The 108,629-nt window shown below is 61.8% G+C and carries 113 protein-coding genes and 3 tRNA genes (2 of these 116 only partly in view); 59 read left to right on the forward strand and 57 right to left on the reverse strand.

The window, feature by feature from the left end; translation table 11 throughout:
- Positions 1 to 888, forward strand: the 3' portion of a protein-coding gene (locus tag C5J22_RS05415) for a replication-associated recombination protein A (RefSeq protein WP_105401089.1). Its footprint begins 429 nt before the window's first position; 888 of the gene's 1,317 nt are visible here — the last part of the coding sequence; its start codon lies off the left edge, out of view; it ends in the stop codon at positions 886 to 888.
- Between the two features lie 17 nt (positions 889 to 905).
- Here C5J22_RS05415 and C5J22_RS05420 read toward each other — a convergent pair whose 3' ends face one another.
- Positions 906 to 1,220, reverse strand: a complete 315-nt coding sequence (locus tag C5J22_RS05420) for a DUF1883 domain-containing protein (RefSeq protein ID WP_105401090.1) — start codon at positions 1,218 to 1,220, stop codon at positions 906 to 908.
- A 327-nt stretch (positions 1,221 to 1,547) separates the two neighbouring features.
- On the opposite strand from C5J22_RS05420, the gene C5J22_RS05425 reads away from it, so the two are divergent.
- Entirely contained in the window at positions 1,548 to 2,489 is a 942-nt protein-coding gene (locus tag C5J22_RS05425) for an alpha/beta fold hydrolase (RefSeq protein ID WP_105437444.1), read from the forward strand.
- Positions 2,490 to 2,585: 96 nt separating this feature from the next.
- On the opposite strand, the gene C5J22_RS05430 is transcribed toward C5J22_RS05425, so the two are convergent.
- Positions 2,586 to 3,587 (reverse strand): ketopantoate reductase family protein, encoded by a 1,002-nt coding sequence (locus C5J22_RS05430; RefSeq protein ID WP_105437445.1) that lies wholly within the window; start codon positions 3,585 to 3,587, stop codon positions 2,586 to 2,588.
- Positions 3,588 to 3,666: 79 nt separating this feature from the next.
- A complete protein-coding gene (locus C5J22_RS05435) occupies positions 3,667 to 3,885 on the reverse strand; it encodes a hypothetical protein (RefSeq protein ID WP_105401093.1) in 219 nt (72 codons plus the stop codon).
- Between the two features lie 218 nt (positions 3,886 to 4,103).
- Between C5J22_RS05435 and ftsZ the strand changes: the two genes are divergently transcribed.
- Positions 4,104 to 5,129, forward strand: coding sequence for a cell division protein FtsZ (gene ftsZ, locus C5J22_RS05440; RefSeq protein WP_105401094.1), 1,026 nt, complete (start codon positions 4,104 to 4,106; stop codon positions 5,127 to 5,129).
- An 11-nt stretch (positions 5,130 to 5,140) separates the two neighbouring features.
- Here the strand turns inward: ftsZ and C5J22_RS05445 are convergent, their stop codons facing one another.
- Complete coding sequence (locus tag C5J22_RS05445) at positions 5,141 to 5,716, reverse strand: TetR/AcrR family transcriptional regulator (RefSeq protein ID WP_245440313.1); 576 nt, start codon at positions 5,714 to 5,716, stop codon at positions 5,141 to 5,143.
- Between the two features lie 281 nt (positions 5,717 to 5,997).
- Here C5J22_RS05445 and C5J22_RS05450 point away from each other — a divergent pair, with 281 nt between their 5' ends.
- The 5 genes from C5J22_RS05450 to C5J22_RS05470 all read left to right on the forward strand — a co-directional run bounded on the left by C5J22_RS05450 (position 5,998) and on the right by C5J22_RS05470 (position 9,794).
- A complete protein-coding gene (locus tag C5J22_RS05450) occupies positions 5,998 to 6,948 on the forward strand; it encodes a homocysteine S-methyltransferase family protein (RefSeq protein WP_105437447.1) in 951 nt (316 codons plus the stop codon).
- 16 nt (positions 6,949 to 6,964) lie between these two features.
- A complete protein-coding gene (locus tag C5J22_RS05455; protein WP_105437448.1) occupies positions 6,965 to 7,168 on the forward strand; it encodes a hypothetical protein in 204 nt (67 codons plus the stop codon).
- Positions 7,169 to 7,311: 143 nt separating this feature from the next.
- The gene (locus C5J22_RS05460) at positions 7,312 to 8,145 is read left to right on the forward strand and encodes a class I SAM-dependent methyltransferase (protein ID WP_105437449.1); all 834 of its coding nucleotides are present in this window, start codon (positions 7,312 to 7,314) and stop codon (positions 8,143 to 8,145) included.
- A 66-nt stretch (positions 8,146 to 8,211) separates the two neighbouring features.
- The gene (locus tag C5J22_RS05465; protein WP_105437450.1) at positions 8,212 to 8,913 is read left to right on the forward strand and encodes a thioredoxin family protein; all 702 of its coding nucleotides are present in this window, start codon (positions 8,212 to 8,214) and stop codon (positions 8,911 to 8,913) included.
- 251 nt (positions 8,914 to 9,164) lie between these two features.
- A complete protein-coding gene (locus tag C5J22_RS05470) occupies positions 9,165 to 9,794 on the forward strand; it encodes an outer membrane protein (RefSeq protein WP_105419412.1) in 630 nt (209 codons plus the stop codon).
- A gap of 119 nt (positions 9,795 to 9,913) precedes the next feature.
- Here the strand turns inward: C5J22_RS05470 and C5J22_RS05475 are convergent, their stop codons facing one another.
- Together C5J22_RS05475 and C5J22_RS05480 are read right to left on the reverse strand one after the other, a co-directional pair.
- Positions 9,914 to 10,540 (reverse strand): hypothetical protein, encoded by a 627-nt coding sequence (locus C5J22_RS05475; protein ID WP_245440295.1) that lies wholly within the window; start codon positions 10,538 to 10,540, stop codon positions 9,914 to 9,916.
- A 225-nt stretch (positions 10,541 to 10,765) separates the two neighbouring features.
- Entirely contained in the window at positions 10,766 to 11,656 is an 891-nt protein-coding gene (locus C5J22_RS05480; protein WP_105437452.1) for a LysR family transcriptional regulator, read from the reverse strand.
- Between the two features lie 88 nt (positions 11,657 to 11,744).
- Here C5J22_RS05480 and C5J22_RS05485 point away from each other — a divergent pair, with 88 nt between their 5' ends.
- The 9 genes from C5J22_RS05485 (at position 11,745) to C5J22_RS05525 (ending at position 21,259) form a co-directional block, all read left to right on the forward strand.
- The gene (locus tag C5J22_RS05485; protein ID WP_245440296.1) at positions 11,745 to 13,412 is read left to right on the forward strand and encodes a carboxylesterase/lipase family protein; all 1,668 of its coding nucleotides are present in this window, start codon (positions 11,745 to 11,747) and stop codon (positions 13,410 to 13,412) included.
- 15 nt (positions 13,413 to 13,427) lie between these two features.
- Positions 13,428 to 14,006 carry a flavodoxin gene (locus C5J22_RS05490; protein ID WP_245440297.1) on the forward strand — a complete coding sequence of 193 codons (579 nt, stop codon included), beginning with the start codon at positions 13,428 to 13,430 and terminating at the stop codon, positions 14,004 to 14,006.
- 338 nt (positions 14,007 to 14,344) lie between these two features.
- The gene (locus tag C5J22_RS05495) at positions 14,345 to 15,388 is read left to right on the forward strand and encodes a substrate-binding domain-containing protein (RefSeq protein WP_105437453.1); all 1,044 of its coding nucleotides are present in this window, start codon (positions 14,345 to 14,347) and stop codon (positions 15,386 to 15,388) included.
- A 66-nt stretch (positions 15,389 to 15,454) separates the two neighbouring features.
- Positions 15,455 to 16,915: a phosphate ABC transporter permease subunit PstC gene (gene pstC, locus C5J22_RS05500; protein WP_105437454.1), complete on the forward strand. Its 1,461-nt coding sequence runs from the start codon at positions 15,455 to 15,457 to the stop codon at positions 16,913 to 16,915.
- Complete coding sequence (pstA, locus tag C5J22_RS05505; protein WP_105437455.1) at positions 16,912 to 18,267, forward strand: phosphate ABC transporter permease PstA; 1,356 nt, start codon at positions 16,912 to 16,914, stop codon at positions 18,265 to 18,267. Before pstC ends, pstA begins: the two co-directional genes overlap by 4 nt.
- 67 nt (positions 18,268 to 18,334) lie before the next feature.
- Complete coding sequence (gene pstB / locus C5J22_RS05510; protein WP_245440314.1) at positions 18,335 to 19,096, forward strand: phosphate ABC transporter ATP-binding protein PstB; 762 nt, start codon at positions 18,335 to 18,337, stop codon at positions 19,094 to 19,096.
- A 43-nt stretch (positions 19,097 to 19,139) separates the two neighbouring features.
- The gene (phoU, locus tag C5J22_RS05515) at positions 19,140 to 19,853 is read left to right on the forward strand and encodes a phosphate signaling complex protein PhoU (protein ID WP_105437457.1); all 714 of its coding nucleotides are present in this window, start codon (positions 19,140 to 19,142) and stop codon (positions 19,851 to 19,853) included.
- A 21-nt stretch (positions 19,854 to 19,874) separates the two neighbouring features.
- The gene (phoB, locus tag C5J22_RS05520; RefSeq protein WP_037084667.1) at positions 19,875 to 20,558 is read left to right on the forward strand and encodes a phosphate regulon transcriptional regulator PhoB; all 684 of its coding nucleotides are present in this window, start codon (positions 19,875 to 19,877) and stop codon (positions 20,556 to 20,558) included.
- A 14-nt stretch (positions 20,559 to 20,572) separates the two neighbouring features.
- Positions 20,573 to 21,259 (forward strand): winged helix-turn-helix domain-containing protein, encoded by a 687-nt coding sequence (locus tag C5J22_RS05525; RefSeq protein WP_105437458.1) that lies wholly within the window; start codon positions 20,573 to 20,575, stop codon positions 21,257 to 21,259.
- Between the two features lie 253 nt (positions 21,260 to 21,512).
- Here the strand turns inward: C5J22_RS05525 and C5J22_RS31910 are convergent, their stop codons facing one another.
- The 7 genes from C5J22_RS31910 to C5J22_RS05555 form a co-directional block, all read right to left on the reverse strand.
- The gene (locus C5J22_RS31910) at positions 21,513 to 21,644 is read right to left on the reverse strand and encodes a hypothetical protein (RefSeq protein ID WP_255736634.1); all 132 of its coding nucleotides are present in this window, start codon (positions 21,642 to 21,644) and stop codon (positions 21,513 to 21,515) included.
- A 271-nt stretch (positions 21,645 to 21,915) separates the two neighbouring features.
- Positions 21,916 to 25,725 (reverse strand): vitamin B12-dependent ribonucleotide reductase, encoded by a 3,810-nt coding sequence (locus C5J22_RS05530; RefSeq protein WP_105437459.1) that lies wholly within the window; start codon positions 25,723 to 25,725, stop codon positions 21,916 to 21,918.
- 909 nt (positions 25,726 to 26,634) lie between these two features.
- Positions 26,635 to 27,216 carry a hypothetical protein gene (locus tag C5J22_RS05535; protein WP_105437460.1) on the reverse strand — a complete coding sequence of 194 codons (582 nt, stop codon included), beginning with the start codon at positions 27,214 to 27,216 and terminating at the stop codon, positions 26,635 to 26,637.
- 60 nt (positions 27,217 to 27,276) lie between these two features.
- The gene (locus C5J22_RS05540) at positions 27,277 to 29,124 is read right to left on the reverse strand and encodes a methyl-accepting chemotaxis protein (protein WP_105437461.1); all 1,848 of its coding nucleotides are present in this window, start codon (positions 29,122 to 29,124) and stop codon (positions 27,277 to 27,279) included.
- Positions 29,125 to 29,536: 412 nt separating this feature from the next.
- Positions 29,537 to 30,034 (reverse strand): xanthine phosphoribosyltransferase, encoded by a 498-nt coding sequence (gene gpt, locus C5J22_RS05545; protein WP_105437651.1) that lies wholly within the window; start codon positions 30,032 to 30,034, stop codon positions 29,537 to 29,539.
- Between the two features lie 78 nt (positions 30,035 to 30,112).
- The gene (locus tag C5J22_RS05550) at positions 30,113 to 30,952 is read right to left on the reverse strand and encodes a universal stress protein (RefSeq protein ID WP_105437462.1); all 840 of its coding nucleotides are present in this window, start codon (positions 30,950 to 30,952) and stop codon (positions 30,113 to 30,115) included.
- 124 nt (positions 30,953 to 31,076) lie between these two features.
- The gene (locus C5J22_RS05555; protein WP_105437463.1) at positions 31,077 to 31,862 is read right to left on the reverse strand and encodes a competence/damage-inducible protein A; all 786 of its coding nucleotides are present in this window, start codon (positions 31,860 to 31,862) and stop codon (positions 31,077 to 31,079) included.
- A gap of 248 nt (positions 31,863 to 32,110) precedes the next feature.
- Between C5J22_RS05555 and wrbA the strand changes: the two genes are divergently transcribed.
- The 3 genes from wrbA (at position 32,111) to C5J22_RS05570 (ending at position 33,673) form a co-directional block, all read left to right on the forward strand.
- Entirely contained in the window at positions 32,111 to 32,710 is a 600-nt protein-coding gene (gene wrbA / locus C5J22_RS05560; RefSeq protein WP_046624463.1) for an NAD(P)H:quinone oxidoreductase type IV, read from the forward strand.
- Between the two features lie 158 nt (positions 32,711 to 32,868).
- Positions 32,869 to 32,954 (forward strand) — tRNA-Leu (locus tag C5J22_RS05565).
- 71 nt (positions 32,955 to 33,025) lie between these two features.
- Complete coding sequence (locus C5J22_RS05570) at positions 33,026 to 33,673, forward strand: metallophosphoesterase family protein (protein WP_105437464.1); 648 nt, start codon at positions 33,026 to 33,028, stop codon at positions 33,671 to 33,673.
- On the opposite strand, the gene C5J22_RS05575 is transcribed toward C5J22_RS05570, so the two are convergent.
- Positions 33,670 to 35,124, reverse strand: coding sequence for a TrkH family potassium uptake protein (locus tag C5J22_RS05575; RefSeq protein WP_105437465.1), 1,455 nt, complete (start codon positions 35,122 to 35,124; stop codon positions 33,670 to 33,672). The genes C5J22_RS05570 and C5J22_RS05575 overlap by 4 nt on opposite strands.
- 182 nt (positions 35,125 to 35,306) lie before the next feature.
- Here C5J22_RS05575 and ilvA point away from each other — a divergent pair, with 182 nt between their 5' ends.
- The gene (ilvA, locus tag C5J22_RS05580; RefSeq protein WP_371412562.1) at positions 35,307 to 36,521 is read left to right on the forward strand and encodes a threonine ammonia-lyase; all 1,215 of its coding nucleotides are present in this window, start codon (positions 35,307 to 35,309) and stop codon (positions 36,519 to 36,521) included.
- Here the strand turns inward: ilvA and C5J22_RS05585 are convergent.
- Both C5J22_RS05585 and C5J22_RS05590 read right to left on the reverse strand, forming a co-directional pair.
- Complete coding sequence (locus tag C5J22_RS05585) at positions 36,514 to 37,491, reverse strand: carboxylesterase (RefSeq protein WP_245440298.1); 978 nt, start codon at positions 37,489 to 37,491, stop codon at positions 36,514 to 36,516. The two genes, ilvA and C5J22_RS05585, sit on opposite strands and share 8 nt — an antisense overlap.
- Positions 37,492 to 37,585: 94 nt before the next feature.
- On the reverse strand, positions 37,586 to 38,599 hold the full coding sequence (locus tag C5J22_RS05590) for a glycerophosphodiester phosphodiesterase family protein (protein ID WP_105437653.1): 1,014 nt from the start codon (positions 38,597 to 38,599) through the stop codon (positions 37,586 to 37,588).
- Between the two features lie 104 nt (positions 38,600 to 38,703).
- On the opposite strand from C5J22_RS05590, the gene C5J22_RS05595 reads away from it, so the two are divergent.
- The 3 genes from C5J22_RS05595 (at position 38,704) to C5J22_RS05605 (ending at position 43,717) form a co-directional block, all read left to right on the forward strand.
- Positions 38,704 to 39,027 (forward strand): HlyU family transcriptional regulator, encoded by a 324-nt coding sequence (locus C5J22_RS05595; protein WP_037084625.1) that lies wholly within the window; start codon positions 38,704 to 38,706, stop codon positions 39,025 to 39,027.
- 132 nt (positions 39,028 to 39,159) lie between these two features.
- Positions 39,160 to 42,348 carry an ammonium transporter gene (amt, locus tag C5J22_RS05600; RefSeq protein ID WP_105437467.1) on the forward strand — a complete coding sequence of 1,063 codons (3,189 nt, stop codon included), beginning with the start codon at positions 39,160 to 39,162 and terminating at the stop codon, positions 42,346 to 42,348.
- A gap of 85 nt (positions 42,349 to 42,433) precedes the next feature.
- Positions 42,434 to 43,717: a diguanylate cyclase gene (locus C5J22_RS05605; RefSeq protein WP_105437468.1), complete on the forward strand. Its 1,284-nt coding sequence runs from the start codon at positions 42,434 to 42,436 to the stop codon at positions 43,715 to 43,717.
- Here the strand turns inward: C5J22_RS05605 and C5J22_RS05610 are convergent.
- Complete coding sequence (locus tag C5J22_RS05610) at positions 43,714 to 44,331, reverse strand: FMN-dependent NADH-azoreductase (RefSeq protein WP_105401124.1); 618 nt, start codon at positions 44,329 to 44,331, stop codon at positions 43,714 to 43,716. The two genes, C5J22_RS05605 and C5J22_RS05610, sit on opposite strands and share 4 nt — an antisense overlap.
- A 162-nt stretch (positions 44,332 to 44,493) precedes the next feature.
- Between C5J22_RS05610 and C5J22_RS05615 the strand changes: the two genes are divergently transcribed.
- The gene (locus C5J22_RS05615; RefSeq protein ID WP_105437654.1) at positions 44,494 to 45,462 is read left to right on the forward strand and encodes a LysR family transcriptional regulator; all 969 of its coding nucleotides are present in this window, start codon (positions 44,494 to 44,496) and stop codon (positions 45,460 to 45,462) included.
- Positions 45,463 to 45,495: 33 nt separating this feature from the next.
- Here C5J22_RS05615 and C5J22_RS05620 read toward each other — a convergent pair whose 3' ends face one another.
- Positions 45,496 to 46,524: a CorA family divalent cation transporter gene (locus C5J22_RS05620; protein ID WP_105437469.1), complete on the reverse strand. Its 1,029-nt coding sequence runs from the start codon at positions 46,522 to 46,524 to the stop codon at positions 45,496 to 45,498.
- 300 nt (positions 46,525 to 46,824) lie between these two features.
- On the opposite strand from C5J22_RS05620, the gene C5J22_RS05625 reads away from it, so the two are divergent.
- Positions 46,825 to 47,385 carry a DUF2087 domain-containing protein gene (locus C5J22_RS05625; RefSeq protein WP_105437470.1) on the forward strand — a complete coding sequence of 187 codons (561 nt, stop codon included), beginning with the start codon at positions 46,825 to 46,827 and terminating at the stop codon, positions 47,383 to 47,385.
- An 86-nt stretch (positions 47,386 to 47,471) separates the two neighbouring features.
- On the opposite strand, the gene C5J22_RS05630 is transcribed toward C5J22_RS05625, so the two are convergent.
- The 5 genes from C5J22_RS05630 to C5J22_RS05650 all read right to left on the reverse strand — a co-directional run bounded on the left by C5J22_RS05630 (position 47,472) and on the right by C5J22_RS05650 (position 53,156).
- Complete coding sequence (locus tag C5J22_RS05630; protein WP_105437471.1) at positions 47,472 to 48,308, reverse strand: PhzF family phenazine biosynthesis protein; 837 nt, start codon at positions 48,306 to 48,308, stop codon at positions 47,472 to 47,474.
- Between the two features lie 79 nt (positions 48,309 to 48,387).
- On the reverse strand, positions 48,388 to 50,376 hold the full coding sequence (locus C5J22_RS05635; protein ID WP_105437472.1) for a bifunctional 2',3'-cyclic-nucleotide 2'-phosphodiesterase/3'-nucleotidase: 1,989 nt from the start codon (positions 50,374 to 50,376) through the stop codon (positions 48,388 to 48,390).
- A gap of 158 nt (positions 50,377 to 50,534) precedes the next feature.
- Positions 50,535 to 50,903, reverse strand: coding sequence for a response regulator (locus C5J22_RS05640; protein WP_105437473.1), 369 nt, complete (start codon positions 50,901 to 50,903; stop codon positions 50,535 to 50,537).
- Positions 50,900 to 52,519: a sensor histidine kinase gene (locus C5J22_RS05645; RefSeq protein WP_105437474.1), complete on the reverse strand. Its 1,620-nt coding sequence runs from the start codon at positions 52,517 to 52,519 to the stop codon at positions 50,900 to 50,902. The genes C5J22_RS05640 and C5J22_RS05645 overlap by 4 nt, the downstream gene beginning before the upstream one ends.
- Positions 52,520 to 52,817: 298 nt before the next feature.
- Positions 52,818 to 53,156, reverse strand: coding sequence for a PilZ domain-containing protein (locus C5J22_RS05650; RefSeq protein ID WP_105419365.1), 339 nt, complete (start codon positions 53,154 to 53,156; stop codon positions 52,818 to 52,820).
- A gap of 186 nt (positions 53,157 to 53,342) precedes the next feature.
- On the opposite strand from C5J22_RS05650, the gene C5J22_RS05655 reads away from it, so the two are divergent.
- On the forward strand, positions 53,343 to 53,942 hold the full coding sequence (locus tag C5J22_RS05655; RefSeq protein ID WP_245440315.1) for a TetR/AcrR family transcriptional regulator: 600 nt from the start codon (positions 53,343 to 53,345) through the stop codon (positions 53,940 to 53,942).
- Positions 53,939 to 54,772, forward strand: coding sequence for a DMT family transporter (locus C5J22_RS05660; protein WP_105437476.1), 834 nt, complete (start codon positions 53,939 to 53,941; stop codon positions 54,770 to 54,772). Before C5J22_RS05655 ends, C5J22_RS05660 begins: the two co-directional genes overlap by 4 nt.
- Here the strand turns inward: C5J22_RS05660 and C5J22_RS05665 are convergent.
- Complete coding sequence (locus C5J22_RS05665) at positions 54,767 to 55,228, reverse strand: Lrp/AsnC family transcriptional regulator (RefSeq protein WP_105401134.1); 462 nt, start codon at positions 55,226 to 55,228, stop codon at positions 54,767 to 54,769. The genes C5J22_RS05660 and C5J22_RS05665 overlap by 6 nt on opposite strands.
- Positions 55,229 to 55,381: 153 nt before the next feature.
- Between C5J22_RS05665 and ald the strand changes: the two genes are divergently transcribed.
- Both ald and C5J22_RS05675 read left to right on the forward strand, forming a co-directional pair.
- Positions 55,382 to 56,500, forward strand: coding sequence for an alanine dehydrogenase (gene ald / locus C5J22_RS05670; RefSeq protein WP_105401135.1), 1,119 nt, complete (start codon positions 55,382 to 55,384; stop codon positions 56,498 to 56,500).
- A 181-nt stretch (positions 56,501 to 56,681) separates the two neighbouring features.
- Entirely contained in the window at positions 56,682 to 57,368 is a 687-nt protein-coding gene (locus C5J22_RS05675; protein WP_105437477.1) for a PadR family transcriptional regulator, read from the forward strand.
- Positions 57,369 to 57,435: 67 nt separating this feature from the next.
- On the opposite strand, the gene C5J22_RS05680 is transcribed toward C5J22_RS05675, so the two are convergent.
- The 6 genes from C5J22_RS05680 to C5J22_RS05705 form a co-directional block, all read right to left on the reverse strand.
- Positions 57,436 to 57,939 (reverse strand): DUF1203 domain-containing protein, encoded by a 504-nt coding sequence (locus C5J22_RS05680; RefSeq protein ID WP_105437478.1) that lies wholly within the window; start codon positions 57,937 to 57,939, stop codon positions 57,436 to 57,438.
- 111 nt (positions 57,940 to 58,050) lie between these two features.
- Positions 58,051 to 58,518 carry a hypothetical protein gene (locus C5J22_RS05685; protein ID WP_105437479.1) on the reverse strand — a complete coding sequence of 156 codons (468 nt, stop codon included), beginning with the start codon at positions 58,516 to 58,518 and terminating at the stop codon, positions 58,051 to 58,053.
- Positions 58,518 to 59,075, reverse strand: a complete 558-nt coding sequence (locus tag C5J22_RS05690) for a GNAT family N-acetyltransferase (RefSeq protein WP_105437655.1) — start codon at positions 59,073 to 59,075, stop codon at positions 58,518 to 58,520. The genes C5J22_RS05685 and C5J22_RS05690 overlap by 1 nt, the downstream gene beginning before the upstream one ends.
- Before the next feature lie 5 nt (positions 59,076 to 59,080).
- Complete coding sequence (gene sseA / locus C5J22_RS05695) at positions 59,081 to 59,947, reverse strand: 3-mercaptopyruvate sulfurtransferase (protein WP_105437480.1); 867 nt, start codon at positions 59,945 to 59,947, stop codon at positions 59,081 to 59,083.
- Between the two features lie 25 nt (positions 59,948 to 59,972).
- Positions 59,973 to 60,710, reverse strand: a complete 738-nt coding sequence (locus C5J22_RS05700; RefSeq protein WP_105429771.1) for an alanyl-tRNA editing protein — start codon at positions 60,708 to 60,710, stop codon at positions 59,973 to 59,975.
- 25 nt (positions 60,711 to 60,735) lie between these two features.
- The gene (locus tag C5J22_RS05705) at positions 60,736 to 61,773 is read right to left on the reverse strand and encodes a cysteine synthase A (protein ID WP_046668065.1); all 1,038 of its coding nucleotides are present in this window, start codon (positions 61,771 to 61,773) and stop codon (positions 60,736 to 60,738) included.
- A 341-nt stretch (positions 61,774 to 62,114) separates the two neighbouring features.
- Between C5J22_RS05705 and C5J22_RS05710 the strand changes: the two genes are divergently transcribed.
- A complete protein-coding gene (locus C5J22_RS05710) occupies positions 62,115 to 62,756 on the forward strand; it encodes a ChrR family anti-sigma-E factor (protein ID WP_105437481.1) in 642 nt (213 codons plus the stop codon).
- A 33-nt stretch (positions 62,757 to 62,789) separates the two neighbouring features.
- Here the strand turns inward: C5J22_RS05710 and C5J22_RS05715 are convergent, their stop codons facing one another.
- From C5J22_RS05715 to C5J22_RS05725, 3 genes are all read right to left on the reverse strand, one after another.
- Complete coding sequence (locus C5J22_RS05715; RefSeq protein WP_007772754.1) at positions 62,790 to 63,032, reverse strand: DUF982 domain-containing protein; 243 nt, start codon at positions 63,030 to 63,032, stop codon at positions 62,790 to 62,792.
- A 154-nt stretch (positions 63,033 to 63,186) separates the two neighbouring features.
- Positions 63,187 to 63,576 (reverse strand): DUF1236 domain-containing protein, encoded by a 390-nt coding sequence (locus C5J22_RS05720; RefSeq protein ID WP_105437482.1) that lies wholly within the window; start codon positions 63,574 to 63,576, stop codon positions 63,187 to 63,189.
- Between the two features lie 86 nt (positions 63,577 to 63,662).
- Positions 63,663 to 64,364, reverse strand: a complete 702-nt coding sequence (locus C5J22_RS05725) for a DUF899 family protein (protein ID WP_105437483.1) — start codon at positions 64,362 to 64,364, stop codon at positions 63,663 to 63,665.
- A gap of 164 nt (positions 64,365 to 64,528) precedes the next feature.
- On the opposite strand from C5J22_RS05725, the gene C5J22_RS05730 reads away from it, so the two are divergent.
- Both C5J22_RS05730 and C5J22_RS05735 read left to right on the forward strand, forming a co-directional pair.
- A complete protein-coding gene (locus C5J22_RS05730; RefSeq protein WP_105437656.1) occupies positions 64,529 to 65,170 on the forward strand; it encodes an alpha/beta fold hydrolase in 642 nt (213 codons plus the stop codon).
- 211 nt (positions 65,171 to 65,381) lie between these two features.
- Complete coding sequence (locus tag C5J22_RS05735; protein ID WP_105437484.1) at positions 65,382 to 67,277, forward strand: bifunctional sugar phosphate isomerase/epimerase/4-hydroxyphenylpyruvate dioxygenase family protein; 1,896 nt, start codon at positions 65,382 to 65,384, stop codon at positions 67,275 to 67,277.
- A gap of 63 nt (positions 67,278 to 67,340) precedes the next feature.
- On the opposite strand, the gene C5J22_RS05740 is transcribed toward C5J22_RS05735, so the two are convergent.
- Positions 67,341 to 67,652 carry a helix-turn-helix domain-containing protein gene (locus C5J22_RS05740; protein ID WP_172746549.1) on the reverse strand — a complete coding sequence of 104 codons (312 nt, stop codon included), beginning with the start codon at positions 67,650 to 67,652 and terminating at the stop codon, positions 67,341 to 67,343.
- A gap of 91 nt (positions 67,653 to 67,743) precedes the next feature.
- Here C5J22_RS05740 and C5J22_RS05745 point away from each other — a divergent pair, with 91 nt between their 5' ends.
- From C5J22_RS05745 to C5J22_RS05780, 8 genes are all read left to right on the forward strand, one after another.
- Positions 67,744 to 70,665: a monovalent cation/H+ antiporter subunit A gene (locus tag C5J22_RS05745; protein WP_105437485.1), complete on the forward strand. Its 2,922-nt coding sequence runs from the start codon at positions 67,744 to 67,746 to the stop codon at positions 70,663 to 70,665.
- Complete coding sequence (locus tag C5J22_RS05750) at positions 70,665 to 71,003, forward strand: Na+/H+ antiporter subunit C (RefSeq protein ID WP_046630827.1); 339 nt, start codon at positions 70,665 to 70,667, stop codon at positions 71,001 to 71,003. The genes C5J22_RS05745 and C5J22_RS05750 overlap by 1 nt, the downstream gene beginning before the upstream one ends.
- Entirely contained in the window at positions 71,000 to 72,631 is a 1,632-nt protein-coding gene (locus C5J22_RS05755) for a monovalent cation/H+ antiporter subunit D (RefSeq protein WP_105437486.1), read from the forward strand. The genes C5J22_RS05750 and C5J22_RS05755 overlap by 4 nt, the downstream gene beginning before the upstream one ends.
- Positions 72,631 to 73,107, forward strand: a complete 477-nt coding sequence (locus tag C5J22_RS05760) for a Na+/H+ antiporter subunit E (protein ID WP_105437487.1) — start codon at positions 72,631 to 72,633, stop codon at positions 73,105 to 73,107. Before C5J22_RS05755 ends, C5J22_RS05760 begins: the two co-directional genes overlap by 1 nt.
- Positions 73,104 to 73,385, forward strand: coding sequence for a K+/H+ antiporter subunit F (locus C5J22_RS05765; RefSeq protein WP_046636911.1), 282 nt, complete (start codon positions 73,104 to 73,106; stop codon positions 73,383 to 73,385). Before C5J22_RS05760 ends, C5J22_RS05765 begins: the two co-directional genes overlap by 4 nt.
- The gene (gene mnhG / locus C5J22_RS05770) at positions 73,382 to 73,783 is read left to right on the forward strand and encodes a monovalent cation/H(+) antiporter subunit G (protein WP_205837156.1); all 402 of its coding nucleotides are present in this window, start codon (positions 73,382 to 73,384) and stop codon (positions 73,781 to 73,783) included. Before C5J22_RS05765 ends, mnhG begins: the two co-directional genes overlap by 4 nt.
- Positions 73,784 to 73,931: 148 nt before the next feature.
- Positions 73,932 to 75,335, forward strand: a complete 1,404-nt coding sequence (locus tag C5J22_RS05775; RefSeq protein WP_105437488.1) for a PLP-dependent aminotransferase family protein — start codon at positions 73,932 to 73,934, stop codon at positions 75,333 to 75,335.
- Positions 75,336 to 75,463: 128 nt separating this feature from the next.
- Positions 75,464 to 75,847, forward strand: coding sequence for a DUF983 domain-containing protein (locus C5J22_RS05780; protein WP_105437660.1), 384 nt, complete (start codon positions 75,464 to 75,466; stop codon positions 75,845 to 75,847).
- Positions 75,848 to 75,853: 6 nt separating this feature from the next.
- On the opposite strand, the gene C5J22_RS05785 is transcribed toward C5J22_RS05780, so the two are convergent.
- On the reverse strand, positions 75,854 to 76,999 hold the full coding sequence (locus C5J22_RS05785) for an NAD(P)-binding domain-containing protein (RefSeq protein WP_205837157.1): 1,146 nt from the start codon (positions 76,997 to 76,999) through the stop codon (positions 75,854 to 75,856).
- Positions 77,000 to 77,210: 211 nt separating this feature from the next.
- Here C5J22_RS05785 and recQ point away from each other — a divergent pair, with 211 nt between their 5' ends.
- From recQ to C5J22_RS05815, 6 genes are all read left to right on the forward strand, one after another.
- A complete protein-coding gene (recQ, locus tag C5J22_RS05790; protein WP_105437489.1) occupies positions 77,211 to 79,070 on the forward strand; it encodes a DNA helicase RecQ in 1,860 nt (619 codons plus the stop codon).
- A 346-nt stretch (positions 79,071 to 79,416) separates the two neighbouring features.
- On the forward strand, positions 79,417 to 80,448 hold the full coding sequence (locus C5J22_RS05795) for an ABC transporter ATP-binding protein (protein WP_105437490.1): 1,032 nt from the start codon (positions 79,417 to 79,419) through the stop codon (positions 80,446 to 80,448).
- A complete protein-coding gene (locus C5J22_RS05800) occupies positions 80,445 to 81,515 on the forward strand; it encodes an ABC transporter ATP-binding protein (protein WP_245440299.1) in 1,071 nt (356 codons plus the stop codon). Before C5J22_RS05795 ends, C5J22_RS05800 begins: the two co-directional genes overlap by 4 nt.
- A 51-nt stretch (positions 81,516 to 81,566) precedes the next feature.
- Complete coding sequence (locus tag C5J22_RS05805) at positions 81,567 to 83,132, forward strand: ABC transporter substrate-binding protein (RefSeq protein WP_105437491.1); 1,566 nt, start codon at positions 81,567 to 81,569, stop codon at positions 83,130 to 83,132.
- 212 nt (positions 83,133 to 83,344) lie between these two features.
- A complete protein-coding gene (locus C5J22_RS05810; protein ID WP_371412563.1) occupies positions 83,345 to 84,265 on the forward strand; it encodes an ABC transporter permease in 921 nt (306 codons plus the stop codon).
- Positions 84,262 to 85,173, forward strand: coding sequence for an ABC transporter permease (locus C5J22_RS05815; RefSeq protein WP_105437493.1), 912 nt, complete (start codon positions 84,262 to 84,264; stop codon positions 85,171 to 85,173). Before C5J22_RS05810 ends, C5J22_RS05815 begins: the two co-directional genes overlap by 4 nt.
- A gap of 74 nt (positions 85,174 to 85,247) precedes the next feature.
- Here C5J22_RS05815 and C5J22_RS05820 read toward each other — a convergent pair whose 3' ends face one another.
- On the reverse strand, positions 85,248 to 85,748 hold the full coding sequence (locus C5J22_RS05820) for a hypothetical protein (protein ID WP_105437494.1): 501 nt from the start codon (positions 85,746 to 85,748) through the stop codon (positions 85,248 to 85,250).
- Between the two features lie 178 nt (positions 85,749 to 85,926).
- Here C5J22_RS05820 and C5J22_RS05825 point away from each other — a divergent pair, with 178 nt between their 5' ends.
- Positions 85,927 to 86,493, forward strand: coding sequence for a TetR/AcrR family transcriptional regulator (locus tag C5J22_RS05825; RefSeq protein ID WP_172745772.1), 567 nt, complete (start codon positions 85,927 to 85,929; stop codon positions 86,491 to 86,493).
- A 115-nt stretch (positions 86,494 to 86,608) separates the two neighbouring features.
- Here C5J22_RS05825 and C5J22_RS05830 read toward each other — a convergent pair whose 3' ends face one another.
- Positions 86,609 to 88,198, reverse strand: coding sequence for an ABC transporter substrate-binding protein (locus C5J22_RS05830; protein ID WP_105437496.1), 1,590 nt, complete (start codon positions 88,196 to 88,198; stop codon positions 86,609 to 86,611).
- Between the two features lie 327 nt (positions 88,199 to 88,525).
- On the opposite strand from C5J22_RS05830, the gene C5J22_RS05835 reads away from it, so the two are divergent.
- From C5J22_RS05835 to C5J22_RS05845, 3 genes are read left to right on the forward strand one after another with little or no spacing between them, the layout of a single operon-like run.
- A complete protein-coding gene (locus C5J22_RS05835; protein ID WP_105437497.1) occupies positions 88,526 to 90,172 on the forward strand; it encodes a GMC family oxidoreductase in 1,647 nt (548 codons plus the stop codon).
- Positions 90,173 to 90,206: 34 nt separating this feature from the next.
- The gene (locus tag C5J22_RS05840; protein WP_105437661.1) at positions 90,207 to 91,280 is read left to right on the forward strand and encodes an amidohydrolase family protein; all 1,074 of its coding nucleotides are present in this window, start codon (positions 90,207 to 90,209) and stop codon (positions 91,278 to 91,280) included.
- 3 nt (positions 91,281 to 91,283) lie between these two features.
- Positions 91,284 to 92,387 (forward strand): amidohydrolase family protein, encoded by a 1,104-nt coding sequence (locus tag C5J22_RS05845; RefSeq protein WP_105437498.1) that lies wholly within the window; start codon positions 91,284 to 91,286, stop codon positions 92,385 to 92,387.
- A gap of 352 nt (positions 92,388 to 92,739) precedes the next feature.
- On the opposite strand, the gene C5J22_RS31030 is transcribed toward C5J22_RS05845, so the two are convergent.
- From C5J22_RS31030 to C5J22_RS05860, 3 genes are all read right to left on the reverse strand, one after another.
- The gene (locus C5J22_RS31030) at positions 92,740 to 92,919 is read right to left on the reverse strand and encodes a hypothetical protein (protein ID WP_172746531.1); all 180 of its coding nucleotides are present in this window, start codon (positions 92,917 to 92,919) and stop codon (positions 92,740 to 92,742) included.
- Entirely contained in the window at positions 92,916 to 93,143 is a 228-nt protein-coding gene (locus C5J22_RS31590; protein ID WP_105401167.1) for a hypothetical protein, read from the reverse strand. Before C5J22_RS31590 ends, C5J22_RS31030 begins: the two co-directional genes overlap by 4 nt.
- A gap of 440 nt (positions 93,144 to 93,583) precedes the next feature.
- Positions 93,584 to 93,658 (reverse strand) — tRNA-Asn (locus C5J22_RS05860).
- Positions 93,659 to 93,850: 192 nt separating this feature from the next.
- Between C5J22_RS05860 and C5J22_RS05865 the strand changes: the two genes are divergently transcribed.
- Entirely contained in the window at positions 93,851 to 94,105 is a 255-nt protein-coding gene (locus tag C5J22_RS05865) for a hypothetical protein (RefSeq protein WP_245282820.1), read from the forward strand.
- A 10-nt stretch (positions 94,106 to 94,115) separates the two neighbouring features.
- Here the strand turns inward: C5J22_RS05865 and C5J22_RS05870 are convergent, their stop codons facing one another.
- Positions 94,116 to 94,757 carry an exopolysaccharide biosynthesis protein gene (locus tag C5J22_RS05870; RefSeq protein WP_245440301.1) on the reverse strand — a complete coding sequence of 214 codons (642 nt, stop codon included), beginning with the start codon at positions 94,755 to 94,757 and terminating at the stop codon, positions 94,116 to 94,118.
- A 428-nt stretch (positions 94,758 to 95,185) separates the two neighbouring features.
- Between C5J22_RS05870 and C5J22_RS05875 the strand changes: the two genes are divergently transcribed.
- Positions 95,186 to 95,470 (forward strand): hypothetical protein, encoded by a 285-nt coding sequence (locus C5J22_RS05875; RefSeq protein WP_105437500.1) that lies wholly within the window; start codon positions 95,186 to 95,188, stop codon positions 95,468 to 95,470.
- A gap of 34 nt (positions 95,471 to 95,504) precedes the next feature.
- Here the strand turns inward: C5J22_RS05875 and C5J22_RS05880 are convergent, their stop codons facing one another.
- Positions 95,505 to 95,765 carry a DUF982 domain-containing protein gene (locus C5J22_RS05880; protein ID WP_172746532.1) on the reverse strand — a complete coding sequence of 87 codons (261 nt, stop codon included), beginning with the start codon at positions 95,763 to 95,765 and terminating at the stop codon, positions 95,505 to 95,507.
- A 267-nt stretch (positions 95,766 to 96,032) separates the two neighbouring features.
- Between C5J22_RS05880 and C5J22_RS05885 the strand changes: the two genes are divergently transcribed.
- The 5 genes from C5J22_RS05885 to C5J22_RS05905 all read left to right on the forward strand — a co-directional run bounded on the left by C5J22_RS05885 (position 96,033) and on the right by C5J22_RS05905 (position 97,906).
- Positions 96,033 to 96,106: transfer RNA gene (locus C5J22_RS05885), tRNA-Cys, on the forward strand.
- A gap of 202 nt (positions 96,107 to 96,308) precedes the next feature.
- The gene (locus tag C5J22_RS05890; protein ID WP_172746533.1) at positions 96,309 to 97,166 is read left to right on the forward strand and encodes a DUF2971 domain-containing protein; all 858 of its coding nucleotides are present in this window, start codon (positions 96,309 to 96,311) and stop codon (positions 97,164 to 97,166) included.
- A 59-nt stretch (positions 97,167 to 97,225) separates the two neighbouring features.
- Positions 97,226 to 97,459, forward strand: coding sequence for a hypothetical protein (locus C5J22_RS05895; RefSeq protein ID WP_172746534.1), 234 nt, complete (start codon positions 97,226 to 97,228; stop codon positions 97,457 to 97,459).
- Between the two features lie 38 nt (positions 97,460 to 97,497).
- A complete protein-coding gene (locus C5J22_RS05900; RefSeq protein WP_105437504.1) occupies positions 97,498 to 97,677 on the forward strand; it encodes a hypothetical protein in 180 nt (59 codons plus the stop codon).
- Between the two features lie 37 nt (positions 97,678 to 97,714).
- Positions 97,715 to 97,906: a hypothetical protein gene (locus C5J22_RS05905; protein ID WP_105437505.1), complete on the forward strand. Its 192-nt coding sequence runs from the start codon at positions 97,715 to 97,717 to the stop codon at positions 97,904 to 97,906.
- Here C5J22_RS05905 and C5J22_RS05910 read toward each other — a convergent pair.
- Genes C5J22_RS05910 through C5J22_RS05960 form a run of 11 tightly spaced genes read right to left on the reverse strand, consistent with a single transcriptional unit; the run spans position 97,903 to position 106,019 of the window.
- Positions 97,903 to 98,808: a hypothetical protein gene (locus tag C5J22_RS05910; protein WP_105437506.1), complete on the reverse strand. Its 906-nt coding sequence runs from the start codon at positions 98,806 to 98,808 to the stop codon at positions 97,903 to 97,905. The genes C5J22_RS05905 and C5J22_RS05910 overlap by 4 nt on opposite strands.
- 4 nt (positions 98,809 to 98,812) lie before the next feature.
- Positions 98,813 to 99,175: a hypothetical protein gene (locus tag C5J22_RS05915; protein WP_105437507.1), complete on the reverse strand. Its 363-nt coding sequence runs from the start codon at positions 99,173 to 99,175 to the stop codon at positions 98,813 to 98,815.
- Positions 99,172 to 99,753, reverse strand: coding sequence for a DUF2163 domain-containing protein (locus C5J22_RS05920; protein WP_105437508.1), 582 nt, complete (start codon positions 99,751 to 99,753; stop codon positions 99,172 to 99,174). Before C5J22_RS05920 ends, C5J22_RS05915 begins: the two co-directional genes overlap by 4 nt.
- Entirely contained in the window at positions 99,750 to 100,385 is a 636-nt protein-coding gene (locus tag C5J22_RS05925; RefSeq protein WP_105437509.1) for a hypothetical protein, read from the reverse strand. Before C5J22_RS05925 ends, C5J22_RS05920 begins: the two co-directional genes overlap by 4 nt.
- On the reverse strand, positions 100,382 to 102,490 hold the full coding sequence (locus C5J22_RS05930) for a tail tape measure protein (protein WP_105437510.1): 2,109 nt from the start codon (positions 102,488 to 102,490) through the stop codon (positions 100,382 to 100,384). The genes C5J22_RS05925 and C5J22_RS05930 overlap by 4 nt, the downstream gene beginning before the upstream one ends.
- Positions 102,490 to 104,142, reverse strand: a complete 1,653-nt coding sequence (locus C5J22_RS05935; RefSeq protein ID WP_205837158.1) for a terminase large subunit — start codon at positions 104,140 to 104,142, stop codon at positions 102,490 to 102,492. Before C5J22_RS05935 ends, C5J22_RS05930 begins: the two co-directional genes overlap by 1 nt.
- Positions 104,126 to 104,554 (reverse strand): phage terminase small subunit P27 family, encoded by a 429-nt coding sequence (locus tag C5J22_RS05940; protein WP_105437511.1) that lies wholly within the window; start codon positions 104,552 to 104,554, stop codon positions 104,126 to 104,128. Before C5J22_RS05940 ends, C5J22_RS05935 begins: the two co-directional genes overlap by 17 nt.
- A complete protein-coding gene (locus tag C5J22_RS05945; RefSeq protein WP_105437512.1) occupies positions 104,551 to 104,874 on the reverse strand; it encodes a phage head closure protein in 324 nt (107 codons plus the stop codon). The genes C5J22_RS05940 and C5J22_RS05945 overlap by 4 nt, the downstream gene beginning before the upstream one ends.
- Positions 104,871 to 105,281: a DUF3168 domain-containing protein gene (locus C5J22_RS05950; protein ID WP_105437513.1), complete on the reverse strand. Its 411-nt coding sequence runs from the start codon at positions 105,279 to 105,281 to the stop codon at positions 104,871 to 104,873. The genes C5J22_RS05945 and C5J22_RS05950 overlap by 4 nt, the downstream gene beginning before the upstream one ends.
- Positions 105,278 to 105,700, reverse strand: coding sequence for an HK97-gp10 family putative phage morphogenesis protein (locus C5J22_RS05955; protein ID WP_105437514.1), 423 nt, complete (start codon positions 105,698 to 105,700; stop codon positions 105,278 to 105,280). Before C5J22_RS05955 ends, C5J22_RS05950 begins: the two co-directional genes overlap by 4 nt.
- Positions 105,693 to 106,019, reverse strand: coding sequence for a head-tail connector protein (locus C5J22_RS05960; RefSeq protein WP_105437515.1), 327 nt, complete (start codon positions 106,017 to 106,019; stop codon positions 105,693 to 105,695). Before C5J22_RS05960 ends, C5J22_RS05955 begins: the two co-directional genes overlap by 8 nt.
- A 185-nt stretch (positions 106,020 to 106,204) precedes the next feature.
- On the opposite strand from C5J22_RS05960, the gene C5J22_RS31035 reads away from it, so the two are divergent.
- Positions 106,205 to 106,393 (forward strand): hypothetical protein, encoded by a 189-nt coding sequence (locus C5J22_RS31035; RefSeq protein ID WP_172746535.1) that lies wholly within the window; start codon positions 106,205 to 106,207, stop codon positions 106,391 to 106,393.
- Here C5J22_RS31035 and C5J22_RS05970 read toward each other — a convergent pair whose 3' ends face one another.
- From C5J22_RS05970 to C5J22_RS05985, 4 genes are all read right to left on the reverse strand, one after another.
- Positions 106,394 to 106,870 carry a hypothetical protein gene (locus tag C5J22_RS05970; protein ID WP_105437517.1) on the reverse strand — a complete coding sequence of 159 codons (477 nt, stop codon included), beginning with the start codon at positions 106,868 to 106,870 and terminating at the stop codon, positions 106,394 to 106,396.
- Between the two features lie 5 nt (positions 106,871 to 106,875).
- Positions 106,876 to 107,154, reverse strand: a complete 279-nt coding sequence (locus tag C5J22_RS05975; protein ID WP_245440303.1) for an endonuclease — start codon at positions 107,152 to 107,154, stop codon at positions 106,876 to 106,878.
- Positions 107,155 to 107,228: 74 nt separating this feature from the next.
- On the reverse strand, positions 107,229 to 107,612 hold the full coding sequence (locus C5J22_RS05980; protein WP_105437519.1) for a hypothetical protein: 384 nt from the start codon (positions 107,610 to 107,612) through the stop codon (positions 107,229 to 107,231).
- Positions 107,613 to 107,623: 11 nt separating this feature from the next.
- Positions 107,624 to 108,629, reverse strand: partial view of a phage major capsid protein gene (locus C5J22_RS05985; RefSeq protein ID WP_105437520.1) — the 3' portion only. Its footprint extends 236 nt past the window's final position; the window shows 1,006 of its 1,242 coding nt (coding positions 237–1,242); the start codon falls outside the window, past its right edge — the gene reads right to left on this strand; it ends in the stop codon at positions 107,624 to 107,626.

Raw genomic sequence — 108,629 nt, forward strand, 5'->3', positions numbered from 1 at the left:
GCCACCACCGAGAACCCGAGCTTTGAGCTCAACGCCGCTCTTCTGTCGCGTGCCCGGGTGCTGACCTTCCGCAGCCATGACGAGGAGAGTCTCAGCGAGCTTCTGGCCCGCGCCGAACAGGCCGAGGGCAGGCCGCTGCCGCTGGATGAGGATGCGCGTGCCAGCCTCATCCGCATGGCAGATGGCGACGGCCGCGCGGTACTGACGCTCGCCGAGGAGGTCTGGCGGGCTGCGCGGGAAGGGGAGGTCTTCGATACGACGGGCCTCACCCAGATCGTCCAGCGCCGCGCCCCGGTCTACGACAAGGCACAGGACGGCCATTACAATCTGATCTCGGCGCTCCATAAGTCGGTGCGCGGCTCGGATCCGGATGCTGCGCTCTATTATCTGGCGCGCATGTTCGATGCCGGCGAGGACCCGCTTTATCTTGGCCGCCGGCTGGTGCGCATGGCGGTCGAGGATATCGGCCTTGCCGATCCGCAGGCGCTGGTCGTCTGCAATGCCGCCAAGGATGCCTATGACTATCTCGGTTCGCCTGAAGGCGAGCTGGCATTCGCGCAGGCCTGCGTCTATCTGGCGACTGCGCCGAAATCCAACGCGGTCTATACCGCCTTCAAGGCCGCCACCCGGGCCGCCAAGGAAAACGGTTCGCTCCTGCCGCCCAAGCACATCCTCAATGCCCCGACCAAGCTGATGAAGGGCGAGGGGTATGGCGACGGTTATCGCTACGACCACGATGAGCCGGACGCGTTTTCAGGTCAGGATTATTTTCCGGAAAAGATGGGCCGGCAGACGTTCTACGACCCGCCGGAGCGCGGCTTCGAGCGTGACATCCGCAAGCGGCTCGACTGGTGGGCCAAGCTTCGCAAGGAACGAAACCCGAAGTGACCCTCGTCTGAAACCGATCAGGAGGCCTGTTTCTGGGCCACGACATTGGCCGGCGCGCCGATCAGCCTGACGGAAGATTCCGCCAGCCCGTGATGGCCTTCCATGTCGACGATGACGTGCCAGTGGCCAGCCTCCGGGATCACCAGGCGGATGGGGGACCGTTTGGCGATGCCGCCGATATATTTGAAATCGAGAAGCTCGGTAAAGCGCTGGAAGTTGGCGGCGTTCATCAGGCGCACGTTGTTGACCGCATTCAACGTCACCTCGATCGTCGTCCCCGCGCGCTGCGGTTTCAGATCGTAGTGGGTAAAGCGGAAATTCGGTACGGCCATTCCTGCCTCATTGATGCCAGCATAGAAGTTCATCAATCTTAACAAAATGTCGTTAACGAATGGTGGAACCTAGCGGCTACCTGTGTGTTTAGTTTCTGAAGACCATCTTCAGCCGGCACAGTCCCCGTGCCACGCCGAAGATAATCAGGCGGCTTTCATCCCCTGCAGCCGCCGTACAAGAATAATATTTTGACCTCCAATCTGCCTGTCCCGCCGTCTCCTCGCGGCGGGATTTTCTTTGCGCGAACAATTTTTAGCGTGGATTGTCGGCCCGGGCTCTTCTTTTCCGTCCTTGGGGCATCACCACCGATCCCCGAGGAGGACGTCATGTCGATCAGGATAATCGCCACCGCAATCGCAGCCCTTGCCGCATCGCTCGTTCAGGCATTCGCCGAAGCGCAGGAGCCGAAACCGGCCGCACCGCAGGCGGTCGCCGCCGAGCCATCGAAGAAGGGCCGCGTCGAGGCCGGCGGCATCAGTTATTATTACGAGATCCGTGGGAAAGGCGAACCGCTCCTGCTGCTCCATGGCGGTCTCGGCTCCGTCGACATGTTCGCCCCGATCATGCCGGCGTTGACGGAGCACCGCCAGGTGATCGCCGTCGACCTCCAGGGCCATGGCCGCACCCCGCTCGGCAAGCGTCCGATCAGCCTGGAAGCCATGGGCGCCGACATGGGCAGGGTCGTCTCAGAACTCGGCTACCGCCAAGTCGATGTGCTCGGTTATTCCATGGGCGGCGGCATCGCGCTGCAGATGGCCGCTCAGGCGCCGGAAAAAGTGCGGCGGCTGGTCATCGCCTCGGCGCCGTTTGCCAAACGCGGCTTCTTTCCGGAAATGATCCCGCAGCAGGAGTCCGTCACCGGTGCCATGGCCGAGATGATGAAGGACACGCCGATGTTCATCTCCTACAAGGCCGTGGCTCCGGATGTCTCCGAATTCCCGCGGCTCCTCGATGCCATGGGCGACCTGATGCGCCGGGACTACGATTTCTCCGATGCGGTCGCCAAGTTGACCATGCCGGTCATGCTGGTCTTCGGCGACAGCGACATGGTGCGCCCGGAGCATATCGTCGAGTTTTATCAGAAGCTCGGCGGCGGCCTGAAGGATGCCGGCTGGATGCGTGAGAACATGCCGAAGAACCGGCTGGCGATCCTGCCCGATCTCACCCATTACGAGGCATTCGCATCGCCGGCCCTGGCGCCGACCGTGCTGCCCTTCCTGGACGGCAAGAGCAATGCGCCGAACTGGGCGGAGCAGGTGAAGAAGTGACAACCGCAATAAAAGCTATGCCGGCCGAAAGGCCGGCATAGCTTCGATTTCAACCACTTGCCGGCATCTGCGGATTCCCGTTCAGAAACACTTGAATCAGTTTCTGAGGTTTTCGCGGTCGAGCTGCAGCGTCAGCGCCAGCACTGTTTCGCAGGTCGGGGTCGGCACGCCGGCGAGCTTGCCAAGCGCCACCACCATGCCGGTCAGCGGAACGATCTCCAGCGCCTTTCCGGCAAGCAGGTCCTGCAGCATCGAGGTCCTGACCGGGCCGAAGCCGCCTGACCGGCCGAGCTGTTCTTCGAGGCTTCGGCTGAAGACCGCGCCAAGCGCCTCGCCGACGGCCCTGGTTTCCGCCATCACCTTGCCGACCTGCGCGACCAGCGCTGCATTTTCCATGATGCTGTTCATCCGGCCGCGGGTCAGCGCGCTGATCGGGTTGTATGCGGCGTTGCCCATCAGTTTGGTCCAGATCTCGTCGCGGATCCGCTGCGTCGGGATGATGTTGAGGCCGGCGCGGCCGAGAAGCCCGGAGATCGACACCAGGTCCGGCGAAAGCTCGCCGGATGGTTCGCCGAGGAAAAAGCGGCCGTCGCCATTGAGGCGAATGGTGCCGGGTTCGGTCACTTCCGCCCCCTGATAGGCGACGCAGCCGATGACCCGTTCCGGCCCGACCAGCCGCCAGAGCTTGCCGTCCGGATCGAGTTCCGGAAGCTGTCTTTCCGCATGCCCGCTTCCGGAATCCCGATGGAAATACCACCAGGGAATGCCGTTGAGGATCATGATGACCCGGGTGCTTTCCTTGAGAAGGCTCGCAAGGCCCTCGGCCGCATCGCCAAGCTGGTGTCCCTTGAGACCGGTAATGATCAGGTCCTGTTTCGGCAGTTCCGACGGGTCGCTGGTGGCGGTGACACGCGCATGGAGCGGCGCGGCATCGCCACCCTGCTCGACGGTCAGGCCGTTGTCGCGAATGGCGGCGAGATGTGCGCCGCGCGCTACGATCGAGACATTGGCCTCAGCGCCGAGCCCGCTCGCGATCTTCGTCGCGAACGTGCCCCCGAGAGCGCCCGCACCATAAATGCAGATATTCCTGATGGTCATGATCCTCACCGACGCTGAAATGCAGTGCGGTAGATCTAGGGCATCTCCGGCGTTCAGGCGAACGAGTTTTTGTGATGGGTCAATGGGCCCAGTTGGCGGAAACGAGTTCTGTCCGGCGAAGCTCGTCGATCGCGGTGACTGCATCTTCCACGGACCAGCCGGCCTTGACGGCGGCCGCGATCATCTTGATCTCCGCCTCCTCCTCGAGGGCAAGAAAGAGCGGTTCGAGGGCCTCCTGAACGGTGAGGATATGTTCATCGGGCGGGGCTATGGACGCACGTGCGGCGGACGTAGGCATGGTACGTGGTGCTCCTCTCTCTTTTGTGATCGACTGTTCACAATTGCTATGACCGCAAAAGGTTCCACGCAACCTGTGGAAAATTTCATCCGGCCGCTTTCTGCAACACCAAGCTTGTTCTTTCGCCAAGCCTCTGCCTTGTTGCCGAGCTAAAATGCAAGTGATTCGGGTGCCACGAGGCCGCCCGGCCGGCGGGTGCCGATGCCAAGGAGATTGCGATGACGGACGCCAAAAAATACCAGATCACCGAAATGCGGCCGAAGATCACCGTGATCGGCGTCGGTGGCGGCGGCGGCAACGCCATCAACAACATGATCGCCGAGGAATTGGAAGGCGTCGATTTCATCGCTGCCAATACCGACGCGCAGGTTCTGGCAACCTCCAAGGCGTCGCGGCGCATCCAGCTCGGCGCCCACGTGACCGAAGGCCTCGGTGCCGGATCGCTGCCGGAGATCGGCCGCGCTGCAGCGGAAGAATCGATCGACGAGATCATGGACCATCTCTCCGGCTCGCACATGTGCTTCGTGACGGCCGGCATGGGCGGCGGCACAGGCACTGGTGCCGCACCGGTCATCGCCCATGCTGCCCGCAATGCCGGCATCCTCACCGTCGGGGTCGTCACCAAGCCCTTCACCTTCGAAGGCAACCGCCGCATGAAGACGGCCGATGCCGGCATCGAGGAACTGCGCCGCGCTGCCGATACCGTCATCGTCATTCCGAACCAGAACCTGTTCCGCATCGCCGATGCCAAGACCACGTTTGCCGACGCGTTCATGACCGCCGACAAGGTGCTGTTTGCCGGCGTCGGCTGCATTACCGACCTGATCGTCAAGGAAGGCCTCATCAACCTCGATTTCGCCGACGTGAAGTCGGTGATGAAGGGCATGGGCCGGGCAATGATGGGCACCGGCGAAGCCTCCGGCGACGGCCGCGCTCTGCTCGCCGCGGAAGCTGCGATCGCCAACCCGCTGCTCGACGACATCTCGATGAAGGGCGCCAAGGGCGTGCTGATCTCGATCTCCGGCGGCTCCGACATGACACTGTTCGAGGTGGACGAAGCCGCAAGCCGCATCCGCGACGAAGTCATGGACGACGCCGATATCGTCGTCGGCGCGATCTTCGACCGCAGTCTCGATGGCAAGTTCCGTGTCTCGGTCGTCGCGACCGGCCTCGATGGCGGCGAAGCCGGTGTCGCTCCCGGCACTCCGGCGGACATGCAGACTTTCCAGCGCACGCTGCAGTAACGTCGGCTCGCTTATCTGGAAAACAGCAGTTTTATATAGGAGCGGTAGGCAAGGATCTGCCGCTCCAGTTGCCGGGGGTCCTTCAGCGCCTTGGACATGATGATCGCCCCGTCCATGACGCAGGACAGCATGTTCGCAACATCTGCCAGAGCCACCGGTTCGCGAGGCGGATAAACCGCTGCGATCTCCTCGATATGCTCGAGAAAGCGCGCGTTCCAGGACCGGATCGAATCCGAGTTCAGCTTCAAGACTTCATGATCGAAAAGCCGCTCCTGGTAGCAGACCGAGGCGATCAGGCAGCCTGGATGGCCGCCCGGCAGGTCGCGCACCAGCTCGCTCAGGAACTTCAGCCCCAGTAGGAAAGCCTGCAGCGGATCGTCGCTGAGTTCGCGGCCCCGGCCGAAGATGTCGTCGAAGATCTGGTCGTTCTCGGCGACGTAGCGGCGCAGCATCTCGCGCGCCAGCTCGTTCTTGTCCTTGAAATGGTAGAAAAATCCGCTCTTGGTGATGCCGGCTTCGGCGATCAGTTCGTCGATCGATGTGGCGGCAAACCCCTTGGCGAGCACGGACGCTTCCGCAATTTCCATGATGCGGTCGCGGGTGGCTGCTCCTTTGCGCGTTTCCCGCGTCTCCGAAGACTTGACCGCCGGTACAGTTTCTCGCGGCCTCACCGCGGCAACGTCGAGATTCTCTGCCCTTTGAGACATGCTAACCTCCCGTAAACTCGGACAAATTTCAAAAGCATGCTCGGCTGTACCATGAGCTTACTAGAAGCCCTGCACGTAAATCTGCGAAAAACGGTCATTCCCTGAGCGGCCGGGAGCAATATCCGGAATCCGCTCGTCATGTTTACCACAGGAGACAGACGATGGCCAAGTATCGCCACAACCTGCCGCAGATCAACAGCGGCGATTTTCTTTCCGACGGAGGTCTGGAGACGACGCTGGTCTTCCATCGCGGCATCGACCTTCCGGCCTTCGCAGCTTTTCCGCTGCTCGACAACGCCGCCGGCCGCGAGGAACTGACCGCCTATTACGAGACCTATCTGGCGATCGCCCGCGATCACCGCCTCGGCTTCATCCTCGACACGCCGACCTGGCGGGCGAATGCCGACTGGGGGCCGCAGCTCGGTTACGATCGCGAGGCGCTGAGGGCGCTCAATATCCGCTCGGTCGAATACATCGAAAAGCTGCGTCGGCTCTGGGAACGGCCGAGCCGGCCGATCGTGCTCAACGGCGTTATCGGTCCGCGCGGCGACGGCTACAAGGACGGCAACATGGAGCCTCATGCAGCCGAGGACTATCACGCGTTCCAGGCCGAAGCCTTCGCCGACAGCGAGGCCGACATGATCTCGGCGATCACCATGAACAATATCGGCGAGGCGGTCGGCATCGTCCGGGCTTCGAGACGCGTCGGCATGCCCTGCATCGTGTCCTTCACGGTCGAGACGGACGGCCGGCTGGTCAACGGCAAGACATTGCGGGCGGCGATCGAGGAAACCGATGCGGCGACCGACGGTTACGCGGCCTATTACATGGTCAACTGCGCCCACCCCACCCATTTCGAGCAGGCGCTTTCCCGCGGCGAAAGCTGGGTGAAGCGGATCTCCGGCATCCGCGCCAACGCGTCCGCCAAGAGCCATCAGGAGCTCGACGATTCGACGGAGCTGGACATCGGGGATCCGCTCGACCTCGGTGCCCGCTACCGCGCGCTCCGGCAGAACTATCCGGCGATGCGGGTGCTCGGCGGTTGCTGCGGCACCGACCATCGGCATCTGCAGGCGATCTGCGACGCCTGCCTGCCGGCGGCCGCGGCCTGAGGCGGGAGGGAGGAGCATGCCTGCCACGACATTGTTCGGCGCCATCGCCCTGATCTCCGGCCGTTGGCTCAATCCCTGCGCCACGGTGAAGGATGCCGATGGCGAGCGCGCCCGGGCGAGGCTCAGGACCCTGCCCATGATCGACGAGCACCTGCTGCGCGATATCGGCTTTCGCGAGGAGGTATCCCGTTTCCACCGCAACCGCTTTCCGGGGTTTTGACCCCAGGGACCGGTTCTTGCAAATGCCTTCCGGCGGTTTCGGCTGCCGGGAGGTTTTCCTTTTCGTCTTTTCTCTTGTCTTTCCATAGTCATCGCGTGGCGGTATAGCTCGCGGCCCATTCGACGATTGAGAGGAGGACGAGCATGGATGCGACGGATGTCGGCGCCCATTGGGAGAGCAATGCGGAGACCTGGACGATCTATTCACGGGCGGGCTACGACAAGTACCGGGACGCGCTGAACACCCCGGCCTTTCTCGACATGCTGCCGCCGGTCGCCGGATTGAAAGGCCTCGATCTCGGCTGCGGCGAGGGTACCAATACCCGCGAGGTCGCGCGGCGCGGGGCCGAGATGACCGGGCTGGACATCGCCCCGACCTTCATCCGTTACGCCCGCGAGATGGAGGCTGCCGATCCGCTCGGCATTGCCTATGTGCTCGGCGACGGGCAGGGGATCGATTTCCCGGACGGAACCTTCGATTTCGTCACCGCCTTCATGTCGATGATGGACATGGCCGATCAGCGAGGGGTTCTGAAGGGCATTTACCGTGTGCTGAAGCCCGGCGGCTTCCTGCAGTTCTCGATCCTGCATCCCTGTTTCGTGCCGCCGACGCGCAAGAACATCCGTGACGAGACGGGCGAGGCGGTCGCCGTCCAGGTGGCCGACTATTTCGACGAGACGGACGGGCGGATCGAACGTTGGCTGTTTTCGGACATCCCGGCCGAGGAGCGGGCGAAGCTGACGCCGTTTGCGGTGCCGCGTTTCCACCGGACGCTGACCACCTGGGTGTCGATGATCGTCGGCGCCGGACTGGTGATCGAGGCCTTTGGCGAGCCGATGGCATCGGAGGAGGTGGCGCGGGCCGAACCGGTCGTCGCCGACACCCGCGTCGCGCCGATCTTCCTGCACATCCGCGCCGTCAAGCCATGGACGCGAAAAGAGCGGCCAGACTGTCCAGGAGAAGTCACTAAACCGTGAGCCTGTAACCGGGGCGCGGACCGCTGCGAATGAAGGTGCGATGGCAATGCTGCAAGGAGCATCCCCGTGAAAAACCTGAATTCGTTTCGTATCGCGATCGCCGCCGCGTCGCTTGGCTTGATCGGTGCAGCACCCGCCTTGGCCGAGGCGCGAAATCCGGTCGTGGTCGAGCTGTTCACCAGCCAGGGTTGCTCGTCCTGCCCGCCCGCCAATGCCAATCTGGTCAAGCTGAGCGGCGATCCCGACATCTTGGCGCTCAGCTTCGCTGTGACCTATTGGGACTACCTCGGGTGGAAGGACATTTTCGGCAGGGAGGAGTTCACCCGGCGCCAGGTGACCTACGAACCGGCGCTGGGTCAGTCGGGCCCGTTCACGCCTCAGATGGTCATCAATGGCCGCACCTCGACGGTCGGCCAGGATCTCGGTGAAGTCCGCAGCCTGATTGCAGCAGAAAGGCCACTTGCCGGACCTGCGGTGCGCCTGAAGGGCGATACGGCAACGATCGATGGCGGTGGCAAACCGGCGTCGCCTGCCGATATCTGGCTGGTCCGCTATAATGCAGGCCTTGTCGAAGTTCCTGTGGCACGCGGCGAAAACGCCGGCGAGACATTGCCCCATGCGCATGTAGTGCGCGAACTGACGCATCTCGGCCTGTGGAATGGCAAGCCACAAAGCCGGACGATCCCGCCGGCAAAGCCACACGAGAAACGTGCTCTGCTCGTTCAGGAGCGCAATGGCGGCCAAATTCTCGCAGCTGCGACGGATTGATGAAGAGCCAATGGGCGATTTCATCAGGCGCTCCCGGTACTGTTACACTTGTTGATCGGGTCGTTCGTGGCAGTCGCCGGCGAGTTAAGGAAGTGTTTATGAATTCGTGAAAAATGAATGGATACTTGCCGGCGGTCCGGGCCTGAGGGGCTTGGTTGGGATGACCGTGACTGCCGCGCGGTGCGTAACCTTTTGAGTAACCGCCTGCATGTGTTCGCGACGCAGGTGCTGTACGGAGTAAAGCCAAGACCATGAACAAGAAGCCCTTCGCCCTGGCGATCTTCGCCGCATCTTTCGCCACGCCCCTCTGGGCTGCCGACCTCGCGCCCTATTCCGAACCGCCGGCCTATAACGAACCTGCCGGCGCGCCGAAGGCGGGCTGGGGTGGCGCCTATGTCGGTGCCGATCTCGGCATGGCATCCCGCAAGCTGAACCCGTTCGATGGCGATAAGGGCCTCGTTCTCGGCGCTCACGGCGGCTACAATATAGACCTCGATTCCGGCGTCGTCGGCGCGGAAATCGAAGCCTCGCATCTGGGCAACGTGGAAAGCCGCGTACCGGGCGGCAAGATCACCGAAAAGGGCCGCGTGGCCGCCAAGGCCAAGGCCGGCGTCGGCTTGAACCAGACGCTCGTCTACGGCACCGCGGGCGTTGCGCTCACCAGCTTCGGCGGCAAGAACGGCACGTCTGGTCCGGACGGCTGGAAGCCGGGCTGGGTCTTGGGCGCCGGCGTCGAGCAGAAGCTCACCGACAACCTGTCGGCCCGGGTCGAATACAATTACACCATGACCAACGATGTCCGCAGCACTTCCGGCGGCGTCTCCTCCAGGACCGACGTGCGCGACCAGACGCTCAAGGCTGGCGTGAACTACAAGTTCTAGTCCCGCAAAAAAAACTCTCCGGATTCATCGGATCTGGAGAGGCTATTGTCGCGGTTCGACAATCTTTAAAGCGCCGTATGCCGGAAGGCCTACGGCGCTGTTGGTTTAAAGGACGGTTCTCAGAGAGCCGCGTCCGTGTCGAGCTGGTCGCGGACCTGGTCGATCTTGCCGACCGCCGGCCCCACTCCAAGCTCGTCCTGCGCCCATCCGAAGGCCTCGTCGCTCACCGGCGCGCCCGCGAAATCCTCCAGCGCATCGCGAAGCGCTGCCTCGCCGAGCTCGGGATCGGTAGCGGCAGGATCGATACCGTTCGTCAGTTCATATTGCGCATAGGCGTTCACGTAGGCCGAGAGCGAGGTCATCCGCGGATCGTTGGTGTTGAGATAGGCGTGGTAGTTGCGCTTCAGTGAGCTGAGGCCTGCCACTTTTGCGGCCTGCGGCTTGGCTTTCTCCGCTGGCGTTGCCTTCGAGACCTTGCGGTCGGCATCCTTCTTCGTCCGCTCCTTGCCGGAGCCGAGACTGGCCGAGGTCGACCGGCTCTTGCCGGAATTGCCATGGTTCGAGACGTCGTCACGACCGCCGCCCTTGCCGCCGCCGTTTCCACCGCCGCCACCATTACCGCCGCCGTTGCCGCCGCCATTGCCATCCTTGGCCAAGGCGAGGTCCGGAAATCCGGTTACGCCTCCGCCGACGGACACTGCGGCGAGCGCAAGGACGACGATGCCGTTCTTGAGGACCTTGTTCATGTTCACCCATCTCCTGATATACATTGCCAAAGCCACAAGAAGCTTGTGCTTCGTGGCTTTTCGGATGCCGTACATTCTGGCGCAGCAGCCGATATAAATCCATGGGATTAGGACCAATGAGCCTGCCTTCGGGACCAAGGTCCGGTGGGGGCGGGGACATTGGTCTCATTGGGAGCCCGTTGTCCACATGAACGCCTGACCGCGCGTCGTCGCTTTGACTGTAACCTAGGCGCGGTAACGAAGCGCGTTCAGCAGGAGCACGAATGCGGGGGAATGCTGCCGCCGGCTCGGGTAATACAGATGATAGCCAGGAAAGGGCGGGCACCAATCTTCAAGAACCCGGACCAGGCGTCCGTCTTCGATGTATGGCTGGGCGTAGTCCTCCAGCATGTAGGCGATGCCAAGGCCAGTGAGGGCCGCGTTGATCCTGAGTGAACCGCTGTTGAACACCGCCTGTCCATCGACCCTGACGTTCACGACTTTTCCAGCCTTCTCAAACTCCCACGCATTGATGGCCTTGGAGGTGGGCATTCGGATGTTGATGCAGTTGTGACGCGTCAGATCCTCGGGAGTTACGGGCAGTCCCTGCTTTTCGAAATAGGATGGTGAGCCGACCACCGCCATTCTCAGGTCAGGCCCGATGCGCATCGCGATCATGTCTTTCTCGACCTGTTCCCCCAGACGAACCCCGGCATCAAACCGCTCGGCCACGAGGTCGACCATGGCCGCATCGACGATCACTTCGATCTTCACCTCCGGGTATTCACGGAGAAACGTCTCGAGCACCGGCCACAGGATTGTCTCGGCCGCATGCTGGCTCGACGTGACGGCAATCCTTCCGGCAGGACGCTCCCGGAGATGCATCAATGAATCAAGCTCCGCATCGATCTCCTCGAACCGGGGACCGAGGGACGCCAAAAGGCGCTCGCCCGCTTCCGTGGCCGAGATGTTTCGGGATGTCCGTGCAAGAAGCCGCAACCCGAGACGTTCTTCCAGGTTCTTGATCGTCTGGCTCAGAGCCGACTGCGAGACGTTCAATCTCGCGGCGGCCTTCGTGAAGCTGCCCTCTCGGGCGACGGCGACGAACACGGCAAGGTCGTTATAAAGCTTCGCCATCGATAAGTTTTCCTAATAGGCCCTAGAGCATTCTATCATCTTTTCGATGGAAGCAAGTCGGACTAGGTTTCCTTGCGAGATCGAGGACATGGAGAAAACGATGAAGGCCGGGCAGCAGAGCAGACGCGGGTTCCTTTCCACGCTGGCAGTCGGCCTGGCCGCGCCGGTCTTTTTCAGAGGCACCATGTCGATGGCGGCCCAATCCACGACCGTCGGGATCAGGAATGGCGTCCTGCGTGGCTCCTTTGCAAAAGGGGCCTTCAGCTTCAAGGGGATCCCCTATGCCGCAAGCACGGCCGGTGCCAATCGCTTCAAGGCTCCGCAACCGGTGCAAGACTGGGCAGGCGAGCGCGATGCCACGAAATACGGCTCCCTCAGCCCGCAGATCAACACCGGTATGAGCGGGCCTGTGTTCGGCTGGTATAACCAGAAAGAGCCGCTTGGCGAGGACTGCTGCGTCCTCAACGTTTTCACGCCCGACCTGGACAGGAATGCCAATCGCCCGGTGATGTTCTACATCCATGGCGGCGGATACATCAACGGCGGGGGAGGCGGTGCCGGTCTGGACGGAAGCAATCTCGCCCGCTACGGCGAGGTCGTGGTTGTCACGATCAACCACCGCCTCAACGCGTTCGGCTACACCAACCTGTCCCACCTCGATGCCGAGCGTTTCGGCGACGCAGCCAATGCCGGCAATCTCGACATCGTTGCGGCACTCGAATGGGTCCGCGACAACATCGCTGCATTCGGCGGAGACCCCGGCAGCGTAACCGTCTTCGGACAGTCCGGCGGCGGATCGAAGATCATGACCCTGCTCGCCATGCCGAAAGCTCAAGGATTGTTCCATCGCGCCATCAGCATGAGCGGCGCGGCCGGCCTCAACGTCGATCCGGCGGCGGCCATGGAGTGCTATGCCAACGCGTTCATCAAGGAGCTCGGTGTCGATCCGAAAAACCTCGCGGCGGCACAGCAGATCCCGATGCAGACCGTGCTCGACGCACGCAACCGTGCCGTGGCCGCCTCGTTCGAAGGCGCCCGCCCGGTCATCGACGGAAAGCACATCGTCACCCGCCCGATGACGGAGGAAGGCCTCGCAATGCATGCCAAGGTGCCGCTGATGATGGGGAGCACCAAGACGGAGGCCAGCCTGTTCTTCCAGAGCGACATGCGGAACTTCAAGCTTACCGACGACCAGATGCGGATGAGGATGCGCACGGTGTTCAAGATCGACGACCGGAAGGTCGATGCGATCGTGGCGGCGTACCGCAAGGCGTCACCCGAGATTACCCCGTCCGACATCCTGGTCGCCGTAGCCTCCGACGTGCAGTTCCGCCTTCCGCTGACCGGGGCCGCCGAAACCAAGTCGGGCGCCTCCGGGCAGGCTCCCGTCTACATGTACAGTTTCAATTGGCCCATCCCCTGGGAGAACGGTGTGCTCGGCTCGCCGCATACCGTGGACATCCCGTTTGCGTTCGGCACCGTCAACGAGGCTGGGGAGATGACCGGATCGGGCGACGAGGCAATGGAGACCTCCATGAACCTGATGTCGGCCTTCGCGAACTTCGCGCGGACCGGAAACCCGAACAACGACCGCATGCCGAAATGGAAGCCGTACGACACCGCCGCGAGGACGACGATGCTGATCGATGCGACGTGTGAGGCGGCCACGGACTGGCGGGGTGACGCCCTCCGGGAGGTCTCGACGCTGAAGATCGATCCGTTCAATCGCGCGGCGCTCTACAAGTACGAGTCCTGACGGAGGAGGCGGGGCGTGAGCCATGAGATCCCGAAACGCACGCTCTTGAAGGCGATATCGCTGACAGCCGCAGGTGTCGTCATGCCCCGGGTGCCGGCACTCGCAGCCACGCAGCCCCGCGTGCTGGTGGCCTATTTCTCCCGAACCGGGAACACGCGGGTGATCGCGAAACAGATCCGGCGCGCCCGCGATGCCACGCTCTTTGAAATCACGGCGGCCACGCCCTATCCGGAGGATTACCAGGCAACGGTCGCTCAGGCTGCGGCAGAGACCAGATCCGCCTATCTGCCGCCCCTCATGCATTTGGTTGCCGACATTCAATCCTACGACACGATCTTCCTGGGCTTCCCCATCTGGGGAATGACCGCGCCGCCGGTGATCCGCTCATTCCTGCTGGCGCACGACCTGGCGGGCAGGCAGGTCGTTCCGTTCATGACCCACGGTGGTTACGGCGCGGGCAACAGCATCGGCGTCGTCGAGGCCCATGCCCCCAGGGCAATCGTCCGCCCCGGCTTTTCCCTGGAAGCCGATCAGGAGAAGCGCACCCTGGACACGGTCTCGACCTGGCTGGACACCATGCCGCGGAACGACTGAGGCGTTCCGCGGGCCAGATAGAAGCTCCCTGTATTCCGTGGCAACGATCCGTCGGGCTCCTGCACGACGTCGAACGAGGATGTCACCGATACCGGATCAGATATCCTGATGCGTTCGACGAACTGCGGCGGTGGGAGTGTTCACCCCCTCGCCAATATCGCTGTCATAACCCATATTCCGTCCTTTCTGCCGGAGCAGGCACGGAGGCTGCAAACCTGTGCAAATGCTGGGGCGCGTCCTTTTCACAAATGAAATAAATATGTCACAAAACTGTAATGAGCAACAGATAGAGGGTAGCCGACGCCAGAGCGTCAATCCGAATTCCAAGGGAGAAATCCATGAAGAAGTATCTAGGAAGCTGCGCTGTAGCCGCAATTCTTCTCGCGACCGCAGGCGTCGCAACCGCTCGCGATCAGGTTCAGGTTGCTGGCTCCTCCACCGTTCTTCCCTACGCCTCGATCGTGGCAGAGGCGTTCGGTGAAAACACCGATTTCCCCACCCCGGTCGTTGAATCGGGTGGCTCGGGCGCCGGCCGCAAGAAGCTCTGCGAAGGCGTGGGCGAGAACACCATTGACATTGCCAACTCCTCCTCGCGCATCAGCCAGGCCGACATCGACCTCTGCGCCAAGAATGGCGTGAAGGAAATCCAGGAAGTCCGCATCGGCTACGACGGTATCGTGTTTGCCTCGGACATCGCCGGTCCCGCATATGCCTACACCCAGGCCGACTGGTACAATGCCCTCGCCGCCAAGGTGTTGAAGGACGGCAAGCTGGTTGCCAACCCGAACAAGGCCTGGAACGAAGTCCGCGCCGACCTGCCGAAGCAGCAGATTCTTGCTTTCATCCCGGGCACCAAGCACGGCACCCGCGAAGTATTCGACGAGAAGGTCATCGTCGATGGCTGCAAGGAAAGCGGCGCATATGACGCCCACCTCGCTGCCGCCAACAATGACAAGGCTGCCGCCGCCAAGGCCTGCATGGCGATCCGCACCGACGGCGTCTCCATCGACATCGACGGCGACTACACCGAAACTCTCGCTCGCGTCGCTGCCAACAAGAACGGCATCGGCGTCTTCGGTCTGTCCTTCTACCAGAACAACACCGACAAGCTGCGTGTCGGCACGATGAAGGGCATCGTTCCTTCGGTCGAGACGATCGCCAAGGGCGAATATCCGGTTTCGCGTCCGCTCTACTTCTACGTCAAGAACGCTCACCTCGGCGTGATCCCGGGCCTGCAGGAATACATCGAGTTCTTCGTGTCCGACGAAATGGCCGGACCGAAAGGCCCGCTGGCAGCATACGGCCTGGTTTCCGATCCGGAACTGGCCAAGACCCAGGCAGCCGTCAAGGCTCGCACCCCGATGGGTCCGCTGAAGAAGTAATTCTCATCTCCGGCGGCGCGATCCTTGCGCCGCCGGTTTTCATTCCTTTCAGCGGATGTGGGCGAAATGAGTGTGGGCATCATTATCTTTGTTGTACTGGGGCTTGCGGCGCTCGGGTTTATTTTTGGCAGGCAGCGCGCCCTGTCGATTTCGCCGCCGGGCGGCGCCAAGCTGCATTCCCTTCCCGGCTATTACGGTCAGACCGTAGCTCTATTCATCGCAGTGCCTGCCCTGCTACTGTTGGTCCTGTGGCTTTCGGTGCAGCCGTCCATCATCGAAGGCCGGATCAGCAACATGATCCCCGCGAGCGTGGTGCCTGAAGGCGGGGCGCACAGTCTCGTAATGTCCGATGTGCGCAGGATCGCGGAGGGATTGGACGCCGTCATCGAAAGAGGCGGGGTCGGCGAGAACGAACTCGACGACGGCCGTATCGATTTCAACAACATCCGCACACGTCTTGCTGAGGTGGGCGTCGCCCTTGGCGGCGAGGTGCCGGTCGAAGTGTTCGAAGCCGCGAGGGCTTACCGGCAAAGCGCCAGCACCAGCAACATGGCCATGACGATCGCGGTGCTTGCTTTGGCCCTGGTCATGGGACCTCTGGCCTACCGGCGCATTCGCCCCGAACAACGGGCCCGCAATCTGAGCGAGGGTTTCCTCAAATGGGTTTTGATGGGCTCGTCGCTCGTCGCTATCCTGACTACCGTCGGCATCGTCGGCTCGCTGGTCTTCGAGACAATCAGCTTCTTCAGTCTTTATCCCTGGCAGGATTTCTTCTTCTCCTCGGTCTGGAACCCGCAGTTCCGCGGTGGTTCGGATCTCGGGATACTGCCCCTGCTGTGGGGTACCTTCTACGTATCGATCATATCGCTGATCGTTGCCGTTCCGATTGGCCTGATGATCGCCGTCTTCCTGTCCGAATATGCAGGTCCGAAAACACGCAGCACCGTCAAGCCGGCCATCGAAGTGCTCGCGGGCATCCCGACGATCGTCTACGGCCTGTTCGCCCTGGTCACCGTCGGGCCGTTCCTGCGCGATTGGTTTGCAGAACCCCTCGGGCTTGGAACGTCTTCCTCCTCGGTGCTGACGGCAGGCCTGGTCATGGGCATCATGATCATCCCCTTCGTCAGTTCCCTGTCGGATGACATCATCAACGCCGTTCCGCAGGCCTTGCGCGACGGCTCCTACGGTCTTGGCGCCACGCATTCGGAAACCATCAAGCAGGTTGTCCTGCCCGCCGCACTGCCAGGCATCGTCGGCGCCGTGCTGCTGGCGGCCAGCCGTGCGATCGGTGAAACCATGATCGTGGTGCTGGGCGCGGGCGCAGCTGCAAAACTCGATCTCAACCCATTCGAAGCCATGACGACCGTGACCGTGAAGATCGTCAGCCAGCTGACCGGCGATACGGAGTTTTCAAGCCCCGAGACGCTGGTGGCGTTCGCTTTGGGCCTGACCCTCTTCGTGATAACGCTCGGGCTCAATGTGCTGGCCCTTTACATCGTGCGCAAATACCGGGAGCAGTACGAATGACCGACGTCTCCGTGTTCACCAATGCCGGCGCTCCGCCGCAGGGAAAGTCGCTCCTTGCCCTCGACGAGCGGACCCGCCGCCGCAATGCCTCCGAGGCGCGGTTCCGCCTGATGGGCAAAATCGCCGTAGGCATCGGCATCCTGGCCCTTGTCGGCCTGCTCGTGTCGATCCTGTCGAACGGAATTTCCGCCTTCCGCCAGACCTATATCTCGCTCGATATCCATCTGGACCCCGCCAGCCTGGATAAGGCCGGCGACCGAAAGCCGGAAAACATCGCAAAGATCTCGACCTTCGGCTATGCGCCGCTGATCGAGAAGGCGCTGAACGATGCAATGGCAGCCAAGGGCATCTCCGCCAACGGAATGAATGCCAAGGCCGCGGCGGAACTGATCTCCAAGGAGGCGCCTGCCGACCTGCGCAGGTTCGTTCTTGCCGATCCTTCAGTGATCGGCGGCACGCACAGATTCGACCTGCTGGCGGGCGGCCGCATCGACGGCTACTACAAGGGGCGCGTCACCATGGAAAGCGCCGCGCTGGACCGCAACACTTCGCCCGAGCAGCTGAGGCTGGCGGACAAGCTGAAGGAAGCCGGCATCCTGACAACGCGTATCAACTGGTCCTTCTTCACTGCGCCGGACGCGTCCGATACGCGGCCGGAAGCGGCGGGATTGGGTGTTGCCATCATTGGTTCCGTCTACATGATGCTGATCGTGGTCGTGCTGTCGCTGCCGCTTGGCGTCGCCGCATCGATCTATCTCGAGGAATTCGCGCCCCAGAACCGCTTTACCGATCTCATCGAGGTCAATATCGCGAACCTGGCCGCGGTGCCGTCGATCGTGTTCGGTATCCTGGGCCTAGCGATGCTGATCAATTTCTTCGGCCTTCCCCAGTCAGCATCCATTGTCGGCGGCCTGGTCCTGACCCTGATGACGCTGCCGACGATCATCATAGCCACCCGCGCCGCATTCAAGGCTGTACCGCCGTCCATTCGCGATGCCGCGCTGGGTGTCGGCGCGTCGAAGATGCAGTCAATCTTCCACCACGTTCTGCCGCTCGCCATGCCTGGCATCCTCACGGGCACAATCATCGGCCTTGCCCGTGCGCTCGGCGAAACCGCGCCGCTGCTGCTCATCGGGATGGTAGCCTTCGTGAGGGAATATCCGGCCGGTCCTCCGGACGGGCTGTTCGACCCGGCCTCCGCCCTGCCTGTCCAGGTCTACAACTGGACCCAGCGCGGCGACCCGGCCTTCGTCGAGCGCGCATCCGGTGCGATCATCGTCCTGCTGGTCTTTCTGATCTTGATGAACCTAATTGCAATCATTCTTCGCCGCCGCTTCGAGCGTCGCTGGTAAAAGGAGCGTAGTGATGAACAACATGTCCACGAGCAACATATCAACGACGCCGACGAAGGCCGCAATTATGAATGACACCAAGATTTCCGCCCGGGACGTTCAGGTTTATTATGGCGACAAGCACGCCATTATCGATGTGAATATCGAAATACGGCAGCGTACGGTCACGGCTTTCATCGGTCCGTCCGGCTGCGGCAAGTCGACCTTCCTGCGCTGCCTCAACCGCATGAACGACACGATTTCGATCTGCCGCGTGGAAGGGCATATCTCGATCGACGGTGAAAACATCTATGATCCCCAGGTGGACCCGGTGCAGTTGCGCGCCAAGGTCGGCATGGTGTTCCAGAAACCGAACCCGTTCCCCAAATCGATCTATGAAAATGTCGCCTACGGCCCGCGCATCCACGGCCTGGCGCGCTCCAAGGCGGATCTGGACGAAATCGTCACGTCATCGCTGCAGAAGGCCGGCCTGTGGAACGAGGTAAAGGATCGCCTCGACAGCCCCGGTACCGGCCTGTCCGGCGGCCAGCAGCAGCGCCTGTGCATAGCACGCGCCGTGGCGGTCAGCCCCGAAGTCATCCTGATGGACGAGCCCTGTTCGGCTCTCGACCCGATCGCCACCGCCAAGGTGGAGGAACTCATCCACGAACTCCGTACAAATTTCACCATCGTGATCGTGACGCACTCGATGCAGCAGGCTGCCCGCGTCTCGCAACGCACGGCCATGTTCCACCTGGGTTATCTGGTGGAGGAGAATGATACGGACAAGATGTTCACCAATCCGGACGACCAGCGCACGCAGGACTACATCATGGGTCGCTTCGGCTGATACGCCCGTCTTTGCAGTCGTCACTCTCATCAGGAAGCTAAACATGTCTTCTTCCCATATATTGTCGGCCTATGACGACGAACTGAAATACCTCGGTCGCCGGATCTCCGAAATGGGCGGTCTCGCCGAGCAGATGTGCTCGGACGCCGTACGTGCGCTGGTCAATTCCGACGCCGCACTCGCCCAGAAGGTCATCTCCGACGACGTGATCCTCGATCACGCCGAGCGCGAGATCGGCGACAAGGCGATCATCACGATCGCCCGCCGCCAGCCGGTTGCGGCCGACCTTCGCGAGATCGTCGGTTCGCTGCGCATCGCCTCCGATCTGGAGCGCGTCGGCGACCTCGGCAAGAACACCGCCAAGCGCGTCATCGCGGTTCAGGGCACCGGCGTTCCGCGCAAGCTCGCCCGCGGCCTCGAACATCTCTCCGATCTCGCCCTCGTCCAGCTCAAGGACGTCCTCGACGTCTATGCGACGCGTTCGGCGGAAAAGGCCGAGGCGATCCGCAGCCGCGACGAGGAAATCGACGCGATGTACACCTCGCTGTTCCGCGAACTCCTCACCTACATGATGGAGGATCCGCGCAACATCACCACCTGCACGCATCTTCTGTTCTGCGCCAAGAACATCGAGCGTATCGGCGACCACGCCACCAACATCGCCGAGACCATCTACTACATGACGACGGGCGCCCAGCCGGAAGGCGATCGTCCGAAGGACGACTCGTCGAACACGCTCGGCGCGATCACCGAATAGAACTGACGGAGCAGACCAAGAATGCTGCCGAAAATCGCTGTCGTAGAAGACGAAGAAGCGCTGAGCGTGCTTCTTCGTTACAATCTGGAAGCCGAGGGTTATGAGGTCGATACCGTTTTGCGGGGCGACGAGGCCGAAATTCGGCTTCAGGAGCGGGTACCGGACCTTTTGATCCTGGACTGGATGCTGCCCGGCGTTTCCGGCATCGAACTCTGCCGCCGGCTGCGCATGCGCCCGGAAACCGAGCGCCTGCCGATCATCATGCTGACGGCCCGCGGCGAGGAGAGCGAACGTGTTCGCGGCCTCGCCACCGGCGCCGACGACTATGTGGTAAAACCCTTCTCGACGCCGGAACTGATGGCCCGCGTCAAGGCCATGCTGCGCCGGGCCCGTCCCGAGGTGCTCTCCAGCGTTCTCCGCTGCGGCGATATCGAACTCGATCGGGAAACCCATCGCGTTCACCGCAAGAGCCGCGAGGTGCGCCTTGGCCCGACCGAATTCCGCCTGCTCGAATTCCTGATGGCGGCGCCGGGGCGGGTCTTCTCCCGCTCGCAGCTTCTGGACGGCGTCTGGGGCCACGACATCTACGTCGACGAGCGTACGGTCGACGTCCATGTGGGAAGACTTCGCAAGGCACTCAACTTCTCCAACATGCAGGATGTCATCCGCACCGTTCGCGGTGCCGGATACTCCATGGAAACATAGTTGGTGGCCACGAGATGAGCGCGCGGGTCCTGTTGGTCGACGACGACGAGTCGTTCCGCCTGATATTGCAGAAAGCCCTCGTGGCCGACAGCTTCGTCGTATCGATGCTGGCAAGTGGAGCCGAGATCTCAAATCGCTTGAAAGCCGTTCCGCCGGATATCCTGGTCATGAGTTCGGACCTTCCGGGCGTGCGAGGTCTCGAGGTATGCCGCGAGGTGCGTCTCGATCCCGTCCTGTCGCGCCTTCCGATCATCCTCCTCGTGCCGTCGGGTGGCGAAGGCCTTCACCTCATAGCACTCGCGGCGGGTGCCGACGATTGCCTCATGAAGCCATTTTCCCCGGTCGAGCTCGTCGTCCGTGTGAAGAACCTGCTGAGGCGCGTCAATCCCGCCCTCCTGGACCACATGCTCAAGGTCGGCGATCTCACGCTCGACCGGGAAGCCCATCGAGTTCACCGGCAGAAACGTGAGGTCAAGCTCGGGCCTAAGGAGTTCAAGCTCCTTGAATTCCTGATGCGGACACCGGGCAAGGTCTATTCTCGGACTGAGCTGAAGGCATCCCTCTGGGGCGACGACACGACCGTCGACGAGCGGGCGATCGACGTCCATATCGGCCGGTTGCGAAAAGTCATCAGCCTTGGCAAATCCGACAATGTGATCCGGACCGTGCGCGGCGCCGGATACGCATTGGGCGATTTCTGACGCCGTCCGCTTGGCCCGGGCTAACTTTTGTCCTGACCGGCTCATGGCGAGCCGGTGGCTCACTGCCATGGAGGCTGGCGGGTTTGCTGTTGGCACCGGCGTTGGACCCCTCTCTTGGAATTTCTAACACTTAGCTGAAGCTAAGATGTTGAAATTCCATTCTCCCCCGCTAGGGGGGAGATAGGGCGGCGTGCCACGGACTATTTAGAAGCCTTTCGCGGCAGTTACCGCGAAAGGTATTTAAGCACCGGAATTACTTCTTTTTGTTTGGCGCCTGCGTCAATGCAGACGCTGCCACCTTTTTTACGGCAGCAGGCGTTTTAGGATTGCTCAGCAGTTTGGATGCCGCTGAAGCCACAGATTTGGATGTACGTTCATTGGCCACTGAGGGATCTCCTTGTTGATGGCCGCCAAAGCTACCTCGACTCTGATTTCTCGAATCCCATATACTAACCGTGCTACAGGCAAGGGATGCGAGTCTCTTCGCCCCGCGTGGGCTTCGGCCTTTTCGCGGTATCCAAAGCCGGGGTCTGAGGACTCCGGCTTTTTCATTTCCAATGCACGCAAATCATTTGTTTTTATTCTTGTTTTGTTCTGCTTGGTAGTCCAGCCCGAAGTTTCCTTCGGGCTGTGTTTTATTCAGCTATTCACATTAATCAGCTGCAGCCGCTCGTCGCACCACAAGTGTCGCACTTCTCGCAAGTCCCATTCCGCACCATCGTAAAATTCTGGCACTCGCCGCACATGTTGCCCGTATACCCTTGAGCAATCGAGCGCATGCGGCGTTCGTTTTCGACCTTTTTGGCTTCCGTCTTGGCGGTCGCAGCCTCGTCGGCGGCCTTGTCGGAGAAGAGGGCCGTGGTGGCTGCCTGTTCTTCGGTCAGTTCCTCGACGATCTCTTCGGCGAGTTCCTTGGCGCGCTCCTCGTAGTCCCGCTTGAAGGAGACGATTTCGGAGGTCGAGATGGCGACGGTCGGTTCCAGCTTGCGGGCGGCGGCACCGGCAAAGGCGGTGACGTTGGTGCCGGCCGAGGCGCGGGCAGGGGCGGCAGTCGCCGAGCCCTTGATGTCGGCCGGGCGGTCGCCGCCGGTGCCGGAGACGAGGGTCGGCTTGTAACCGCGGGTCAGGCCCTTGGAAACCACGTCCGCCTTGCCTTCCGAGACGCCGCGGCCAAGCGCGGTGTTGGAGAAGTCCGACGTATCGACATGCGCGAGGTCGTGGCGGCCGAGATAGGAGATCGCCAGTTCGCGGAACACGTAGTCGAGGATCGACGTGGCGTTCTTGATCGCATCATTGCCCGTGACGATGCCGGCCGGTTCGAACTTGGTGAACGTGAAGGCGTCGACATATTCCTCGAGCGGCACGCCATACTGCAGGCCGAGCGAGACGGAGATCGCGAAGTTGTTGATGAAGGCGCGCAGGGCCGAGCCTTCCTTGTTCATGTCGAGGAAGATTTCGCCGAGGCGGCCGTCGTCGTATTCGCCGGTGCGCAGGAAGATCGTGTGTCCGCCGATCTTCGCCTTCTGGGTATAACCCTTGCGGCGGCCGGGCAGCTTTTCCTGGCTGCGGACGACCTTTTCGATGATCCGCTCGACGATCTTTTCGGTGATCGTCACGGCCTGGGCGGCGGCCGGCTGGGCCAGCAGTTCCTCGACCGCGTCTTCCGCGTCGTCATCGGCAATCAGCGACGAGTTGAGGGGCTGGGAGAGCTTCGAGCCGTCGCGGTAAAGGGCGTTCGCTTTCAGGCCGAGCTTCCAGGACAACATGTAGGCGGAGCCGCAGTCCTCGACGGTCGCGTCGTTCGGCATGTTGATCGTCTTGGAGATCGCACCCGAGATGAACGGCTGGGCGGCCGCCATCATGCGGATATGGCTTTCGACCGAGAGGTAACGCTTGCCGATCTTGCCGCAGGGATTGGCGCAATCGAAGACGGCCAAATGTTCGGCCTTCAGGAAGGGAGCGCCTTCGAGCGTCATCGCGCCGCAGACATGGATGTTGGCGGCTTCGATGTCCTTCTTGGAGAAGCCGATATGTTCGAGCAGGTTGAAGCTCACGTCGGCGAGCTGCTCGTCGGTGACTCCAAGCGTGCCCTTCAGGAAGTCGGCGCCAAGCGTCCACTGGTTGAAGACGAACTTGATGTCGAAGGCAGCCTTGGTGGCGCCGTTGATGGCTTCGATCTTCTCGTCGGTGAAGCCCTTGGCCCGGAGCGAGCCGGGGTTGATGCCGGGTGCCTGGTTGAGGTTGCCGTGGCCGACGGCATAGGCCTCGATCTCGGCAATCTGGCTTTCCGAATAACCGAGCGTGCGCAGGGCTTCCGGAACGGCGCGGTTGATGATCTTCCAGTAGCCGCCGCCGGCGAGCTTCTTGAACTTGACGAGCGCGAAATCGGGCTCGATGCCGGTCGTGTCGCAATCCATCACCAGGCCGATCGTGCCGGTCGGGGCGATGACCGAGACCTGCGCGTTGCGGTAGCCGTGCTGTTCGCCGAGGACAAGCGCCTTGTCCCAGGCAGCCTTGGCATGGGCGACCAGATCCTGGTCCGGGTTTTCCGAATGGATCAGCGCCACCGGGTTGACGGACAGCTGTTCGTAGCCGGAGGTTTCGCCATGGGCGGCGCGGCGATGGTTGCGGATGACCCGCAGCATGCTGTCGCGGTTCGGCGCGTAGTTCGGGAAGGGGCCGAGCTCGGAGGCGATTTCAGCCGAGGTGGCATAGGAAATGCCGGTCATGATCGCGGTCAGCGAGCCGGCGATGGCGCGGCCTTCCGGAGAGTCATAGGCGATGCCGGTCGACATCAGCAGGCCGCCGATATTGGCGTAGCCGAGGCCGAGCGTGCGGTACTGGTAGGAGAGTTCGGCGATCTGGCGCGACGGGAACTGCGCCATCATCACCGAGATTTCCAGCACGACGGTCCACAGCCGCGTCGCATGTTCATAATCGGCGATGTTGATGCGGGCGGTCGTCTTGTCCTTGAACTGCAGCAGGTTCATGGAGGCGAGGTTGCAGGCCGTGTCATCGAGGAACATGTATTCCGAGCACGGGTTCGAGCCGCGGATCGGGCCACCGGCCGGCGACGTGTGCCAGTCGTTCATCGTCGTGTTGAAATGGATGCCCGGATCGGCGGACGCCCAGGCGGCGTAGGAGATCTGTTCCCAGAGGTCCTTGGCCTTCAGCGTCTTCATCACCCGGCCGTCCTTGCGGGCGGTCAGGTTCCAGTCGCCGTCGGTCTCGACAGCGCGCAAAAAGTCGTCCTTCAGCGAGACGGAGTTGTTGGAGTTCTGGCCGGAGACGGTGAGATAGGCCTCCGAATCCCAATCCGTGTCATAGGTCTTGAATTCCAGGTCCTTGTAGCCCTGGCGGGCGAACTGGATGACGCGGCCGATATAGTTTTCCGGAACCTGGTCCTTCTTGGCAGCCTTGATCTCGCGCTTCAGCGCAGGGTTCTTGAGCGGGTCGTAGCAATCGTCCCCAGATCCGCCGTCGCAATTCAGGCAGGCCTTCATGATGGCCTTCAGGTGCTTGGAGACGATCTTCGAGCCGGTGACGAGGGCCGCCACCTTCTGCTCTTCCTTGACCTTCCAGTTGATGTATTCCTCGATATCCGGATGGTCGATGTCGACGACGACCATCTTGGCGGCGCGGCGGGTGGTGCCGCCCGACTTGATGGCGCCGGCAGCGCGGTCGCCGATCTTGAGGAAGCTCATCAGGCCCGACGAACGGCCGCCGCCGGAGAGCTTTTCGCCCGCGCCGCGCAGCATCGAGAAGTTGGAGCCGGTGCCGGAGCCGTATTTGAACAGGCGGGCTTCGCGGACCCACAGGTCCATGATGCCGCCTTCGTTGACGAGATCGTCCTCGACCGACTGGATGAAGCAGGCATGCGGCTGCGGATGCTCATAGGCCGACTTCGACTTGGTGAGCTTAGCCGTGAAGGGGTCGACATAGAAATGGCCCTGGCCGGGGCCGTCGATGCCATAGGCCCAGTGCAGGCCGGTGTTGAACCACTGCGGGGAATTCGGAGCGACGCGCTGGGTGGCGAGCATGTAGGCAAGCTCGTCCATGAAGGCGGCCGCGTCTTCTTCGGAGGTGAAGTAGCCGCCCTTCCAGCCCCAATAGGTCCAGGTGCCGGCAAGGCGGGAGAAAACCTGGCGCGCATCGGTTTCGGAACCGTACTGCTCTTCCTTCGGCAGTGCCTTCATCGCTTCCGTGTCAGCTACAGAGCGCCACAGGAACGAGGGGACGTCGTTTTCCTCGACCTTTTTCAGGAACTTCGGAACGCCGGCCTTGCGGAAATACTTCTGCGCCAGAACGTCCGTCGCAACCTGGGAGAACTGCGCCGGAACGTCGATATCGGCAAGCCGGAAGACGATCGAGCCGTCCGGATTGCGGATCTCGCTGATCCCCTTGCGGAATTCGATTTCCCCATAAGCGCCTGTATCCGGCTTGGTGAAACGACGTTCGATGCGCATTGCCTTAATCCTCGTCCGTTGGCGCCTGATGATAAGGCGCAGATGTGCCGCTCCAGCCCACACGTTCGACGCGCGCAGCCAGTTGAATGTTCCCGATCCCAGGTGATCATCCGCAGATGCCAACCTGTATGTTGTGGTGATAACGGCTGCAACACTACTACATATAGTATTAACAGAATCTTTCCGCCAGTCCCAGCCGTTGTTCCGGAGCGGAAAATCGAGCACGCACGGAGACCGTGATAGCAGCCCGTCCCTCATAGGCGGACTGCATGATCTTTCCCGTCAAACTCGAAGAAGAACCGGCCTCGTTAATTCCGGTCCAGTCGCCGCCGCAACGTAAGGAACACTGTCGAACGAGCCGAGAGATTCGTCAAGGCGTAGATTGCAACGCTTTTATAACCACAAGATATTGTGGTTCGCGGCTGTGGATAACGGGGACGAAGAAATAGACGAGGATTCTCAGGCAGTTGCGGGGACAGCCTGAAACTTGCGTTACGAGACGCGGAAATATTTCGTGAGCGGCGGCAGGTGCCGAAAGCCCGGTCCAACAGGGTTTTGAGGGTTCGGCCGTACCATATCGAGGCAGTTCAAGAATCTGTGGCCACCACTAATAGATAAGCCCGCGCGGTTTTTAACCGGCGGGCCAGTGACAAGGACCGGGATTTTTGAAAAGGGCCGGAAAGAATCAGCCGTTGGCGCTCGGCTCCCGATGAAGCCTATCCCCGCGGAAAAGAGGCCCAGGTGTCCCGGCTGACTTCAAGCGAGTCAGGACGATAGCCGTGCAGGCTACCCGAAGGGCGCGGATGTGTGCCGAACAGGTTCGCCATCGTCGAGCCCGGGATCTTCGTTTATTTTTTCCTGGCGCTGCGGCGTCAACGATGCCGCAGCGCCAGGGGTATCTCACCCGGCTCAGAGAGAATCGACGTTTATCCCGATCGTCACGGCGCCGATCGGTGCTCCGCTCTCATCGGTAATCGTCACGCTTGCCTGCGACTGCAGCGTCTGGGACGATTCGTCCTTTTCAACCTCGTCGACGAACAGCGCGTTCTTGCCAACACCGAAGGATTTCTTGAACTTTGCCTCGTCGCCCTGCCAGTAATCGGAGGTTATGTCGCTCTGGCCGACATTGAGGCCCTTGGCGTCCATGACGAAGATTTCCGTAATCGCCCCCTCGGACTTTTCCTTCTTTTCCACGAGAAGTTTCGACAAGGCGTTGTTCAGCACGCTGTCGATCGTAGCACGATTGGAACTGTCGACCTCGGCGCGCCATTTCTTGTCGAGCGCCAGGATATCGGCGTCGCTCAGCTTGGCATTGGTGGCATTCTGGGCCTTGATCGCCGAAATGATCACTGCGTCGGTGAGCCAGGGCTTTACTTTACCGGTGACATATTCGGTCACCGGCGCGACGTGGGCCTCCTCGGCCAGAGCCGTGCCAAGCGGCAAGGCGGATACGGTGCTGCCGAGAAGGAGCATGACGATGATCTTATGCATAGGTGTTTCCCTTCCATAGGTTGCTGACGTTTATGAGGTCATGCCGCTGCAGAGGCGTCTTCAGGACGCTTGTCTGAACGGAGCGGCAAAGCCGGCTTTTTTGTCGGAGAGAGATTGATGTCTTCCCGATTCGGAATGGGCCCGGGCACCATTTCCGGCTGTGTTTCCGACGGTGAAGCTGCTGGCCGAACTCAGCAGCAGACGGCCTTGCGAGAGCAGTTCCTGGCAGGCCGCATTGGTTTCCTCCACCATCGCGGCATTCTGCTGCGTGGCATGATCCATCTGGTTGATCGCGCTGTTGATCTCCTGCAGGCCCGTGGCCTGTTCCCGATAGGACTGGACGATCGAAACGATGCTGTCGCTGATGCGGTTGATCTGGTCGCCGATCTGGAGAAGGGCATCGCCCGTGTCGTTGACAAGCCCGACGCCGGCAGCGACCTCCTGATTGGAACTGGTGATCAGAACCTTGATTTCCTTGGCCGCATTGGCAGATCTCTGGGCCAGCTCGCGCACTTCCTGAGCAACGACTGCAAAACCCTTCCCGGCCTCGCCCGCGCGGGCCGCCTCGACGCCGGCATTCAGCGCCAGGAGGTTGGTCTGGAAGGCGATCTCGTCGATAACGCTGATGATGTGGCCGATCTGGCTGGACGAGGCCTGAATCCGGTCCATCGCCCCGATCGCGTTGCGGACGACGGTCGCGGAGGAATGGGCGCCCTTCTTCGTCTCCTCGACGAGGTGCCCGGCGCTCTCGGCCTTCTGTGAAGAGGTTCTGACCGTTGTCGTGACCTGGCCAAGCGAGGCGGCGGTCTCCTGGAGAGCCGCAGCCTGTCGTTCCGTGCGCTGAGCCAGCTGGTCGGCGGCGCCGGCAAGCTCGCTGGAGCGATCCTCCACCTGGTGGGACGCTTCCTTGATCTCCGTCAGCGCGGCGGCAACCGCCTCGACCATGTTGTTGAAGTCCTGCTGCAGTTTTTCAAAATCCGGCCCGAGGCCATTGAGATGAATCGAAAAATCGCCTCCGGCAAGCTTTTCCAGCGCGTGTCCGAGCTCTGCCATGACGGCTCGTTGGGTGTTGCTGGTTTCCTCGGTGATCCTCGTATTGCGGGCGCGTTCCTCGTCAAGCGACTGGCGCTGCTCCGCGGCGATACGCTCTTCTTCGACCTTCGCGATAGCCTCGCCGCGGAACACTTCCAGTGCGCGCGAGAGAACGCCTATCTCGTCACCATTGCGCTGGTATTCGACCGGGGAGGTGAGGTCGCCGGTTTGCAAGGCGATGATGCGCGCACTGAGGTTTCGGACAGGGCGTCCGACAAGCCGGCGCATTGCGAAGAGGAAGGCTGTGACCGCGACGGTGATGACGAGCAATTGGATAAGCAGGGTATTCAGCACTTCCTGCTGCGCCTTGGCGAGGATTTTCGCCACCGACCAGGCAGTGAAGAGATAGCCCGTGACCTTGCCGGATTTGTCCGGGGGCAGGGGCACAACGATCCCGACCAGACCTCTGGAAGCCAGCGTCGTATCGACAACCGTGCTGTCGGGTTTCTGACCGATCGCCTGGGCCAATTCGGCGGAGGACAGGACGCCTGCCACGCCGTCGCGTGCCCAGATGTCGACCGGCGCAAGCTCGGCGTTGAACGCGGCGAACTGGACGAGGTCGAGGTTAGGGTTGTCGCGCTGCAGAGCATAGGCCTCCCGCACCGCGTTGACCTTGCCCCATTTCACGCCGCCGGCCGCAACCGAGGCGAACTGTTCGGCGCCGCGCGACCAATGTGCCGTCGCCGTGCTGATCAGCAAGCGCGTTTCCGATATCCAGGTATAGGTGGCCAAGGCGGAAACGCCACAAATGTTGACCGCGACAATAAGCGCCGCCAGTTTCGTGGTCAGCGGCATCCTATTCAGAAAATCACGCATGCGGGCCTCGATGTCATGCAGACGCAACCGGGGGGGGACCCCAGGCGGATTGAACTCGGACATCGTACGCTGAGAGTTTACACGGCAGGCATCATGCCCGTGTCGCCATTGTCAGGCAAAGCCTACGGACGACAGTGTTCCTCCTTTATATGAAGAAAAAATAAAATTAGGACGCCCTCATGGGGAAAGCGGAGAAATATACCCGCCTGGGGCGAGATCTCGACGCGAGTTCCTTGATGAATGCCAAATTCAAGCCGCGAGGAGTTCCCCTCGAGCCTTCACGAGCCGAATTGAACGGTTTTCACCACAGGCCTTCGGAAGGCGGCGGATTTCGCGGCAGGCCGCACGAAGCGCTCGCGCGGAGATGACTCCACGTCGTCGCGCCCCGCCCGAGACCTTGCTGTTATAGATCTTAGCTGCGGTCAGCCTTGGCGATCGGTTCTTGGTAGGTGAAGCCCATGTCCCAGGGGAAATAGATCCAGGTGTCCTGGCTGACTTCCGTGACGAAAGTGTCGATGGTCGGCACGCCGGAGGGTTTGGCATAGACGCAGGCGAAATGCGCCTTCGGCAACATGGCGCGCACCTCCGATGCCGTCTTGCCGGTATCGGTCAGGTCATCGATGACCAGAACGCCGGCGCCTTCGTCGATCGTCAGTTCGGGCGTTATTCCCTTGAGCAGGTTCATTTCGCCCTGGTTGACGTAGTCGTGGTAGGAGGCGATGCAGACCGTCTCGATGAGGCGGATATTGAGTTCGCGCGAAATGATCGCCGCCGGCACCAGGCCGCCGCGGGTGATACAGACGATCGCGCGGAAATCGCGCTTGAGGCCTGCGAGACGCCAGGCAAGCGCCCGGGCGTCACGATGGAATTGATCCCAGGAAACGGGGAAGGCTTTTTCGGGAAGAGACATGAGGCTGGCCACCATTAGCGAAAGCGTGTTGCTGGCTCTCGCTAATAGCGGCAATTCGCCCGTAGACGCAAGGATTTGTCAGCGGGAAAGCAAAGTCAGCGCCGTCATCGAATCGAGCAGGCTGCGCGTCACGCCGCCGAACAGCATTTCCCACCAGCGCGAATGGCCATAACCGCCCATCACCAGAAGGTCGACGCTGCCCTCGGAGAGGCGATTCTCGATCGCCGCTGCTGTGGCCATGCCGTGCGCTTCCCGGGTCGTCAGCGTCACGTTGATGCCATGCCGTGCAAGGGTTGCTGTGATCTCGGCGCCGGCCGTTTCCGACGTCTGGCTGCTGCGGTCGCTCGGATCGACGCAGAACACCTCGACGCTCTCGGCCGCCTTCAGAAACGGCATCGAATCGAAGGTCGCACGCGCAGCCTCCCGCGATCCGTTCCAGGCGATCATCACCCGCTTGATCGGCTGCGGCACCTTCATCGTGTAGGGGACGAGCAGCATCGGCCTGCCGCTGTCGAAGAGGAATGTCTCTAGATCGGCGCGGTGATCGGCATGCGCCGGATCGCTCTGGCTCGCAACGATCAGATCGACGGAGCGGGCGGTGTCCATGACCGAATGGGAGCCGTAGCCCGCCGACGACATGCAACTGCGCCACTCGGTGGAAAGTCCCTCGCGGGACGACTGTTGCTTGAAGATCCGCTCGACCTCGGCGGTTTCCTTCTGCGCAGCGTCCTGGAGGATCTGCACGGCGGAGGGATCCGGAATTTCCATCGGCGCGATCAGCGGCACGGCGGCCAGCGTTTCTGCGTGGACGCCGATCAGGTGGGCGGAAAAGCGTTCGGCGAGCGCGATCCCGTAATCGCTGATCGGCCTGGCGTTTTGAGGTGTGTCGAGAACCGCTAGAATGGTCTTGTAGGCCATGGCTGCATCTCCTCATCAACTGGTTCTGCGGGATTGGGAACCAGCATCTCATAAATACGTGTGTCGCACTTTGATCCCGGTCAAGGAGCGTCCGCCGACAGCAGGAGAGGCAGAGTGCCGCGGGTCAGGCGTCGGCTGTCGGATTGGTGGCGATCTTGGCCCGGTCGATGCCGGCGATCATCTCCGCCACGGCTTGCGCGGCCGCATCCAGAACCTGCGGGTCGCGGGCGCGCACGACGATCTCGGTCGAGAACCGCTGCCCGTCATATTTCGGATAGGAGCCGATGCTGGTCTCCGGATGCGCCTTCTGGACGGCCGACAGAAGCGTGCCGATATCGCCTTCGCCATAGGGGCAGGGCAGCGCCCGCGACAGCATTTTGGCACCCGAGCGCAGCATCGGCAGCACGTTGTCGACCATCGCCTGGAAAACCTGCGGCACGCCGGCCATCACATAGACATTGCCGATGATGAAGCCAGGCGCGGTCGAGACCGGGTTTGCGATATGCCTGGAGCCCTCGGGCATGCGGGCCATGCGCTGGCGGGCTTCGGTGAATTCCATCTCGCGGCGCTTGTACATGTCGGCAAGCAGTTTCATCGCGTCCGGGTCGTGGATGCAGGACACGCCGAAGGCCTTCGAGATCGCGTCGGCCGTGATGTCGTCATGGGTCGGGCCGATGCCGCCGGAGGTAAACACGTAGTCGTAACGGCCGCGCAGCGCATTCAGCGCCTCGACGATCGCATCCTCCTCGTCGGCGACGATCCGCACTTCCTTGAGGTCGATGCCTGAAAGTGTCAGCAGATCGGCGAGATGGCCGATATTCTTGTCCTTGGTCCGGCCGGACAAAAGTTCATCGCCGATCGCGAGCATGGCGGCGGTGACGATCGAGGATGGTTGCGGCGCTTCAGACATGGATATCCCTCCGTAAGTGCCACACTCCTAGGCCCAATTTTTTCAACGCAGAAGCGATTTTGTCGTGAGGAACACAGAAACCGCGTCTGTTACGAATTTATGATCCGCAAGCGAATTATCGTCTTCAGATGTTGAACAGTGCGTAGACCTCGCAGGGGCTGTCGCCGATCCGTGAAGCCGCTACATGTGGGTCTGGTTCTGGCCGCAGACGGCCTTGTTCACACACCAGACATTGAATGGAGAAGATCATGGCGAAAGTTCTCGTGCTTTATTATTCCGCTTACGGCCACATCGAAAAGATGGCCTATGCGGTTGCGGAAGGCGCAAAGTCGGCAGGCGCCGACGTGACGGTCAAGCGCGTTCCGGAACTGGTTCCGGACGAGGTCGCCAAGGCCTCCTATTACAAGATGGACCAGCAGGCTCCGGTCGCAACCGTCGAGGAACTGACCGAATACGACGCGATCATCGTCGGCGCCGGCACCCGCTTCGGCACGGTCGCCTCGCAGATGCGCAATTTCTGGGATCAGACCGGCGGCCTCTGGGCACAGGGCAAGCTGGTCGGCAAGCTCGGCTCGATGTTCACCTCGTCGGCCACCCAGCACGGCGGCCAGGAATCCACCATCCTCGGCTTCATCCCCACCTTCCTGCACCAGGGAATGGCCGTTGCCGGCTTGCCCTATGCCTTTGCCGGCCAGATGGGTACGGAAGAAGTCAAGGGCGGCTCGCCCTACGGCGCCAGCACAATCACCAACGGCGACGGCTCGCGCCAGCCTTCGGAAATCGAACTCGAAGGCGCCAAGTTCCAGGGCGCCCACGTCGCCAAGCTGGCCGCCAAGCTCGCTGGTTGAGTGAATTGCGATAATTTCTGAAGGGAGCGGCGAGAGATCGCCGCGCCCTTTTTGCATTCCGCCCCTCCGACCGTCTCGCTTTTTTCGCAAGCGGCGAACCGCTTCCGCAATTTCGGTGCTTGACGGCGTCGCGCAAGTTCAAGAAACAGGACGCCCATGCGGACGTGGCGAAACTGGTAGACGCAAGAGACTTAAAATCTCTCGGCCTTTGGTCATGCGGGTTCGATCCCCGCCGTCCGCACCAAGCCTGACCTACTTTGCCTGCAACCGTTTGCGATGAAGACCGTTTGATATCCACTTCGATGGAGGCGTGCTTTGGGCTTTACCTTTGCGATCGGCGATATCCACGGTTGTCTTGCGCAGTTGAAGGAGCTGCTCGGGCAGGTGGAGGGCCATGCGCCTAGCGGGCATGTGGTTTTCATCGGCGACTATATTGATCGCGGGCCGAAGAGCAGGGGCGTGCTCGACCTCGTCATGGCAGGCCCGCGCAAGGAAGGGTGGCGGTGGACGGCGCTCAAGGGCAATCATGAGGACATGATGGTCCGCGCCCACCAGAACCGCGGGCACGACGAAATCCTCTGGATCGACAATGGCGGCCGCGAAACGATGGTTTCTTTCGACGGCTACGTGCCGCCGCAGGTGCTGTCATGGTGCGCGCATTGCCCCTTGATCCTTGTCGACCAGCACCGGATCTTCGTGCATGCCGGCGTCGACGAGACGTTGCCGCTCGAGGGGCAGCGGGAGCGCGACCTGATCTGGAAGCGGTTTGCGAGCGACGACGACGGCGAATTCTGGGGCCGGCATCTCTGCCACGGCCACACGCCGCTTCCCGGCAATCCGCGGACGGTCGGCAACCGCACCAATATCGACAGCGGCTGCGTGTTCGGCGGCGAGCTGACCTGCGCCGTTTTCGACGACGACGAACCGGGCGGACCGGTCGAATTCCTGCGCGTGCCGGGCTAGTGCCGCCAGAAGACCGGCGTCAGCAGGACAAGCACGGTCAGGATTTCGAGACGCCCGAGCAGCATCATCAGCGACAGTAGATAGAGCGCCGGATCGCTGATCGTGGAAAAGTTGCCGGCCGGGCCGACGATCGGGCCGATGCCGGGACCGACGTTCGACAGCGCAGTGATGACCGAGGACGTGGCGGTCAGGACGTCGTAGCCGAACAGAGCCATGCCGACGCTGCCGATCGCCCAAAGGAAAATGTAGAGGCTGACGAACAGGAAGACCGCACGCTGCGTTTCGGCATCCACCGTCAGGCTGCCGTAACGCACGGGTTGGATAGCGTTCGGATAGATGAGCTTGTTCAGCCCGGCGCGGATGACGTTGACGATCACCACGAAACGATAGGCCTTGATACCGCCGGCCGTCGAGCCGGAGCAGCCGCCCATGAAGGTGGCGAAGAAGGCGACCAGCACCGCGAACGGTCCCCAGAGCGTGTAGTCGTCGCTGGCAAAGCCGCCTGTCGACAGGATCGAGGTCATGTTGAAGAACGAATGGATCAGCGCGTCATCGAGTTCGATGCCGTTCCTCAGGTGATGGTAGACCGCAACGACGATCGAGATGACGCAGAGATAACCGAGGAAAACCACGATTTGCGGATCGCGCAGGGTATCCAGCCGGCCGCGTACGGCAAGCAGGATCAGCACCGAAAACGGCAGGCTGCAGATTGCCAGGAACACCGTGCCGAGCAGCAGGATCGCCTTGTTGTCGAAATAGGCAAACGACATGTCATGCGTCGAGAAACCGGCCGTGGCGATCGTCGTCATCGCGTGGTTCAGCGCATCGAAATGGTCCATGCCGGCAAGATCATAAGCTATGGCGCAGGCTAAAGTCAGCAGGACGTAGACGATCAGGAAGGCCCGGGTGAAACTCGCAAGCCGGGCGAACGGCTTGTCGTTGGTCTCCGACGATTCGAGCTTGAAGATCGAGGCGCCGCCGACTTTCAGGAACGGCAGGACGAACAGGCCGAGGCCGACGATTCCGATGCCGCCGAACCAGCAGAGCAGCGAGCGCCAGAGCAGGATGCCGGGCGGCATGTTGTCCAGCCCGACGATGACGGTCGAGCCCGTCGTGGTGATGCCGGAGATCGATTCGAACAGCGCTTGTGCAAACGAGAGCTCGTGTTCGGCAAGAAAAAGCGGGATCGCGCCGACCACCGAAAACATCGCCCACAACACGTTGACCAGCAGGAAGCCGAGACGCTTGTTGAAGACCGGCGGGGGCCCATGGGTCGCGAGCGCCGCTGCCGCTGCAAGTCCGCCGACCATGAGGCCGGACATCGCGAAGACCTGCCAGTCGCGATGCCCGTAATAAAGGTCCACCATCGCCGGCAGGAACATGGCGAGCGACAGGTAGAGCGCGCAGAGCGCCGTTATGTAGATGACCGACCGAAGAAGATTGGCGTTCAAAAATGGTTGTCCCGAAGTTCGCGGCAACTGAAAGAAGCTTTGTCTCAGCCGTAAGCCTATGGCATAGCGGGACCATTCTTGAAATTCAATGGATGGCCGATGTGACCGAGGCAGACGTGACCAAGGCGGGTGTGACCAAGGCAGGCGTGACGAAAGCGGGCGTGGACGAAGCGAGAGTGGCGATGCGGGAGATTTTTCCCGAAACGCCGCTGCAGATGAACGAACACCTCAGCCGCCGTTATGGCGCCGAAATCTGGCTGAAGCGCGAAGACCTGTCTCCGGTCCGCTCCTACAAGATCCGCGGCGCCTTCAATTTCCTGCGCAAGGCGATTGCCTCGGGCACCAAGGGCAAGACATTCATCTGCGCCTCGGCCGGCAATCACGCGCAGGGGTTCGCCTTCGTCTGCCGCCATTTCGAGGTGCCGGGCGTGGTCTTCATGCCGGTGACGACGCCGCAGCAGAAGATCGACAAGACCCGCATGTTCGGCGGTCCGTTCATCACCATCCGGCTGATCGGCGACATTTTCGACCAGTGCTATGCGGCGGCCCGCGCCCATGTGGAAGAGATCGGCGGCGTCATGGTGCCGCCTTTCGACGACGCCGACATCATCGAAGGGCAGGCGACGGTCGCCGCCGAACTGATGGAGCAATTGCCCGATGGCGTTACGCCCGACCTGGTCATCCTGCCGGTGGGCGGCGGCGGGCTTTCGTCGGGCACGACCGGTTACCTGAAGGATATCGTCAAGCGGGAAGATTTTCTCTTCACCGAGCCGGAGGGGGCGCCGAGCCTCAAGAAGAGCCTTGAAGCCGGTGAGCCGATCACGCTCGCCAAGCTCGACAATTTCGTCGATGGCGCGGCGGTGGCGCGGATCGGCGACCTGAATTTCGAGGCTTTGAAGGGCTTTTCGCCGGATCAGGTCCTGCTCGTGCCGGAAAACGCCATCTGCGTCACCATCATCGAAATGCTGAATGTCGAAGGTGTCGTGCTGGAGCCGGCAGGCGCCCTGTCGATCACCGCGCTCGATATGCTGGGGCGCGAAAAGCTTGCCGGCAAGACGGTGGTCTGCGTCGTCTCCGGCGGCAATTTCGATTTCGAACGCCTGCCGGACGTCAAGGAACGCGCGATGCGTTATTCCGGTCTTAAGAAATACTTCGTGCTGCGGCTCGCCCAGCGCCCCGGCGCATTGCGCGACTTCCTCAACCTGCTGGGACCGGAAGACGATATCGCCCGGTTCGAGTATCTGAAGAAATCGGCGCGCAATTTCGGCTCGATCCTGATCGGCATCGAAACCGCAAGGCCGGAGAATTTCGCAGGCCTGCTCGAACGGTTCGATGCGGCCGGCATGGGCTATCAGGACATCACCGAGAACGAGATCCTGGCGAACCTCGTCATCTGATCGTCGCTTCCAGCCAGGCGATGACGCGGTCAGCAAGCGATCCGGTGGTCGCCGAGGAAACGATGTCGCCGGCAATCACGTGATTGCCGGGATCGCCGGTCTGGCCGACATCGAAAAGCTCATGAGGCCCGCCCCAGCGGTTGGCGACCTCGCGCACCTTGTCGGGCCGGATGACCTGATCGAGCGAGGAATAGAGGAAGAGGGCCGGCGTCGTGATCCGCTCCACCGGGCTCTCGACCGAGAGTTTTACGAGCGCTGCCATCGGCAGCAGCGCTTTTGTCGGATAGCGGGTCGTCCAGTGGGCGGCATGGCGGTCGTTATAGGGCGTGAAGCCGCGGTTTTCCCCAAGCAACAGCCGTGAGAGCTGCGGCGCGACCGGTGTCGTCAGCAGAAATGCGGCAAAGCTGTTGATGCCGTAGTTCGGCGATACGAACACAGCCGCCGAGATGCGCGATGCGATCTTCGGATCGGCAAGTGCGAGCGTCGCGAGCGAGGCGCCGGTCGAGGTGCCGATGACGATGACGCGATTGCCGAGCGCTTCGCCGATGGCGAGACTTTCCGAAAAATCCGCCAGCCAGTCTTCAAGGCTTGGCTCCCCCATGGCGTCGCCGCTGCGGCCGTGGCCGGCGAGGCGGGTGAAATAGAGATTGGCGCCGAGCGCTGCCGCGACGCGGTCGGGCAGGGGGCGGATCTCCTCGGCCGAAGCCGAGAAACCGTGCAGGTAGACGATCGCGAAAGCCGTCTTCTCCTTCGTCGCTGGATCAGCCCAGACCACCCGTTTGGCGGCACCCGGGCGAATATCGGCGAAGTGGCTTTCGCTCGCGCTGAGATACGCGTCGAGATCGGCGCCGAGGCGGGTTTTGTCGAAAGCCGGAAAACCGTCAGCGGGCATGCGCGAGCCGGACATCAGCATCACTCCGAAGGCGGCGATCAGGATCGCGCAGACATAAATGATCGTCCGCCATGACAACAATCTCCTCCGCATCCGGCGCTCCCTCCGAACCAGGGGAGATGATAGGCGGGCTTGGTGACGGCGGGAAGTCTATCTGCCGCAGATTGGCGGCCTAACCGCAGATCTGCGGTCGGGAGGGCAGGGCACAGAAGCCGCGGCGCTCCACCTCGGGCCGTGTCTTCTCGATCACGTTGGTCCAGACGAGGCCCGGAAAACCTGAAGGCACCATGTCCCACCCATCCCGGTCGTCAATGCCGGAGGACCCGGCGTCGCCGGCCTCGAACGGGCCGATCAGCACGACATCCGACCCGGCCGCCTGCATCCGGCTGTAGAAACGCTCCGGCCAGCCCCAGAGCAGGAATGCAAGATTGGCGGGAACCGGGACCAGGGTATTGCGGCAGGCTTCCGGCACATGGCCGCTCCAGCCGAGCGCCAGGTGGTTGAGGAGGCAGGATTTGGCCGTGCGGTTGGAATAGCCGGGAAGGCCACGGACAAGCGCCACCGCTTTTTCGGTCGGCTCGTTTCCGCCATAAACGCCGAACGCCGCCGCCCGCGCGCCGGGGTCGGTCTTGAGAAGCGTGGCCAGAGCCTCACCTTCCTCAGTGCGGCGGCTCTTGAAGTTGATCAGGAAACGGCCGTCCGGCAGGGCGGCAAAAACCTCCGGCAAGGTCGGCATCAGGCCTTTGCCCTGGCCTCGGAACGGAAAGGTCCGGCCGCCATCGGCGGTGTAGCCGTAGCCGATGTCGAGTGTCTTCAAAACCGGCATCGGCGTCTGTTCCGTGACGCCCTTGGCCTCGGTGCGGCAGTCGAGCGTCCAGTCGTGGAAAACGGCGAACTGCCTGTCCGGCGTCAGATGCACGTCGAGTTCGACCACGTCGGCGCCGGCATCGAAGGCGGCCTTCATGCCTGCCACGGTGTTTTCCAGATAGGCATGCGTCGGCGGCAGCATCAGGCTCGCGGTGCAGGTGTCGCTCTTGATATCGGTGACATCGAAAAGCTGGTGCTGACCGCGATGGGCAATGATCCTGAGCGGAGTTTCCGGGAAACGTGAGAACAGAGAGGTATTGCCGATCCAAAGCGCGGCGATGACGGCGAGGAGGAATGCTGCGGTGATCTTCCATTTCATGCGGTCAGGCTCCTGAATCATGCGGGTGATATGAGACGTTGGATTGTGACTTTTCCTTGGGTATCCTGCTTCCGGCTCGCGCAGGAATATGCTAGGCAGCCGACATGGCTTCGTTTCTGTCCAATATTTTCTCGATGTTCTCCGGCGGCGGCAAATCGGCCGAGGCACCTGCTGCTTCCGCCAAGCCGGTCGAGCATGGCGGCTGCATCATCCATCCGGCGCCGATCCGCGAAGGCTCGCAGTTCCGGCTGGCCGGACGTATCGAGAAGGACGTAGACGGCGAGACCCTGGTGCGCAATTTCGTCCGCGCCGACGTCTTCACCTCCATGGACGACGCGGTCGAATATACCGTCCGCAAGGCCCAGCAGATCATCGACCAGAATGGTCCCTCGCTGTTTTCCGATGGGGAGAAGTCGCGCTCCGCGTGACGTGCGTTCCGCATTGTGATCGCAAAAATTGTGAGTCACACTCAAAATTAAAGCATTAGCGATAGCTTGAAGCATCTGTTCCGATGTCTTTTCTGCGGTCGACTTTTAATGCGATCTCGCTGGTCATATTTTATGCTTTTTATCGGCTCCGGGCTCTCCGGTGGCCTTATTCCAGGTTTTGCCTTCGCGGATGATCTTGCGTCGGGCGCCTCACGGCTGGACATGACCTGGGTTCTCGTCGCCGCCGGGCTGGTGATGATGATGCAGGTCGGCTTCCTTCTGCTCGAAGCCGGCATGGTGCGCTCGAAGAACTCGATCAACGTGGCGCAGAAGAACCTTCTCGATTTCGTCTTTGGCGTCGTCGCGTTCGCCGCGGTCGGCTTCATGATCGCCTTCGGCCGTTCGAACGGCTTCCTGTTCGGAACGCAGAGCGAGTTCTATTTCCTGCGTGGTCTCGACAGCTGGCAATCGGCCTTTTTCGTCTTCCAGGTCATGTTCTGCGGCACCGCCGCGACGATCGTGTCGGGCGCCGTCGCCGAGCGCATGAAGCTGGCGGCCTATGTGTTCGGCTCGCTGTTCATGTCGGGGCTGATCTATCCGGTCTTCGTGCACTGGGCTTGGGGCTCGGCGCTGTTCCCGAACGCATCGGCCTTCCTGTCCCAGACCGGTTTCGTCGATTTCGCCGGCTCCACGGTCGTCCATTCGACCGGCGGCTGGGTGGCGCTGGCGGCCTGCATGATCATCGGCCCGCGCATCGGAAAGTTCGATGCCGACGGCACGCCGGTCAGGATCGCCGGCCATAGTCCTGTGCTCTCGACCACCGGCGCGCTGCTGCTCTTCATCGGTTGGATCGGCTTCAACGGCGGTTCGACGCTCGGCGTCACCGACCAGGTGGCGCCGATCATCATGAATACGGTACTGGCCGGCGGCATGGGCACCTGCGTCGGTTATGTCATCGGCTTCTACCAGGACGGCGTCATCCTTCCGGAAAAATCGAATTCCGGCATGCTCGGCGGGCTGGTTGCGGTCACCGCCGGCTGCCATATCCTCGATCCGGCAAGCGCGCTGATGGTCGGGGCGATCGGCGGAGCGGTGGCGATCTTCGGCAATGCCTTCATCGAGAGAACGCTCAAGATCGACGACGCTGTCGGCGCGATCGGCGTGCATGCCTTTGCCGGCGTCACCGGAACCCTGCTTCTGGCGCTTCTCGCGCCGGTCGATCACCTTCCGGCTGGCGGCAGGCTGGCGCAGCTGCATGTGCAGCTGGTCGGCGTCGGCGTCAATTTCTACTGGTCCTTCGGTCTCGGCTACGCCTTTTTCTGGGTGGTCGACCGGCTGATGCACATCCGCGTTTCGGCGAAGAACGAAGAGGAAGGGCTGAACCTTGCCGAACATGCGACGCGCCTCGGCGTCGGACATGTGGAGGACGCTCTGGCCGATCTTCTCGGCGGCAATGCCGACCTGCGCCAACGCCTCCCCGTGGTGAAGGGCGACGAGGCCGAAAAGCTGACCGGGCTCTTCAACCGGCTGATGGACAACATCGAGGAAGAGGAACGCAGCCGCGGAGAGCTGATGGAACTCCGCCACAACAACGAGGATTCCGAGCGCGTCGCAGCGCTTGCGAACGCCACGTTCGAAGCGATCCTGATCCACCGGGGCGGCATCATCGTCGACGGCAACGAACAACTCGGCAAGATGGTCGGCCTGCCGCTTATCGAGATCATCGGCCGATCCGTTTTCGATATCCTCCACGACGGCGAGACGATCCGCGTGGCCGACCTGATGAACCTCAACGACGACAACAGCCACGAGATAGTCGTGAGGCTGGCAAACGGCGAGGAAATCCCGGTCGAGGCGCGTGGCCGCGACATCCTTTATCGTGGCGAAAAAGCTCGTATCGGCTGCCTCGTCGACCTTACGGAGCGAAAGCTCGCGGAGAGCCGCATGCGCTACCTTGCCCTCCACGATCCGCTGACCGGGCTGCCGAACCGTGTACTGTTTTCCGAGCGGTTGACCGAACTGGTGGACGCGGCTGGAAACGGCAAGGGATGCGGCGTGCTGATGGTCGATCTCGACCGTTTCAAGGACATCAACGATATCCATGGCCATCAGGCGGGCGACGCGGTGATCCGCGAAACCGCCGTCCGGCTTGCGGCCGAAGCCGGTCCGGACAACATTGTCGCCCGGCTCGGTGGAGACGAGTTCGCCGTCATCATCGCCCATACGTCCGATACCGACGAACTGGAGACGTTCGGCGATCGGCTGCTTGCCGCGATGGCCTACCCGATCGATATCGGCCACGGCGAGCAGGTCAATATCAGCGTCAGCATCGGCGTTGCGCTCTGCCCCGAACATGCGGGCGACATGGACCCGCTGATCGGCTGCGCCGACGTTGCGCTCTATCATGCCAAGAATGCCGGCCGGAACGCCTGCCGAATGTTCAGGCCCGGCATGAACGAACTGATCGAAAAGCGCCGGGCGCTGGAAGTCGATCTGGAAATCGCCCTGCAGCGGGGCGAGTTCGAACTCTACCTGCAGCCGCGCGTCGAGGCCGAAAGCGGCCTCATTATCGGCCACGAGGCGCTGCTACGCTGGTTCCATCCGAAGCGCGGCATGATCAGCCCGGGTGATTTCATTCCGGTCGCCGAAGCCTCCGGCAAGATCATCCGGCTTGGCGCCTGGGTGCTCGCCGAGGCCTGCAGAATACTCGACGACCTCGACGGCCATATCAGCGTCAACGTCAGCCCGCTGCAGTTTCGTCACGCGGATTTCGTCGCCGATCTTGCCGACCTGCTGAAGCGCACCGGCGCCGACCCGCACCGGATCGAGCTCGAGATCACCGAAAGCGTGCTGATCGAGGACGACAAGCGCGCCGTGCAGATCCTCAACGATCTGAAGCGCATGGGCTTCCACATCGCGCTCGACGATTTCGGCACGGGATATTCGTCGCTGAGCTATCTAAGCCGCTACCCGTTCGACACGATCAAGATCGACCGCAGCTTCGTCAACAACCTCAACCTGGTCGACAATGCGCAGATCATCGTCCGCACGATCATCGACCTCGGCACCGGCCTTGGCATGAAGATCGTCGCGGAAGGCGTAGAGACGACCGAGCAGGCGCTGTTCCTCGCGCATGCAGGCTGTGACGAGCTGCAGGGTTATCTTCTCGGCAAGCCCCGGAAAGTCAGCGAGATCACGCGCGAAATCGATCCGGCCATCGCCACTCAGCTCCGTAACGTGCCAAAGAAGCTGCCGGAGATCCAGGATTACCCCACGTTCGAGGGGGAAACCCATCAGCCGTTGTTGTATAGTCATGCATAATGGCCATACTCCGCACGGGTTGAAGCACGTAAAACGATAGCCGTTACAGCGGTATAGAGCCTGCAGGGGGTGAAAGCAGATCGAAATGCAGGTGTTCAATCTCGCCCTCTTTCTTCTGGAAGCGGTGTTCTATTTCGCGGTCATGACCGCCTTCCTGCATTTCCGCCGCCATCTCGGCCTTGGCATATTTCTTGCGGCACTCGGCGTCATGCATTTCATGGAGACCTATCTTGCGGCGGTCTTCTACATCGAACTTCCGTTCGGCACCGTTTCACCAGGCTCGTCGGTGTTTTTTGCCGGGAAGCTGATGATGATCCTGCTCCTTTACCTGAAGGAGGATGCGGCAGTCGTCCGCCAGCCGATCTATGGGCTTTTTCTCGGCAATCTCCTGACGGTCGGCATCGCCCAGATTCTCCAGGCGCATGAGGTCGTGGCACTGCCGGGCGGCCGCGCCGCAGACATGGTGTTCCTGAGCGAGATGGGCTGGCTGATGGTGTGGGGCACGGCGCTGCTCTATGTCGACGCGATCGGCATCATCCTGCTCTATGAACGGCTGGGGCGGGTGCTGCGCGGCAATGTGGTGCTGCGTTTCGCCATCAGCGGCGCAGCCATTCTGACCTTCGACCAGATCGGCTTTTATTCGGCGCTGAACATCCTCTTCGGCGCGCCGCCTTCGGTCTTCTTCGGCGGGTGGTATGCCAAGATGCTGTCCGTGGTGCTCTATTCGCTACTGTTTGCCGTCTATCTCAAGATCGAGCAGATCCCGCGGCTCGCCAGATCGACGCGCGAGATTACCGATATCTTCAACGACCTGACGTTTCGCGAGCGCTATCAGGCTCTGCTTGCCAAGAGCGGGGTCGACGGGTTGACCGGCCTTTTCGACCGCGGGCGCCTGGAGGCAGACGTTCCGAAGCTCATTCACCGCTGTCTCGATCGCGGAAACGGGCTCAGCTTGATCATCGTCGACGCGGATCATTTCAAGCAGGTCAACGACCTCTTCGGCCATCTGAAGGGTGACGAGGTGCTGAAGGAAATTGCGCTATGTCTGCAGGCGGGCTCGCGCCCGAGCGACCATCTTTCCCGTTTCGGCGGCGAGGAGTTCGTGCTGATCCTGCCCGATACCGATCACGACGGCGCCCTGACGATCGCAGAACGTCTACGCATTGCGATCTGCCGATCGGTCATACGTCCTGACGGCCAATGCGTGACTGTCTCGATCGGCGTGGCCACGGCTCCGGAAGACGGACACGCGCTCGATACGATACTCGGGCGCGCCGACGAGCGGCTCTACCGCGCAAAAAATGACGGCCGGGACAATGTCCACGGCCGTCTTGGCAGGCTCGTCCCGTCAGGAGCAGGGACGGCTTAAGCGGCGAGAGCGAGCTGCCGGTTGCGCTGCTGGGCGCTGGCGATTGCCTTTTCAGCAGCTTCGGGGCCGAAGGCGAGGCCTTCGACATAGATGACTTCCACATCGGTCATGCCCAGGAAGCCGAGGATGGTCGTGAGGTACGGGACGGCATGGTTCATGCCGGTGGCCGGGCCTTCGGAATAGACGCCGCCGGAGGCGAGCACGATATAGATCTTCTTACCCTTGGCGAGGCCTTCCGGGCCTTCGGCCGTGTAGCGGAACGTCTGGCCGGCGCGGGCAATGTTGTCGATCCAGCTCTTCAGCGTCGAATAGATGTTGAAGTTGATGAGGCCGGTGGCAATGACCACGGTATCGGCGGCCATCAATTCGGCGACCAGCTTGTCCGAATAGTCGGCGGCGGCAGCTTCTGCCGGGGTGCGGTCGGCCGCAGGCTTGCGGATGGCGGATGTGGTGACGCTGTCGAGATGCGGGATCGGGTTGGCGCCGAGATCGCGATGGACGACCGACGTACCATTGTCGCGGGCGCTCAGTTCGTTGGCGAGGTCATGGGCGACCTTGCTGGAGAGCGAGTCGTCGCCGCGCGGGCTGGAAGTGACGAGGAGGATCGAGGACATGCTTCTTTTCCTTATCTGGAGATCTTATCTGCGGTCTTGGGCCTGCAGAAGGATTGAAGAGCGGGTGGATCCGCTGTGTTCGAGAGAATAGATAGGCGTGGACGCCCATCGATAAAACTGAGATAATATCGAAGCTATCTATCGAAAATCTGGATGATGACCATGGATGCCAATCCCACACTCGATCAGTTGCAGGTGTTTCTGGCGGTTGCCGAAACGGGCAGTTTTTCCGCAGCTTCGCGGATGCTGAACCGGGCGCAATCGGTGGTGAGCTATACGATCGGCAATCTTGAGACCCAGCTCGAAGTGACGCTTTTCGAGCGCAGCGGCGCCCGTCAGCCGAAGCTGACCGAAGCGGGCAAGGCGCTGCTGACGGACGCCCGGCGCATTGTCGCCGACCTCCAGGTGATGCGCGCCCGGGCCAAGAGCATCAAGCAGGGGTTGGAGGCGGAACTGTCGGTGGCGCTGAGCGTGATGGTTCCGTCGGATGCCGTCGTGACGGAGCTGCGCGAGTTCCGGGAGAGGTTCCCGAGCGTGGCGCTCAATCTCAATATCGGCGAGCTCGGCATGGTCATGGAGATGGTCATTTCCGGGAAGGCCGATATCGGTATCGGCGGATCGATCCTTCGGCAGGAGGATTCGGTGGTGATGGAGAAGATCGGCTACTCCTTCATGATCCCGGTCGCCGCTGCCGAACATCCGCTTGCAAAACTCGGTCGGCCCCTGACGCTCGCGGACGTGCGCGAGGAAGTCCAGATGGTCGTCATGGATACGTCCGGCCTGACCAAGGGCCGAGATTTCAATGTCCTGTCCTACAAGACATGGCGCGTCAGCGACATCGCCACAAAACACCAGCTGATCAAGGGTGGTCTTGGTTGGGGCGGCCTGCCGGCATCGGTCGCCGGACGGGACATCATGGACGGAACTCTCGTGGCGCTCGATCTCGAAGCCTACGAGCAGAGCCAGTACCCGCTCTATGCCATGCGAAAGGCAGCAAACCCGCTGGGACCTGCGGGCCGGTGGCTGGTCGAGGCCATGGAGCGCCGCCTTTCGAGCTGCCCGAGCCATGACGATTTCAAGCAGATGCTCGGTATGGAACCTCGGGAGGGGATGCCTCAAGCCGCCGAATAGCGCCGGTTCCGGCCGGGCGCATCGACGTGGGGTTCAAAGCCACTCGATGCGCTTCAGGATCCACAGCGTGCTGGCGGAAATAACGATGACCAGCGCAACGATGAGCAGGAAAGCCCAGGTCTCGCCGACGCCGGGAATGCCGCCGACATTCATGCCGAAGAGGCCGGCGACGACGCTCGGGGGCAGGAGAAGGGCCGCCAACGCGGCAAGCCGGTTGGAATTGCGCGCGATCCGCTCGCCGATGACCGTGGAAAGGTCGTCATGAAGGATGCCGGTGCGGTCGCGGATCGCGTCGAGATATTCGATGAACCGCATCAGTTTGTCGATGACCTCGCGAAATCGGAGCTTGTCCCGCTCTCTGAGCCATGGCGCGTCGTCATGCTCGATCCTGTTGAGTGCGTCGCGCTGCGGAGCGAGATAGCGGCGTAGCTGCACGGAGCGGCGACGCAGCAGCTTGAGCCTCTGGCGGACCTCGCTCGCTTCGCCCTTGAAAATCAGCTCGTCGAGTTCGTCGACCTCTTCGTCCATGTCGTCGAGCACCGGCTCAAGATCGCGGACGAGCTTGTCGCTGACGAGCGCCAGCAGTTCTCCCGCCTGCCGGGGACCCTTGCCGTTGTCGAGCGCCCGCCGGATATCGCGTAGTGCCGTTATATAGTGGCCGCTGTCGCGCAATGTCACCAGTCGGTGTTCGTCCACCCAGATATGCAGGGGGACCAGGTCGATGTCGTCGGAGCTTTTTTCTGCTTCTTCCGGCGGAGCGGCGCAGACGCCGCGCAGGATGATCAGCAGCCCGTCGTCCAGGGGCTCGACGCGCGGGCGGGAATCCTCGGCAAGGAGCGCCTCCGCCACCAGCGGATCGAAGCCGCCATTGGTGTTGATCCAGTCCGCCGTTGCCGGATGATCGCGCTCGAAATGCAGCCAGACGAGGCCGTCTCCCGGCTTCCAGCTGCAGGCCTCGGCCATGTTCATCGTCCTGCAGCCGCCGTGCCCGTCGAGGACAAGGGCGAAGCGCAGGCCGGGCTCGTCTCCGTAGCTTACCGCGGTCTTTGCCTTTTCGAGCATCCGTGCGCGTCCTCCCCGCCGATTTCGGATCGATTCTACCAGCAAATACCATGCCCGCGAAGGGTAAGCATTCCCTCAACAACGGCGGAACGACCGGTGCGCGCCGGCTGCGAGTTGACGATATTTGGACCTCTGCTATAAGGGCGCCACGGTCTGCAGTTCACCGAGGCGTTGCCGTCCCGAAAGGGAAGCTAAACCTGCACAGACAAAGATGATCAGCACTTATCCCGTGCTAGAGTCGATAAGCCGGCGACCAGCGACACCCTGATTTTGAGGGGATGGCGCGTTTAAGGATAAGACATGCCGAGATCCATCTTTCCCATGGAGATCGCCGACCTGTCGGCTTTCGCCAAATCCCTTCGCAGCGAAATCCTCAGGTTCGATCACAAGCCGAGCCATCTGGAGATGCTCAATCTCCTGACGCGCGCCGCGGGTTTCCGCAACTACCAGCATTTTCGGGCTGCTTCCAAAACGGCCGACGTGATCGCCGAGTGGCGCCCGGTGCTGGACGACATGCCGGTGCCCGATGAGGCGCGGGTGCTCAAGACAGCGCGCCATTTCGACGAAGAGGGCAGGCTGGTGCGCTGGCCCGCCAGGCGCGGGCTGCAGGAACTCTGCCTGTGGTTCCTGTGGTCGAAGATACCGGCGGACCGGGAGTTCACCGAACGTCAGATCAGCGAACTCTTGAACACGCTGCACCTCTTCGGCGACGCCGCAATGTTGCGCCGCGACCTCTTCGATTTCGGTCTCGTCCAGCGCACCCGCGACGGCCGTGAATACCGGCGCATCGAGCAGAAGCCGCCGGTGGAATTGAAACTGCTGCTGTCGCGGATCGGTCTCGCCAGGGCGACGGCGGCATAACCGTCGGTTAGCCCATTCCGGATCGGTCCAAATCGCGATCGTGAGCCATCGGTCGGGAATTTCCCTGCCGATGGCACCTCATGGGTTCAGAGTTCCAGCGTCCCCTGAATACATGGGACCACGTCTCCACCGATCCAGATATCGTCGCCGACTTTGTCGACATACACCCGGCCGGCGCGGCCAAGCACGGTGCCTTGGGTCGCAACGTAGCTTTCCGGCGCGACACCGGATCCGATCAGCCATTGGGCAAGGCCGGCGTTGAGACTGCCAGTGACCGGATCCTCATAGCCGTTGCGGGTGAAGGCACGCACCTCGAATTGCGCATCCTTGCCGTCAAGATCGGGATTGAAGCGTCCGACGAGCCCGACGCGGGTGCCGGCGAGAGCGGAATAGTCCGGCTTGACCGCCAGCACATCGGCGCGTGAGGGCAGGCGCACGCCGATCCAGTCCGGGCCGTTCTCGCACCAGTTGGAATCCTCGATCAGGTTGGTGGGCAGGCTGAGCGCCTTGGCGATCCGCTCCACCAGCGCCGGGTCCACCGGGCCGCTGCGCGTCAGCGGCGGCGCCGCAAATGCAAGCCGATTGCCGTCACGACGGATGCGGACGAGGCCCGCGCCGCATTCCTGCACGATATCGCCGGTCGGTGACGCCTGTTGCTGCGAGAGCCAGACATGCGCACTGCCGAGCGTCGGATGGCCGGCGAAAGGCAGTTCCTGCGACGGCGTGAAAATCCTGACCCGGTAGCTGGCCTTCGGATCGGTCGGCTCGAGCAGGAATGTCGTTTCGCTGAGATTGGTCCAGTTGGCGAACGACTGCATCTGCGCGCCGCTCAGTTCGTCGGCGCCGATCACCACGGCAAGCGGATTACCGCGCATCGGCTGGCTGGAGAAGACGTCGACCTGCTGGAAGGAGAATTTTGGCATTGCCTTGTCTCATGCAGTTGAAAAGAAAGACGGCAGCCAAGGCTGCCGTCCAGATATCGCCGAAAGGTGATATTAGCCGTTACAGCACGAGCCGGAACTTGGCGAAGCCGTTCTCGCCGTCGCCGGCGTCCTCGATCTTGGCACCCTTGACCGCGGTCGCGAACTGGCGGGCCTTGGGGCCGGTTTCGAAGATAGCGCTTGTGCCGGGCAGGGGCTTGAACGACCAGTTGGCATCGGCTGACGGGTTGATCGTGCCCTGTTCGACGATATAGCGCACGATCACGTCGCGGTTGGTGTCGGGCGCCACGAAGATCACCTTGTCGCCGGCGATTTCCGGGAACTTGCCGCCGCCGCCGGCACGGTAATTGTTGGTTGCCACCACGAATTTCTGGGCCGGATCGATCGGCTTGCCGTTGTACTTGAGATCGACGATGCGGTTGGAGTTGGCATTGATGAGCTTGCCGTCCTTGTCGAACCGGGTCGGCTGCGACAGGTCGATCTGGTAGGTGACGCCGTCGATGACGTCGTAATTGTAGGACGGGAAGTCATTGTTGAGGAGAGGTGCGTCTTTCGCGCCCGCCTGCACCTGATTGAACATGCCGGCCGACATTTCGAGCCAGTTCTTGACCTGAGCTCCCGTGATCAGCACCGCCTGCACGGTATTCGGATAGAGATAGAGGTCGGCGACGTTCTTGATGGCGATGTCGCCCGCCGGGACATCCGTGAAATACTCGGCGCCGCCACGCCCGCCTGCCTTGAAGGGCGCCGCCGCCGAGAGCACGGGAATGTCCTTGTACTGGCCCTCTTTCAGCATGTCCTTGATGTACCAGGTCTGCGCATTGGCGACGATCTGTACCGACGGATCGTCGGCGACCAGCGCGAAATAGGAATAGAGTGGCGCCGAGCTCTTGCCGACCGCGCGGCGGATATAGGCGAGCGTGGCCTCATGCTCTTCCTTGGCGGCAGCGATGACTTCCGGCTTGTCCTTGACGTCTGCGACGATCTTGCGGGCCTCGTCGCGGTGGTAGATCGGCCGGGCTTCGGACGTCGAATCGACGATCTTCCAGCTCTTGCCGTCCTTTTCGAGCAGCAGGTCGATCAGCCCCATATGCGAGCCCCAGAAGCCGCCCATGACCGCGGGCTTGCCCATCAGCTTGCCCTTCTTGGTGTCGGCGCCGACAATGCCGTCGAAATCCTTGGTGCCCGGGAAAACCAGATGCTGGTGGCCGGTGAAGATCGCATCGATGCCTTGGATACCCGCGAGATAGAGCGAGGCGTTTTCCATCCGGTCGCTCTGGCCGCCGCCGTCGATGCCGGAATGGGAGAGGGCGATGACGATGTCGGCGCCTTCCTCCTTCATGACCGGCACCCAGGCTTTGGCCGCATCGACGATGTCTCGGGTCTGCGCCTTGCCTTCGAGGTTCTTCGCGTCCCATGTCATGATCTGCGGCGGCACGAAGCCGATAAAGCCGACCTTGACCGGGCTCGTCGCGCCCGAACCGTCACGGATCTGCTTTTCGACGATCACATAGGGCTTCAGGAAAAGCTCGTCCTTCTTGGCGTCGGAGGCGAGCTGGCCCTTGGTGAGGTTGGCGCAGACATAAGGGAAGCCGGAACCGGCCAGAACCTTGAACAGGAAATCGAGGCCGTAGTTGAATTCGTGGTTGCCGAGCGTGCCGGCATCGTAGCCGAGCACATTCATCGCCTTGATGACCGGGTGCTTGTCGCCGTCCTTCATGCCGCGCTCATAGGCCATGTAGTCGCCCATGGGATTGCCCTGCAGGAAGTCGCCATTGTCGATCAGCATGGAATTGCCGGCTTCGGCGCGGATGGCGTCGATGACCGAGGCGGTGCGGGCAAGGCCGAGCGTGTCGTTCGGCTTGTCGGCGTAATAGTCGTAGGGGAAGACGTGGACGTGGATATCGGTCGTTTCCATGATGCGCAGATGCGCCTGATTGCCAGCCGCACGGGCGGCAAACGGGTGCAGCATGACAAGCGCCGACGAGGCGGCAAGACCTCCGAGCAGCGAGCGGCGGGTGATCGGATGAAGATCGTTGAGCGATGACATGGCAGCCTCCTTGGAGCGGACCGATAAGCGACAATTCGGCGCCATATTGACCTGCGTGGATTGTATCGCCAAGCGGATTCTGAGCGGTGGAGGAGATAGTCGTGAGGATCGCTGGGCCTATCCCAAAAGCGGTCAGGATGACGTGTCAACCGGACGTATTAATAGGCCGCCATCCGCATGGCGTCGACGAGTTGGGCCATCTGGAAGGGTTTGGGAAGGACGGGGATATGGCGCATGTCGGCAGGCAGGCCGAGCGGTCCGTATCCGGTCACGAATATGAAGGGAATGTCCCGCGCGGTCAGGATCTCGGCGACAGGAAAGCTGGCTTCGCCGGCGAGGTTCACGTCCAGCAGGGCCATGTCCAGGGGAAGCGACCGGGCCTTGCTGATCGCTTCGTCGAGCCGCGAGGCCGTCGCCATCGTCCTGCAGCCGATCTGCTCCAGGAACTCTTCGAGCATCATCGAGACAAGGGCCTCGTCTTCGATGATGAGGACGCGAATTCCGGCGAAGATTTGGGTGTCGTTCACCTTGCCCCCATTTGCACGAATGGCGTCACCTCCGCCGAGGCGGCGACATCGGCGAGCGGAGCTTCCATCGTGCCGATGATCCCGGCAGGCTGGTCGAATATCACCGATGCCTTGCCGCCGAGATCCTGGGCAAGGCTGCGCTCGATCAGCCTGACGCCGAATCCGCGTCTCGAAGGCGCCACGACCGGCGGGCCGCCGCTTTCCGTCCATGTCAATCGCAGCAGAGGCTTGGCACCCCCGACAATCTGCCAGTTGATCGCGACCTGACCATTAAGCGTCGAGAGCGCCCCGTATTTCAGGGCATTGGTCGTCAATTCGTGCAGACCCATGGCAAGCGCGAGCGCGGCCCGCGGCAGCAGCCGGAGGGGCGGCCCGGAGACTGCGAAGCGATAGTCGCCGCCCTCGCCGAAGGGTGCCAGCGCGCCGGTCACCACGTCGTCGATATTGGCCCCCTCCCAGTTTTCGCGGGTGAGCACGTCATGGGCGGCGGCCAGCGCCATGAGCCGCCGCTCCAGGTTCTGGCGCACGATCGGATCGCCGCCCCGCAGGGTCTGGGAGGCGATGGCCTGGATTGTCGCAAGCGTGTTTTTGACGCGGTGGTTCAACTCGTTGACCATGAGCTGTAGCCGCTCTTCGATCCGTTTCCTCTCGGTGATCTCGACCGAGACGCCGACCAGGCCGATGACTTTGCCATCGGCGTCGCGCAAGGGGGCTTTGGTCGACGACCATATCCGCGGATGGTGGCCCGCGTGGCTGATGGCCTCTTCGAATTCCTCGGTTTTCGCCTGGTCCATGATCCGGCGATCGTTGGCCATAACCGCCCCGGCCTGGCTTTTGCTGCCCAGGAATTCCATGTCCGTGCGGCCCTCGACTTCGGACCATGGCCTGCCGATCAGGTCGAGCGTCGTGACATTCGCCAGGATGATGCGGCCCTCCATGTCCTTGGCGTAGATCAGCCCCGGCGCGGTTTCCAGGATGGTGCGCAGCAGGGTGTTGGTCTGATGGAGTTGCCGTTCGGCCAGCTTGATGGAGGTGATATCATTGCTGACTTCGATCGCGACTTCCGGCTCCCCGGCCTCGCCGCGGCTCAGCGACCATTTGCTGACGATGTGGATCTCCCTGCCGTCCTTGTGGCGACGTGTGAGTTCACCCTGCCACTCGCCGTCGCGAACGAGGGCCGAATTGATTTCGTCGAGAGAGCTTGGGCAGCGGGTGTGCAGGAACTCGACACCGTCCTTTCCAAGGGCCTCCTTCTCGGAATAACCGTAAAGGCGCTCCGCGCCGATCCCCCAGAATACGATCCTGCCGTCGAGGCTGCGCAACATGCCCTGCGTCTGCCCGAATGCCTGCATGAACCGTTCGAGCCGACAGAACTTCGCGTCGATATCGCGCTGAATCCTTCGTTTTGCCCAGATGGATGCTGCGAACAAGGCAGTCGCAAGCGCCAGGAGGACAACCGCCTCGGCCGCGGTGACGGCCGGACGGCTTGGCTCGTCGGACTGCGCCAGAAGTGCGCCCAGTGCCAGGAGGGCGACTGCAAAGCATGTGACAAGGGTAACCAGCAGGCGCGGCGCCCGCGATGTCGGAGAGGGCAGGTTAAAGGGAACAGCAACCATCTAAGCACCCTTTGTTTTGCCTGTGCGCCGTGACTGTCGGCTCAATACAGGCGGGAAAAACGTGGACACTTGAACAGTCGCTACTCTTGACGAGGGCGGTTTTAGTTTCGCCGGCTCCGGTTTAGATTAGGGTTTTATCACTTATGGATTCAACGGCAAGTAGTAAATAATCGGTAAACGCCAATCACCGCTTGATATTTCCGTTGGGCGCCGCCTTTACATTAATTTCAGTTATGCGTGGCGATGATTCGCGACGCGCGAATGAAGCCGGGTGGAAGCGAAATTGAGCCAGCCGGCCTCAGCGCGAGGCTGGAACTTCCCTGTGGAAGAAGCGGAAATAAGAAGATACCTGCGCCACCGCATTGCTGTTGATGCTGAACTGCACACCGAGCCGGCCGCTGCGGCGCCATTTGACGGTGCCTTCCAGGATGCCGAGTTCCTCGCTTTCGATCCGGACCGGACTGCCGTCAGCGGCATGCAACGTGCGCCCGCCGAGATCGAGCGCCATGCCGGTTGGCGAAAGGTCGGTAACGCGGCCTTCGACGGCTTGGTTGAAGTATTTGACCGTACCCAGGATGCGGGTCTTCTTGCGCTCGGCACTACGGGTCTTCATTCGTCCGTTGCTGGTGGTGATCATGCGGTGCGGCCCTCGTTGTTTCTTCTGTTGTTCCCACCAATAGGGAGAACCTGTTGAAGTCCGCTTAGGTCGATCTGTAAAAATCTATCGATTGCCCGAATCTCCTGATGGCGAAGCTCCTTGAGAGCGGTGACTTGACGGTTGCAAGCGATGCCACTAGTGATGAGACAGACCTGTCTCATCACTATGGTATGTTTCGTGTCATCCGAGCAGACTTCGCAAACTTCCTCGAAGCGGCAGCATATTGTCGAAACGGCCTACAGGCTGTTCAGGCAGGACGGCTTTCACGCGACCGGTATCGACCGGATCATCGCCGAGGCCCAGGTGGCCAAAATGACCATGTATCGTCATTTTCCATCCAAGGAGGGCTTGATCGTCGAAGTCCTCGATGAGCGGTTCCGGCGTTTCGAAGAGCAGCTCGACCGCATGGCCGCCTTGTCGAAGCAGCCGGAAGGGATGATCGACGATATCATCGGGTGGTACGGGCGCTGGTTCAATCGCGCGGATTTCAACGGCTGCCTGTTTGCCCATGCGCTTGCCGAATACAGCTCGCCCGGTCATCCCGTCTTCGAAGCCGCCGTCAGGCAGAAGGAAAGCCTCAGGCGCCGCATGGCGGAAATTCTGGCGAAGCTGATGTCCGGCGCCCAAGCTGAAGCGACGTCCATCGCAATCCTGATGCTCGTCGAGGGAGCCACCCTGATGGCCGAGATGGGGCAGGGCGATAAAGCTATCGACGCGGCACGCAAGGTGGCATCCGATATTGTCGCCGCAGGCCGCCGCACATGAGCGCATCCGTCGTCCTGCTCGCCCTCTTTGCAGCCGTGCTTCATGCCTGCTGGAACGCGTTCTTGCGCTCCGGCGCCGACCGGTTCTGGACGATGACGATCATGGCGCTGGCAATGACGGTCGTCGCCTTGCCGGTGGCGTTGATCCTGCCACTGCCGTCCCCTGAAGCGTGGTTCTATCTGGTCGGCTCCGCGGTCTTCCAGCTGATCTACAGCCTGCTGCTGGTCGCCGCCTATCGGTATGGGGAACTGGGGCAGGTCTATCCGATCATCCGCGGCAGTGCACCGCTGCTGGTGACGCTGGCAGGGGTGATTTTCGCGCGGGAACTGCCGCTGCCGCTCTCGATGGTCGGCATATGTTTTGTGGTGCTGGGTATCCTGCTTCTGGCCCTTGGCAGGGGGAAAGCCTCGACCGGTTCAATGCTCTACGCATTGGCGACCGGCGTTTCGATTGCCGGTTATTCGACGATCGACGCAGTCGGCATTCGCCTGTCCGGCAATACGAGCGCCTATATCGCCTGGGTCTTTGTGCTGCCCGGCATCCTGCTCCTGGTCGCCTTCATGGCAATGCGCGGACCCCTGCGGATCGATCTGCGGTCCCGTGAAACGGTAAAAGCGATCGGCGGCGGCCTGGTTTCGCTCGTCTCCTACGGCGTGGTGCTGCTCGCCTATTCGATGGCCCCGGCGGGACCGGTTTCGGCGCTGCGGGAAACAAGCGTCGTGTTTGCGGTGATGATCGGCTGGCTGTTTCTCGGCGAGACGCTCTCCGCGAAGCGCATCGCAGCCTGTATCGTGGTTGCGGCCGGCGCCATTCTCATCGGGTTTTCATAGTCCCACATTCGGCTTGTCGATGATTTCGCGCAGCGCGAAGCTCGAATTGATCTTCACCACATGCGGCAGCGCCGACAGCCAGTCGCGATGGATACGCTCGTAATCCTCGAGGTCCTTGGCGGCGACCCGCAGGATGTAGTCGTATTCGCCCGACATCAGGTAACAGACCAGAACGTTGGGGCAGAGCTTCACCGCCGCCTCGAATTCGGTGAGTGTCCTGGCGAACTGGCCGGACAGCGAGATGTGGACGATCACCATCATCTTGTAGTCGAGCGCCTTGTTGGAAAGCCGGGCGTGATAACCGCTGATCGTGCCGTTCTTCTCAAGGATGTCGAGCCGCCGCGAACAGGCGGACGCCGACAGCCCGACACGCTCGGCAAGCTCCGCATTGGAGATGCGGCCTTCCTGCTGCAAGGTTCGCATGATCGCAACATCAATGGCATCGAATGCGCTCATTCGTGGATCCTTCGAAAAATTGGCCGTTCAAGCAATTATCTGCGAAAATTCGACATTTCGCAATTCGTCTTCGCAAGGACATTCACGCGATTTTCTGGTTTTCTTCCTCACGGGAACATCAACGGCGAAAGCCACAACTGAGAGGAACGCTGAATGCGTGTCGGATGCCCGAAGGAAATCAAAAACCATGAATACCGCGTGGGGCTGACGCCCGGCGCGGTACGTGAATATGTGGCCCACGGCCACGAGGTGCTGATCGAGACCAAGGCAGGTGCCGGCATCGGCGCGGATGACGGCGCCTATGTGGCAGCCGGGGCCAGGATCGTCGGTTCGGCCAAGGAAATCTTCGAAAGATCCGACATGGTCGTCAAGGTCAAGGAACCGCAGCCCTCCGAATGGGTGCAGCTCCGCGACGGCCAGCTTCTCTACACCTATCTCCATCTCGCGCCCGATCCGGAACAGACCAAGGGTCTGCTCGCGTCCGGCGTCACCGCCATCGCCTACGAGACCGTCACCGACGATCGCGGCGGGCTGCCGCTCTTGGCTCCGATGTCGGAAGTCGCCGGCCGCCTGGCAATCCAGGCGGGCGCCACCGCGCTGCAGAAGGCCCATGGCGGCCGCGGCATCCTGCTCGGCGGCGTGCCCGGCGTGCTGCCGGCCAAGGTCGCCGTCATCGGCGGCGGCGTCGTCGGCCTGCATGCGGCCCGAATGGCCGCCGGGCTTGGCGCCGACGTCTCGATCATCGACCGGTCGCTGCCGCGCCTGCGCCAGCTCGACGACATCTTCAACGGACGCGTCCACACCCGTTATTCGACCATCGATGCGGTGGAAGAGGAGGTCTTCTCCGCCGACCTGATCATCGGTGCCGTGCTGATCCCCGGTGCCGCCGCGCCAAAACTGGTCAGCCGCGAAATGCTCTCGGGCATGAAGCAGGGCGCGGTCATGGTCGACGTCGCGATCGACCAGGGCGGCTGCTTTGAAACCTCGCATGCGACGACCCATTCCGAGCCGACCTACGAGGTCGACGGCATCGTCCATTATTGCGTCGCCAACATGCCGGGTGCCGTGCCGGTGACCTCTGCGCATGCGCTGAACAATGCGACGCTGCAGCACGGGCTGGCGCTGGCCGACCGTGGCCTGCGGGCGATCGCCGAAGACAGGCACCTGCGCAACGGCCTCAACGTTCATCGGGGCCGGGTAACCAACAAGCCGGTCGCGGAAGCGCTCGGCTACGAGGCCTTCGCTCCGGAAAGCCTGCTCAGCGTCGCGTAACCGGAAGTGCCGCGGACCGGCTGAGACACTTTAGGGGCTGGAGAGACGCCGGGCGCTTCGCGTCCGGCGTTTTTCTGTGTTCAGAATCAACACGATATGATTTAGATATATCTAAGTCGTTGACGGAGCATCTAGTGTGCTTATCTTTAGATATATCGAAGGACAGTCTAAGGAGATTAAAATGTTCAAGCACAGGTTCGATGGACGTAATGACTGCGGCGAACGCGGTGGCAGCAAAGGGTTCGAGGAAGTGTTCGCCGCCCGCGGCGGCCCGTTTGGTGGAGGATTTGGACGCGGCGGCCGGGGTGGTCCCGGCGGCGGCCGCGGTTTCGGCGATGACGGCGATGGCCGGATTGGCCGCTTCCTGATGCAGGGCGACCTGCGCCTCGTCGTCTTGGCGCTGATCGAGAAGGAGCCGCGCCACGGCTACGAGATCATCAAGCATATCGAGGATCTCACCTACGGCTTCTACGCGCCGAGCCCCGGCGTCATCTACCCGACGCTGACCTATCTCGAAGAGGCCGGCTATGTGGTCGCCGAGGCGGACGGCAACAAGAAACGGTATGCGATCACCGACGAAGGCCGCAAATATCTCGACGAGAACCGCAGCTTTGCCGCGACGATCCTCGATCGGTTGTCGCAGCTCGCCGAGCGCATCAAGCAGCGGCAGGAGCGCCACGAACGCGGCCGCGAAACCGGCCCGTCACTGCCGCGCAGCGTCGATTCCGCCATGCTCAACCTTCGCGAGGTGATTGCCCGCAAGCTCGAGGGCGACGAAAAGAAGGGCAGCGAGATCGTCAGGTTGCTGCTCGATCTCGCCGAAAGCCTCGAACGCGACGACGAGCAGGGTGACAATACCCAGAATTGAAGCCTAAGCGGGCTTCAGGACGAACATGATGGCGCGCCGCTTCGATAGAACGGCGCGCTTTCGCGTTTCAGATTGCGAGAGCCGTGTCCGCGAACGCCGGCACTTCGACCTTGTCGATCCGGCACTGGTAACAATTGTTGCGGGCCGAGCGGACATGCACATAAGCGATGTCGTCGCGGGCCAGCAGTTCCTCGGCGCGCGAGGCGATCGTCTCGGTCGGCGTCACTGCGCCGCTGCCATAGACGATCCGGTCGTCCCGTCCGTAGCCGCGGACGATATAATCCGTGCTCGCCAGCATCGGCGGCAGGACCTCTTCCGCCGCGTAACGCCGGCAGGGCTGCTTGTGCAGGAAGATCGGGCCGGTTTCCGCATAGGGCTGCAGTTCGGGGAAGGGCCGGTAGGCGAGAACCAGCAATTCCTCGCCGGCATCGATATTCTTGAGGCAATGGCGGCAGGGATAACCGGGTCCGTCGGATGTCATCGTTTCCGGCTGGCGTCCGTAGGCGTCGGCGCCGCCCTTCCAGAGATGCTCGGCATCGGCGGCGGGCATGGCTTTGAAGGAAATGGTCATGGGGTTCTCCTGTGTGCGTGTTGCACAAGAGATGCGCCTGCAGGACCCGTCTCGCCACCCGATACTTGCCTCCGGTCAAGAATATGAAATCCGTTGCGCCAGCGGGCTGTATCAGTTGCCTTTGGGCGGCGAGCGTATGATGTTTTCCGCGGCGATGCTGGAGCTCGACCAGTCGGTGAATGTTTCAGCCATCAGCCGCGATGCTTCGATCTCGATTCGGTCGCCTGTCCGTGTGGGCTGGTTCTGGTCGTTCCAGTTCCGCTGCAGGGTACCGCGATAGCTCCTGTTGTCGAAGGGGGAGATGTAAGTGAAGGAGATGAACGTGTCTTCGGATACGTGCGACCCGAACCGCCGCCGCACCGCGCCGCAATCCGAGCTCCATTTGCGCGGTGGTTCGAAAAAGGGCATCTGCCGACGCGGCGGCCACTTCGAACAAAGGGCTTCGACCCTGTCGATGCCGACCGTTTGCGGAATGTAGAGGGTGATCCTGACCACCCACCAGGAGATAAATAACAGGAGGACGACGAGCATCATCACCACGAAAGCGATCAACATCGCCTTGGGTGAAAATCGCGACATCAGCCGTCGAGCGCTTTCAGGAGCTCGGCATCCGTCATCGGCGGAACCAGCGCTTCATAGGTCGAAACCGGCGAAAAACCCATCATCTGGTAGAGCTGCAGGGCGCGCGGGTGGTCCAGCGTATTGGTGGTGACGGTCACCTTCTGCGGATTGTCCTGCCAGGCGGCATAGAGCGCCTGGAGCAGGAACCACTTGCCGATGCCGAGCCCGATCGCCCGCTCGAACAGGCCGAAGTAGGAGAGCTCGATGACGTCGTCGCTTTCCTTGAACAGCTCGAAAAAGCCTGCCGGCGCGCCGTTGACGTAGAGCACCGTCACGGAGGTTCGCGGATTGTGGACGGCGGCCGCAAGTTCCTCGTCACCCATGCGCAGGCGCTTGTACCAGTGCCAGCGTTTGCCCACCTGCCGATAGAGATAGCGATAGTAGTGAAGCGGGATTTCGGGGGCGCGGATGATCGCCGTCTGGATATTGACCGGCACGGCCAGGCTTGTTTTCGGCGGTGCAGTCATTTCCAGGCTGGTGACATGGGCTTTCAGCGGAGCGGGCTTCCTGGCCATGACGCTCACGCCGCTTTCGGCGAGGGCGGGCCGGTCACCACAGGCGTATCCTGGCGGCTGCCCCATTCGGTCCATGAACCGTCATAGAGCGCGTTGTCCTCATGGCCGAGGGATTCGAGGGCCAGCGTGATAATCGCGGCGGTGATGCCGGAGCCGCAACTCGTCACCACCGGCCGGCCGAAATCGATGCCGGCATCCTCGATCGCCTTTTGCAGCTCGGGCAGCGAACGCAGTTTGCCGTTGACCGAGAACGTGCCGGACGGAAGACTGAGCGCCCCCGGCATATGACCGGAACGCATGCCGGCGCGTGGCTCCGGATCGGTGCCGGCGAAACGGCCGGCCGGCCGTGCATCGGCGATCTGGCGCGTGCCGTCGCTGACGATCGACAGCATGGTCTGGAAGTCGATCACCTTGTCGACCCGGAAATTCGGGGTGAAGGTGACGGGTTCGGGCGAGGGGACGGTCGTTTCGAGGGGCCTGCCTTCGGCCTTCCAGCCGTCGATGCCTCCGTCGAGCACGAAGACTTGGCCTGCGCCCATGATCCGGAACAGCCACCAGCCGCGCGGCGAGGAGAAGATGCCGGGACCGTCATAGATGACGATCCGGTCGTTTTCGCGGATGCCCATGCGGCCGACGGTCTCGGCAAACACGTCCGGCGACGGCACCATATGCGGCAGGCCGGTCGAGTGATCGGCGACCTTGTCGTGGTCGAAACGGATGGCGCCGGGGATGTGCCCGGCTGCGTATTCGGCATCCGCGTCGCGGTTCTGCGCGGGAAGATAGAAGGAGGCGTCGAGGATCTTGAGGTCGGGGCTGCCGAGCTCGTTGTGAAGCCACTCGGACGAAACGACGAAACGGCTGGTTTCACTCATGTCATATCTCCTTTGGGCCGATATATCAGGCCTCTGCGCCGGGCTCGCCGAACCGGATGCGGAACCGGCGGTTTTCCTTGCCCTTCTTCTCGATCTTGGCGATATGAATCGCCCCGACCTCCTGCGTTTCGGAGACATGTGTTCCACCGCAGGGCTGGCTGTCAACGCTGGAATTTTCGCCTATGCAGACGAGGCTGACCCGCCCGAGACCCATCGGCGGGCGTACGTTCTTCGACTTGACGATGCCCGGATTGGCGGCAAGCTCCTCGTCGGTGATCCACTGCACGTAGACGGGGTGGTTCTGGCCGACGAGCTCCATCAGCTTGGCGGTTACCTCCTGCCGGTCGATCGTGTCGGTCATGTCGAAATCGACACGCGACTCCTCTTCGCCGACGGCGGCCCCGGTGATCGGATACTGGCAGACGACGGAGAGAAGATGGCAGGCGGTGTGCATGCGCATCAGCTTGTAGCGGCGCTGCCAGTCGATATGCATGACCAGGTTTTCGCCAACCAGTGGCTGGGCTTCACCTTCTAGGGGCACATGGAGGACGATATCCTTGGTGGCGCCGTGTCTGGTCTGCCCAAGCTGGATTTTCGTGCCGTCGGCGCGTTCGAGAAAGCCTGTATCGCCCGGCTGACCGCCGGACGCGGCATAAAAACAGGTGCGATCCAGCTCGATGCCGCCGTCCTCGTGGATGGCCGTCACCACCGCTTCTGCTGTCGATAGATAGAAGTCGTCGCGGTAGAGAGCTTCAACGGGCATGGATCACTCTGTTCTTTGAAGGGTATCAGACCGTCTGGAAGGGAATGTCGATCTGCCGTTTCTGCGTCAGCCATGCCGGCACCGGCAAGCCCTTGGATTTCAGGAAATCCGGGTTGAAAAGCTTGGACTGATAGCGGTTGCCGTAGTCGCAAAGCACCGTCACGATCGTGTGGCCGGGACCGAGATCCCTGGCGAGGCGAACGGCGCCGGCGATGTTGATGCCGGTCGAGCCGCCGAGGCAGAGGCCTTCGTGCTCGACCAGATCGAAGATATAGGGCAGCGCTTCCGCATCCGGGATCTGGTAAGCGAAGTCCGGCTTGAAACCTTCGAGATTGGCGGTGATGCGGCCCTGGCCGATGCCCTCGGTGATCGAATTGCCTTCCGACTTGAACTCGCCATGGGCGTAGAATTCATAAAGGGCGGCACCTTCCGGATCGGCGATGCCGATCTTGATGTCCGGGTTGCGGGCCTTGAGGCCGAGGGCGACACCGGCAAGCGTACCGCCTGAGCCGACTGCGCAGATGAAGCCGTCGACCTTGCCGCCGGTCTGCTCGAAGATCTCGGGCGCCGTGGTCTGGACATGGGCTTCGCGGTTGGCGACGTTGTCGAACTGGTTGGCCCAGATCGCGCCGGCGGGTTCGGTCCTTGCAAGCTCCTCGGCAAGGCGGCCTGAGATTTTCACGTAGTTGTTCGGGTTCTTGTAAGGGACGGCGGGAACCTCGACCAGTTCGGCACCAAGCAGCTTCAGCGCGTCCTTCTTTTCCTGGCTCTGGGTTTCCGGGATGACGATGACGGTGCGATAACCGAGCGCCTTGGCGACCACGGTCAGGCCGATGCCGGTATTGCCGGCCGTGCCTTCGACGATGACGCCGCCGGGGCGCAGGAGCCCCTTCTTTTCAGCGTCGCGGATGATGTAGAGCGCTGCCCGATCCTTGACCGATTGGCCGGGGTTCAGGAACTCCGCCTTGCCGAGGATTTCGCAGCCGGTCGCTTCGGAAGCGCCGTTCAGCCGGATGAGGGGCGTGTTGCCGATCACGTCGAGGACGGAGGAATGGGAGGTCATCGGGGGTGCCTTCTTGTTCATCGCACATGTAAACAGGGTCTTTTCGGCGGACAAGGACCCGGAGGCAAGAAATTCTGTTTCCGGAAAGGGTTTGCCCCGGTAAAATCCATCTATCCGAGGCCGGATCCGCGGTTGCGAGGGGTGGGTGAAAGAGGGTTCGAAGTGCCGTCCTCTAATGTATCGACAAGCCCTTAAAAAAATCGGCCCTATTATATTGGAAGTAGTAATCCAAATTTCTCTCCATGCGTATAGACGTACAGTTAAAGCAGAGACGAAACCGCTTTCGGCGACGCATTGACCTCGCTTTGACCGGATTTTTGCATAAAACTGGCATTTTGGACATGCTGCGGAACCTTGAACGGCTGGATCTTCTGATCGCGCATTACGTGTCCGGCTCACTTCCGGAGCCGGCTCACGTTCTCGTCGGTTCGCATCTGGAAATGCAGGCTTCGGCCGCGAAACTGGCCGGTCTCATGGAGGGCTTTGCCGGTGAGATCCTGCATACGACCCCGCCGGTGGCATTGTCGGCCCGCGAGCGACGGTTGGCTGAGATCTTCGCCTCTGCCGCGCCAGCGGAGCCTCCTGCCAGGATATTCGAAAAATCGGGATTTCCCGCGCCGCTGCGAGCCTATGCGGGTACGGACCTTGCCGATATCAGATGGAAAACGAAACTCCCGGGATTGCGCCATCACGTCATCGAAAGGTCGAAGGATGTCGAGGCGAGCCTTTTATGGGTACGGCCGGGAAGGGCGCTGCCCCAGCACGGCCATCAGGGGCTTGAACTAACCTTGGTGCTCGACGGCGAATTTCACGACCATCGCGGCAATTTCGGCAAGGGTGATGTCTCGATCGCGGACGAAATGCTGGACCATCGGCCGATCGCGGGCAAGCGCGAGCCGTGTCTCTGTTTTTCCGTGCTGTTCGCGCCGATCGCCCTTTCCGGCTCCACCCTCCGGCTTTTCGGCGATCTCATTGGTCTCTGAACCATCAAGGCCGGCGACCGCCGGCCCACTCGTTCAGTTCAGATGCAGTTGCGCTTCGCTGACCGCTTCTTCGAATTGCTGGCGCGCTTCCTCCGGCGACCTGCGCCCATCGAGCGCTGCCCGGCAGACGCTGCGCGCCTTGACAAAGTGTGGTCCGCGCATATCCGGCCACCGATCCGTCAGGAGCGCAAGCGCCTCGAACGGTCCGTTGATGACCTCAGTACCGAGTTGCCCGAAGGCGACGCGCACCGGTTTTTGCCAACTTGCCTGCGGCATCTTTTGTTTCCTCCCTGGATACCAACCTTGAAAAACGGCGAAGCGAGCAATTGGTTCCGTCGGATTCAAAAAAAATCATCGGCAGGCGATAGCCAAAAAAACAAGCCGCCGTACCTTTCGATACGACGGCTTTCGGTCAGCAATAGGGAGGCGATTATTCGACGACCTGAACCACCGTGTGGGTGCGCGGATCGACGATGACGCGCTGCCGGTTGACGACCGCATAAGCGTAGGTCGGCGATTCCGGGATAGGCGTCAGCATGACCTGCTGCGGGATTGGCTGGCCGACGACGACGCGCTCCTGCACCACCACGGACTGCTGGACAGGTTGCTGGCGCACATAGGTGACGACGCGTTCCGGCGGCGGATCGATCGCCGTGCCGGCGACCGCGCCGACCACGCCGCCCACGGCAGCGCCGACCGGTCCACCGACGATTGCACCGGTAACCGCACCGCCCACGGCACCGTTGACCGTGCTCTGCTGGGCCATGGCGCCGGTCGCGAGGAGACCGATCGCGGCGGAGAGAATGATGAGCTTTTTCATGGTCACTTCCTTATCGGTTGAAGTGGCCGGAGAACGTGGCGGCATCATCTTTCGTTCCGCTGCGATGGGCGCGTAGGACTTCAGTCCTAGTAGGACAGCTTGGGGTACCAGTGCGGCGCGCGGCCTTCCGGGGTGGAGTCGAGGATCGTCCAGATAGGCATCAGATCGGGCGCGCCGCGCGGGTCCTGGCCGGGGTCGGCGGTGGTCCCGCCCATCTCTCCGCTCCAGAAATGCCGGATGGTTCCATCCCGGCGGGTGAACACGTTGAAGGCCGCGTCATCGCCGCCGTCCTTGCTGAGCGCATGGTAATCCCGGCTGAACTCGCCGCTCGTATCCGAATAGAGCGGCAGATGATGCCAGCCGCGCTCGCGCTTGAAATCGGTCAGGCGCTGCAGCGGCGAGCGTGCGACGACCGCGAACGCGACGCGCTGCTGGATGTCGGGAACCTCGCCGTCCCAGGAGGAGAGCAGCGAGGTGCACATCGGGCAGGGCCGCTCCCGCTCCGGACCGAACATATAGCTGTAGATGACCAGCGTTTCCTTGTCTCCGAACAGTTCCTCGAACGAGATCGTGCCGTTGACGCCCTCGAACGTGTAGTTCTTCGGCACATGACCGCCGGGTGGCAGATGGCGTCGCTGCTCGGCCACGCGCTCGATATGGCGGCGGAGCTCGATTTCCTCGGCAAGAAGCGCCTCGCGCGCCTCCCTGTATGCGGCGCTTTCGTTGGGAAAGTGCACGCCGTTCTTTCTCGCGAGTTCGATTGCTGGTGTGAGGCTCTGCATATCCATGACATTCCTCCATCTGTAATGGCCGGGCAGGAGACTTGGCCTTGCCCCCGCTGATATAGTCGCCAAATTGCGGGCGAACACGGGCTCGCCCACATAAAGGACGTGCGCCGGCGGTCTATTCCGACAGGCACGTGGGAAAAATGAACCTGATTTGGGGGAGCAAGATGTCAGGGCGATTTCTGATCGAGGGACCGGAAGACGCACGTCTCACGATCCTGCTTGCGCACGGCGCCGGCGCGCCGATGGATTCGGCATCGATGACGGCCGCGGCGAAAGCCCTGTCGGCCACGGGTTTTCGCGTCGCGCGTTTCGAGTTCGGCTACATGGCGGGGCGGCGGACCTCCGGCGATCGCAAACCGCCGCCGCGGGCCGAGACGCTCAATCCCGAATACAAGGCGGCGATCGCCGAACTCGACCCGAAGGGACCCCTTGTTATCGGCGGCAAGTCGATGGGCGGCCGGGTGGCGAGCATGATCGCCGACGAACTTTACACGGAAGGCAGGATCGCCGGCCTGTTGTGCCTTGGTTATCCGTTCCATCCTCCGGGAAAACCGGAGCAGCTCCGCACTCAACATCTCAAGGGGCTCAGAACCCCGGCGCTGATCTGCCAGGGAACCCGCGATGAATTCGGCACCCGCGAAGAAGTATCCGGCTACGAGCTGTCCAAAGCCATCGAAATCCTCTGGCTGGAGGATGGCGACCACGACCTGAAGCCGCGCAAGACGATCTCCGGATTTTCAGCCGCCGACCATCTCGCGACGATGGCGGAGACCGTGCTTGCCTGGACTGCACGGTTGAGGCCCTGAACGCGGCCTAAGCCTCCGACATTCGCAGCCCCGGGGGCGTTCGAACGCTGTCGCCGAGGCGGGCCATCGGTAGGCCACAAACTTCCCATTTGATGTTACGAACTATTTAGTACAAAATGGCGTCGCTGATGCCGGCTCGAAGCGGGAGGTCGCGCGCTGGCGCATCTGAGGAGCCTCTTCGGTCACATTCCGAGGAAATGGGAGGGAGCGCATGAAAACGTCGATAGCCACGGTTTCGATCAGCGGAGAGCTGCCCGAGAAGCTGGAAGCGATTGCCAAGGCCGGTTTCGATGGAGTGGAGATCTTCGAAAACGATTTCCTCGCCTTCGACGGCAGCCCTTCGGATGTCGGGAAAATGGTCCGCGATCACGGCCTGGAGATCACGCTGTTCCAGCCGTTCCGCGATTTCGAGGGCATGCCCCCCTCGCATCGGAGCCGCACCTTCGATCGTGCCGAACGCAAGTTCGACGTGATGCAGGAACTCGGCACCGACCTCGTCCTCGTCTGCTCCAACGTCTCGCCGGTCTCGCTCGGCGGCGTTGACCGGGCGGCGGCCGATTTCCACGAACTGGGTGAACGGGCGGCCAGGCGCGGGTTGAGGGTGGGCTATGAGGCGCTCGCCTGGGGGCGGCATATCAACGACCACCGCGATGCCTGGGAAATCGTGCGGCGTGCCGACCATCCGAATATCGGCCTCATCCTCGACAGCTTTCACACCCTGTCGCGCAAGATCGACATCAATTCGATCCGCTCCATCCCGAAGGACAAGATCTTCATCGTCCAGCTTGCCGATGCGCCGCTGATCGACATGGACCTGCTCTACTGGTCGCGGCATTTCCGCAACATGCCGGGCGAGGGCGATCTGCCGGTGACGGCCTTTACCACCGCGATCGCCGAGACCGGTTACGACGGTTATTTCTCGCTGGAAATCTTCAACGACCAGTTCCGTGGCGGATCCAGCCGGGCGATTGCCGATGACGGCTACCGCTCGCTCATCTATCTCGGAGACCAGGTGCGGCGAAGCCCGAACGCTTCGGGCCTGACGGTCCGCGACATGCCGGATCGCGCTTCGGTCAAGGGGGTCGGTTTCGTGGAATTCTCCTCCGACGAGAAGGATGCGGCCGATCTTGCCGCGATCCTGCGAACGCTCGGTTTCCGCAAGACCGCGGTGCACAAGTCGAAGAAGGTCAGCCTCTACAGCCAGGGCGATATCCGTCTCCTCGTCAATACCGACGAAAAGGGGTTTGCCAACGCCTCATTTGCCGTCCACGGCACCTCGGCCTATGCGATGGCTCTCGTCGTCGAGGATGCCGGGCAGGCGTTCGAAAGGGCGGTGGCGCTGGGGGCGGAACCGTTCCGGCAGCAGGTGGCAGAGGGCGAAGTGGAGATACCGGCGATCCGCGGCGTCGGCGGCGGGCTTGTCTACCTGATCGACGACAAGAGCAATCTCGGCCGCTTTTCGGAGATCGATTTCCAGCCCGTCAACGAAGAGGGCGAAGCCGAGGTGGCGCCGGCGCATCTCAGGCATGTTGATCATATCGCCCAGACCGTCGCCTACGAGGAAATGCTGACCTGGCTGCTCTTCTACACCTCGATCTTCGAGACGCAGAAGACGCCGATGGTCGACATCATCGATCCGGCTGGCGTGATACGCAGCCAGGTGGTCGAAAACGCCTCCGGCACGCTGCGGATCACCTTGAACGGTGCCGAGAACCGCCGCACACTGGCGGGTCATTTCATCGCCGAAAAATTCGGATCCGGCGTCCAGCATCTCGCCTTCCAGACCGACGACATCTTTGCGACGGCCGCGGCGCTGCGCAAGAACGGTTTCAAGCCGCTTGCCATCTCGCCCAACTACTATGGCGACGTCGAAGCCCGCTTCGGCCTCGATGCGGAGCTTTCTGAGCGGCTGAAGGAAGAGAACATCCTCTACGACCGCGACGAGCACGGCGAATATTTCCAGCTCTACAGCATGACCTATGGCGAGGGTTTCTTCTTCGAGATCGTCGAACGGCGCGGTTATCGCGGCTACGGCGCCCCGAACGCCATCTTCCGGATCGCGGCGCTGAAGAGGGCGCTTCGCCCTGAAGGCATGCCGAGGCTTTAAACGGCGCCGGGATAGCTCGGTCACCAGCTGGTGACGCCCGGTCAGGGCCGCGCTCCGCGCGACCTATTGCCGTGTCTGGACGGCTCTCGGGCAGACGCCGAAATGTCCGCCCTCCATGTGGACGAAGGCGACGCCGCCCTCTTCGAAGGCGAGGCGCAGCTGCGCTTCCGTGGCGCGGTGCAGGTCGTGCCGGCTGCCCTCGTAATCACGGATGGTGCTGCGCGACACGCCCGACCGCTCGGCGAGATCGGTCTGCGTCCAATCCAGAAACCCACGGGCGGCGCGACACAAGGCCGGCGTCAAAATTGCGTTCTTTGCGGCTTGACCCATCTCACCAAACTGCCCATATTGGTCAACATTTCCCATATATGGCAATTTGGATTCGATTGCTAGATGGGGCATCCGCAGCATCTTCGCATCAGGCGCTTGGCGGATGCGCAGCACATAGGAAGGCCGGAGCATTGGGATAACGTCAGGACCATATCTTCTTCTTTTCCTGCTGGTCCTGCCTTTTCTCGGAAGCCTGGTCTCCGTATCTCTGCTGCGAACCCGTTCGCGCGTCCTGCCGTCCTGGGTGGCCGGCGCCACTGCTCTTTTGTCCATGCTGATCGTCGCAGCCTTCTATCCGCGCGTCACCAATGGCGGCGTGCTTCGCTTCGAGGGCACTTGGCTGCCGCAGCTCGGACTGAACTTCACCCTTCGCATGGATGGCTTCGCATGGCTCTTCTCCATGCTGATCACCGGCATCGGCTTTCTCGTGGTCGTTTACGCCCGTTATTACATGTCGGAAGACGATCCGGTTCCGCGCTTCTTTTCCTTCCTGCTCGCCTTCATGGGCGCGATGCTCGGCATCGTCATCTCAGGCAATGTCATTCTGCTGTCGGTGTTCTGGGAGCTGACCAGCATCTTCTCCTTCCTGCTGATCAGCTACTGGCACAACAATGCCGCGGCCCGGGACGGCGCCCGCATGGCACTGACGATCACCGGGATTGGCGGCTTCTGCCTGCTGATCGGGCTGCTGCTACTCGGCAACATCGTCGGCAGCTACGACCTCGACAAGATATTGGCCGCCGGCGACGTCATCCGCGGCCATTCCCTCTATGTGCCGGCCCTGGTCTTCATCCTGCTCGGCGCCTTGACCAAGAGCGCCCAGTTTCCCTTCCATTTCTGGCTGCCCAATGCCATGTCGGCGCCGACCCCGGTCTCGGCCTTCCTGCATTCGGCGACCATGGTGAAAGCGGGCGTCTTCCTGCTGGTGCGGTTCTGGCCGGCCCTGTCGGGAACCTACGAATGGTTCTATCTGGTCGGGCTGGCGGGCCTCATCACGCTGGTGCTCGGCGCCTATTTCGCGATGTTCCAGCAGGACCTGAAGGGCCTGCTCGCCTATTCGACGATCAGCCATCTCGGCCTCATCACCACGCTCTTAAGCCTCGGCAGCCCGCTCGCGACCGTCGCGGCGATCTTTCACATGGTCAACCACGCGACCTTCAAGGCGTCGCTGTTCATGGCCGCAGGCATCATCGACCACGAAACCGGCACACGCGACATGCGACGATTAAGCGGGCTTTTCCGGTATCTGCCGATCACCGGCACGCTTGCCATGGTGGCGAGTGCCGCGATGGCGGGTGTCCCTCTGCTGAACGGCTTCCTGTCGAAGGAAATGTTCTTCGCGGAAGCGGTCGAAACCCACGCGGATTCCATCCTCGACAGCATCCTCCCCTATGTGGCGACGCTCGCCAGCGCCTTCAGCGTCGCCTATTCGCTGCGCTTCATCCACACGGTGTTCTTCGGCCCGCCGCCGACAGACCTGCCGAAACCGAAGCCTCATGAGCCGCCGCGCTGGATGCGTTTTCCCATCGACCTTCTCGTCGTCGCCTGCCTGATCGTCGGGATCATTCCGGCGATTTCGATCGGACCTTTCCTGCATACTGCCGTCGTCAGCGTGCTGGGTCCGGAGACCCCGGAATACAGCCTTTCCATCTGGCACGGCGTCAACCTGCCGCTGATCATGAGCGCGATCGCGCTCGTCGGCGGCACGCTGCTCTATCTCTCGCTCCGCAAATATCTCGCGACCTGCGAGGACGGCCCGCCGATCCTGCGCAACCTCAAGGGCCAGCGTATCTTCGAGCGGGTTCTCGTGGAAGTGTCCTGGCGCTGGGCCCGCACGCTCGAACGGCGCTTCGGCACCCGCAATCTGCAGCCGCAGCTTCGCTGGGTGGTGGCGACCGGTTTCCTCGCCGGGCTCCTGCCGCTCTATCTCTCCGGTTTCGAAACCCGCGACATCGCCTTTTCCGGCATCGATCCAGCCTTCGCCGCGATCTGGCTGCTCGGCATCTGCCTCGCCTTCGGCACCGCCTATCTCGCCAAATACCATCGCCTTGCAGCCCTCGTCATGCTCGGCGGCGTCGGGTTGATCGTCTGCATCACCTTCGTCTGGCTGTCGGCGCCGGATCTAGCGATTACCCAGCTTCTCGTCGAGATCGTCACCACCGTCCTCATCCTTCTCGGCCTGCGCTGGCTGCCGAAGCGGACGCAGGGGATGGCCGAGTCCATCACGCTGCGGGCCCGCTTCCGCCGCTTCCGCGACCTGGCGCTCGCCGTCGTCTGCGGCATCGGCATGGCCTTCATCGCCTATGCCGTCATGACCATGCCGGTGCCCGATGCGATCGCCAACTACTTCCTCGAAAACGCCTACTCGCAAGGCGGTGGGCGCAATGTCGTCAACGTCATCCTGGTGGATTTCCGCGGCTTCGACACGCTTGGAGAGATCGCGGTGCTTGGCGTCGTGGCGCTGACGGTGTTCGCGCTGCTTCGCCGTTTCCGGCCTGCCGACGACAGCATGGACCTGCCGGAGCAGCAGCGCATCCAGAACCGTTTCGACGAGGATCGCCCGGAGCGTTCGGCCGGTGACACGGTGCGCGACTACCTGCTCGTCCCCTCGGTCATCATGACCTGGCTCTTCCCGGTGATCATCACCTTCGCCATCTATATTTTCATGCGCGGCCACGACATGCCGGGCGGTGGTTTCTCAGCCGGGCTGACGCTGTCGATCGCGTTCCTGCTGCAATATCTGGCCGGCGGCACGCGCTGGGCGGAAGATCGCCTGCGCATTCTGCCGCTGCGCTGGATGGGGGCGGGCATACTCACCGCCTCGGCGACGGGCATCGGCGCCTGGTTCTTCGGCTACCCGTTCCTGACCTCGCATTTCCAGTATGTCGAGCTGCCGCTGATCGGCAAGATGCCGGCCGCCACGGCGCTGCTCTTCGATCTCGGCGTGTTCTCGCTGGTGGTCGGCTCCACGGTCCTCATTCTCGTGGCCCTGGCGCACCAGTCGATCCGCATCAACCGCCTGCGGGCGATCGATGCGGCGCGGACGGAGGAGGGCTGATGGAACTTGTTCTTGCCACCGCAATCGGCGTGATGACGGGCTGCGGCGTCTGGCTGATCCTGCGCCCGCGCACCTATCAGGTTATCGTCGGCCTCTCGCTTCTCTCCTATGCGGTCAACCTCTTCATCTTCGGCGTCGGCGGCGTTAAGACCAATGTCCCGCCGATCCTCGTCGATGGCGTTCCCAATTCGACGCTTGCCGATCCGGTGCCGCAGGCGCTGGTGCTGACGGCCATCGTCATCGGTTTCGCGACGACGGCGCTGTTCCTTGTCGTGCTGCTGGCCTCCCGGGGGCTGACCGGCACCGACCATGTCGATGGAAGGAACGAGCCGAAATGAATGGCTGGACCCATCACCTCATCATCGCGCCGATCCTTGTGCCGCTGGTCGCCGCCGCACTCCTGCTGTTCTTCGACGAGCGCCGGCGCGTCGTAAAGGCGATGATCAGCCTTGCATCGACGCTGATCCTGGTTGCGGTCTCGCTCGCGCTGCTGCGGATCGAAAGCGGCCCGAACGATTTCGACGGCGTCTATCTTCTCGGAAACTGGGCGGCGCCGTTCGGCATCGTGCTGGTTCTCGACGCGCTGTCGGCGCTGATGTTGCTCCTGACGGCGCTGCTCTCGGTCGCCGCACTGGTCTTCTCGCTGGCGCGCTGGCATGCGGTCGGCGCGCATTTCCACACCATGGTCCAGCTTCTGCTGGTGGGGCTGAACGGCGCCTTCCTGACCGGAGACCTCTTCAACCTCTTCGTTTTCTTCGAGGTGATGCTGGCGTCGTCCTACGGATTGCTGTTGCACGGTTCCGGCCCGCTGCGCGTCAAGGCGGGCATGCACTATATCGCCGTCAACCTGGCCGCCGCACTTCTGTTCCTGATCGGCGTGAGCCTGATCTACGGCACCGCCGGCACGCTCAACATGGCCGATCTTGCAGCCCGCATCCCCGATATCGAGCCGGACCGGCGGATGCTGATGGAAGCGGGGGCGGGCGTGCTCGGCATCGCCTTCCTGATCAAGGCGGGCATGTGGCCGCTCTGCTTCTGGCTGCCGACCGCCTATGGCGCCGCCTCCGCCCCGGTCGCCGGCATATTCGCGATCATGAGCAAGCTCGGCATCTACATCATCCTGCGGCTGACCATGCTGCTCTTCGGCGAAGGACCTTCCGCCGGTTTCGGTGCGGACATGCTTCTCTACGGCGGCATCGCGACCCTGATCTTCGGCACAATCGGCGTACTGGCGTCGCAGGCGCTGGGAAGGCTTGCCGGTTTCTCGGTTCTGGTCTCGTCGGGCACACTGCTGATGGTGCTCGGCATCAATGACGGGGCGATCTCGTCCGGCGCGCTGCTCTACCTCGTCAGCTCGACGCTGACGATCAGCGCCTTCTTCATGCTGATCGAACTGGTGGAACGCGGCCAGGATGCCGGCGCGATCGTGCTTGCCGTCACCATGGAGGCCTATGGTGACGCGGACGACGACGAGCCGGAGGAGGGCGACGGCGTCACCATGCCGGGCACGATGGCGATCCTCGGCATATGCTTTGCCGCCTGCGGTATCCTGCTGTCCGGCCTGCCGCCACTTTCCGGGTTCATCGCCAAGTTCGCGATGCTGTCGGCAATGATGGGGACCGGGGCGATCGGCGTGCCGCCGACGGCGACCGTCTGGGTTCTGGTCTTTCTCGTCATCCTCTCCGGCATCGCAGCATTGATATCGATGACGCGCGCCGGCATCCGCACCTTCTGGAGTTCGCTCGAAGGAACCGTGCCGCGCGTCCTCGTCATCGAGATCGTGCCGGTGATGTTCCTGCTTTTCCTGACGCTGGTTCTGACTGTCCAGGCCGGACCCGCGATGCAGTACATGGACACCACGATCCGCAGCCTCAGCAACCCGAGGATCTACATCGACGCGGTGCGCAACGCAGCGCCCGTTGCCGATTATGACGGTGTCTCCTCGACCAACGCAGGGAGCAAGTGATGCTGCCCTATCCGCTGCTCACCTTGTCGCTGATCCTGATGTGGCTGCTGCTCAACGGCTTCACGCCCGGCCATCTCGTGCTTGGCGTCCTGGTCGCCGTCTTCGCCTCCTGGGCGATGGCGTCGCTGCGCCCGGACAAGCCGAGGCTCGCCAAATGGTACCTGCTGCCGAAACTGTTCGGGATCGTGCTCTACGATATCGTCAAATCGAATATCGCTGTGGCGCGGATTATTCTCAGGAGCGGCCGGCGAAGCCACAATCCAGGCTTCCTGACCGTCCCGCTGGACATCGAGAACCACACGGCGATTGCGGTACTCGCCGTGGTGCTGACCAGCACGCCGGGATCCGCCTGGTTGGAATACGATTCCAACGACCGAACGGTGCTGCTGCATGTGCTCGATATCGACAACGAGGCGGAATGGCGGGACACGATCAAGAACAGGTATGAGAAGCTGCTGATGGAGATTTTCGCATGAGCGCCATCATTCTCTTCAGTGCGGTTTCGATCGCGCAACTGATGCTGGCCGCGGCGATGGCGATCGCCTCGCTGCGCATGTTCCGGGGCCCAAGGGCGCAGGACCGCATCATCGGCCTCGATACGCTCTACATCAACGCCATGCTGCTCCTGGTGACCTTCGGCATAGGCACCGGCAGGGTAATCTATTTCGAGGCGGCGTTGGTCATGGGCATGCTGGGCTTCGTGGCGACCGTGGCGCTCGCGAAATTCCTGATGCGCGGGGAGGTGATCGAATGATGCAGTCTGCCGCCGACATGCCCGTCTGGGCAGCGATTGCGGTCGCGTTTTTCCTGCTGATCGGCTCCGGCCTGGCGCTGATCGGTGCGATCGGCTTCCTGCGCCTGCCGACCTTCTATGAGCGCATCCACGTCCCGACACTCGGCACCAGCTGGGGGATCGGCGGCGTCATGCTGGCCTCGATGATCTTCTTCACGGTGTCCTCGGGACGCCCGGTCTTCCACGAGCTCCTGATCGGCATCTTCGTCACGGTGACGACGCCGATTACCTTCATGCTGCTCGCCCGCGCGGCTCTCCACCGCGACCGTGCGGAAGGCAACGGCAATGTTCCGGACAAGCCGAACAGGAGCCAACCCGCCGGGGAGGATTTGGGCGAGAGCGATCCCCGGAGGGGGTAGGGCGTTCCAACGGGTCGGCGAAGGTGGGCGGCAATTGTCGACATCTCTGGTCTGCGGGGCTGCGGCGCGATGTCCGCTTTTTTCCTGATGACAGACTCACTGAGCAACAATATACAGTCAATCCAGGACTAACTATCGGAGGTCACGGATGAAGACCTGGAAGCCTGACCTCACCCGCAGCCGCTCCCCGCGATATATGGCCATTGCCGATGTCATCGAAATGGATTTGCGGAGCGGCAACCTCGTGATCGGTGATCGGTTGCCGCCGCAGCGTGAGCTGGCCAAGGTGCTCAACGTCGACTTCACCACCGTGGCGCGCGGCTATCTGGAAGCCCAGAAGCGTGGTCTGGTCAGTTCGCATGTGGGGCGCGGCACGTTCGTGACTGGTGGTGCCGACAAGGAGCGCCGGGGTTTCGTTTCCGATGCCGCGCCGGATCCACGCCGGGCCTCGATCGTCGATTTTTCCATGAACATGCCGCCGGAGCCGGACGATCCGGAACTGATTGGCCGGATGCAAGGCGGGCTAACCACCGTCGCCACCAACCTCGTGCCTTTGCTGCGTTATCAGAGTTTCGGCGGTGCCGGCGTCGACAAGGAGGCGGCGGCGGTTTGGCTCGGCAGGCGCGGCCTGGTTCCGTCACAGGAGCGTATCTTCCTCACCCCCGGCGCGCATCCGGCGCTGCTGGCGATCTTCGGCATGCTGGCAAAGCCGGGCGAGACGGTGCTGTCGGAGAACATCACCTATCCCGGCATGCGCTCGATCGCCGCGCAACTGCGGTTGACCCTTGTCGGCCTGCCGATGGATGAGGAGGGCATTCTGCCGGCAGCCTTTGCCGAGGCCTGCGAGAAGAAGAAGCCGAAGGCACTCTATCTCAATCCGATCCTGCAGAACCCGATGACGCTGACCGTTCCGGAACGGCGTCGCGAGGAGATCTGCGCCGTGGCGCGAAAATATGGCGTGCCGATCGTCGAGGACGATGCCTACGGCTTCATTCCCCTGCGCGCCCCGGCACCGCTGGCGGCGATAGCTCCGGACCTGACCTGGCATGTCGGCGGGCTTTCCAAATCTCTCGGCGCCGGTCTCAGGCTCGCCTATGTCGTCGCCCCGGATACCAGGGCCGCGTGGCCCTTCGTCAGCGCCATGCGCGCCAACAACGTCATGGCGTCGCCGCTGTCGGCAGCGCTCGCCACCCGTTGGATCGAGGATGGCACGGCCGACAACATCCTGCACTTCGTCAGGACCGAAGCGATGGCCCGACAGGCGCTGGTCGCAAACATACTGCCGCAGGGCAGCTATCGCGGCGACCCGCTCAGCTTCAACATCTGGCTGCCGTTGGCACAGGGCTGGACCCGCTCGACGTTCGGCAGCCACATGCGTTCCGCCGGCATCGGCGTTGTGGCGAGCGACGCCTTCTGCGTCGACGGCCTGGCTCCGGAAGCGGTGCGCGTGTGCCTCGGCGGCCCCATCCAGCGGCCTGCGCTCGAGGCCGCCCTGGAATTCATGGGACATGCGCTGCAAAGCTCGCCCGAAATGGCCGGCTCCTTCTTCTGATCTCGCCTCTCTGCGATCCATGGCCGGAACGCCTGCGGCATTCTGGCTAATCGACTCATTGAATGCCTCAATCTATATAATGACTGCAATCAATAGACGGTTTGATCGCTTTGCTCCCAAGGACGATGATCATGGATCACGAATGGCCTCCTCTCCCTCCCATGCAGACCGGTATCCGCGGGCGCTGCCCGCGTTGTGGCCAGGGGCATCTGTTCAACGGCTTCCTGACGCTCAACCGGAATTGCGAAGCCTGCGGACTGGACTATTCCTTCGCCGATCCCGCCGACGGCCCGGCCTTCTTCGTGATGTGCTTTGCCTGCGTGCCGAGCGTGCTTCTCGGCGTCTGGCTGGAAGTGCAGTACCAGCCGGCTTGGTGGGTTCATCTGCTGGTGACATTGCCCTTCATGCTTCTGACCTGCATTCCGCCGCTTCGGCCGCTGAAGGGTTGGCTGGTGGCGAGCCAGTATTTCTACAAGGCGGAAGAAGGAAAGCTGGTGAGACGCGCCAGCTAGGTCGCATCATTGGCCACGATTGACTGGAGCGTCGAGGAAAGTCTTCAATTCTCTCGCGGCTGCGCCGCCCGCACGGTTCGCCCCGATCGTCGAAGCGGATGGGCCGTAGCCGACCAGGTGGATGCGCGGGTCCTTGGTGACCTGCGTCGCCAGCCGACCGGTCATCAGGATGCCGCCGCTCGCCTCGCGCAGTTGCAGCGGGGCGAGGTGATCGAGCGAGCTGCGAAAGCCCGTGCACCAGAGGATCACATCGGCCCGCTGCTCGGATCCGTCCGTCCAGCGTATCCCGTGTTCGGTAATCTCGGAAAACATCGGCAGCCTTTTCAGCGCACCCCGTTCGCGCGCCGCCTGGACCGCCGGCGTGACGGGCAGGCCGGTGACCGAAACCACTGATCCCGGTGGAAGGCCCTGGCGGACACGATCTTCCACGAGCGCTACGGCAGCGCGTCCAACCTCCGGGGTGAACGGCTCGTCGCGGAATTGTGGCTCCCGTCGCGTCACCCAGGTGGTCGAGGTGACGCGGGAGATCTCGTCGAGCAACTGGATCGCCGAAATCCCGCCGCCGACCACGACGACATGCTGGCCGGCAAATTCCTCGGCAGTGCGATAATCCCGCGTATGGAGCTGCCGCCCATGGAAACGGTCAGCGCCGGGATAATCGGGAATGTAGGGCGATTCCCATGTGCCGGTGGCGTTGATCAAGCCTCGCGCCGAAAAGGCACCGCGGTCGGTTTCGACCCTCAACCGATCGCCCCTCGGGCAGACGACCGTCACCTTGACGGGACGATGGACGCGCAGATCGAAGGCGGCTTCGTAGGCCGCAAAATATTGCGGCACGGCAACGGACGCCTTAACCAGATTGGCTGAAGTATCGACCACCTCCTCGAACCGCATTCCGGGGAGGTCATGGACACGATTGGCGGTGGCCAGCGTCAAAGAAGGCCAGCGAAACTGCCAGGCACCACCAGGCTCCGGAGACTGGTCGAAGACCACGAAATCCTTGTCCGGCGCAAGGCCGAGCTTGCCCAGGTGATAGGCTGAGGACAGGCCCGCCTGACCCGCTCCGATCACGACGATATCGACCTTGACAGCCACCCGGGCGTGCTTGGGTCCGTCGTCAGCGAGGTGATCCGGTTCGGGGGCTGCAGCCATGCGGAATATCCATGCCAGTGACGGGGCGAGGGGCGGGTAGACGAGGCTTATACGGCCGCGAAAGGCGCTTCAAGCAAAACGGGCCGCAGGAGCGTCGGGAGAGTTGCCGGGCCTCAATTCATATCGGGACACCCATGGTCGAGTGCCCCAGGTGCTCGCTCTGGCAGCCGGACCTGTGCCATAGTGCGGTCCTTCCGACGAAAGCGATTCCATGCCGCCGACCCCAGACCGCATCGATCCCCTGTTTGACAGACAAGGCACGAAAAACCCGCTCGACGTGCTGAAGCGCGTGTACGGCTATTCGTCGTTCCGGGGGAAACAAGCGGCTGTCGTCGAACAGGTCGTATCGGGCGGCGATGCCGTGGTGCTGTTTCCAACCGGTGCGGGCAAATCGCTCTGCTTCCAGATCCCCGCCCTCTGCCGTGACGGCGTCGGCATCGTGGTTTCGCCGCTGATCGCGCTGATGCGCGACCAGGTGGAGGCGCTGAAGCAGCTCGGCGTGCGCGCCGCCGCCCTCAATTCCTCGCTGACGCGCGAAGAATTCGTCGACGTCCGCCGGGCGATCGCCAACGGCGATCTCGATCTTCTCTATGTGACCCCCGAGCGCATCGTCACGCCGGCCTTCAAGGAGATGATCGGCAATGCGAGGATCGCATTGTTCGCGATCGACGAGGCGCATTGCGTCTCGCAATGGGGCCACGACTTCCGCCCGGAATATCGCGAGCTCGGCCATCTCGCGGAATATTATCCGGGCGTGCCGCGCATGGCGCTGACGGCGACCGCCGATCCACACACCCGCGAAGATATTATCGACAAGCTTGCGCTCCGCTCGGCCGAGGTGTTCACCACTTCTTTCGACCGACCGAACATCGCCTACGAAATCGTCGAGCGCGACCAGCCGCGCCAGCAGCTGCTGCGTTTCCTCTCCCGCCACAAGGGTTCGAGCGGCATCGTCTATTGCCTGTCGCGCGCCAAGGTCGAGGATACGGCAGAGTGGCTGAACGGGCAGGGTATCCGCGCGCTCGCCTATCATGCCGGCATGGATCGCGGCATGCGGGATGCCAATCAGGACGCTTTCCTGAAGGAGGAGGACCTCTGCCTGGTCGCCACCGTCGCCTTCGGCATGGGCATCGACAAACCGAACGTGCGCTACGTCGCCCATCTCGATCTGCCCGGTTCCGTCGAGGCCTATTATCAGGAGACCGGTCGCGCCGGTCGTGACGGCCTTCCGTCCGATGCCTGGATGGCCTATGGCATGGCCGATGTCATCCAGCGCGGCCGGATGATCGACGGCGGCACGTCGGGCGATGATATCAAGCGCGTCGAGCGCGCCAAGCTCAATGCGCTACTCGGCATCTGCGAAACCCCCGGCTGCCGAAGGCAGGCGATCCTTGCCCATTTCGGCGAGGCGCATGGCGGTGAGTGCGGCAACTGCGACACCTGCCTCAAGCCGGTCGAAACCTGGGATGGAATCGACGCTGCCATCAAGGCGCTGGCGGCGATCTACCGGACGGGCGAGCGTTTCGGCACAGGCCACCTGATCGACGTGCTGCTCGGGAACCGGAACGAGAAGACCACGCGCTTCGGCCATGCGGACATGCCGGTTTTCGGGGTCGGCAAGGATATTCCGTCGAAGACCTGGCAGTCGGTTTATCGCCAGCTCCTCGCGGCCGGCTTCGTCAGTGTCGATCATGAGGCGTTTGGCGCGCTGAAGCTGGAAGAGGGCGCGCGCGCCGTCTTCAAGCGCGAACGCGAGGTCCGCTTCCGCAAGGACCGTCCGACGACGGGCAAGGCATCGCGAAGCGCATCGCCGAGCGCGGCAAACGCAAGATCTGCGCTGGAAGGGTCCGATGCCGAGCTCTTCGAGGCACTGCGCGTCGCGCGCCTGGGGATCGCCAAGGAGCTTTCGGTGCCGCCCTATGTCGTCTTTCCGGATACGACGCTGGTCGCGTTTGCGACCGCCCGCCCGACGAGCCGCGAAGCGCTGCTCGGCATTTCGGGAGTAGGGCAATCGAAGTTGGAACGCTACGGCGACGCCTTCCTGGCGGTGATCCGGACGCACGAGAGATAGGCCGCAACCGCGTATCAGTAGAACGTCGCCCCAACCGCCCGCCGGAGAAGCGGCGCGCAACTCTGCGGCCGAAAAATCGAGCGTGCGTCAATCACCTGCAAAACTAGGCAACAGCTCACTCCGCGCATTCGGAGGCGTGATCGCGACCTCGCGGAGCGGCAATTTTCATTCTGGCTTTCGTCATCGTGACGTGTAATGTATACATGATCAGGCTCTCGGGAGGAGTCTAAATCGCGTATCAGGATCCCTGACGGGGCTTCGGCGCGGTGAGGAGAATGCGTAGCAGCCGCCCGCATGTCACATATTGATCAAGCGGGCCGCGGACTGATAGGAGGATCAGGGCCGGATGCAGCAGCTTGCCGAGACCACGATGGCCGGCCAGGACACGCTTCTGGATATCCAGAACCTGACATTGTCACTGCGTGACCAATCGGGTTGGGTCGAAGTCCTCAACAATGTTTCGCTTTCGGTGAAGCCAAAGGAAATTCTCGGCGTCGTCGGCGAGAGTGGCTGCGGCAAGTCGATGACCGCCCTCTCCATTCTCCGGCTGCTGCCGCCGCGCGATTCTCGCCTTGGCGGCAAGATCCTGTTCGGCGGCCAGAACCTCGCCGCCTGTTCCGAATCGCAGATGAATCGCATTCGCGGCCGGCACATCAGCATGATTTTCCAGGAGCCGATGAGCGCCCTCGACCCCGTGTTCACCGTGGGTTACCAGATCGAGGAAACCCTTCAGCGGCATTTCAAGCTCAGCCGTCGGGAGGCTGCGGAGCGCGCCATCGCGGCGCTGGATTCGGTCGGCATCGCATCGCCGCGCCACGTCGCCACGCTCTATCCGATGAACCTTTCGGGCGGCATGCGCCAGCGGGTGATGATCGCCATGGCGCTGGTCTGCGAACCGCGCCTGCTGATTGCCGACGAGCCGACCACGGCTCTCGACGTAACTATCCAGGCGCAGATCATGGACCTGCTTTTGGGTCTCGCCGACCGCACCGGCACGGCCATCATGTTCATCACCCACAATCTCGGACTGGTCGCCCAGAGCTGCCATCGGATGGTCACGATGTATGCAGGGCAGGTGGTCGAGGGCGGTCCGGTGAGGGATGTCATCGCCGGCCCCCGCCACCCCTATACGGCCGGTCTCCTGCATTCGATACCCGACAGCAACCGCGCACGCGGCACGCTGCCTTCGATCGCCGGCCGCGTTCCGTCGCTGCGCCACATGCCGAAGGGCTGTCGCTTCGGGCCGCGCTGTTCCTATTCCATGCAGCCCTGCGAACTGCCCCAGAGCATCGAGAACGAGGGCATGGAGGATATCGATCGCAGGGAAGTGCGCTGCAATCGGTGGGAAGAACTCGCATTGAGAGGGGTCGGAGCATGAGTTTGAGCGCTCCTTCCGAGCAGTCGGCGCTTGATGTCGATGATCTGCATGTCACTTTCGGCAATCCTCGGCGCGGCTCGCTGATCCGCGCCGTCGACGGGGTCAGCTTCAGTGTCCGCAGGGGCGAGATTTTCGGCGTGATCGGCGAGTCCGGTTCCGGAAAATCGACGCTCGGACGTTGTCTCGTCGGCCTGCTCAGTCCAAGCGGCGGCGGCGTTCTGCATGACGGCATCGATCCGTTCAAGTTTTCCCGCCGCCAACTCAACCGCCACCGGCGCAAGTATCAGATCGTCTCGCAGGATCCGAATGCTGCTTTCGATCCGCGGATGACCATTCTCCAGAGCATCTGCGAGCCCTTGAACATTGCCGGCGAGGGGACGAAGGCTGAGCGGCGTGAAAAGGCGTTTGCGATGCTCGACCGGGTGTCGCTGTCGGCCGAAATGGCCAACCGCTATCCGCACGAGATTTCCGGCGGCCAGAAGCAGCGCGCCAATATCGCCCGGGCGCTGATGCTGGATCCGAACGTGATCGTCTGCGATGAGGTGGTGGCGGCGCTCGACGTGTCGATCCAGGCCGACATGCTCAATCTATTCGCCCGGTTGCAGGAGCAGTTCGGCCTCACCTACGTCTTCATCAGCCATGACCTGCGGGTGGTCAGCCATATCAGCGACCGGGTGGCCGTCATGTATTTCGGCAAGATCGTCGAGGTCGGCCCCGCCCACGCCGTAATCGAAACGCCGCTGCATCCCTATACGGAGGCGCTGCGCTCGGCCGAACCGGAGATCGACCCGACGGCGGCCGACGCCCGGCAGAGGATCATCCTGCAGGGCGAGATACCGAGCGCGATCGCGCCGCCGGGCGGCTGCCGTTTCCACACGCGCTGTCCGCGGGTGCGCGACATCTGTCGCACGCAGGAACCCCAGCAGCGCGAATTGCTGCCCGGGCGGCATGTCGCCTGCCATTTCGCCGAGGAGATGCTGGGCGAAAAGGAGAGGAGAAGTCTTGGTCTTGCGGAAAGGAACGCTGCCCACCAAGGCCCTGCCGGGCAGGGCGCTGACATGGTGTGACGCTGATATTGCGGCCGAACACGGCCGGTCATGGATGATGGAGGAGAAGACGTGACCACAAATTTATTTGGAAAGATACCGGATATTAGCCGTCGTTCGCTGTTGGCTGGAACGGTCGCCGCCGGCGGCCTGGCCCTGCTGCCGGCAACGGTGCGGGCTCAGGCCCCGCAACCGAGATCCGGCGGCACTCTGAGGGCCGTGATGCCGTTCAACCCCGCCGCGCTCGACCCGCTGACGGGCCGCAACAATCCCGATTTCAACGCCCTTCTGCTGATGTTCGACGCGCTGATCGGCTTTGATCCGCAGACGCTCGAACTGCAGCCGATGCTGGCGACCTCCTGGAAATTCACCGACCCGACGACGCTGGTTCTCGAACTGCGCCAGGGCGTCGAGTTCCACGACGGCACGCCGTTCAATGCCGAGGCGGTGGTCTTCCACCTGCAGCGCTGCAGCACCTACGATCGCTCGAACGTGAAATCGGATCTTGCTGTCGTCGACAAGGTCGAGGCGACCGGCCCCTATCAGGTTTCGCTTAAGTTGAAATATCCGGACGCCACCCTGCCTGCGATCCTGACCGACCGCGCCGGTCTCATCGTGTCGCCCGCTTCGGTCAAGGCTGCCGCGGGCGGCAATGTCGATCGTGCACCTGTCGGCACCGGGCCGTTCAAGTTCGTCGAATGGCAGGACAACACCCTGATCAAGGTCGTGAAAAACGCCAACTACTGGAGTGAAAAGCCCTATCTCGACGGCGTCGACATGCGCATCGTCAACGAGTTCAATACGGCCGTGCGCACGGTGACGGCCGGCGAATCCGATATCGTTCTCAACATGAGCGCGCAGCAGATGGCCGTGGCCAAGCGTGATCCGAAACTGATCGCCGAAGCGACGCCGTCGATGATCTACTACACCGCCTTCCTGAATTACGGTGAGGGGCCGCTGAAGGACGTTCGCATTCGGCAGGCGATGAACTGGGCGCTCGACCGGCCGGTGCTCAATCAGGTCCTGTGGGGCGGTCTCGGCGGCGGGCATTGCAGCATGTTCCCGTCGGGTTTCTGGGCCAACGATCCCGCGACCGAAAACTACTACAAGCTGGATCTCGACCGCGCCAAGTCGCTGCTGAAGGCGGCAGGTTTTGCAAACGGCATCGAGATTGCCACCTTCACCTGGGCCGACCAGGCGGCGGTGCAGCGTCAGGAAGTCCTGGGCGCCCAGCTTGCCGAGGCGGGTATCCGGCTGAAGGTCACTCCGGCGCAGCCGGCGCAGACGATGCAATACTTCCTCACCGAGAAGAAGGGTCAGATGCTGATGACCCCGACCGGCGGTCTACCGGATCCGGCAACCGCCTACGATCGCCAGTTCTCCGCGACGGCCTACCGCAACGCGGCCAAGATCGAGCTGCCCGGTTATCGCGAGCTGATGGATGCGTCGATGAACACGTTCGACAATGCCAAGCGCAAGGACGTGCTCCACAAGATGCAGCGTTTCGTGCTGGAAAACGCGCTGCACCTGCCGCAGTTCTCGTCTGCCGGCATCATCATTCGCACGCCGAAGGTGCACGGCTTCAACTTCAGCCTGCTGCAGCGCCCGCGCTTCCACAAGGTGTGGATGGAGGCCTGAGCCCCAAGCGATGCGATCCCCGATGCGACCGTCGCATCGGGGATCGCTCGGAACCGGAGCGCTGCGGTTTCGCCCGTGCCGCCCCCGCATCGGAAGGCAGTATTCTGCGCGTCCGGTGTTCCCGCGCCGGCCCCTGAATTGGCCGGCGTCAATTGCGGATTGACGGAGTATCGATGATGTACGGCGTCCCCGGGATGGTTGCGCAAAGGCTTATGCAGCTGGTGCCCGTGATGATTGTGGCCACCTTCGTGGTGTTTTCCCTCGTCTACATGATGCCTGGCGACCCGGCCATGATGATCGCGGGCGACTATGCGACGGCGGAACGGATCGCGGAAATCCGCCAGATCTACGGATTCGACCGTCCGATGCTGGTGCAATATTTCTTCTGGCTGGGAAATGCCCTGCAAGGCGATCTCGGCCATTCGCTGTTCTCGAACGAATCCGTTCTGCGCTTGATCCTTTCGCGCCTGCCGCACACGGTCCTGCTGGTGCTATATGCGCTGGTTCTCGGCGCCGCACTCGGCATTCCCCTCGGTATTCTTGCCGCGACGCGCCAGGGCACCACGCTCGACAAGATTATCACCAGCGTCGCCTCGCTCGGTGTCGCGGTGCCCAATTTCTGGCTCGGTATCATTCTGGTGACGCTGTTCTCGCTCGGTTACCGCTGGTTCCCGGCGACTGGCGCTGTGTCCGTCTTCGAAAAACCGCTGGAGTCGCTCTATTACGCAACCCTTCCGGCGATCGCGCTCTCCACCGGCGTGGTCGCGGTTCTGGCGAGGCAGGTGCGCAGCGCGCTGCTTGAAGTGCTGGGCTCGCAATATATCCGCACGCTGCGCGCCAAGGGGCTCGGTTCCGGCGCCATCCTATGGAAGCACGGGCTGCGCAACGTGGCGGCGACGATGCTGACGATTGCCGGCCTGCAGGTGAACCGGCTTTTTTCCAGCGCCGTCATCATCGAGGCGGTCTTCGCCATCCCCGGCGTCGGCAACCTGATCAGCTATTCGGCGCTCAACAAGGATTTCCCGGTGGTGCAGGGTGTAGCGCTCGTGCTGGTACTGGTGGTGATCCTCACCAATCTCCTGGTCGACGTACTCAACGCGACTTTCGATCCCAGAGTGGCAGCCTCCACATGACCGATACGAACATGACCGCGATCACCCAAACCGCTGCCGCACCGGTTGCCAGGGCGACCCTTCCGCCTCCCGTCCGCTTCCGCTTCTGGGCCTGGCTGTGGGCCGATAAGCGGGCGCTGATCAGCCTTGCCTACCTCTCCGTCCTGGTTCTGGCGGCGATCTTCGCGCCAGTGATCGCGCCCTATGCGCCGAACAAGCAGAACCTGATGGACCTTCTGGCGCCGCCGAGCGGCGCGCACTGGCTCGGCACCGACGACCTTGGCCGCGATACGCTGAGCCGGCTGATATACGGTTCCTACAACGCGCTCTACGCCGCGAGCCTCGCCGTCGGCATCGGCGTGGCGATCGGCGTGCCGCTCGGCGTGTTCATCGGTTTTGTCGGCGGCTGGAACGACCAGGTCGGCAGCCGCATCATCGACGGGGTCCTTGCCTTTCCGCCGCTCGTGCTGGCCGTCGCCGTGACAGGCGCGCTCGGCATCGGTCTCACCAATGCGATGATCGCCGTCGGCTTCGCGTTTGCGCCGGTGCTTGCCCGGACGATGCGGGCGCAGACGCTGGTGGTGAAGAACGCGCTTTATGTGGAGGCAGCGACCGGTTTCGGCGCATCGCGCCTGCACCTGATCCTGCGCCATATTCTGCCCAATGCGATCCAGCCTGTCATCGTCGAGGTGACCTTGATGCTGGCCGTGGCGCTTCTGGCGGAGGCCGGATTGAGCTTCCTGTCGCTCGGCGTCCAGCCGCCTGAATCGAGCTGGGGTGGCATGCTGGCGCGCGCCTACCACTATGTCGAGGTGGCGCCCGAGCAGATGTATGCGCCGGGTTTCGCCATCCTGTTCACGGCGCTCGCCTTCAACACGCTCGGCGAATCGATCCGCGTGCTCCTCGATCCGACCATCAAGCGCCGGTAATTCCCGATTTTAGAGCAGATCCTGTTCAATCCGGGTCATATCCGGCAGGTCCTTGAGATCTTGTCTTGTCGACGTCATCGACGATGTCTTCGTTCGGCTTTGCGCCTTCCAAAAGCCGTCAGTCCCCACGGCTTGTAAATGGAAAGCAGGAGAGGAATGAGAAGCACGATCAACCCTGCCGCAGAATGGACTACGACCGAAAGCTGAATTCGCCCCAGTTCTGGGGGGAAAGGGAGTCTCGCAACACTGGCATCGGCCAGTCTGCCAATCCCTGGCAGCTGTGCAAGGGGAACCGCTAGAATAGCTATGGAGACTACCAGCTTGGCGAGCACCCACCAATGATCGAGTAGTCGCCACGGGGTGAAGAGTGCTTGAATGATGCCAAGCAGCAGCGCCGAGCTAAGAAGGGGGACGATAACGACCAAGGTGATCAAGTCCATCGATGGATAAACACCTGAGAACAACTCCGTTTCTGACGTCACCAGCCCTGTTCCCGCCAAAGCCAAAAAGGTGGCGACGGAGCCTATTGAACCTACCGAGGTAGACGTGAAGAACCAGGGCTGCCTTTCGAACATGCGGACTGAAGAGCATCTGAATCCTTTGAGTGGGCGTGAGCGATAACCCCTCCTGCTTGCTGGCTATCGGGAGCGGGCGTAATATTCGGTGACACGTTGTCCAGGATGGGATCAACGAACAGAATGCGCAGAATGAAGTTTTTTGGACACTTGGCTGCGAATGACCAGTGGAGGACACATGCAGGCTCCAATTCGGGACCGGCGGATCAACCGTACCCGCACCACCCTTCAACACGCGCTGAAAAGCCTCATTCACTCCAGGGGCTACGAAAATGTGACAGTCAATGACATCTGCACAGAGGCGAACGTCGCGCGCTCGACCTTTTACCTGCATTTCACCGGCAAAGATGATCTCAAACGAAGCGTGTTCGAGCACCTGCTCAACGAAATCGAAAGGCAACGTCCAAGTGGCTCAAACATCCCCTTCGACTTTGTCGAACCGATTTTCCAGCATGCCCGCAATCACTACGGCTCCTACAAAGCCCTCCGGCGCGGACGAGGAAGAACAATTGCTCTGGCCCGAATAGATCAAATATTTGGAGACCTCATTCGAGAGCAGGTTCATACCTCGGATGTCTCTGCAGAGGAGAGCTTTATTCCTCAGCCGATGATCGTCGCGTTCTACACCGGAAGCTTTATGGCCCTGCTTATCTGGTGGCTAGATTCCGGAGCACGAATAGCGCCAGAGCAAATGGCGTCGATGTATCGCCGTCTCGCCTGTGCCGAACTCCCACCGCTTAAGTAGCTTACAAAGCTGTAAAGCTTGGGAAAGGTGAGTGACAACGGAGCAATCTAGATGCGAAACAGCCTGGCCTCGCGGTCGGGCTGTTTCGTCGCGTCTATCGCATCTTGGCTGCGCATCACGCCGTCTGGTCGAGCCAGACGCGATGGAAGCGCGGCGAGTGCAGCCGGTCGTACCGGAAGTCCTTGACCTTCTTGTTGCGGATCGACATGGCGGCCGAGGTCACCAGCGGCAGGTGCAGGGCCTGCTCCACGACGAAGCGCTGGAGCGCGGCAAATGCCTTCTTGCGTTCGCCGGCATCGGGCGACGTGCCTGTCGCGGTGAGCAGCTTGCGGAACTGCGGATCTTCGACCTTGCCTGCGTTGAACTGGCCGGTCGCCCCGAACAGCCGCTCGTAGGTCTGGCTCGGGTCGAGCCAGCCGCCCTGCGGGTTGAGGATCATCGCGCCCTGGCCCTCGATGTAGAAGCGCTGGTTGACCACCTGAGGGGGCGAGGGGGTGACCTTGAGGCGGATGCCGACCTGTTCGAGCTGGTTGCCGACCAGCTCCATGCGCTGCATCGATGTCTGGTCCGGCCAGCTCCAGGTTTCGACTTCCAGGCCCTTCGGATACCCGGCCTCCGCCAGCAGGCTGCGCGCCTTGTTGGGATCATGCTTGTAGAAATGCGACGTGTCGCCATCCACCGCCCAGAAATCCTTGGGGAACATGGTGGAGGTCGGCTCGCCGAGGCTGAGCATCAGGACCTGGTTAAGTTCGTCGCGATTGATGGCGTAGTTCATCGCCTGCCGGACCCGGATGTCGTTGAGCGGCGGCTTGGCGAAATTCATCATCAGGGTGAAGAAGATCATCGAAGGATTGGCTTCGGCCGTCAGGTCCTGCACCCGGCGGGCGGTCGCGATCTGTTGCGCGGCCATGTTGAGCGCGAGATCGGTTTCGCCGGCGGTCACCGTGCGGGCGGCGGTGTTGAGCTCGTTGATGATCCGGAAGTTGATGCCGTCGAGATAGGGCAGGCCCGGCTGCCAGTAGTTGGGGTTTTTCTCGACGCGGATCAAGTCGTTGTCGCGCCACTCGGCGAACTTGAACGGTCCGGTGCCGACGGGATTGCGATCGACATTGCCGTCGGCGGCCGCCTTGATGGAAGCGGGCGAGACGATGCAGCCGACGCGGCCGGTCAGGATTGTCGGCAGCGAATAGTTCGGCTGCTTCAGCTTGAGCGTCACCTGGCTCGGGCCGGTGACCGCCGCCGACGCGACCGAAACCAGGTCCGATTTCACGTTGGAGCGCGGATCGTTGATGAAACGGTCGAGATTGAACTTCACGGCCTCGGCGTTGAAAGGCGTGCCGTCATGGAATTTCACGCCGTCGACGAGGTTGAGCACCAGCGTCGTCGGATCGGTGAAGGTCCAGTCCTTGGCCAGCATCGGCTTGAGCTCGAGCGTCGCCGGATCGAAGGCGATCAGCGCGTCGAACAGCGCATAAAGCGCGTTGAAGTCCGGCACGTTGCGTCCGGTCATCGGGTCGAGTGCGGCCGGGTTGAACGGCATGGCGATGCGCAAGGTGCCGCCCGGTTTGGCCTGCGGCGTCTGGGCGAACATCTGCCCGGGCAGCAGTATCGCGCCTCCGAGCGCTGCGCCGGACGCCAGAAGCATTCTCCGGTTGATCCTGCTGTCATGGATGGTCGACGGCACGCCGTCCTTCGTCTTGCTCATCTCTGGGCTCCTCCCCAATGAAACAAACTGATGAAACAAACTCATGCCGACAAGACTGGTGATGCATACATCACGCCCGCGATTCGGCTTCCTCCTCCCGAATTGCGACAACCTGCCGTAGGGGAAACCTACAACAGGAGGATATCGATGTATACTTTTGTATTCGGTTTTGCCGCAACACGACTTCCTTCCAACCGGCTCGTATGCCATGATTATACGGGAGGCTGTGATTGTGCGGTCGTTGTGTCCTTTGCTCTTCCGGTGCCCGTTTTGGCGCCGTGATCGCGAGGCGCGCGGCTGCCTGTTGCGGAAAGTGGAGGAGAGACCATGGGTGCGTTCGAGCATTCCCGTATCTACGATTACGTCATCGTGGGCGGTGGCACGGCAGGCTGCGTCCTGGCCAACCGGCTGTCTGCGGACCCGACGGTCGAGGTGCTGATGATCGAGGGTGGCGGCGAGGCGCGCGGCTTCTACGTCGACATGCCGCTCGGTCTCGCCCATCTCATCGGCAGGCCCCAATATGACTGGCTCTACAAGGGCGAGCCCGAACCCTACCTCAACGGCCGTCAGCTCGCCCTGCCGCGCGGAAAAATGCTCGGGGGCAGTTCCGCGATCAATGGCCTCATCTATGTGCGCGGCCATGCCTATGACTACAATCAATGGGCGCAACTCGGCAATCGCGGCTGGTCCTGGGAAAGCGTGCTGCCCTATTTCAAGCGCTCCGAAACGTTCCACCGGGCCGGTTCCGAGGCGCACGGCACCGAGGGCGAATGGGCGGTTTCCGATCCCAATGTGCGCTGGGAGGCCCTGGAAGCCTATCGCCAGGCGGCGATCGAGCAGGGTCTTCCCGCTGCCGACGACTACAATTCCGGCGACAACGAAGGCGTGGCCTTCTTTGTCGCGACTATCAAGAAAGGCGTGCGCCATTCCACCGCCCGCGCATTTCTGGAACCTGTCCGCAACCGCCGCAACCTGACCGTCATCACCGGCGCTCTTGTCGACAGGATCACCCTGGAGGGCAGCCGAGCGAGCGGCGTCGTGTTCAGCCTCCATGGCAGGAATCACGAGGCGAAAGCGGGGCGGGAAGTCATTCTGTCGGCAGGAGCCTATAGCTCGCCGGCCATCCTCGAACGCTCCGGCATTGGTGCTCCGGACGTGCTCGCATCAGCGGGAATAGAGGTGCTTCACGCCTTGCCGGGTGTCGGCGAAAACCTGCAGGACCACTGGCACGTCAGGGTACAGCACCGTCTTCGCAATACCCACACGCTGAATACCCGCGCCGGCACGCGGTTCGGCCGGATGCTGCTCGGCATGCAGTATCTTGCGACCAAACGCGGGCCGCTTGGCGGTTCGCCGACGCTATTGGGTGCCTTCCTCAAGACCACGCCGGATGCGCCGGCGCCGGAAATCCAGATCCACGTCTCCGGCGCCACCTCGCCGAGTTTCGGCGGCGCCATGCATCCGTTCCCCGGCATCACCTCGTCTGCCTGCATCCTGCGACCGGAAAGCCGCGGCTATTGCCATGTTGGGGGCAGGGATCCTTCCGCCCAGCCGCGCATCCTGCACAATTTCCTGAAGGAGGAGGCCGACCGTGAAATCCTGATGCGGTCGATCGAGGCGGTCCGGAGGATCGCCGCGAGCCCCGCCATGGCCCCTTTCGAGCCGGAGGAAATAGCGCCGACCGCAGCCGTGCAGTCGCAAGACGAAATGCTCGACTACGCGCGCCAAACCCTCAATACGACCTTCCATCCCGTCGGCACCTGCAAGATGGGCCGCGACGGCATGGCGGTGGTCGACGATCGGCTGCGGGTCCACGGCATCGCGGGGCTGCGCGTCGTCGACGCCTCGATCATGCCGACCATCGTCTCCGGCAATACCCAGGCCCCGACCGTGATGATCGCGGAAAAGGCGGCGGATTTCATCCGCGAGGAAAGGCTGGGACTCGAGGAAAAGATGGGGACGCAGGCGGCGTGAGGCCGCACACATGAAAGCAGCACAGATGTCAACGATGAGCGAGACGCATAAGAAGATGGCTAGATTCGACACCGCCGGGGCGATCGATTGCGACGTCCACCCGCCGACACCGCGTCGCGCCGACCTGCTTCCCTATCTCGATGACTACTGGCAGGAGATGGTGACGTCACGCGAAGTCGACGTGCTGGAACTGATGGGGTATCCGGAGCGCACGCGTCCTTATATGCGGCCGGACTGGACATGGAGCGGCGATCCGCTCGCGCAGATGCAGAAGAACCTGCTCGACCCGTTGGATCTCGGAGGCGCCATCCTCAATGTGGTTTCAGGCGCCCACGCCCTGTTCGATCCTTACCTCGCAGCCGCCATATGCCGCGCCACCAACGACTGGCTCGCCGACAAGTGGCTTAGCCGCGACAGCCGGCTCCGGGCATCGATGCTGGTGCCGTTCCAGAATGTCGAGGCAGCGGTCGAGGAGATCGAGCGCCGGGCCGACGACAAGCGTTTCGTGCAGGTCCTGACGCTTGCGATGACCGAGCTGCCGCTCGGCCGCCGCACGTACTGGCCGATTTACGAGGTGGCCGAGAAACACGGCCTGCCGATCGGCATTCATGCGGGATCGAATTTCCGCCACGCGCCGAGCCATAGCGGCTTCCATTCCTTCCTGATCGAGGACCATGTGGTGCAGCCGCAAGGCTTCGCAACCCAGGTCGCGAGCCTGATTTCCGAGGGCGTCTTCGTCAAATATCCCAAGCTGAAGGCCGTGATGATCGAGTCCGGCGTCACCTGGATGCCGGCGCTGATGTGGCGCATGAGCAAGGACTGGCGCGGCACCCGCATCGAGGTGCCATGGGTCAAGGACGCACCGGCCGACATCATCCGCAGGCATATCCGCATGACCTCGCAGCCCTTCGATGGCCCTGACGATGTCGAGGACGTCGCCAGGACGCTCGACCATTTGCTCAGCGATGATATGCTGCTGTTCTCCTCGGACTATCCCCATTGGCATTTCGAGGGGCTGGACGTGCTGCCCGAGGGCCTGCCGGAAGCCAAGGTGAACAAGATCCTTCGCGACAACGTTCTCGCCACCTATCCGAGATTTGGAGGCTGATCCATGGAAACCCCGGTACTCGAACGTAGCTCCGAAAAATCCCAGATGCAGGGCGTGGTGGATTGCGACGTGCATCCGGCTTTCTCCCGGCCGGACCAGTTGCTCGACTACCTGCCCGAACGCTGGAAAACGCATGTGCGGGATTTCGCGGTGCGCACGGCAAACCCCTTGCTCGGCACGCTGCCCTATCCGCGCATGACGCCGGGCAACGGTATGCGCCGCGATTCCTGGCCGCCGAACGGCGGCCCGCCAGCCTCCGATCTGGCATTCCTGCGGCAACAGTTGCTCGAAGAGTGCAATATCGACTACGGCATCCTGCAGCCGCTCGCGGCCGGCAGCGTCGCCTTCAATCAGGAACTCGGCGCCGCACTTTGCGCTGCCCTCAACGACTGGCAGATCGACAAGTTCGCCGGGCCGGAACCGCGCCTGAAGGCTTCCATCTGCGTGCCCCAGGAAGACGCCAGAGAATCGGTTGCCGAGATCGACCGGCGGGTCACCGACCGCCGCTTCGTGCAGATCGCCATGCCGCCGCGCACGCTGGAGCCTTGCGGCCGCCGCCGCTATTGGCCTATCTACGAGGCGGCCGAGCATTACGGCCTGCCGATCGGGCTGCACACCAGCGCCTTCGGCTACCGCCCGAATACGCCGTCCGGCTGGAGCTCGTTTTACCTGGAGGAGCACTACGCAGCCTCCAACAGCCTCCAGACCGTGCTCTCCAGCATGATCCTCGAAGGCGTGTTCGAACAATTCCCGAAGCTGAAGATCGTGCTCGTCGAAGGCGGGTTCTCTTGGCTGCCGTCGCTCGTCTGGCGGCTCGACCGGGAATGGAAGCGCATGCGCGACGAGGTCCCGCATGTGAAGCGCAAGCCGTCCGATTATGTGCGCGAGAATTTCTGGTACACGACCCAGCCGATCGAGGAGCCCGAGAACAACCGGCATCTCCTCGATATCCTCCGCTGGATCGGCACCGACCGGCTGATGTTCTCGACCGACTATCCGCACTGGGATTTCGACGATCCGCGTTTTGCCTTCAAGGTGCCTCTGACGCCGGCCGAGCGCTCCGCGATCTTCCGCGACAACGCGGTGGAATTGTTCGGCCTGAAATAGCTCGGCGGAGAACCCGGTCCCGGAACAGCGCCCGGCAACTTGCCGTGTCGTCGCGTGGGCTCAACAAGGCTCGCGGCGGCGACAGGGTGAAAGTCTGGTTCAATGGCGCCTGAAACGACAAAAGCGCGCCAAAAAGCGCGCTTTTGTTGAAAAATGGCTCCCCGGGGCCGCGGCCACCAGCCGGGCTTGGTCTCCGGCTCCAGCAGCTTCGGGATATCGTCGACATGGATCAGCATGGATCTGCCGATCTTCTTCACAACGCCTATGCGGCGAGCCTTCTCCCATATTGTGCGCGGGGCAAGCGTGACGCCGGCCGATGCCTTGATACGTTCGGAAATCTGCTGGGGCGACATCAGCCCGTCGAGTAGGCCGGGAGTTTGGTCTTCTGCCATGCAACACCTTTTTCCAACGAAAACACAGATATGCCGTCGGCAAGGTTGCCGATGTCTCCTCTGTGGTGGTGGTGGCGCTGGTGAGGCGTTATTGGAAAGCTATTCAGCGTTTTGGCGCGGCCAAGCGTGTCGAGCGTCACGAATAACCACCCAGAGCCAACAGAAGTGCGCCTGCCGCGATTATGGCTAGGCCTGGCCAGTTTTTCGATATTCCCAGGTACCTGAGGCCCTGGCGCCGTGGCTCAAGCGTGCCGCCGCCTTGCGGCATTCGATGCGGATCACTCGGTCTTCGACCAAGTGCAGACGAAAAGAGAAGAAGAAGTCCGCCGATTATTAGGGCGGCACCGATCAGGATTGCCCACATGGTGGCCTCCATACCGCAAAGAATGTGAGTTAAACCAAATCGGAGCTTGATCGTTCCTCTTTGTCAAAACTCACTTCGGGCCGGTTCGCCTATCTCATTAAAAAGCCCTCTCCCGGGCAAGGGAGAGGGCGTCGCGCCGGTCCGCCCTAGAGGCTGCCGGAATTATCTTCATCGATTCGAACGGCAATGGTCCTGGCGTAAGGCTGCGTGATCCGGCCTAGCGCCTGTGCCTAGTCGGTCGCTTTCATCTGCTTTCGGGCTTCAACGCGTCGAGTTTCGCAAGCCAGGTATACCCGCGTACAAGACCTCGGTAGCAACTTCCGCTTATCCACAGGAGTCGAACCAGCTTTGCAGACTTCAAAAGTGGGAAGGGAGGAAAGTGGGGAAGAAAGTGCCCATTATCGAAAAATATATCGATAACAGGCACTTAATTCTGAAAATGGCTCCCCGGGCCGGATTCGAACCGGCGACCTGTCGATTAACAGTCGAATGCTCTACCGCTGAGCTACCAGGGATCATCCGCGAAGGGTCGCGGCGTGTGCGGCGGGTAATACAAATGCTTTGTCGTTTTGCCAAGCGGTTTTTGCAAAAAAAACGAACTTGGTTGTTTTATCCCCGGTAAAGCCCCATTTCCCGGGCAAAGTTTGGCCTCTAACCGGTGAGGATAATCGAGAGTGGCAGGCGAACGGAAGCCGACGCGATTTGGAATGGACCCGCAAAGCGGCAAGCTGGCGCTCGGAAGCGTACAGATTCCCATGCCGCGATCGCGGATCGGCCGGGTCATCGTCGGTCTCGTCCTGATTTTCTGCGGCATGCTCGGCTTCCTGCCGATCCTTGGCTTCTGGATGCTGCCGCTGGGTTTCCTGGTGCTTTCGCACGATCTGCCCTTCGTGCGGCGCCAGCGCCGCCGTATCGCGCTCTGGTGGGCAAGGCGGCGAGGCCGCAAGGCCGAGCAGCGATAAGGCTGCCCGATCAGGCGAACATTGACGCGATACCCTGGCCGGCGCTGAACGCCAGGTAAGCAAGCACGGCGAAATAGATCACCGTCACGACGTTGAAGAGGTAACCGCCGAGCACGATCAGCCCGTCGCGCTGGATCATGCCGGTCGACAGAAGCAGGATTGCGATCGCCGGCAGCGTATTGGAGAATGGCACCAGACCCAGCGGAAACATCAGAAGCACGCCGCCGGCCGCGATCGCCAGGCCGTTCACCCGGTTGACGAGCCGCCCGGTGGTCAATCCGGAGATGCGCGGCTTCAGGAACCGGTCGAGGCGCGAGACGATGCTGACGCCTTTTTCTAGCGCCGGCAGCAGTTTCGTCGTATCGAGTTCGCGGTCGAGGATTTTCTTCGGCAGCCACGGCAGCCGGTTGGCGGTGATCGCCAGGCTGATCAGGATGATCGCAGCGCCGAACACGGTGCTGACGCCGGGGATCGACACGGGGAGGAGGAAGGGCAGGGAGGCGACGGCACAGATGAGCAGCAGGCCCTGTTCGCCGACCGCGTCCATCAGTTGGCGCAGCGTCACCGACTGACCCGTGATGCCGTCGATAAGCTGCCGCAGCGTGCCGCTCAGCGAGGATGAGGTATCGTCGAACTCGATGCTTGCGCTCACTCTTCGTTTCTCCATTCCGCTTCAATTGAGCGGCATGGATATCAACAAACGGTGTCCTCGCAAAGGCGCGAGCCATAACCTGCCGGAAACGTGAACGTCCGGCGTCTCGCGGAAAATCAAAAGGCCGCGCAGTCCGGCGGGTGCTATCGGGCCGTTATCGAGACTGTGCCCAATAATCGTACGCCCCGCAGGCCAGCACGACCGCGAGGATCGCCAGGACCACCGGATTGAGCGTGGTGATGAATTCCAGATACTGCATTACGGTCTCCTCCTACCGCATCTTCGCCGCCCGGTGCTCCTCCACCCGGCAACGAGATCATTTTAGCACAGCCGCTGGGCCATCGCTACTTTAGTGTTGCCGCAGAGACTCTGGCGCATCTCTCCCCGAATCACTAGGATTGGTTCCGGGATTGAAGACGAGGGTGAACATGGGTCTGAGAGTGATCGAAGGCGGGCTTGCGGCCTGCGTGGCGAAGCTTGCCGATCTGTCCGAGGGCGAGATGCCGAGCCGCGACGACGTGCTTCGCGAGGCCGAGCGGAGGATCAGGTCGACCGGGTACGAGACCTGGCGCAATCGCGAAACAATGACCGGCATACCGGTGCCGCGCGAAATCCGTTATCTGGCCATGCAGATCGGATTCGTGGCCGAAGCCATCGCCAGATTGACCGACATTCCGGCTGACTATCGTTCCGACTTCTACTGGCCAGCGTAAGCGCCGCCGTGCGATCGGCAGGGTTAGATCGAGGTCAGTTCAGCATCTTCGCTTCGATACTGGCGAGAATGAATGTTTCCCGCACCTTTTCCAGGGGGAGCTTGCGCTGCAGGCAGGCTGCACATTCCTTCAGGGCCTTGATGTAATAGGTACCTTCGCGCACCGGCCAGCGCCAGTTGAGGTACTCCAGGGCTTCTTTCGGCCCGTGGACCATTTCTGGGAAACCGTATCCAACGCGTACTCTGACCGGGGAACTCCACACGGCATCATCTGCTTCAGTTACGTCACTCGTCATGTCTACACCTTGCATTGCGGCGTAGAAAACTCATCCGAATGGATTTGGTTCCCGAGGTTTGGTGAATTTTTTATGAAACCGGCTTTGATGCCATTCCAGCACTCATCCCGAGGCGCTGCGAACGCCGGCTTGAGGCGGGAATGCAGCTATCGACCTGCCGACTGTGGCCTCGTGCAGGAAAAAAATGACAAACGGGCCAAACCCGCTTGCGCCGTTATTCGATTCGTTCTAAACGCCCGACACCACTCGCTCTTTATGCGTTCGGACGGCCTCGTGGCGGAGTGGTGACGCAGAGGACTGCAAATCCTTGCACCCGAGTTCGATTCTCGGCGAGGCCTCCACCCCATTTCACTAGTGATATCAATGCGTTGAACGTGCAGGATCGCTGCACTTCGGCCCTTCCACGTCTCATTCTTGTTGCGAGCGGCTCCCCTTGATTTCCGGGCATTTCTGGTAGGTGACCGCAAATCCATGCGACATGGATTGCAACATTCGCGCGTTCGGTTTCATCTAACCCTGATAGATCTGTTTCGGGGAACAGCCATGCGTGACGTACTTTACCACTACTGCTCGACTGAAGCCTTCGAGTCGATCGTTCGTCACGGGACTATTCGCTTATCCTCGTTGGTGCTTTCCAATGATACGATGGAAGGCAAGTGGCTTCGAAAAGTCATCGGAGATCTGTGTGATCTGACTCCCGCAGTCCGCTTCAGACGTGACGAGGTCTCCAGCTACATAGATATATTCGTCAACAATATGGATGGCTTAGGGTTTTGCCTTTCGAAACACGAAGACATGCTCAGTCAATGGCGTGGATACGCTAATGATGCTCGCGGGTTTTGCATCGGTTTCGACAAAGACGTTCTCAGGAAGACCGGTGAAAAAGTCGACTCTGAGGGGATGCCCATATTTCGCCTGCGGAAGGTCGAATATGATTTGCGGCGGCAGACGGAAATGCTTCGTCCGATGTTCGATGACATCGTGCCAGCTGTCGAGAAAGGATATCTCCGCCCTGTCTTACAAAATCTTATTGAGACGGACGAAGAATATGAAAAGAGATCTAAAGAGCATAGAGAAGGTAGCCGCGGGGTCTTCCTGAAGATGCTCCTAATGACCTCCCCCATGTTCGAAATGAAGAACCCAGCCTTCCGAGAGGAGGGGGAATTTCGACTAGTCACTCCTGTTATGCACGAACTTGATCAACCTGATGTGGATTTTCGGCCTGCTGTAGATAGGCTTGTGCCATTCAGAACTGCCGCTCTAGACAAAGATGACAACCCTATTGTCTCGGTGACGATTGGGCCCAAGAATATTTCATCCAAAGACGTGGTCGGATCTTTTCTGCGACGGATGGGATATCGCGACGTTGCGGTTAAGCAGTCTGAGGCAACGTATCGTTGACGGGCCGTCTTGACAGCGGCGCTTTCACTGGCAACTTGCCCTCAACTGGAGTGGATGCTGTGGATAAATTTCTTCAGATCATCGGCGCATTAATCTGCGTGGCTGCGCTGTCGCTGATGGTGTTCATTATGAGTGCTTCTGCCGACCGAGGCGACGGCGTTACGCTGCTGCTCGGAATGCTGCCCTTCGGCATCCCAGCCGTCATTGGCGGCGTGGTGCTGGCGGCCTTCGGGTCTATGCTGGAACAGCTCAAGGCGATTCGGGCATCACTGGAGCGCCAGGAGCGCCCTTAAGATGCCACGTTATCGAGCATGCAAAAGAGAGATCACATATGCCTATGCAAGAACATCCACTGTGGGAAGAATTCAGTTCTGCTTATGATCGCTTGACGGAAGCCCATCGCCGTCTTGAAGCTGAAGTCCATAAAGGCGACAGGGGGCTACTGGATGCCGCCAAGCTCGACATGAAAAAGGCGCAGGAAGCTTACGACGAGGTTTGTAACCGCCTCTAAGCAGCCAAGGAAATCGACTAAGAAGGGGAACAGAGGCATGGCTTACGAACCGTCGAAAGAACAACCGCGCATCACTCGCATAAACGGCCATCAGGTATTCGAAGCACCGGATGGCAAATTCAAAGTTGTCAGTGATGACGGGCAGGTCGGCAGTGATTTCGACAGTTATGATGATGCATGCGGCTACGCTCGATCACTTCGAAGCCGCGATCCGCGCAACCCTGTCTAAGCCGCCCGCTTGAACCAGCCGTCGAACATTTCCGCCGTGAGATAGATCACATTGGATGGCCGGTCTTTCACCGGATGCCCCTTCCTTCGAGCGCGAAACTCGTCGGTCTTATGCTTGGGAGAGCAGAACCGGGCGTGTTTGTTTTTCGATCCGAACACGCGATGGCACCAGGCACACGTGCAGAGAAACCTCTCTTTTGGTCTGGCACCGTTGTACAGGGCCGCGCAGGAGGTAGAGCAGAACTTCGTTCGGTTCTGACGCGGTCTAAAGAAGGTGCCGCAATGCTGGCAGTCACGCTCAGGAAGGCCGCCAGTGCGTACCGCCGCCCGACTGCACATATATGAGCAGAAACGCTGAGGGTGCCCGTCATAGAGAGGCTGAAACGTCTTGTTGCAGGCCTCGCAGCTGAGGGGCTTGCTCTTGGACCGTTTCACGAGCCGGAAGGCAGACCGCCCGACAAGGGACTGCTGGTACTTGTGATCCTCGTTCAGATACTCGATCGAAATTTTTGCGCATTCGACCGAGCAGAACTTTCTCGTTCGATCATGATCGTCCTCAAGCGGTTTTCGGCACCATGCGCAGGTATCTCGAGCCACAAACTCAGGCTGGCCTTGCTCCCATGTCGGACGCTCTGCGCCAATGCGGTTTAAACCCTCAAGCACCACAGAGGCGGCCTCTTGATCAGCAAATGCCCAGGCGTTGCCCTCCAGGCACATCGCGGCTCTCAACCCGTGGCGAATTGGGCCCTCGTTCTCAAATTCGCTGAAACGCCAGTCTTTCAACACATCCATGACCTGGTTCACCAAATGCCGACGACGACGATCGTTCGATATCCTGGGAGACTTGACCTTCGTGGCTGATCGCTCGTTTCGCGCTTTCAGGAGGTGATCGAGATAAACCATTGCCTCACCCGAACATCGCGTCGAACATGCCGGCGGTCATGTTGTGACCAGACCGCTGTGGAAGCGTCTTAACGCCGTCGGGAGCCTGGGGCTGCTTTTCATAGGCGTGGTCGATCCAGACGGCGTCCATGGCGCGGAGAATGGTGACGTGGCGGGCTTCGATGCCCCAGCCGGTCAACTTGCTATATGCGAGGATCTCCGAAGGCCCGATCGGGTTAGGCCCGGCCATGTGGTAGGTGCGGGTCTTGTTGAGGTCGAGGAACCATTGCCAGAGCAGTTCGCCGCCGGCGGGGATCCCCACAACCCGGGGACCCTTCGCCTCGAGCTGGCGCTTCAGTTCGGTGCATAGAAGCTTCTGCAGGTTCATTTCGTCGCAACCCTTCCCCAGAAGATATCGACACGGCCGCGCGAGGCCGCATGCTGGAAGAACTTATCTGTTGACGACCGCCGCTGCTGGTCCGTCATGGTGCGGTACCGGCCATTCTTGCGCGAATAGTCGAGCTGCCGCCCTTCGCAACGGGCAACCAGAATATAGCCGCGCTCCGGATCGGTCTGGTGCTCGACGACATCGAGGTAACCGCGCGCGACGACCTCGACCTGCAACAAGGCACCACTGTCGGGATGGAAGTGGGCATCCATCACTATAACTGGCCGGTCGCGATAGTCCTCGCTCTCGATCTGGGTCAGGACGTCCGGCGTCAGGCCGTCGTCAGGGCTCTCGGCAAGCGTCAGGGTGAAGCCGCCGTCGGCGCTCGTGCCCGTGCCGCCACCGATGTCCGACACTTCGATCAGGCCGAACGGCTTGTACTCGACGCCGGCGTATGTGAGCGGAGACGATCGGCTGATGAAGCCGAATATGCCGCTGCCAAATTGGAAGCGGAGCATTTGTCTCGTGATGATGGCGCCCGAATCGTAGAGCGCTTTGACCTCGTTCGACATTGTCATTTCAGCACCTGATATCCTTCGAAGGAGATTGATGAGGGAGAGGCGACCACCGCCATCTGCCAAGACGTCCAGTCGATCCGGAAGAGACCTTTCGGGCGCCATAGGCGAGCGACGGCACCCGCTGTGAAATAGCTTTGGATGAAGGGATAGACGGAAAGGTCGATGGCCCCGGCACCGCTTGCTGTAGCGTTGCTTACGATCTCGTAGAGGGCGACATAGCCGCTCTGCTCGAGCGCCAGCCGATCGCCTTCAGTGGCCACATAGCCCGCTGGAGCGCCTGTAACCGATATCGCGCCACCGACACCTACGGATGCCAGTGATCCTGCTCCAGCCCATCCTGGAGCGACCTCATCCGGAGTTCTTGCCCCGAGGTAGTGAAGGGGAGCAGCACGGCTGGTGTCATAAGCCGCGAACCGATTAAGCCCACCGCGCAGCCTCGCCTTCCATGCCGTCCAAGCCTGCATGCCGGCCTGGTCGAGGGGCATCGTCTGGATACGAGCGCGAAAGGTCGGGTCGAAAACCTGCGTGATATTGAAGGAGACGCCACGCTTAAAGGCCGATGATACAGTCCCGTCGTCGAGCGAGAACGTACATTCGAGCAACCGAGCCGACGGCAAATTATATACGGTCACTGGCCGAACCTCCTTTTGTTGATTTCCGGCATGGCGCCGCCCACAGCGGTCGCGAAGCTCCGGCTTCCGGCCCATTGACCAATCGTCTTGCTCGCTTGCTGCTGGCTCACGTTGCGGACAAAAGCATTGAGGTTGCCGCCTTCGTCCACGGTCACACCAACATCGACTTTCACGTCCATCTGGCCGCCGCTACTGTTGCCTAGATCAACCGGGATGCGCCGTCCGTCCGGGAGCGGGACCGCGGCTTCAGGTCCAGCTTCTGCAAAGATTGACGGCTTGTCGGAAACCCCTCCCTTCGCAAAGAGGCCCACAGGCGATTTTGGAGATGAGGGGAAGCCACCGCCGCCACTAAACAGCCCGCCAAGGAGCGAGCCGAAGATGCCGCCACCACCACCGCCACTGCCGGCAGCCTTGTTGACCGCGAAGATGCTGTCGAGGACGTCGTCCATCAACTTGTCGCTGATTCGGTCCAACACATTCAGGGCAACGTCGCCCATCTCCTCCCAGGTGACCCTCCCATCGTCGAGGGCGTTCTTCATGTCCTGAAGGGCGGAGCGCGTAAGGTCCTTCTCGAAGTCCAGTTGATCAAGCACCCGCTGCCGCGCTTCTTCTTGTTGATGGAGCGCCTCATTCAGGTCGATGATCCGCTGGCGTTCGGTATCTGTCGCCTCGGCTCCGGCCATGCGCGATGCTTCAAGGGCACGCTTCGCCTCGTCGCTCTGCCAGACGACCGCGATTTCCTTCTCCAGTTCGGAAATGATCTCTTTGATGCGCTCGCGCTCGCGCTCGGAGGCGGTGGACGCCTTTTCGGATGCCGATGCCGATTTCTTCGCCGCGTCGTCTCTCTCCTTCCGCTGGACCGATTCCTCGGCAAGGGCGGACGCCTGTTCCCGCGTGAGCTTGACGCCATGGCTTGAGGCGTCGGCAAGGATCTTCTCCAGCTCCGCGGCGATCGCGCGTTCGCGGTTCGATTTCGCCAGCTCTTCGCGGTAGCCACGGACATAGTCGCCGGAGAGGTCGCGGGGTGGCGCTGCCGGTGCCGTGGGACCCGCAGGGGTAGAGGATAAGCGTCCGTTTCTAACGTTCGTGATCCTTGCGTCTTCTTCGGCCAGAAGGCGCATCTGTTCGTCAATCTTCCTGAGGACGTTCGCCTCGGTCTTAGGTGTAGCCAGCCTCTGGTTTTCTAGGTCAAGGCGCTTGCTCGCTATCTCTATTTGCCGGCCTTCGAGGGTGGCGCTTTGCTGCTTTTCAAACTCCTTGAATGAGTCCAGAAACGTGAACCAAGCAGAAACCGCATCGATGATCGCGCTTTTGATGCTGGTTCCGATGGTGTTCGCTACGAGGTTGAATTTGCGATCAACTTCCTCAGCCTTGGCTACCATCTCCCTTGTCATGACGAGGCCAAGTTCGTTCGCCAGCCGGATCTGCTCCCTGATGCCCTCGGCGCCCTTGTCGACAAGCTCGACGAAACGCTCGCCGGCCGATCCACCGAACAGCTCGTCGCCAATGCGGATCTGCGCAGCGCGATCGAATTCCTTCATCCGTCCGATGATCTCGACGAATAGCTCGGAGGGGTTCTTGAGCTTCTTCGAGAGCTCCTCTGAACTGTAGCCAAGGCGCTGGAATGATTCGGCGGCGCTGCCCGCGCCTGTCTGAACAAACTCGTCTGCCCGGAGCTGCATCTCCTTCAGGCCATCGGTGAGAGCGTCCACCCCAATCTTGTTTTGCTCGGCCGCGAACTTGAGTTCCTGAAACCGCTCGACGTCCATCCCTGCCATGCGGGCTTGACGGGAGAGGGCCGCGGTACTTTCGACCGACGTCTTGAGGGCGGTGACAAAGCCGGCCATCCCGGCCGTCATCGCGCCGACCGCGAATGCCTTCCCAAAATCCCCGATTTTCGCGCTGGTGGACGCGAGGGCCTGGTTGATCCGCGTCGTCGTGCGGATCATATCCTGCTCCATCTGCTTCGTGGCGCTGGTGCTGCCTTTGCGTAGGCTCTGATAGGTCCGCGTGCCCGTGCGCTCGCCTTTCTGCATGTTGCGCTCGAAGTCGCGTATGCGCGCCTCGAGGGAAACGACTAGGCGTTCTTCATCGGTGACAGCCATCAGGCAAAGCTCCATTCTTCGATATCGCCGTCGAACGTGTCGTATGACGAGATGCCGGTTTCACCCGCGGCGCACCGGGCGACGGCCATGGCAGTGGCTACGGCACCGTCGATCCGGTCCTTGCTCTTGCCCTTGTGGAAGCTGCGATTGCCAGCCGTGTCCGTCCGGATCGCGATATTGTCGAAATGCCAGCGAAGGATCGGATGACCGCCATGGATGAAGCGACGGGCGAGGATGGCCCGCTCGAGCTCGTTGATCGCCGGCGACATGGAAACCCACCCCTGCCGGAACTCGACCACCGGCAAGCCTTTATAGAGCAGGTTGCTGATGCTGTTGCGGGCGAGCGCCGGATCGAAGGCGATCTCGCGAACATTGAACCGGGCGCATAGATCCTCGACTGCGGCCTCCACCGCGTGGAAGTCGACGACGTTGCCCTCGGTCAGGGTGATCAACCCTTGCTCCTCCCAGACCGGATAATTCACGCCATCCTGGCCGGCCTTGCGGTGAATGTTATCTTTGGGGAGGAAGAACCACGGATGAACCGCATAGCCGCTCTCACGGTCACCCCAGGCGGCGACAATGGCCGTTAGGTCGCTCGTGCTGGATAGGTCCACGGCGAGATAGCAAGGCGTTTGGTCGGCCTCCATGGCATCGAGATCCACTGCGCCCTTGCCCTCGTCATAGACCGGCATGGAGACGAACGGAGACGCACTGTAGTCCAGCCAGCAGTTGAGGTGGAACTGTCGGAAATTATCACGCTCGCCGGGCTGCTCCTTCGCCTCGTGGGCCATGGAGCGCAAGCCGTCGATATCAGGATAGCCGTCGGCAAGGCCCGGGTTGACGAAATGCCATAGGTCCTCGTCCTGCCAGTCAGCCTCCGGGTCGGTTTCGAACAGGACGGGCAGGAAACGCGGATCCTCGATTTCACCCGACTGGACCTTGCGGGCATACTTCAGCCGCTCATAAGCAAGGTTCTCCTGTCCGCGACCGGCCTGGGTGATGATGATCAGCAGCGATCCTGTCGTCTTGTTCAGCGACGTGCGCAGCGCCGCCCACATTGCGCGGGCAATCTCGCCTTCCCAATTGATCAGCTCGTCAGCCAGCACGAAATTTGCTGTCTTGCCGAGCTTGCCCTTCTTGGCTGAAGCCAGCGCCCGGAACTTCGCCTTGCTCTTCCGGTGCTCCAGAACGAACACGCTCTCGGTCGGCTTCATCGCCTCCTTCAGCCAGTCGGTCTCATCAACGATGCTCACGGCCTCGTCGTAGGCGATACGCGCGTCTTCCTCTGCTGAGGCGGCAACGAACACCTGGCCGGACGGAACGCGCTCGTAGCCCACTGTGTGAAGCAGGGCGAGGCCTGCGCCCAACGTGGTCTTGCGGGCACCGCGCGGGAGCATGATGAAAACCGTCTTCACCTGGCGCCGGCTGTCGGGGAAGCACGGACCATAGATGCGGCGCACGATCCGTTCCCAGAACAGCGGGAGGTCGAACTTTCCGTCGCCGCTTTTCGGGTGGTGCAAGGCGCGGAGGAAGTTGACGGCACGCTCGCCTTTGCCGAACGGATCTTCGATCTCGCTCCCGTCGAAGATCCATTCGGGGCGGGTGGCTTTGATCAATCCGCCAATTGGCGGAATGTTAGACGTCGAGGCCATCGGGCGCCCCTCCATCCTTCGGCTTGTCCTTGCCGCTGAAGCCCTGCTTTGATCTAGCCGCTGGCGTCAGGCCAAGCTCTGCCGACAGCCGGGCGACGGTCTCCATCGCCTTCGCCATGATGCCGCTCGCCGGGTTCGGTTTGAGCATGCCGTGAGCCGTCTTCACCATGAGGCCGTGTTCCGCCATGGCCTTCTGGCATTCCCGGACAGTCCAAAGCGCGACGATGTAGGTTTCCAGCACGCCCATCATGGATGCGGTGAGGATCTTCCGCTGCACCATTTCAGCGGCGATTTGATTCCATTCTGGAATTATAACCTCGGGCAAATTTGCCGGAGGTTTCGGGACACCCTTAAGGCCGCCGTCAATCGCCTTCAGCGTTGCCTTTGCGCCGCGCGTTCCCTTGCTGCTCATTCGCCCACCGCCTCCAAGGCGCGAAGCTCCAGCCCCTTGCGGCGACCGATCTCCTTCACTTCCTTGATGTTGAAATTACCGCCCTCGTAGACGATGCGGTCGGCGTTGGTGACGCCGTCGATCCACCTGGTTCGGAAGATGATCCCGGTCTCGTCGCTTGCGCCGGCCGCCCGGATGAATTCCTCGGTGCTTGCCTGCACCACCTGGGCGCGGAGGGTGGCAAGCGGGGTGAAGGTCGGCGCCGGAGTGCCGTAGTCGTTCACGGCGCCGGCGTCGTAGCGATCGATGCGGATGGTGCGGTCAAGTTTTCCAGATCTCATAGCTCTTGCACCTTCGCGTTGATGGTGACGACGGCATGGGAGGTTTCGCCGTCAGGATCGCGGAGGAACCGGGCGCTCTGGACGTAGCAGCCGGCGAAGTGGAAGCCTGTTTCAGCCGGCAAATTTGCCTTGTGAACTGCTGCCCGGATCGCACCGGCGATGGCTTTCACGCCCTGCGTGCTCGGCTCCTTTTTCCAGACATGCAGATCCATGTAGACGCGGGTCAGGTTGCGGCTGAGGCTGTCGTTCTCGTCGAGGCTCTGGCCTTCACCGATGACGATCGAGGGCGACGGGGCGGGCCGCTCGTTGCGATCGAGGATGGCGGCAGCCGGGATCAATTGAGTGACGGCAGCGGTACCGATCAGGCGCGCTCGGACGGCCTTCTGCAGGGCGAGTTCCGGTGTCATTTGCCGCTCCCCCAGTTCCTCCGGACGGCACGGCTGATGGCGCCCTTGATCCGGTTGGCAGCGCGCTTGCGGGTGAGCCTGAAGCCGGGCCAGAAGAACGGCTGCGCATGCGTCTTCGTGGTCCCGTGCTCGACGAGGTGGGGATACCGGACGTCTTCGTTGCCGGCGGTGACGATCGCCTCCAGCTCGCCGGCCACGCGGCTTCCGCCAGGCTGCGAATACTCCGGCGTCGCCTGTCCCGGCGGAGTGACCGTGATGCTTTCCTCCAAGGCGCCGGTGTCCTCCGGAGCAAGCTGGCGCTGCATGTCGGCCACCTCGTCAGCGCTTTTCAGGAGGGCAGGTTTCACCGCCTCGCGAACCGCTGTAGGAATGGCTCGCATCCTATTCTGAAATCTTGATAATCCGCCGTCGTCAGCCAAAGGACCACTCCCGGTATTCGTTGACGATCGACCAGACGCCGAACGGGATCTCCTGGGCCGTCACCCCGACAAGAGTTGCCTCGCGGTTTTCGTACCGGTGGGCGGCGAGTTGGAGCACGGCTTCCACGAGAGCGGCTGGCACCGTTGATGCAGGCGGGTCTCCGGCAGGCGGATACGTCGTCTCGATTTTGAAGCCGAGCAGCCGTTCAATGTGATCTTGAGCAGCCGCGATCTTCCGGCCCATAAGCTCGTCATCGGCAGTTCCGAGCCCATCGGTCCAGCCGATCTGCTCCTTCAACTCGGCGACGGTCACAATCATAGAACGCCTTCCTTTCTGCTGTTCACAAAATCGGGGCTAAATCGGCGCGTTTTCGCACAGTGGACCCGCCGCCGGTCCCCTTGAGGGGTGGAATGTTTTCGACCACCCCCGGGTGCCTTGTCGCCGCATCCGATCGATGAGATGATGAGCCGTATAATTTCTCGATTTTCGATACGGACGACACAATGTTCAAAGTTGTACTGACTGCCGAAGCTGAGGCACTCTTGGATCGTCTCGCACGATCTCCTTCCACGTGGCCCGACAATGATGAGATCGTAGACCTCGTGCGGCACCGCCTGATTGAACGTGGGGACGGCGCCTATCATGCGACCGACGAAGGCCGCGAATATTTGAAGCAGCGCCATCGCCATTGATCATGCCTCCACGGCGTCGACGCGGACGATGTTGCTGTTGATCGCGAGGCTCATGTTGAACTTCACCACGTTGTTCGCGGTGTCGTAGGCCTCCGCTGCGCTCATGACCTGGGCAATGAACAAGCGGGAGGATGGGGTGCCACCAGGCGGCTCGTCATTGAGCTCGACCTTGAAGGCGTAGTCGTAGGGTGTCCGTTCAGCCGCCACGACAGCGATCTGGCCTTCGTCCACTGGATCCAGACCGGCGACGACTTCCATGGTGCCAGCATCGCGGATGCCCTTGAGCTTCTTCCTCCGGCCTTCTCCGATCGCGTCGAAGGTGATGGCGTCTGAGGTGTCTCCGGCCGTGCCGAGGGCTTCAAGCGGGGTGATCTCCTTCCACACCTGAGTGGTGAAATCAGCGGCTACGAAGTCGCTGCTCTTCTGGCTGAGAACGCCACCGATGAAGAGCTTGCTCTTTGCGGTTGCCATAAGCATGGGATTTACCCTTTCAGTGTGCGCCGCTCTTCCGCGGCTTCGATTGCGTTGCAGCGCTGACAGCCAGGCCGCCAGTTGGTGCGGTCCATGCGAAGATCAGGGCGGGCTCGGATGCTCTTGATGTGCATGACCACCACGGCGGGCGCACCGCATCGGCAGAGGTCATTGCCCGGTAGGGCGAGGAAGGCCTTTGCCTCCTTCGCCCATTCGGCGTCATAGCCACGCTGGCGGGCAGCAGGGCGTTTCTTGTCAAAGCGTGCCTTGCGCTCCCGATCTGCCTTCATCGCGCGCTGGCAAGGCTTGGCGGCTGTGTGAGCCGCCCCGCAATGCGAGCAGATGGAGGGGGCGCGGTACGGCATCAGGGCAGCTGGATATGCTGATGGCCGATGAGGGCGATTGCGCCGAGTTGGATCGAGGTCCCCCCGGCTTTGGTCAGAGCAAGGCGGACGTACCGCTTCTTGCCGATGTATTCGACCTGGTAGGCGCTCGTGGCGCCCAAAGAAGCAGGCACACCGTTGATGATGTCTTCCTCGTCGGCATCTGTGTAGCCGGATCCGGAAGTGTCGCTCTCCTGCACCTTCACGCCGAAGTCACCGGCGCTGGTGATGGAGCCCGTGTTCACGATGAACATGAGGCCCTGCGATCCCTTACGGTCGATTTCAAGGCCGTCCGCGGCAGCGCTCTGGGACGCAGAGTTGATCGCCGGTACAGCGTGGAGGTTGTGGTAAAGACCCTTGCGCATTTAGCTTCTCCTTAGTTCGCTGCAATCTTGAGGAACTTGATTGCGTTGAAATCGCCCGCACCGCCGCCGACGCGCTTGTAAACGTCGAAGACAACACGGCCTTTCTGGGTGAGCTCGTCGCGGTTGATGCGAACGCCCTGGCGGTCGACGATGACGTAGCCCTGGCGGAAGTCCCCGAACGCTATGGGGGTGGTGCCGGCGGCGATGTCGGGCATGTTCTCGTCAATCTCGACCTGGTAGCCGAGCAGCGGGTGTTCGATGCCGTCGATGAGATTGCCGGTTGGCGCCCAAAGGAACCTGCCATCGCCGTCTTTGATCGTGCGGATGCGAACGGCGGTGTTACTGTTCATCACGAACCGGGCGTTGCCTTTGTACGGACGACGCAGCGCCGAAACGAGCTTGATCAGCGATGCGGTGAGTTGGTCATCTGTCGGCGCTGAGGCGTGACCAGCCGGGATGTACTGATGCTTGCCCCAGGCGCGGGTGAAATCTTTCTCTGGAGCGGTGCCGTAATCGAGGAGGCCACGAGGCTTGCCCTCGACGCCATCACCGTTCCAGAAAGCCTCGCCTTCGGTTTCGTCGAAGTCGTGAACCGCATTGTTGATCAGCCAGGAGGCAATATCCGTGGCAGCGTCGTCGAGCAGGTGACGTGTTGCCACGGGTGCAGCATACAGTTCGGAGACTGGATAGCTGTGCTTGATCAGTTCCGGGCGCGGCGTGTCCTGCGGGCGTTCCTCACGCTCTGCAACCCACTTGGCGCCGCGGCGGCCCATGCTGTAAAATCTTTCGTATTTGTCGGTCGAGATACTGACCACCTCGGCAAGGCTGCGAAGCACCGAGAGGTCCGTCATCAGCGTGCGGATCGACAAATCGATGGTCGGCAGGACGAAATAGCCGCCGGCGGGGTCGGTATCCGACGCTGCTGCAGATTTCATCTCGAAGGAGCCACCGGCTTCCTCGATCGCTGCAGAGATGGAAGAGCGCAGGTAGGACGACAGGGCCTTACGCTCGACCTCG

Source organism: Neorhizobium sp. T25_13 (genome assembly GCF_002968675.1).
Classification (GTDB): Bacteria; Pseudomonadota; Alphaproteobacteria; order Rhizobiales; family Rhizobiaceae; genus Neorhizobium; species Neorhizobium tomejilense.

Excerpts from the sequence above, each read along its gene's own strand:
- C5J22_RS05420 (WP_105401090.1), bottom strand. The coding sequence starts at position 1,220 with ATGGCCGTACCGAATTTCCGCTTTACCCACTACGATCTGAAACCGCAG.
- C5J22_RS05425 (WP_105437444.1), top strand. The coding sequence starts at position 1,548 with ATGTCGATCAGGATAATCGCCACCGCAATCGCAGCCCTTGCCGCATCG.
- C5J22_RS05430 (WP_105437445.1), bottom strand. The coding sequence starts at position 3,587 with ATGACCATCAGGAATATCTGCATTTATGGTGCGGGCGCTCTCGGGGGC.
- C5J22_RS05435 (WP_105401093.1), bottom strand. The coding sequence starts at position 3,885 with ATGCCTACGTCCGCCGCACGTGCGTCCATAGCCCCGCCCGATGAACAT.
- ftsZ (WP_105401094.1), top strand. The coding sequence starts at position 4,104 with ATGACGGACGCCAAAAAATACCAGATCACCGAAATGCGGCCGAAGATC.
- C5J22_RS05445 (WP_245440313.1), bottom strand. The coding sequence starts at position 5,716 with ATGGAAATTGCGGAAGCGTCCGTGCTCGCCAAGGGGTTTGCCGCCACA.
- C5J22_RS05450 (WP_105437447.1), top strand. The coding sequence starts at position 5,998 with ATGGCCAAGTATCGCCACAACCTGCCGCAGATCAACAGCGGCGATTTT.
- C5J22_RS05455 (WP_105437448.1), top strand. The coding sequence starts at position 6,965 with ATGCCTGCCACGACATTGTTCGGCGCCATCGCCCTGATCTCCGGCCGT.
- C5J22_RS05460 (WP_105437449.1), top strand. The coding sequence starts at position 7,312 with ATGGATGCGACGGATGTCGGCGCCCATTGGGAGAGCAATGCGGAGACC.
- C5J22_RS05470 (WP_105419412.1), top strand. The coding sequence starts at position 9,165 with ATGAACAAGAAGCCCTTCGCCCTGGCGATCTTCGCCGCATCTTTCGCC.
- C5J22_RS05475 (WP_245440295.1), bottom strand. The coding sequence starts at position 10,540 with ATGAACAAGGTCCTCAAGAACGGCATCGTCGTCCTTGCGCTCGCCGCA.
- C5J22_RS05480 (WP_105437452.1), bottom strand. The coding sequence starts at position 11,656 with ATGGCGAAGCTTTATAACGACCTTGCCGTGTTCGTCGCCGTCGCCCGA.
- C5J22_RS05485 (WP_245440296.1), top strand. The coding sequence starts at position 11,745 with ATGGAGAAAACGATGAAGGCCGGGCAGCAGAGCAGACGCGGGTTCCTT.
- C5J22_RS05495 (WP_105437453.1), top strand. The coding sequence starts at position 14,345 with ATGAAGAAGTATCTAGGAAGCTGCGCTGTAGCCGCAATTCTTCTCGCG.
- pstC (WP_105437454.1), top strand. The coding sequence starts at position 15,455 with ATGAGTGTGGGCATCATTATCTTTGTTGTACTGGGGCTTGCGGCGCTC.
- pstA (WP_105437455.1), top strand. The coding sequence starts at position 16,912 with ATGACCGACGTCTCCGTGTTCACCAATGCCGGCGCTCCGCCGCAGGGA.
- pstB (WP_245440314.1), top strand. The coding sequence starts at position 18,335 with ATGAATGACACCAAGATTTCCGCCCGGGACGTTCAGGTTTATTATGGC.
- phoU (WP_105437457.1), top strand. The coding sequence starts at position 19,140 with ATGTCTTCTTCCCATATATTGTCGGCCTATGACGACGAACTGAAATAC.
- phoB (WP_037084667.1), top strand. The coding sequence starts at position 19,875 with ATGCTGCCGAAAATCGCTGTCGTAGAAGACGAAGAAGCGCTGAGCGTG.
- C5J22_RS05525 (WP_105437458.1), top strand. The coding sequence starts at position 20,573 with ATGAGCGCGCGGGTCCTGTTGGTCGACGACGACGAGTCGTTCCGCCTG.
- C5J22_RS05530 (WP_105437459.1), bottom strand. The coding sequence starts at position 25,725 with ATGCGCATCGAACGTCGTTTCACCAAGCCGGATACAGGCGCTTATGGG.
- C5J22_RS05535 (WP_105437460.1), bottom strand. The coding sequence starts at position 27,216 with ATGCATAAGATCATCGTCATGCTCCTTCTCGGCAGCACCGTATCCGCC.
- C5J22_RS05540 (WP_105437461.1), bottom strand. The coding sequence starts at position 29,124 with ATGCGTGATTTTCTGAATAGGATGCCGCTGACCACGAAACTGGCGGCG.
- gpt (WP_105437651.1), bottom strand. The coding sequence starts at position 30,034 with ATGTCTCTTCCCGAAAAAGCCTTCCCCGTTTCCTGGGATCAATTCCAT.
- C5J22_RS05550 (WP_105437462.1), bottom strand. The coding sequence starts at position 30,952 with ATGGCCTACAAGACCATTCTAGCGGTTCTCGACACACCTCAAAACGCC.
- C5J22_RS05555 (WP_105437463.1), bottom strand. The coding sequence starts at position 31,862 with ATGTCTGAAGCGCCGCAACCATCCTCGATCGTCACCGCCGCCATGCTC.
- wrbA (WP_046624463.1), top strand. The coding sequence starts at position 32,111 with ATGGCGAAAGTTCTCGTGCTTTATTATTCCGCTTACGGCCACATCGAA.
- ilvA (WP_371412562.1), top strand. The coding sequence starts at position 35,307 with ATGCGGGAGATTTTTCCCGAAACGCCGCTGCAGATGAACGAACACCTC.
- C5J22_RS05590 (WP_105437653.1), bottom strand. The coding sequence starts at position 38,599 with ATGAAATGGAAGATCACCGCAGCATTCCTCCTCGCCGTCATCGCCGCG.
- C5J22_RS05595 (WP_037084625.1), top strand. The coding sequence starts at position 38,704 with ATGGCTTCGTTTCTGTCCAATATTTTCTCGATGTTCTCCGGCGGCGGC.
- amt (WP_105437467.1), top strand. The coding sequence starts at position 39,160 with ATGCTTTTTATCGGCTCCGGGCTCTCCGGTGGCCTTATTCCAGGTTTT.
- C5J22_RS05605 (WP_105437468.1), top strand. The coding sequence starts at position 42,434 with ATGCAGGTGTTCAATCTCGCCCTCTTTCTTCTGGAAGCGGTGTTCTAT.
- C5J22_RS05610 (WP_105401124.1), bottom strand. The coding sequence starts at position 44,331 with ATGTCCTCGATCCTCCTCGTCACTTCCAGCCCGCGCGGCGACGACTCG.
- C5J22_RS05615 (WP_105437654.1), top strand. The coding sequence starts at position 44,494 with ATGGATGCCAATCCCACACTCGATCAGTTGCAGGTGTTTCTGGCGGTT.
- C5J22_RS05620 (WP_105437469.1), bottom strand. The coding sequence starts at position 46,524 with ATGCTCGAAAAGGCAAAGACCGCGGTAAGCTACGGAGACGAGCCCGGC.
- C5J22_RS05625 (WP_105437470.1), top strand. The coding sequence starts at position 46,825 with ATGCCGAGATCCATCTTTCCCATGGAGATCGCCGACCTGTCGGCTTTC.
- C5J22_RS05630 (WP_105437471.1), bottom strand. The coding sequence starts at position 48,308 with ATGCCAAAATTCTCCTTCCAGCAGGTCGACGTCTTCTCCAGCCAGCCG.
- C5J22_RS05635 (WP_105437472.1), bottom strand. The coding sequence starts at position 50,376 with ATGTCATCGCTCAACGATCTTCATCCGATCACCCGCCGCTCGCTGCTC.
- C5J22_RS05645 (WP_105437474.1), bottom strand. The coding sequence starts at position 52,519 with ATGGTTGCTGTTCCCTTTAACCTGCCCTCTCCGACATCGCGGGCGCCG.
- C5J22_RS05650 (WP_105419365.1), bottom strand. The coding sequence starts at position 53,156 with ATGATCACCACCAGCAACGGACGAATGAAGACCCGTAGTGCCGAGCGC.
- C5J22_RS05655 (WP_245440315.1), top strand. The coding sequence starts at position 53,343 with ATGGTATGTTTCGTGTCATCCGAGCAGACTTCGCAAACTTCCTCGAAG.
- C5J22_RS05660 (WP_105437476.1), top strand. The coding sequence starts at position 53,939 with ATGAGCGCATCCGTCGTCCTGCTCGCCCTCTTTGCAGCCGTGCTTCAT.
- C5J22_RS05665 (WP_105401134.1), bottom strand. The coding sequence starts at position 55,228 with ATGAGCGCATTCGATGCCATTGATGTTGCGATCATGCGAACCTTGCAG.
- ald (WP_105401135.1), top strand. The coding sequence starts at position 55,382 with ATGCGTGTCGGATGCCCGAAGGAAATCAAAAACCATGAATACCGCGTG.
- C5J22_RS05675 (WP_105437477.1), top strand. The coding sequence starts at position 56,682 with ATGTTCAAGCACAGGTTCGATGGACGTAATGACTGCGGCGAACGCGGT.
- C5J22_RS05680 (WP_105437478.1), bottom strand. The coding sequence starts at position 57,939 with ATGACCATTTCCTTCAAAGCCATGCCCGCCGCCGATGCCGAGCATCTC.
- C5J22_RS05685 (WP_105437479.1), bottom strand. The coding sequence starts at position 58,518 with ATGTCGCGATTTTCACCCAAGGCGATGTTGATCGCTTTCGTGGTGATG.
- C5J22_RS05690 (WP_105437655.1), bottom strand. The coding sequence starts at position 59,075 with ATGGCCAGGAAGCCCGCTCCGCTGAAAGCCCATGTCACCAGCCTGGAA.
- sseA (WP_105437480.1), bottom strand. The coding sequence starts at position 59,947 with ATGAGTGAAACCAGCCGTTTCGTCGTTTCGTCCGAGTGGCTTCACAAC.
- C5J22_RS05700 (WP_105429771.1), bottom strand. The coding sequence starts at position 60,710 with ATGCCCGTTGAAGCTCTCTACCGCGACGACTTCTATCTATCGACAGCA.
- C5J22_RS05705 (WP_046668065.1), bottom strand. The coding sequence starts at position 61,773 with ATGACCTCCCATTCCTCCGTCCTCGACGTGATCGGCAACACGCCCCTC.
- C5J22_RS05710 (WP_105437481.1), top strand. The coding sequence starts at position 62,115 with ATGCTGCGGAACCTTGAACGGCTGGATCTTCTGATCGCGCATTACGTG.
- C5J22_RS05715 (WP_007772754.1), bottom strand. The coding sequence starts at position 63,032 with ATGCCGCAGGCAAGTTGGCAAAAACCGGTGCGCGTCGCCTTCGGGCAA.
- C5J22_RS05720 (WP_105437482.1), bottom strand. The coding sequence starts at position 63,576 with ATGAAAAAGCTCATCATTCTCTCCGCCGCGATCGGTCTCCTCGCGACC.
- C5J22_RS05725 (WP_105437483.1), bottom strand. The coding sequence starts at position 64,364 with ATGGATATGCAGAGCCTCACACCAGCAATCGAACTCGCGAGAAAGAAC.
- C5J22_RS05730 (WP_105437656.1), top strand. The coding sequence starts at position 64,529 with ATGTCAGGGCGATTTCTGATCGAGGGACCGGAAGACGCACGTCTCACG.
- C5J22_RS05735 (WP_105437484.1), top strand. The coding sequence starts at position 65,382 with ATGAAAACGTCGATAGCCACGGTTTCGATCAGCGGAGAGCTGCCCGAG.
- C5J22_RS05750 (WP_046630827.1), top strand. The coding sequence starts at position 70,665 with ATGGAACTTGTTCTTGCCACCGCAATCGGCGTGATGACGGGCTGCGGC.
- C5J22_RS05755 (WP_105437486.1), top strand. The coding sequence starts at position 71,000 with ATGAATGGCTGGACCCATCACCTCATCATCGCGCCGATCCTTGTGCCG.
- C5J22_RS05760 (WP_105437487.1), top strand. The coding sequence starts at position 72,631 with ATGCTGCCCTATCCGCTGCTCACCTTGTCGCTGATCCTGATGTGGCTG.
- C5J22_RS05765 (WP_046636911.1), top strand. The coding sequence starts at position 73,104 with ATGAGCGCCATCATTCTCTTCAGTGCGGTTTCGATCGCGCAACTGATG.
- mnhG (WP_205837156.1), top strand. The coding sequence starts at position 73,382 with ATGATGCAGTCTGCCGCCGACATGCCCGTCTGGGCAGCGATTGCGGTC.
- C5J22_RS05775 (WP_105437488.1), top strand. The coding sequence starts at position 73,932 with ATGAAGACCTGGAAGCCTGACCTCACCCGCAGCCGCTCCCCGCGATAT.
- C5J22_RS05785 (WP_205837157.1), bottom strand. The coding sequence starts at position 76,999 with ATGGCTGCAGCCCCCGAACCGGATCACCTCGCTGACGACGGACCCAAG.
- recQ (WP_105437489.1), top strand. The coding sequence starts at position 77,211 with ATGCCGCCGACCCCAGACCGCATCGATCCCCTGTTTGACAGACAAGGC.
- C5J22_RS05795 (WP_105437490.1), top strand. The coding sequence starts at position 79,417 with ATGCAGCAGCTTGCCGAGACCACGATGGCCGGCCAGGACACGCTTCTG.
- C5J22_RS05800 (WP_245440299.1), top strand. The coding sequence starts at position 80,445 with ATGAGTTTGAGCGCTCCTTCCGAGCAGTCGGCGCTTGATGTCGATGAT.
- C5J22_RS05810 (WP_371412563.1), top strand. The coding sequence starts at position 83,345 with ATGCAGCTGGTGCCCGTGATGATTGTGGCCACCTTCGTGGTGTTTTCC.
- C5J22_RS05815 (WP_105437493.1), top strand. The coding sequence starts at position 84,262 with ATGACCGATACGAACATGACCGCGATCACCCAAACCGCTGCCGCACCG.
- C5J22_RS05820 (WP_105437494.1), bottom strand. The coding sequence starts at position 85,748 with ATGTTCGAAAGGCAGCCCTGGTTCTTCACGTCTACCTCGGTAGGTTCA.
- C5J22_RS05825 (WP_172745772.1), top strand. The coding sequence starts at position 85,927 with ATGCAGGCTCCAATTCGGGACCGGCGGATCAACCGTACCCGCACCACC.
- C5J22_RS05830 (WP_105437496.1), bottom strand. The coding sequence starts at position 88,198 with ATGAGCAAGACGAAGGACGGCGTGCCGTCGACCATCCATGACAGCAGG.
- C5J22_RS05835 (WP_105437497.1), top strand. The coding sequence starts at position 88,526 with ATGGGTGCGTTCGAGCATTCCCGTATCTACGATTACGTCATCGTGGGC.
- C5J22_RS05840 (WP_105437661.1), top strand. The coding sequence starts at position 90,207 with ATGAGCGAGACGCATAAGAAGATGGCTAGATTCGACACCGCCGGGGCG.
- C5J22_RS05845 (WP_105437498.1), top strand. The coding sequence starts at position 91,284 with ATGGAAACCCCGGTACTCGAACGTAGCTCCGAAAAATCCCAGATGCAG.
- C5J22_RS31590 (WP_105401167.1), bottom strand. The coding sequence starts at position 93,143 with ATGTGGGCAATCCTGATCGGTGCCGCCCTAATAATCGGCGGACTTCTT.
- C5J22_RS05865 (WP_245282820.1), top strand. The coding sequence starts at position 93,851 with ATGGACCCGCAAAGCGGCAAGCTGGCGCTCGGAAGCGTACAGATTCCC.
- C5J22_RS05875 (WP_105437500.1), top strand. The coding sequence starts at position 95,186 with ATGGGTCTGAGAGTGATCGAAGGCGGGCTTGCGGCCTGCGTGGCGAAG.
- C5J22_RS05880 (WP_172746532.1), bottom strand. The coding sequence starts at position 95,765 with ATGACGAGTGACGTAACTGAAGCAGATGATGCCGTGTGGAGTTCCCCG.
- C5J22_RS05890 (WP_172746533.1), top strand. The coding sequence starts at position 96,309 with ATGCGTGACGTACTTTACCACTACTGCTCGACTGAAGCCTTCGAGTCG.
- C5J22_RS05900 (WP_105437504.1), top strand. The coding sequence starts at position 97,498 with ATGCCTATGCAAGAACATCCACTGTGGGAAGAATTCAGTTCTGCTTAT.
- C5J22_RS05905 (WP_105437505.1), top strand. The coding sequence starts at position 97,715 with ATGGCTTACGAACCGTCGAAAGAACAACCGCGCATCACTCGCATAAAC.
- C5J22_RS05910 (WP_105437506.1), bottom strand. The coding sequence starts at position 98,808 with ATGGTTTATCTCGATCACCTCCTGAAAGCGCGAAACGAGCGATCAGCC.
- C5J22_RS05915 (WP_105437507.1), bottom strand. The coding sequence starts at position 99,175 with ATGAACCTGCAGAAGCTTCTATGCACCGAACTGAAGCGCCAGCTCGAG.
- C5J22_RS05920 (WP_105437508.1), bottom strand. The coding sequence starts at position 99,753 with ATGACAATGTCGAACGAGGTCAAAGCGCTCTACGATTCGGGCGCCATC.
- C5J22_RS05930 (WP_105437510.1), bottom strand. The coding sequence starts at position 102,490 with ATGGCTGTCACCGATGAAGAACGCCTAGTCGTTTCCCTCGAGGCGCGC.
- C5J22_RS05935 (WP_205837158.1), bottom strand. The coding sequence starts at position 104,142 with ATGGCCTCGACGTCTAACATTCCGCCAATTGGCGGATTGATCAAAGCC.
- C5J22_RS05940 (WP_105437511.1), bottom strand. The coding sequence starts at position 104,554 with ATGAGCAGCAAGGGAACGCGCGGCGCAAAGGCAACGCTGAAGGCGATT.
- C5J22_RS05945 (WP_105437512.1), bottom strand. The coding sequence starts at position 104,874 with ATGAGATCTGGAAAACTTGACCGCACCATCCGCATCGATCGCTACGAC.
- C5J22_RS05950 (WP_105437513.1), bottom strand. The coding sequence starts at position 105,281 with ATGACACCGGAACTCGCCCTGCAGAAGGCCGTCCGAGCGCGCCTGATC.
- C5J22_RS05960 (WP_105437515.1), bottom strand. The coding sequence starts at position 106,019 with ATGATTGTGACCGTCGCCGAGTTGAAGGAGCAGATCGGCTGGACCGAT.
- C5J22_RS31035 (WP_172746535.1), top strand. The coding sequence starts at position 106,205 with ATGTTCAAAGTTGTACTGACTGCCGAAGCTGAGGCACTCTTGGATCGT.
- C5J22_RS05970 (WP_105437517.1), bottom strand. The coding sequence starts at position 106,870 with ATGCTTATGGCAACCGCAAAGAGCAAGCTCTTCATCGGTGGCGTTCTC.
- C5J22_RS05975 (WP_245440303.1), bottom strand. The coding sequence starts at position 107,154 with ATGAAGGCAGATCGGGAGCGCAAGGCACGCTTTGACAAGAAACGCCCT.
- C5J22_RS05980 (WP_105437519.1), bottom strand. The coding sequence starts at position 107,612 with ATGCGCAAGGGTCTTTACCACAACCTCCACGCTGTACCGGCGATCAAC.